75 protein-coding genes and 1 pseudogene (2 of these 76 running past the window's edge) are annotated in these 115343 nt (G+C 69.1%); 40 read left to right on the plus strand and 36 right to left on the minus strand.

Features of this window, described 5'->3' with window-relative positions:
* Positions 1-491, plus strand: partial view of a methylated-DNA--[protein]-cysteine S-methyltransferase gene (locus ACSQ2G_RS14750; RefSeq protein ID WP_436032085.1) — the 3' portion only. 250 nt of this gene lie to the left of the window's left edge; 491 of the gene's 741 nt are visible here — the last part of the coding sequence; its start codon lies beyond the left edge, outside the window; it ends in the stop codon at positions 489-491.
* Entirely contained in the window at positions 488-1174 is a 687-nt protein-coding gene (locus tag ACSQ2G_RS14755) for a 2OG-Fe(II) oxygenase (protein ID WP_436032087.1), read from the plus strand. Before ACSQ2G_RS14750 ends, ACSQ2G_RS14755 begins: the two co-directional genes overlap by 4 nt.
* 147 nt (positions 1175-1321) lie before the next feature.
* Here ACSQ2G_RS14755 and ACSQ2G_RS14760 read toward each other — a convergent pair whose 3' ends face one another.
* A complete protein-coding gene (locus ACSQ2G_RS14760; RefSeq protein ID WP_436032089.1) occupies positions 1322-2452 on the minus strand; it encodes a hypothetical protein in 1131 nt (376 codons plus the stop codon).
* A 497-nt stretch (positions 2453-2949) separates the two neighbouring features.
* Positions 2950-3990: an NAD(P)-dependent alcohol dehydrogenase gene (locus tag ACSQ2G_RS14765; RefSeq protein WP_436032090.1), complete on the minus strand. Its 1041-nt coding sequence runs from the start codon at positions 3988-3990 to the stop codon at positions 2950-2952.
* A 358-nt stretch (positions 3991-4348) separates the two neighbouring features.
* Here ACSQ2G_RS14765 and ACSQ2G_RS14770 point away from each other — a divergent pair, with 358 nt between their 5' ends.
* The 7 genes from ACSQ2G_RS14770 to ACSQ2G_RS14800 all read left to right on the plus strand — a co-directional run bounded on the left by ACSQ2G_RS14770 (position 4349) and on the right by ACSQ2G_RS14800 (position 12168).
* Positions 4349-5209: a TIGR01459 family HAD-type hydrolase gene (locus ACSQ2G_RS14770; protein ID WP_436032092.1), complete on the plus strand. Its 861-nt coding sequence runs from the start codon at positions 4349-4351 to the stop codon at positions 5207-5209.
* Between the two features lie 39 nt (positions 5210-5248).
* A complete protein-coding gene (locus ACSQ2G_RS14775) occupies positions 5249-5674 on the plus strand; it encodes a MaoC family dehydratase (RefSeq protein WP_436032094.1) in 426 nt (141 codons plus the stop codon).
* A gap of 199 nt (positions 5675-5873) precedes the next feature.
* Positions 5874-6815: a bifunctional riboflavin kinase/FAD synthetase gene (locus ACSQ2G_RS14780; RefSeq protein ID WP_436032096.1), complete on the plus strand. Its 942-nt coding sequence runs from the start codon at positions 5874-5876 to the stop codon at positions 6813-6815.
* A 379-nt stretch (positions 6816-7194) separates the two neighbouring features.
* Complete coding sequence (locus ACSQ2G_RS14785; protein ID WP_436032098.1) at positions 7195-7446, plus strand: hypothetical protein; 252 nt, start codon at positions 7195-7197, stop codon at positions 7444-7446.
* A gap of 375 nt (positions 7447-7821) precedes the next feature.
* Positions 7822-10797 (plus strand): isoleucine--tRNA ligase, encoded by a 2976-nt coding sequence (ileS, locus tag ACSQ2G_RS14790; protein WP_436032100.1) that lies wholly within the window; start codon positions 7822-7824, stop codon positions 10795-10797.
* A gap of 180 nt (positions 10798-10977) precedes the next feature.
* Positions 10978-11487: a signal peptidase II gene (lspA, locus tag ACSQ2G_RS14795; protein WP_436032102.1), complete on the plus strand. Its 510-nt coding sequence runs from the start codon at positions 10978-10980 to the stop codon at positions 11485-11487.
* A gap of 114 nt (positions 11488-11601) precedes the next feature.
* Positions 11602-12168 (plus strand): DUF3035 domain-containing protein, encoded by a 567-nt coding sequence (locus ACSQ2G_RS14800; protein ID WP_056751618.1) that lies wholly within the window; start codon positions 11602-11604, stop codon positions 12166-12168.
* A 198-nt stretch (positions 12169-12366) separates the two neighbouring features.
* On the opposite strand, the gene ACSQ2G_RS14805 is transcribed toward ACSQ2G_RS14800, so the two are convergent.
* Both ACSQ2G_RS14805 and ACSQ2G_RS14810 read right to left on the minus strand, forming a co-directional pair.
* Complete coding sequence (locus tag ACSQ2G_RS14805; protein ID WP_436032104.1) at positions 12367-13317, minus strand: TraB/GumN family protein; 951 nt, start codon at positions 13315-13317, stop codon at positions 12367-12369.
* 196 nt (positions 13318-13513) lie between these two features.
* Entirely contained in the window at positions 13514-14482 is a 969-nt protein-coding gene (locus ACSQ2G_RS14810; RefSeq protein WP_436032106.1) for a TraB/GumN family protein, read from the minus strand.
* Between the two features lie 282 nt (positions 14483-14764).
* Here ACSQ2G_RS14810 and mutL point away from each other — a divergent pair, with 282 nt between their 5' ends.
* Positions 14765-16738 (plus strand): DNA mismatch repair endonuclease MutL, encoded by a 1974-nt coding sequence (mutL, locus tag ACSQ2G_RS14815; protein ID WP_436032108.1) that lies wholly within the window; start codon positions 14765-14767, stop codon positions 16736-16738.
* A 21-nt stretch (positions 16739-16759) separates the two neighbouring features.
* On the opposite strand, the gene ACSQ2G_RS14820 is transcribed toward mutL, so the two are convergent.
* Positions 16760-17536 carry a reverse transcriptase domain-containing protein gene (locus tag ACSQ2G_RS14820; RefSeq protein WP_436032110.1) on the minus strand — a complete coding sequence of 259 codons (777 nt, stop codon included), beginning with the start codon at positions 17534-17536 and terminating at the stop codon, positions 16760-16762.
* Between the two features lie 1543 nt (positions 17537-19079).
* Between ACSQ2G_RS14820 and folE the strand changes: the two genes are divergently transcribed.
* Together folE and ACSQ2G_RS14830 are read left to right on the plus strand one after the other, a co-directional pair.
* Positions 19080-19658 carry a GTP cyclohydrolase I FolE gene (gene folE / locus ACSQ2G_RS14825; protein WP_436032112.1) on the plus strand — a complete coding sequence of 193 codons (579 nt, stop codon included), beginning with the start codon at positions 19080-19082 and terminating at the stop codon, positions 19656-19658.
* 76 nt (positions 19659-19734) lie between these two features.
* Entirely contained in the window at positions 19735-20175 is a 441-nt protein-coding gene (locus ACSQ2G_RS14830; protein WP_436032114.1) for a VOC family protein, read from the plus strand.
* Between the two features lie 167 nt (positions 20176-20342).
* Here ACSQ2G_RS14830 and ACSQ2G_RS14835 read toward each other — a convergent pair whose 3' ends face one another.
* From ACSQ2G_RS14835 to ACSQ2G_RS14855, 5 genes are all read right to left on the minus strand, one after another.
* Positions 20343-21863 carry an adenosine deaminase family protein gene (locus ACSQ2G_RS14835; RefSeq protein WP_436032116.1) on the minus strand — a complete coding sequence of 507 codons (1521 nt, stop codon included), beginning with the start codon at positions 21861-21863 and terminating at the stop codon, positions 20343-20345.
* A gap of 99 nt (positions 21864-21962) precedes the next feature.
* Positions 21963-22760: a DUF4908 domain-containing protein gene (locus ACSQ2G_RS14840; RefSeq protein ID WP_436032118.1), complete on the minus strand. Its 798-nt coding sequence runs from the start codon at positions 22758-22760 to the stop codon at positions 21963-21965.
* A 150-nt stretch (positions 22761-22910) separates the two neighbouring features.
* Positions 22911-24143, minus strand: coding sequence for a hypothetical protein (locus tag ACSQ2G_RS14845; RefSeq protein ID WP_436032119.1), 1233 nt, complete (start codon positions 24141-24143; stop codon positions 22911-22913).
* A gap of 111 nt (positions 24144-24254) precedes the next feature.
* Positions 24255-25535: a hypothetical protein gene (locus tag ACSQ2G_RS14850; RefSeq protein ID WP_436032121.1), complete on the minus strand. Its 1281-nt coding sequence runs from the start codon at positions 25533-25535 to the stop codon at positions 24255-24257.
* A 307-nt stretch (positions 25536-25842) separates the two neighbouring features.
* Complete coding sequence (locus ACSQ2G_RS14855; RefSeq protein ID WP_436032123.1) at positions 25843-26433, minus strand: GNAT family N-acetyltransferase; 591 nt, start codon at positions 26431-26433, stop codon at positions 25843-25845.
* A 198-nt stretch (positions 26434-26631) separates the two neighbouring features.
* On the opposite strand from ACSQ2G_RS14855, the gene ACSQ2G_RS14860 reads away from it, so the two are divergent.
* Both ACSQ2G_RS14860 and ACSQ2G_RS14865 read left to right on the plus strand, forming a co-directional pair.
* Entirely contained in the window at positions 26632-27633 is a 1002-nt protein-coding gene (locus tag ACSQ2G_RS14860) for a transporter (protein ID WP_436032125.1), read from the plus strand.
* Positions 27634-27896: 263 nt separating this feature from the next.
* Entirely contained in the window at positions 27897-29204 is a 1308-nt protein-coding gene (locus ACSQ2G_RS14865; RefSeq protein WP_436032127.1) for an acyl-CoA dehydrogenase family protein, read from the plus strand.
* Between the two features lie 208 nt (positions 29205-29412).
* Here ACSQ2G_RS14865 and ACSQ2G_RS14870 read toward each other — a convergent pair whose 3' ends face one another.
* Entirely contained in the window at positions 29413-30060 is a 648-nt protein-coding gene (locus ACSQ2G_RS14870) for a glutathione S-transferase family protein (protein ID WP_436032129.1), read from the minus strand.
* A 112-nt stretch (positions 30061-30172) separates the two neighbouring features.
* Here ACSQ2G_RS14870 and ACSQ2G_RS14875 point away from each other — a divergent pair, with 112 nt between their 5' ends.
* The gene (locus ACSQ2G_RS14875; RefSeq protein ID WP_436032131.1) at positions 30173-30733 is read left to right on the plus strand and encodes a TetR/AcrR family transcriptional regulator; all 561 of its coding nucleotides are present in this window, start codon (positions 30173-30175) and stop codon (positions 30731-30733) included.
* A gap of 50 nt (positions 30734-30783) precedes the next feature.
* Positions 30784-32088: a nicotinate phosphoribosyltransferase gene (gene pncB, locus ACSQ2G_RS14880; protein ID WP_436032133.1), complete on the plus strand. Its 1305-nt coding sequence runs from the start codon at positions 30784-30786 to the stop codon at positions 32086-32088.
* Here the strand turns inward: pncB and ACSQ2G_RS14885 are convergent.
* Both ACSQ2G_RS14885 and ACSQ2G_RS14890 read right to left on the minus strand, forming a co-directional pair.
* Positions 32085-33131 carry an aspartate-semialdehyde dehydrogenase gene (locus tag ACSQ2G_RS14885; protein WP_436032134.1) on the minus strand — a complete coding sequence of 349 codons (1047 nt, stop codon included), beginning with the start codon at positions 33129-33131 and terminating at the stop codon, positions 32085-32087. The genes pncB and ACSQ2G_RS14885 overlap by 4 nt on opposite strands.
* Positions 33132-33378: 247 nt before the next feature.
* Positions 33379-34407 carry a hypothetical protein gene (locus tag ACSQ2G_RS14890; protein ID WP_436032136.1) on the minus strand — a complete coding sequence of 343 codons (1029 nt, stop codon included), beginning with the start codon at positions 34405-34407 and terminating at the stop codon, positions 33379-33381.
* A 324-nt stretch (positions 34408-34731) separates the two neighbouring features.
* On the opposite strand from ACSQ2G_RS14890, the gene ACSQ2G_RS14895 reads away from it, so the two are divergent.
* The 3 genes from ACSQ2G_RS14895 (at position 34732) to ACSQ2G_RS14905 (ending at position 38585) form a co-directional block, all read left to right on the plus strand.
* A complete protein-coding gene (locus tag ACSQ2G_RS14895; protein ID WP_436032138.1) occupies positions 34732-36225 on the plus strand; it encodes an AlkA N-terminal domain-containing protein in 1494 nt (497 codons plus the stop codon).
* Positions 36215-36730: a methylated-DNA--[protein]-cysteine S-methyltransferase gene (locus ACSQ2G_RS14900; protein WP_436032140.1), complete on the plus strand. Its 516-nt coding sequence runs from the start codon at positions 36215-36217 to the stop codon at positions 36728-36730. The genes ACSQ2G_RS14895 and ACSQ2G_RS14900 overlap by 11 nt, the downstream gene beginning before the upstream one ends.
* 91 nt (positions 36731-36821) lie before the next feature.
* Positions 36822-38585, plus strand: coding sequence for a chloride channel protein (locus ACSQ2G_RS14905; RefSeq protein ID WP_436032142.1), 1764 nt, complete (start codon positions 36822-36824; stop codon positions 38583-38585).
* Between the two features lie 44 nt (positions 38586-38629).
* On the opposite strand, the pseudogene ACSQ2G_RS14910 reads toward ACSQ2G_RS14905, so the two are convergent.
* A pseudogene (locus ACSQ2G_RS14910) lies at positions 38630-38780 on the minus strand (hypothetical protein); the annotation flags it as partial.
* Between the two features lie 115 nt (positions 38781-38895).
* Here ACSQ2G_RS14910 and ACSQ2G_RS14915 point away from each other — a divergent pair.
* The 5 genes from ACSQ2G_RS14915 (at position 38896) to galA (ending at position 49015) form a co-directional block, all read left to right on the plus strand.
* A complete protein-coding gene (locus ACSQ2G_RS14915) occupies positions 38896-41205 on the plus strand; it encodes an acyl-CoA dehydrogenase (protein WP_436032144.1) in 2310 nt (769 codons plus the stop codon).
* Between the two features lie 215 nt (positions 41206-41420).
* A complete protein-coding gene (locus tag ACSQ2G_RS14920) occupies positions 41421-42158 on the plus strand; it encodes an RNA polymerase sigma factor (RefSeq protein WP_436032146.1) in 738 nt (245 codons plus the stop codon).
* A 9-nt stretch (positions 42159-42167) separates the two neighbouring features.
* The gene (locus tag ACSQ2G_RS14925) at positions 42168-43172 is read left to right on the plus strand and encodes a FecR family protein (protein WP_436032147.1); all 1005 of its coding nucleotides are present in this window, start codon (positions 42168-42170) and stop codon (positions 43170-43172) included.
* A gap of 133 nt (positions 43173-43305) precedes the next feature.
* Positions 43306-46326, plus strand: a complete 3021-nt coding sequence (locus ACSQ2G_RS14930; protein ID WP_436032149.1) for a TonB-dependent receptor — start codon at positions 43306-43308, stop codon at positions 46324-46326.
* A gap of 148 nt (positions 46327-46474) precedes the next feature.
* Complete coding sequence (gene galA, locus ACSQ2G_RS14935) at positions 46475-49015, plus strand: beta-galactosidase GalA (RefSeq protein WP_436032151.1); 2541 nt, start codon at positions 46475-46477, stop codon at positions 49013-49015.
* A gap of 143 nt (positions 49016-49158) precedes the next feature.
* Here the strand turns inward: galA and ACSQ2G_RS14940 are convergent, their stop codons facing one another.
* Positions 49159-50400 carry an SGNH/GDSL hydrolase family protein gene (locus tag ACSQ2G_RS14940; RefSeq protein ID WP_436032153.1) on the minus strand — a complete coding sequence of 414 codons (1242 nt, stop codon included), beginning with the start codon at positions 50398-50400 and terminating at the stop codon, positions 49159-49161.
* A gap of 121 nt (positions 50401-50521) precedes the next feature.
* On the opposite strand from ACSQ2G_RS14940, the gene ACSQ2G_RS14945 reads away from it, so the two are divergent.
* From ACSQ2G_RS14945 to ACSQ2G_RS14965, 5 genes are all read left to right on the plus strand, one after another.
* Positions 50522-53227 (plus strand): Tat pathway signal sequence domain protein, encoded by a 2706-nt coding sequence (locus ACSQ2G_RS14945; RefSeq protein ID WP_436032155.1) that lies wholly within the window; start codon positions 50522-50524, stop codon positions 53225-53227.
* Between the two features lie 292 nt (positions 53228-53519).
* Positions 53520-56762 (plus strand): autotransporter outer membrane beta-barrel domain-containing protein, encoded by a 3243-nt coding sequence (locus ACSQ2G_RS14950; protein WP_436032157.1) that lies wholly within the window; start codon positions 53520-53522, stop codon positions 56760-56762.
* A gap of 2 nt (positions 56763-56764) precedes the next feature.
* Positions 56765-57490 carry a response regulator transcription factor gene (locus ACSQ2G_RS14955; RefSeq protein ID WP_436032159.1) on the plus strand — a complete coding sequence of 242 codons (726 nt, stop codon included), beginning with the start codon at positions 56765-56767 and terminating at the stop codon, positions 57488-57490.
* Positions 57491-57799: 309 nt separating this feature from the next.
* Positions 57800-58519: a response regulator gene (locus ACSQ2G_RS14960; protein WP_436032161.1), complete on the plus strand. Its 720-nt coding sequence runs from the start codon at positions 57800-57802 to the stop codon at positions 58517-58519.
* A complete protein-coding gene (locus ACSQ2G_RS14965; protein WP_436032163.1) occupies positions 58516-60483 on the plus strand; it encodes a sensor histidine kinase in 1968 nt (655 codons plus the stop codon). Before ACSQ2G_RS14960 ends, ACSQ2G_RS14965 begins: the two co-directional genes overlap by 4 nt.
* Before the next feature lie 34 nt (positions 60484-60517).
* On the opposite strand, the gene ACSQ2G_RS14970 is transcribed toward ACSQ2G_RS14965, so the two are convergent.
* Complete coding sequence (locus ACSQ2G_RS14970) at positions 60518-62179, minus strand: carboxylesterase/lipase family protein (RefSeq protein ID WP_436032164.1); 1662 nt, start codon at positions 62177-62179, stop codon at positions 60518-60520.
* 103 nt (positions 62180-62282) lie between these two features.
* On the minus strand, positions 62283-63233 hold the full coding sequence (locus tag ACSQ2G_RS14975) for a polysaccharide deacetylase family protein (protein ID WP_436032165.1): 951 nt from the start codon (positions 63231-63233) through the stop codon (positions 62283-62285).
* A 187-nt stretch (positions 63234-63420) separates the two neighbouring features.
* Between ACSQ2G_RS14975 and ACSQ2G_RS14980 the strand changes: the two genes are divergently transcribed.
* The 4 genes from ACSQ2G_RS14980 (at position 63421) to treF (ending at position 69470) form a co-directional block, all read left to right on the plus strand.
* A complete protein-coding gene (locus tag ACSQ2G_RS14980) occupies positions 63421-63927 on the plus strand; it encodes an RNA polymerase sigma factor (protein WP_436032166.1) in 507 nt (168 codons plus the stop codon).
* Positions 63924-65003 (plus strand): FecR family protein, encoded by a 1080-nt coding sequence (locus tag ACSQ2G_RS14985; RefSeq protein ID WP_436032168.1) that lies wholly within the window; start codon positions 63924-63926, stop codon positions 65001-65003. The genes ACSQ2G_RS14980 and ACSQ2G_RS14985 overlap by 4 nt, the downstream gene beginning before the upstream one ends.
* A gap of 58 nt (positions 65004-65061) precedes the next feature.
* A complete protein-coding gene (locus ACSQ2G_RS14990) occupies positions 65062-67656 on the plus strand; it encodes a TonB-dependent receptor domain-containing protein (protein ID WP_436032170.1) in 2595 nt (864 codons plus the stop codon).
* A gap of 224 nt (positions 67657-67880) precedes the next feature.
* Positions 67881-69470, plus strand: coding sequence for an alpha,alpha-trehalase TreF (gene treF / locus ACSQ2G_RS14995; protein WP_436032172.1), 1590 nt, complete (start codon positions 67881-67883; stop codon positions 69468-69470).
* A 10-nt stretch (positions 69471-69480) separates the two neighbouring features.
* On the opposite strand, the gene ACSQ2G_RS15000 is transcribed toward treF, so the two are convergent.
* Together ACSQ2G_RS15000 and ACSQ2G_RS15005 are read right to left on the minus strand one after the other, a co-directional pair.
* Positions 69481-70839 carry a sigma-54-dependent transcriptional regulator gene (locus ACSQ2G_RS15000; protein ID WP_436032174.1) on the minus strand — a complete coding sequence of 453 codons (1359 nt, stop codon included), beginning with the start codon at positions 70837-70839 and terminating at the stop codon, positions 69481-69483.
* Positions 70836-72656 (minus strand): sensor histidine kinase, encoded by a 1821-nt coding sequence (locus ACSQ2G_RS15005; RefSeq protein ID WP_436032176.1) that lies wholly within the window; start codon positions 72654-72656, stop codon positions 70836-70838. The genes ACSQ2G_RS15000 and ACSQ2G_RS15005 overlap by 4 nt, the downstream gene beginning before the upstream one ends.
* A gap of 230 nt (positions 72657-72886) precedes the next feature.
* On the opposite strand from ACSQ2G_RS15005, the gene ACSQ2G_RS15010 reads away from it, so the two are divergent.
* Positions 72887-74227, plus strand: coding sequence for a dicarboxylate/amino acid:cation symporter (locus ACSQ2G_RS15010; RefSeq protein ID WP_436032178.1), 1341 nt, complete (start codon positions 72887-72889; stop codon positions 74225-74227).
* A 95-nt stretch (positions 74228-74322) separates the two neighbouring features.
* Positions 74323-75756 (plus strand): OprO/OprP family phosphate-selective porin, encoded by a 1434-nt coding sequence (locus ACSQ2G_RS15015; RefSeq protein ID WP_436032180.1) that lies wholly within the window; start codon positions 74323-74325, stop codon positions 75754-75756.
* A gap of 227 nt (positions 75757-75983) precedes the next feature.
* On the opposite strand, the gene ACSQ2G_RS15020 is transcribed toward ACSQ2G_RS15015, so the two are convergent.
* From ACSQ2G_RS15020 to ACSQ2G_RS15060, 9 genes are all read right to left on the minus strand, one after another.
* On the minus strand, positions 75984-78080 hold the full coding sequence (locus ACSQ2G_RS15020; protein ID WP_436032182.1) for a beta-galactosidase: 2097 nt from the start codon (positions 78078-78080) through the stop codon (positions 75984-75986).
* 83 nt (positions 78081-78163) lie between these two features.
* Entirely contained in the window at positions 78164-80977 is a 2814-nt protein-coding gene (locus ACSQ2G_RS15025; protein WP_436032184.1) for a TonB-dependent receptor, read from the minus strand.
* Between the two features lie 337 nt (positions 80978-81314).
* A complete protein-coding gene (locus ACSQ2G_RS15030; protein WP_436032186.1) occupies positions 81315-84158 on the minus strand; it encodes a glycosyl hydrolase 115 family protein in 2844 nt (947 codons plus the stop codon).
* Positions 84159-84274: 116 nt separating this feature from the next.
* Positions 84275-87421: a TonB-dependent receptor gene (locus ACSQ2G_RS15035; protein ID WP_436032187.1), complete on the minus strand. Its 3147-nt coding sequence runs from the start codon at positions 87419-87421 to the stop codon at positions 84275-84277.
* 597 nt (positions 87422-88018) lie between these two features.
* On the minus strand, positions 88019-89554 hold the full coding sequence (locus ACSQ2G_RS15040) for a CRTAC1 family protein (protein WP_436032189.1): 1536 nt from the start codon (positions 89552-89554) through the stop codon (positions 88019-88021).
* Positions 89555-89565: 11 nt separating this feature from the next.
* Positions 89566-91734, minus strand: coding sequence for a penicillin acylase family protein (locus tag ACSQ2G_RS15045; protein ID WP_436032191.1), 2169 nt, complete (start codon positions 91732-91734; stop codon positions 89566-89568).
* A gap of 78 nt (positions 91735-91812) precedes the next feature.
* A complete protein-coding gene (locus ACSQ2G_RS15050) occupies positions 91813-94596 on the minus strand; it encodes a TonB-dependent receptor domain-containing protein (protein ID WP_436032193.1) in 2784 nt (927 codons plus the stop codon).
* A 243-nt stretch (positions 94597-94839) separates the two neighbouring features.
* Positions 94840-95844, minus strand: coding sequence for a FecR family protein (locus ACSQ2G_RS15055; RefSeq protein WP_436032195.1), 1005 nt, complete (start codon positions 95842-95844; stop codon positions 94840-94842).
* Positions 95777-96361: an RNA polymerase sigma factor gene (locus ACSQ2G_RS15060; protein ID WP_310080792.1), complete on the minus strand. Its 585-nt coding sequence runs from the start codon at positions 96359-96361 to the stop codon at positions 95777-95779. The genes ACSQ2G_RS15055 and ACSQ2G_RS15060 overlap by 68 nt, the downstream gene beginning before the upstream one ends.
* A 281-nt stretch (positions 96362-96642) precedes the next feature.
* On the opposite strand from ACSQ2G_RS15060, the gene ACSQ2G_RS15065 reads away from it, so the two are divergent.
* On the plus strand, positions 96643-98106 hold the full coding sequence (locus ACSQ2G_RS15065) for an MFS transporter (RefSeq protein WP_436032198.1): 1464 nt from the start codon (positions 96643-96645) through the stop codon (positions 98104-98106).
* Between the two features lie 35 nt (positions 98107-98141).
* On the opposite strand, the gene ACSQ2G_RS15070 is transcribed toward ACSQ2G_RS15065, so the two are convergent.
* Positions 98142-98522, minus strand: a complete 381-nt coding sequence (locus ACSQ2G_RS15070; protein ID WP_436032200.1) for a hypothetical protein — start codon at positions 98520-98522, stop codon at positions 98142-98144.
* Positions 98523-98591: 69 nt separating this feature from the next.
* On the opposite strand from ACSQ2G_RS15070, the gene ACSQ2G_RS15075 reads away from it, so the two are divergent.
* The 3 genes from ACSQ2G_RS15075 to ACSQ2G_RS15085 are packed head-to-tail and all read left to right on the plus strand — an operon-like array spanning position 98592 to position 101934.
* On the plus strand, positions 98592-100157 hold the full coding sequence (locus ACSQ2G_RS15075; RefSeq protein WP_436032202.1) for a recombinase family protein: 1566 nt from the start codon (positions 98592-98594) through the stop codon (positions 100155-100157).
* On the plus strand, positions 100154-101035 hold the full coding sequence (locus tag ACSQ2G_RS15080) for a plasmid partitioning protein RepB C-terminal domain-containing protein (protein ID WP_436032204.1): 882 nt from the start codon (positions 100154-100156) through the stop codon (positions 101033-101035). The genes ACSQ2G_RS15075 and ACSQ2G_RS15080 overlap by 4 nt, the downstream gene beginning before the upstream one ends.
* A gap of 2 nt (positions 101036-101037) precedes the next feature.
* Positions 101038-101934 (plus strand): plasmid partitioning protein RepB C-terminal domain-containing protein, encoded by an 897-nt coding sequence (locus ACSQ2G_RS15085; RefSeq protein WP_436032206.1) that lies wholly within the window; start codon positions 101038-101040, stop codon positions 101932-101934.
* Positions 101935-102487: 553 nt separating this feature from the next.
* Here ACSQ2G_RS15085 and ACSQ2G_RS15090 read toward each other — a convergent pair.
* The 6 genes from ACSQ2G_RS15090 to ACSQ2G_RS15115 form a co-directional block, all read right to left on the minus strand.
* On the minus strand, positions 102488-102862 hold the full coding sequence (locus ACSQ2G_RS15090) for a winged helix-turn-helix domain-containing protein (protein WP_436032208.1): 375 nt from the start codon (positions 102860-102862) through the stop codon (positions 102488-102490).
* Between the two features lie 4 nt (positions 102863-102866).
* Entirely contained in the window at positions 102867-104369 is a 1503-nt protein-coding gene (locus ACSQ2G_RS15095) for a glycoside hydrolase family 32 protein (RefSeq protein ID WP_436032210.1), read from the minus strand.
* Complete coding sequence (locus ACSQ2G_RS15100; protein ID WP_436032212.1) at positions 104366-105742, minus strand: sugar porter family MFS transporter; 1377 nt, start codon at positions 105740-105742, stop codon at positions 104366-104368. The genes ACSQ2G_RS15095 and ACSQ2G_RS15100 overlap by 4 nt, the downstream gene beginning before the upstream one ends.
* On the minus strand, positions 105739-106701 hold the full coding sequence (locus ACSQ2G_RS15105; RefSeq protein WP_436032214.1) for an ROK family protein: 963 nt from the start codon (positions 106699-106701) through the stop codon (positions 105739-105741). The genes ACSQ2G_RS15100 and ACSQ2G_RS15105 overlap by 4 nt, the downstream gene beginning before the upstream one ends.
* A 50-nt stretch (positions 106702-106751) precedes the next feature.
* On the minus strand, positions 106752-108962 hold the full coding sequence (locus tag ACSQ2G_RS15110; protein WP_436032216.1) for a beta-glucosidase family protein: 2211 nt from the start codon (positions 108960-108962) through the stop codon (positions 106752-106754).
* A gap of 117 nt (positions 108963-109079) precedes the next feature.
* On the minus strand, positions 109080-111839 hold the full coding sequence (locus ACSQ2G_RS15115) for a TonB-dependent receptor (protein WP_436032218.1): 2760 nt from the start codon (positions 111837-111839) through the stop codon (positions 109080-109082).
* A 532-nt stretch (positions 111840-112371) separates the two neighbouring features.
* On the opposite strand from ACSQ2G_RS15115, the gene ACSQ2G_RS15120 reads away from it, so the two are divergent.
* Positions 112372-113469: an ROK family protein gene (locus ACSQ2G_RS15120; protein WP_436032884.1), complete on the plus strand. Its 1098-nt coding sequence runs from the start codon at positions 112372-112374 to the stop codon at positions 113467-113469.
* 240 nt (positions 113470-113709) lie between these two features.
* Here the strand turns inward: ACSQ2G_RS15120 and ACSQ2G_RS15125 are convergent, their stop codons facing one another.
* Positions 113710-115343: the 3' portion of a hypothetical protein gene (locus tag ACSQ2G_RS15125; RefSeq protein WP_436032220.1), read on the minus strand. It continues 187 nt past the right edge of the window; the window shows 1634 of its 1821 coding nt (coding positions 188-1821); its start codon lies off the right edge, out of view; the stop codon is at positions 113710-113712.

Below are 115343 nucleotides of genomic sequence, written 5' to 3' on the forward strand. Positions count from 1 at the left end.
CGGTTCCCACCAGCCTCGGCCTGGCCCTGGTGGCCCGCTCCGACGCCGGCCTGCGTCTGGTGACCCTGGGCGACGACCGCGACGCCCAGGTCCGCGACCTGGAGCGCCGCTTCCGCTCGGCCCGGTTGACCCACGACCCGCAGGGCCTGGCCGCCGACCTGAAGGCGGTGGCGACCGAGGTCGACGGCCGCGGCGCGGCCCTGGACCTGCCGCTGGACGACCAGGGCACGCCCTTGCAGCGCAAGGTCTGGGCGGCGTTGCGGACCATTCCGGCCGGGACCACCGCCTCTTACGCCGAGGTGGCGCGGGCCATCGGCCGGCCCACCGCCGCCCGGGCCGTGGCCCAGGCCTGCGGGGCCAATCCGCTGGCGGTGATCACTCCCTGCCACCGGGTGGTGCGAGCCGACGGCGGCCTGTCCGGCTATCGCTGGGGCGTCGCGCGCAAGGCGGCCCTGCTGGCCCGGGAAGCGCGCCTGAGCCAGGCCGCATGAGCCTGGACTGGACCCGCATCGCCGCCGACCTCGACGTCCAGGGCTGGGCCCTGACCGGGCCGCTGCTGAAGCCCGAAACCTGCCAGCGGATCGCCGGCCTCTACGACCAGGAGGCCGGCTTTCGCAGCCGGGTGGTGATGGCCCGCCACGGCTTCGGCCAGGGCGAGTACAGGTATTTCAGCTATCCCCTGCCCGACCCGGTGCAGCGGCTGCGCCAGGGGCTGTACGCGCCGCTGGCCGCCGTCGCCAATCGCTGGGCGCAGGCGCTGGGCGAGGACCGGCGCTTTCCGGAAGACCTGGACGACATGCTGTCCCGCTGCCATGCGGCGGGCCAGACGCGGCCGACGCCCCTGCTGCTGACCTACGGCCCGGGCGACTACAACTGCCTGCACCAGGACCTCTACGGCGAGCACGTCTTCCCGCTGCAGGCCGCCTTCCTGCTGGACGAGCCCGGCCGCGACTTCGACGGCGGCGAGTTCGTGCTGGTCGAGCAGCGCCCCCGCCAGCAGTCGCGGCCCCAGGTCGTGCCGCTGAGGCAGGGCGAAGGCGTGATCTTCGCGGTCCGCGACCGGCCGGCCTCGGGCGCGCGCGGCGTCCACCGGCGGATGCTGCGCCACGGAGTCAGCACCGTGCGCGCGGGCCGGCGGCGGGTGCTGGGGGTGATCTTCCACGACGCGACGTGATCTCCACCGCCGTCGTCCTCGGACTTGTTCCGAGGACCCCTGCTTCAACCGCGAAGAAGGTTGATCCGAGAAGCGGTGAGGCCGCGACTTCGCCCCAAACGACAACGCGGCGGAACGAGGGGTCCTCGGAACAAGTCCGTGCACCTGTCAGACGAACCGAGTGAGGGTGTCTTCGGGCGAGATGATCAGGCTGTCCTCGAAGTCGAGGAATACGTCCATCAACTCCGAGGGCGAGATCAGCCGCGTCTTGCCCGTCGGGAAGCGGTAGCGCCAGAAGCTGATGATGTGCTGAACGCCGCCCAAACACTCGCCGAGTTCGGTGAACATGCCAGGCGCGGTGAGCAGGAAGTCGCGAAAACCCAGAGGTTTGCCACCCTCCGTCAGACCCAGATAGGCCTCGTTATAGACGTCCAGCAGGGTTTGAACCCGCGAGATGGCTTGGCCGACCGCGGTGCGGATGCGTTGGCGCGCCTCGGGCAGATACCCCGTGGCCTCCGGGTCCCTTGGCCCACGGGGCGAGAGGCTGGAGATCTCCAGCGCCACTTCGGCGATCGCGCCCCTCAGCTCCTCCAGTTGCCATTTGTAGTAAAGAAAACCGCGCCAGGCGAAGACCCCGTCGAGATATTCCTTGTCGCTGAGCCTGAGGGTGGCCTTCAGGGGCTCGAAGCCGTCCTCGGGCCTGTTGGACAGGAGCTTCTCCACCAATCGGCCCGCGCCCGCGGACGACCCCCCCGAGCCCTCCTTGGACGACAGCGAAACAAGACTGGAGATCTGCTCTCGCACGAAGTCGAACATCCGCTGGATGTCGGCCTCGGAGATCCCGAAATAGATTCGAGCCGGCTCGATATCGTGACGCCGCAGCTGTTCGCGCAACAGAAACGGGTCGAGGGATGGCAGGGAATCGACGAGATCGAGAACGATCCGGTCCCGGGTCCCCGGCCTCAGACTGTCGCCAAATGCCGCCTGCATCACCGCCTCGAAGTCGCGCTGGCCGACAAAGGCGTAGTGGGCGCCGGCCCTCAGATCCTCGTTGTCGATGGGAAACAAAATCTTGGTGGCGGTGGGCTTGGGGGTGACGAACAGGCCGTACTCATGCGGCCGCAGCCGGTGCTTCAAGATGATGCTGCGGTCCAACAGCCTGTGGGTGAAGAAGGGCGCCTCGGTCAGGCCGGGGTCCAGGCGGTGCTTGCGGTGGTTCGCCGAGAGGTTGAGAACCCGCGCAGTCGAGGCGGACTGTTCCAGCGTCGTGAGCCGGCGCACCGACCGATCATTCTCCATCTTGCCACGCCTCTCCAGCCACTTGCGCGGACGATCGCGTCGACACGGCGTCTGGCCTCACGGCGACAGCGCGGGCGCGGGCGCGGAAGGCCAAGTCGCGCGGTGTCGTCGACGCCTCCAAACCGATCTCGGTCCTGAAGCCTTGTGGTTGTTCATCGACGAACGAGACCAGGGGAATGGGGAGCACGAAGGAAATCTCGGCCCAACCCGCCTCGATAGAGTGGGTGTCGCGCGATCTCGAGACGTTCCGTTCTAGCGCTTCTCTATCATCCATGTCGCTTCCATCCCGTATCCACACAACCTAGGGCGAAGACGACACGACGGTGTTAAGGGCTCATGCGACGGAACGGCGCAGCTTCGCTGAACGCGACGGGGCCGCCCGGATGATCGGCGGCGCGTCGCTTGGGCTAACCGACTGGGGTCAGCCCAAGCCGCCAACAGACAAGGATGACGAAACCAGGGACAAGCACATGCGCTTGTCCCTGGTCGCGCCCGCCCTACAGCGTGCTCATGTCGATCACGAACCGGTAGCGCACGTCGCTCTTCTGCATGCGCTTGTAGGCGTCGTTGATCTGGTCGATGGCGATGGTCTCGATGTCGGCGACGATGCCGTGCTGGCCACAGAAGTCGAGCATCTCCTGGGTTTCCTTGATCGAGCCGATCATCGAGCCGGCCAGGGTGCGGCGGCCGGGGATCAGGGCGAAGGCGTTCAGCGGCACGGGCTCTTCGGGCGCACCGACCAGCACCATGGTCCCGTCGACCTTCAGCAGGCTCAGATAGGCGCCCCAGTCGATCCCGGCCGACACCGTGCAGATGATCAGGTCGAAGGTCGAGGCCAGGGTCTCGAAGGTCTTCGGGTCGCTGGTGGCGTGGTAGTGGTCCGCGCCCATCTTCAGGCCGTCTGCCTGCTTGGACAGGGTCTGGCTCAGCACCGTCACCTCCGCGCCCAGGGCGTGGGCCAGCTTGACGCCCATGTGGCCCAGGCCGCCCAGGCCGACGATGGCCACCGACTTGCCGGGGCCGGCGTTCCAGTGGCGCAGCGGCGAGTAGAGGGTGATGCCGGCGCACAGCAGCGGGGCGGCGGCGTCCAGGGGCAGGTTGTCGGGGATCGACAGCACATAGCCTTCCTTGACCACCATGTGGTCGGAATAGCCGCCGTAGGTCGGCAGGTCGTCGCCGGGCGCGAAGCCGCTGTAGGTCAGGACCAGGCCGGGCATGTACTGCTCGCGGTCCAGGTCGCGGGCCGCGCAGGTGGTGCAGCTGTCGACGAAGCAGCCGACCCCGACGCGGTCTCCTTCCTTGAAACGGCTGACCTTGGACCCGACGGCGGTGACCACGCCGGTGATCTCGTGGCCGGGCACGATCGGATAGACGCTCTGGCCCCAGCCGTTGTCGACCATGTGGATGTCGGAGTGGCAGACCCCGCAGTGCTTGATGGCGATGACGACGTCGTCGTCATTGGGCTCGCGGCGGTCGAAGGTGAAGGGGGTCAGCGGGGCGGACGCGGTCGCGGCCGCATAGCCTTTTGCGATGGCCATCGGATAGTCCTCGAAGGTTCAGGGGGAGATGAACAGGGCGTGACATGCCACGGGGCGCGCGCGGACCGGTATGCCGATCCTGCTCGCTTGATGCACGATCCTGGCAAAGGCGGCGGGGGCGAGCTTGCCGCTCCACTATGTTGTCATCCCGGAAAGCGCACAGCGCTTGTCCGGGACCCAGGTGAACCGCAAGGCCTTCGCCCAGTCCCCTGGGTCCCGGACAGCCTCTGCGAGGCTTCCGGGATGACAACCTTTATAGAACGCTCGCTTTCCCCGCCTTCCGCTGGCCCTCGCGCCCGCGCGTCCCTACATGCGCTACCGTTGACGCGCCCGTCTCCGCCCGGTACCGCCCCTGTCCATGACCGACCTGCCTCCCGGCCTTTCCGCCCTCGCCGACCGCTACGACGTGCTGCTGTGCGACGTCTGGGGGGTCATCCACAACGGGGTCGAGAGCTTCCCGGAGGCCTGCCAGGCCCTGGTCGAGTGGCGGACCCGCCACGGGCCGGTGATCCTGATCTCCAACTCCCCCCGCCCGTCCGAGCACGTGGTCGAGCAGTTGGACCGCCTGGGCGTGCCGCGCGAGGCCTGGAGCGCCTTCGTCACCTCCGGCGACGCCACCCGCACCCTGCTGGCCGCCCGCGCCCCCGGCCCGGCCTGGATCGTCGGCCCCGACCGCGACCTGCCGCTCTATGAGGGCCTGGGCCTGACGACCGCCGGCCCCGAGGACGCGGCCTTCGTCGCGGTCACCGGCATGGTCGACGACGAGACCGAGGCCCCCGACGACTATCGCGACCGCCTGGCGATCGCCGCCGAGCGCGGCCTGACCCTGATCTGCGCCAATCCCGACCGGGTGGTGCAGCGCGGCTCGCGGCTGATCTATTGCGGCGGCGCGCTGGCCGACCTCTACGAGATCCTGGGCGGCGAGGTGCTGATGGCCGGCAAGCCCTACAAGGCGATCTACGACCTGGCCCTGGCCGAGGCGCAGGCCCTGAAGGGCGGTCCGGTCGACCGCGCGCGGGTGCTGTGCATCGGCGACGGGGTGATCACCGACGTCAAGGGCGCCCACGACCAGGGCCTGGCCTGCCTGTTCATCGCCAAGGGCATCCACGGCGAGCACGCCGTGGGTCCCGACGGCCGCCTGGACCCGACCAAGGTCGAGGGCCTGCTGGCCGCCGAGCGGGTGGGCGCGACCCACGCCATGGCCGACCTGGTCTGGTAGGACCGATCGTCGGGCATAGGAAGAAAAAGAGGGGGCGTCATGCCGGGACTGTTTCTCGAGGATCTCAGCGTCGGCCAGTCGGCCGAGCTGGTCCGCGCCGTGGCCGAGGCCGACCTGGTCGCCTTCGCCGAGGTGACCGGCGACACCAATCCCGTGCACCTGGACGCCGACTACGCCGCGACCACGCCGTTCGGCGAGCGCATCGCCCACGGCATGCTGTCGGCCGGCTACATCTCGGCGGTGCTGGGCACCACCCTGCCCGGGCCGGGCGCGGTCTACCTGTCGCAGTCCCTGGCCTTCAAGCGGCCGGTGCGGATCGGCGACGAGGTCACCGCCCGCGCCACGGTGACGGCCATCGACGCCGCCAAGGCCCGGGTGACCCTGGCCACCACCTGCCTGGTGCGCGGCAAGGCCGTGGTCGACGGCGAGGCCGTGGTCCTGGTTCCGCGCCGGACGACCGCCTAAGGACGAAATGCTCAATGCCGAGCCACTCTTTCTCCGCTCATCCCGGCGAATGCCGGGACCCAGATCCCAGAGCGTCCGAATGGGCTGGAAAAGCTCGGCGTTCCTGGAGCCCGGCTCAAAGCCATTCCATCCGGGTCCCGGCATTCGCCGGGATGAGCGGATCGAGGGTTAAAGGCCAACCTGGTGTAAGGACGTCCGCATGCGCCTGAAGACCATCCACGGCTGGAAGGACCTGCCCGAAGAGGATCGCGGCGCGGCCGTGGCCCTGGGCAATTTCGACGGCGTGCATCGCGGCCACCAGCAGGTGATCGCCCAGGCCGCGAAAGCGGCGCTGGCCGGCAAGACCTCGCTGGGCGTGGTCACCTTCGACCCGCACCCGCGCCGGCTGTTCCGCCCCACCGAGCCGGCCTTCAAGCTGATGACCCACAACCAGCAGGCCCGCGCGCTGGAGGCCCTGGGCGTGGACCGGCTGTACCTGCTGCCGTTCGACTTCGAGATGGCCAGCTTCGGCGACCGCGAGTTCGTGGAAAAAGTCTTGGTGGGCGGATTGGGCGTGAAGCACGTCGCCGTCGGCTTCGACATCTCGTTCGGCCGCGGCCGCACCGGCAGCGCCGACCTGATGAAGGCCTATGGCGCGGAATACGGCTTCTCGGTCTCGGTGGCCGAGCCGGTCGCCAACCGCGAGGGCGAGAAGTTCTCGTCGACCGGCGTGCGCGACGCCCTGCGCGACGGCCATCCCGAGGGCGCGGCCCGGATCCTGGGCCGGCCGTTCGCCATCGAGGGCGTGGTCCGCCGCGGCCAGCAGCTGGGCCGCCAGCTGGGCTTCCCCACCGCCAATGTCGAGGTCGAGGACTATGTGGTGCCCAAGCTGGGCGTCTACGCCACCCGCACCCGCCTGCCCGACGGCCGCGAGGTGCCCGGGGTGGCCAATCTCGGCAACAACCCCACCACCGGCGAGGTCGAGACCCGGCTGGAGACCTGGCTGTTCGATTTCGACGAGGACCTCTACGGCCAGGTCATCGAAACCGACCTGATCGCCTTCCTGCGCCCCGAGCTGAAGTTCGACAGCATCGAGCTGCTGGTCCAGCAGGTGCTGCGCGACGAGGTCGCCGCCCGCGCGATCGTGGCGCCGGGGTTCTGAGGGGCGATCTTACGACCAAAAACGTTTGTCATCCCGGACGAGCGCGCAGCGCGAAGATCCGGGACCGGGGCGTGAACTCAGCGTTTGCGGCGGTCCCGGATCGGCGCTCGCTTCGCCGAGCTTGTCCGGGATGACCGCTCTTTTCAGAGCAAACCGATAGGAGGTGACTCCAGGCCTTCCAACGGCCCCGAGACACCTCCGGAAACGGTGACGCTTGCCTCGCGGCGCGGCGATCTCGGTTAAGATTGTCGCCTTCCCGACAGTACGGCGCACATCCGTGTCCGGAAATGCGAGAAAATACGGATAACGCTGGTTTTCCCCATGGACGCAACCAGCGAGCGCGCCTACACTTTTAGCGTCAGTGTTGGGGGAGATTCTGGTGCGGGCCGGGGTTCAAGCAAGACGTCTGCGGCGATCGGCCTGGCGCGCGACCCGGCTGCTCCTGCCCCCCAGGCCCGTCCTGTCCTCGCTGGAGGGCAAGATCCTGGCCACGGCCTGGACCCTGGCGGCCCTGGCCACCCTCAGCGGCGCCCTGGCCCAGGGCCTGCGCATGTTCCTGCTCTCGGCCCTGGCGGTGCTGTTCGGCACCCTGGCGGCGCTGTGGATGCTGGACGGCCTGGCGCGGCGGTAGGGGCTCCCGCGTAGCTTCATCAATGAAGGTTGTCATCCCGGAAGCCTCGCAGAGGCTGTCCGGGACCCAGGGGACTGGGCTGAAGCGGTGCGGTTCACCTGGGTCCCGGACAAGCGCTGCGCGCTTTCCGGGATGACAACTTTTGTGAACCTTGAAGCGAACACCACCCGATGGAGAGTTTGGAGCGCGCTCCCCGTTTGCCCCTCTCCGTCACCTCTGCTATCCCCCGCCGATGACTTTCGTTCGGAAAGCTCCGCGAATTAACCGCCCGGCGTGACGCCGCCGGACGAGCGCTCCAGCGCGCGCCGGCCCATCACGCCGGGAATGACGACCCCGCACCTTCCTTCCGAACATTCCAAGCTGGATAGCTCTCCCATGGCCGACGACGCCACGACGACCGCCCGCGACTACCGCGAAACCGTCTTCCTCCCCGACACCCCGTTCCCGATGCGCGGCGGCCTGCCCAAGAAGGAGCCGGAGATCCTGGAGGGCTGGGCGGCCCTGTCGGACAAGGGGCTGTACGGCGCCGTGCGCGCCGCCCGCCAGGCCGCGAACGCCCCGCTGTTCGTGCTGCACGACGGCCCGCCTTATGCGAACGGGGCTATCCACATCGGCCACGCCCTGAACAAGACGCTGAAGGACTTCGTGGTCCGATCGCGCTTCGCCCTGGGCTACGACGTCGACTACGTGCCCGGCTGGGACTGCCACGGCCTGCCGATCGAGTGGAAGATCGAGGAAGAATTCCGCGCCAAGGGCCGCCGCAAGGACGAGGTGCCGGCCGCCGAGTTCCGCAAGCGCTGCCGCGAATACGCCGCCGGCTGGATCGAGGCCCAGAAGGTCGAGTTCCAGCGCCTGGGCGTGCTGGGCGACTGGTGGAACCGCTACGCCACCATGGACTACGCCAGCGAAGCCACCATCGTCGCCGAGTTCCACAAGTTCGCCACCAGCGGCCAGCTCTATCGCGGCTCCAAGCCCGTGATGTGGAGCCCGGTCGAGCGCACGGCCCTGGCCGACGCCGAGATCGAGTACCACGACCATACGAGCCCGGCGGTGTGGGTGAAGTTCCCGGTCAAGGCCTATGACGAGGACCGCTACGCCGTGTCGGGCAATGAGGCCGGCGACAACGTCTTCCGCCTGCCGCCCAACGACGCCAGCGTGGTGATCTGGACCACCACGCCCTGGACCATCCCGGCCAACCGGGCGATCTCGTTCGGGCCCAAGGTCGAGTACGGCCTCTACGAGGTCGAGGCCCTGGAGGAGAACCTCGAGTTCGCCCCGTGGTCCAAGGTCGGCGACCGCCTGATCATCGCCGACAAGCTGGCCGAGGACGTGCGAAAGGCGGCCAAGGTCGCGCAATGGCGACGCGCCGAGCCGGTCGACCCGACCGGCCTGATCTGCGCCCACCCGCTCGCGACCTTCGATGAGGGCTACGGCTTCGACGTGCCCCTGCTGGCCGGCGACCACGTGACCGACGACGCCGGCACCGGCTTCGTCCACACCGCCCCCGGCCACGGCGCCGACGACTACCTGGTCTGGCTGAAGAGCGGCTACGCCCTGGACGCCATCCCCGACACCGTCGACCCCGACGGCGCCTATTTCCCGCACGTGCCGCTGTTCGGCGGCCTGAAGGTCATCGAGACCGAGGGCAAGAAGGCCGGCAAGTTCGGGCCGGCCAACGGCGCGGTGATGGACAAGCTGATCGAGGCCGGCAACCTGCTGGCCCGCGGCCGCGTCGAGCACTCTTACCCTCACAGCTGGCGCTCCAAGGCCCCGGTGATCTTCCGCAACACCCCGCAGTGGTTCATCCGCATGGACCAGGCCGTGCCGTCGCTGGGCGGCAAGACCCTGCGCGAGACCGCCGTCCAGGCCATCGCCGACACCGCCTTCCACCCCGACGCCGGCCGCAACCGCATCGGTTCGATGGTCGAGACGCGGCCCGACTGGCTGATCAGCCGCCAGCGCGCCTGGGGCACGCCCCTGGCCATGTTCGTCGACAAGGAGACGGGCGTCCCGCTGATGGACGAGGCGGTCAACCGCCGCATCCTCGACGCCATCCAGGACGGCGGCAGCGACGCCTGGTTCGAGCTGCCGGACGAGCATTTCCTCGGCGACCGCGACCCGGCCCAGTACGAGAAGGTCGTCGACATCCTCGACGTCTGGTTCGACAGCGGCTCGACCCACGCCTTCACCCTGGAAGGCCGCAACGACAGCCGCTCGCCCGCCGACCTCTACCTGGAAGGCTCCGACCAGCACCGCGGCTGGTTCCAGTCGTCGCTTCTGGAGAGCTGCGGCACGCGCGGCCGCGCGCCGTACAAGGGCGTCCTGACCCACGGGTTCACCCAGGACGAGAACGGCGAGAAGATGTCCAAGTCCAAGGGCAACACCGTCGAGCCCCAGACCATCACCAAGGAAAGCGGCGCCGAGATCCTGCGGCTGTGGGCGGCGATGGTCGACTATTCCGAGGACCAGCGGATCGGCAAGACCATCCTGGCCACGACGACCGACGCCTATCGCAAGCTGCGCAACACCACCCGCTACCTGCTGGGCGCCCTGGCCGGCTTCGACGAGGCCGAACGGGTCACCGACTACGCCGACTTCCCGCCGCTGGAGAAGTACATCCTGCACCGGCTGTGGGAGCTCGACGCCCAGGTGAAGGCCGCCTACGAGGCCTATCGCTTCAGCGACGTGATCCGGCCGCTGATCGACTTCTGCCAGGGCGACCTGTCGGCCCTGTTCTTCGACATCCGCAAGGACAGCCTCTATTGCGACGCGCCCACGGCCCTGCGCCGCCGGGCCTATCGCACGGTGCTGGACTACGTGTTCGAACGCCTGACCGTCTGGCTGTCGCCGCTGACCAGCTTCACGATGGAAGAAGCCTGGACCACGCGCTTCCCCGACGCCGGCAGCAACGTGCTGCGGGTGATGCCGGAGACCCCGACCGCCTGGCGCAATGACGCCGAGGCCGCGCGCTGGGCCAAGGTGGAGGCCGTGACCTCGGTCGTGACCGCCGCCCTGGAGGTCGAGCGCCGCGAAAAGCGCATCGGCTCGGCGCTTGAGGCCGCGCCGGTGGTGCACATCGCCGACCCCGGCCTGCTGGCGGCCTTCGACGGCGTCGACGCGGCCGAGGTGTTCCGCACCAGCCAGGCGACCCTGGTCGCCGGCGAAGCCTCCGGAGCCTTCGCCGTGGACGAAGTCAAGGGTGTGGCCGTGGAGCCGAAGCTGGCCGAAGGCAAGAAGTGCGCCCGCTCGTGGCGCATCCTGCCGGAGGTCGGAACCGATCCGCGCTACCCGGAACTGTCCCTGCGCGACGCCGAAGCGGTGGCGTGGTGGGATAGCGTGCACGCGGTTTAAGATCACCCTCTCCCAGAGGGAGAGGGAGGGACCCGCGCCGCTAGGCGTGGGAGGGTGAGGGGTTGAGGCGCCAGACGGCGCGCCGGCACGCCGGCCAACGGTGTAACCCCTCACCTTCCCACCGCTGCGCGGCGGGCCCCTTCCTCTCCCTCTGGGAGAGGATCCAAGGAAAAGCGAAGAATGCTCAAGATCACCCGCCTCGGCTGGACCGCCTACGCCATCGCGATCATCACCGTCGTGCTGGACCAGATCAGCAAGGCCTGGATCCTGTCGACGCTGGGGACCGCGCCCGGCGCCAGCCAGCAGGTAACCGGGCCGTTCTACCTGACCCTGGTGCACAATTTCGGCATGAGCTTCGGCCTGTTCCGCGGTTCGGAGCTGAGTCGCTGGCTGCTGACGATCTTCTCGGCCGTCGTCGTGGTCGGCCTGGCGATCTGGGCCCGCAAGGCGGCCAAGCCGTTGATGGCGGCCGGCATCGGCCTGATCATCGGCGGGGCGTTCGGCAACAACCTGATCGACCGCATCCGCTACGGTTATGTCGTCGACTTCATCGACGTGTCGCGGATCCACTTCCCGTGGGTGTTCAACGTCGCCGACTCGGGCATCACCGTGGGGGTCTGCCTGCTGCTGCTGGACAGCTTCCTGTCGGAGGAGAAGAAGCTGGCCAATCCCGACGGCCACGGGCTCTGAGGCGACACGAGCGCCCTAACGTAGCCACGATCTCAAGGAAGATTGGCGCCCGGCCTCGGATGTCGTATCGAGAGCGTCCGAATTTACGGCCCGGGGGGCCGCTGGAGCAGGTTCATGAGTTTCTATCGGGTCGCGACCCTGGGCGCTTTGGCCGTCGTGGCCGCCACGGGCCTGGCCGGCTGCCAGTCCGCGTCGAAGGCGCTGGGCATGAGCAAGGTCGTTCCGGACGAGTTCCGCGTCGTCACCAAGGCCCCGCTGGTGGTGCCGCCCGACTACAGCCTGCGCCCGCCGGCCCCCGGCGAGCCGCGCCCGCAGGAACTGCAGCCTGAAAGCGCCGCCCGCCAGGCCCTGATCGGCCAGTCCAACGCCGCCGGCCGCTCGGACGGCGAGAAGCTGCTGGTCTCCAAGGCCGGCGTCGACAAGGCCGACCCGCTGATCCGCTTCGTCGTCGACGACGAGAACGGCGACCTGGCCCACAAGGACGAGAGCTTCGCCAGCAAGGTGATGTTCTGGAAGAAGGGCGACAAGACCGCCGCCCCGACCGCCGCCGAGACCGGCGCCACCGAATCCGTCACCGTCGACGCCGCCGCCGAAGAGGCCCGCCTGAAGGCCCTGACCGGCAACGGCACGATCATCATCACCCGCGAGAAGCAGGGCAAGATCAAGCTGCCGGGCCTGTAGGGGCTGGGGAGCTGAAGTTAGGAAAGGCCCGGCGGCGAAAGCTTCCGGGCTTTTTTCATGCCTCCCCCTGTGGGGGAGGTGTCGGCGCAGCCGACGGAGGGGGGATGAATCGGCAGGCGGCCGCATCCAGGGTCGACAATCCCAAAACTCCCCCCACCGATCGCTGCGCGATCGCCTCCCCCACAGGGGGAGGGACTTCTACTCCGGCGCCGTCACCGTAAACCCCCGCGCCCGCATCTGGTCCAGCACGCCGCCGCGGGCCACGAGGCTGCGGATCCCATAGACCGCCACGGCGTGGCCGGGGGTCCCCATCGCCGCGCTCAGGGCCTCGACCTCGTCGCGGGTCCCCTGGCGCTCCAGGTCGGCCACGCCCGGCAGGGCCAGCAGGCAGCGCTGGAAGTTGCGCGGGCCGGCGATCGCGCCGCGCACGTCGCCCCGCGCCCAGGCCCGGGCGGCCTCGCGCGCGGCCTCGGGCCCGGCGTTGACCTCGTCGAGCACGCCCTCCAGGCACAGCAGCCCCGCCTCGCGCGAATGGCCGCGCACCGCCGTCCTGATCAGCGGCATGACCTTGTAGGTGGCGGCCGGCCGGACCTTGACACGATGCTTGCGGGCCAGGCGCTGGATCGCGCGCTCCGGCTCGTTCACGTCCAGCCGGACCGTCTTGCGATAGTCGCCGGCCATCGAGATCCCCGCCCCCAGCGGATTCCAGCCGTCATAGGCGTCGGCGGGCTTGCGCAGGGTCGCCCGGGCTCGCGCCAGCTTGGGCGCCAGGTCGCCGGCGGCGGCGTCCAGCGGGACGTCGGACCTGAGCCGCTTGCGCAGCGCCAGGGCGGCCGGAACGTCGCGCAGCCCGGCCTTGCCCTCGGGCGGCAGGATCACCGCGAAGGCCCCGTCCAGCCGGCGGTCCAGCACGCCGGTGTCCCAGCCCTGGCCGCGCGGCAGGGCCTGCATCACGCCCAGCACGTAGAGCGTGGTGTCGCCGTCGGTGATCTTCCACCAGGCCGGGCCAGGCAGCCTGGCCGCCACGACCAGGGCCTCGACGACATTGGCCTCGGGATCGTCCAGCGCCGGCGGCGCGGTCTGGGCGCGGGCCGGGGCGGCGGCGGTGAGCGCCAGGGCGGCCAGCGTCCAGGTCCATGATCGCCGCATGTCAGGTCTCCAAAGCCAGGACGGCGAACTTCTCGCACTTCTTCTCAGCGGCTGTCCCTCCCCTTCATGGGGAGGGGGGACCAGCGAAGCTGGTGGGTGGGGCGTCGCCGCCGCGTGGGCGCCCTGCACCGATCCCCCACCCGACCTCGCTTCGCGAGGCCACCCTCCCCGCAAGGGGGAGGGAAGCGCCTCCTGTTCACCCCCCCGGCGTCTCCACCGTGAACCCCTTGGCCTTCAGCTGCTCCAGCACCCCGCCTTCGGCCAGCAGCGAGCGCAGCTCGATCACCGCCACCGCCTTGCCGGGGGTCTTCAGGGCCGAGGCGATGGCCTTGACCGCTTCCTTCTGGCCGTCGCGCAGCTCGCGGCTGATGGACGGGGTCGAGGCCAGGCAGCGCGAGAAGCCGCGGTCGGCCGAGACCAGCGCCCGCACCTGGCCCTTGGCCCAGCGGTCGGCCACGGCCTTGATCCCGCCGTCGCCGCTGTCGGCCTGGCGCAGGCCCGCGTCCAGGCACAGCTCCTGCAGCGGCTGGGGCGCCGTGGCCAGGCTCTTGATCGCCCCCACCAGGCTGTAGCCATCGAGGGTCTGGATGCGCGGCCGCTTGGCCAGGTCCTTGTCCTTGGCCAGCGCCCTGATCTGGTCGGTGAGGCTGCCCAGGTGGATCGAGAGGTTGCCCTCCTGCGAGTTGCCGATCACGAAGCCGGCGAAGGCGGGCTTGATGTCGTCCATCTCGTCGGGCTTCTTCTTGGAGGCCTTCAGTCGCGCCTCCAGTCGGGCGCGCAGCTCCGGCGGCAGGGTCTCGCGCATGGGCCGGTCCATGATGAACAGCTTGCGGCCGCCCAGCGCCAGGCTGACCATCCGGATGACGCTGACCTCGGCCTCCTGGCCCATGATCAGCACGTTGGCGCCGTCCAGCCGGCGGCGCAGCACCGTGTCGTCGAACGTCAGGTCGCTGGGCGTCATGCCCGGCACGCCCAGCACATAGACGGTGGTGTCGGCGTCGCTGACCTTCCACCAGGCCGGCCCCGGCATCGGGGCGTTGACCACCAGTTCCTCGACCATGTTGGCCTCGGGGTCGACCTTGTGCAGGTCGATCGGCCCGGAGGCGTCGACCGCCTGCTGGGCGAAAGCCGCTGACCCGAAAAGCACCAGCCCCAGGGCTGTCATCCCGGACGCAGCGCGCAGCGCGAAGATCCGGGACCGACGCCTGAGCGCAGCGCTTGCGGCGGTCCCGGCTCTCCGCTTCGCTGCGGCCGGGATGACAGGGTAAAAGGCGGCGAAACGGATAGGCGTCACTATCTGTGATCCTTCAGGCCAGCTGGAATCGATCTAGGATGATCGACCTTCCCCACTTGGAAGGGCCCAAGCTGGGCCGGTCAAATTACCATCCCGCAATGCGGGCCCGCCGAGCGGCCCCGCCCCGAAAGTCGCCCCGAAAGCCCGCCGTCCATGCCGATCCGCCGCCTGCCGCCCGAGACCGTCAACCGCATCGCCGCCGGCGAGGTGGTCGAGCGGCCGGCCAGCGCCATCAAGGAGCTGGTCGACAACGCCATCGACGCCGGCGCCACGCGGATCGAGGTCGAGGCCCACGGCGGCGGCCTGACCCGCATCCTGGTGGCCGACGACGGCTGCGGCCTGTCCGCCGAGGAACTGCCGGTGGCCATCGAGCGCCACGCCACCTCCAAGCTGGCCCCCGACGCCGACGGCCTGTGGGACCTGCTGCGCATCCACACCATGGGCTTCCGCGGCGAGGCCCTGCCCTCGATCGGCTCGGTGGCGCGGCTGTCGATCTCTTCGCGGGCCAAGGGCAGCAAGGACGCCTTCTCGATCCTGGTCGAGGGCGGCGCGGTCGGCGAGGTGGCCCCCGCCGCCTTCGCCGGCGACCACGGGGCGCGGATCGAGGTGCGCGACCTGTTCTACGCCACCCCCGCCCGGCTGAAGTTCATGAAGTCCGAGCGCGCCGAGGCCCTGGCGATCACCGAGGAGATCAAGCGCCAGGCCATGGCCAACGAGGGCGTCGGCTTCAGCCTGGACATCGACGGCCGCCGGGTCATTCGCCTGCCGCCCGAGCATCCCGGCCCGCAAGGCCGCCTGGCCCGGCTGTCGGCCGTGCTGGGCCGCGACTTCCAGGACAACGCCATCGAGATCGACCAGACCCGCGACGGCGTGCGGCTGACGGGCTTCGCCGGCCTGCCCACCTACAACCGCGGCAACGCCGCCCACCAGTACCTGTTCGTCAATGGTCGCCCGGTGCGCGACCGGCTGCTGCAGGGGGCCCTGCGCGCGGCCTATGCCGATTTCCTGGCCCGGGACCGCCACCCGACCGCGGCCCTCTACATCAGCCTCGACACCGCCGAGGTCGACGTCAACGTCCACCCGGCCAAGGCCGAGGTGCGGTTCAGAGACCCGGCCCTGGTGCGCGGCCTGATCGTCGGAGCCCTGCGCCACGCCCTGGCGGCGGCCGGCCACCGGGCCTCGACCACCACGGCGGCCAGCGCGCTGGACGCCATCCGGGCGCAGAGCATGGCCGCGCCCTATCCCGGTTATCAGCCCAATACCTATCAAGGGGGCCCCTCCCCCGCCGGCTTCTCGGCCTGGCAGGCGGGCGGCTGGACGCGGCCGGCGCCCCAGGTGCTGCCGGGCCTGTCGGACGTCTCGGCCCGCTACGAGGCCGCGCCGGAGGAGGCCTACGCCACGCGCGCCGAGGCCTTCGGGGGCGGCGTCGCCGAGGCGGTGCGCGAGGCGGCCTACGGCGGCTACGACGCCCCGCCGGCCATCGCTTATCCAGGGGGCGCCTATCCGGGCGCCGCCGAAGGCTCCACCCCGGCCTTCGACCCGGTCGACTTCCCGCTGGGCGCGGCCCGGGCTCAGGTGCACGAGACCTATATCGTCGCCCAGACCCGCGACGGCGTGGTCATCGTCGACCAGCACGCCGCCCACGAGCGCCTGGTCTACGAGCGGATGAAAACCGAGATGGCGGCCGGCGGCGTCGCCCGCCAGGCCCTGCTGCTGCCCGAGGTGGTCGAGCTGGACCCCGCCGAGGCCGAGCGCGTCGTCGCCCGCGCCGAGGAGCTGGCGGCCCTGGGCCTGGTGGTCGAGAGCTTCGGCCCCGGCGCGGTGCTGGTCCGCGAGACCCCGGCCCTGCTGGGCAAGACCGACGCCGCCGGCCTGGTCCGCGACATCGCCGACGACCTGGCCGAGAACGGCGCGGCCCTGGCCCTGAAGGAGCGCCTGGAGGAGGTCTGCTCCACCATGGCCTGCCACGGCAGCGTCCGGGCGGGACGGCGGCTGAACGGCGCGGAGATGAACGCCCTGCTACGGGAGATGGAGGCGACGCCGCACTCGGGCCAATGCAACCACGGGCGGCCGACCTATGTGGAGCTGAAGTTGGCGGATATTGAGCGGTTGTTTGGGAGAAGGTAGGGGGGCACCCCTTGCGTATCGCTAAAGGCCTGCCGTCGCGCGGACAGCGGCGAGAGCATCGGCTTGGTCCGCGTTGACTGTGCGAACATAGGCAATTGTCGCTTCAGCGGGTGCGACCGGGGGCTCCAGAACCGTCTGGCGGAACTCATTCAATCGGTTATCGACGATCGTCAGCGCGCCTTGACCAATGCGGATATTAAACGCCTGGATCAGGCTGGCTGGGCCGCGCACCTTGTCCGGATTGAAAGCAAAACCCGCCGTATCCGCGCCCTGTAGAATCAGGGACTGCGCATCGTTTAGCAAATTAAGACTGTCAGCCGACATCAATACATCGTCGACATAAACCGAGAGCCGCACACCAGTGCGCTTCACAGCTAGCATGGCGCGACCCAAAGCGGAGTAGTGAAGAACGAGCGATGCTAAATGCATGCTCTGCACGAAACCGAAGGGCAGGCTGTAGGCCCCGGGCGAGCCGTCCTTGGTCACAGTCGACATGCAGGCAAACTCGTAGGCATCAGCAGACTTAAAACCAATGCGACGAAGACCCCGGTGGACTTTGGTGCGCGTGACCTGGTCGAAGAAGCGCCTCAAGTCTAGACCTAGGATAAAAGGCGAAACTTGATGCATCCGCGATGCCGCGACGTGCCCGCCATCGCGAAAATGGTAGAAATGCGAAGGAGGGGACCAACGGTCCTCGATCCAGTCGCAGAGATCCTGGCCGGCCTTCCGCGAGACGTCATCCTGGACGTAGATGTGAACACCGCTCTTAAGCGGAAATCTGTGGTCGAAATTGTGCACGGTAGTTAGCGGCCTCGTTTACAAGCTGGACAACCACGAGGCTGACCTTACCCACCCAGTAGGCGACAGTCAGCGCCCATGGCAGGTGCTTGTAAACGAGGCCAAGGTACGAAGGCTTCTTTTGCTTCATATCCTTGCTCCCACTAGCTCCGGCCACCTTGCGCCGAAACGCAGAGCCGCTAACCAAAACGATCGCATTATGCCCATGGGTCAATTCATGTGGCTAATCGCGGATCGCCGATGTGCCATCCGTCGGATAACCTCAGGATCGCGGTGGGAGTGCCTAACACCGGAGCGAGTAGGAGATGGGGAAGCGCTACCTTTAGCGCAAGACCTCGCAAGCGTCTGGTCAAGGCACAAACTAGACGTTTGCGACGCGTTGCCCGGTAGCGGCTGCTTTGCCCTTTCCATCCGCCCAGCCGGATGCGGCCACGCCTTGAAGCCTTGGTGGATGGGAGCTCTGGGGACTGACCGAGTCAAGGACGGCGCGTCGCGCCGCCGCGGCGCGGCCGCCGGAGGCGGTCCTTGACTCGGTCAGTCCCCAGAGCAGGCTGGCAGCCAAGGTTTCAAGGCGCGGCCTCGCCGCTGCGGGCGGAGGGCGGGAGGGGCGCGTTCTTGAACCCTCTCTCTTGGAGAGAGGGAGGGGCCCGCCGCGGAGCGGTGGGAGGGTGAGAGGTTTCACCCTGTCCGGTTTCACACCGACGCCCTGCCGGCGCGCCGGTTGACGGTTTAACCCCTCACCCTCCCAAGCTTCGCTTGGGCCCCTCCCTCTCCCTCTGGGAGAGGGCGTCCATGCTCGGCGGATAGCGGACAAAGTTCCACGATTTCAAAGCCCTGAATTTTCTCGACCCGATTTGATCCACACCCCCTCAAACCCGCCCATACTAACTCTCGCCCCACCACCGGGGAGGCCGTCCAGCTGGCGACCTGGCGGGTGGCGGGGGCGGTCGAGCGGGGAGCGTCCGTCGGCCGGCGTCGGAGGGCCCTTCGGGTCGGTCGGCGGAACGTGGGGACCTCGGATGGGGCCTCGGGCGGTCCGGACCGGACGATGGGAACATCCCCTCGGGGCCGAACGGCGAAACGCACCAGGCATGGGCTGAAATCGCCCATGCGGTCCGGACGGGGTACGTCGCCCCTCCGCCCGCCGGGGGCCTCCATCGGAGCGGGTTAAAAATCCGCGACCCGAAGGCTCTCGTCCACCGGCCGCGCGGAGCGCTCCGGCCCAGGCCGAAACGGTACACTCCACAATCCTGAACCGGGCATGGCCCGGACGCTCCGCCGCCTCCCCAAGCCTGTCGGCTTCCTCCGACGGGGACATGCGCTTGTGCGCGTCTCCAAGTTTACCCTCCCCCTGTGGGGGAGGTGTCGGCGAAGCCGACGGAGGGGGGAGTGATCGGCCAATGGCCATACGGATCGACGATCCCAAAACTCCCCCCACCGATCGCTGCGCGATCGCCTCCCCCACAGGGGGAGGACCGTCGAGGGAAACAACTCGTCGCCACGCGCCTTTCCCTAAGGCACCATCCCGTCCAGGAGCCGCCCCATGCCCCCTGCCTCGCCTCCCGTCCCCGACGACGTCCAGGACGCCATCCGCACCCTGATCCGCTGGACCGGCGAGGATCCGTCGCGCGAGGGCCTGGTCGACACCCCCTCGCGGGTGGCGCGGGCCTGGAAGGAGTATTGCGAGGGCTATGGCGAGGATCCCGCCCGGCACCTGTCGCGGGTGTTCGAGGAGGTCGGCGGCTATGACGACATCGTGCTGCTGAAGGACGTGCCGTTCCAGTCGCACTGCGAGCACCACATGGCCCCGATCATCGGCAAGGCGCACATCGCCTACCTGCCGCGCGACCGGGTGGTGGGCATCTCCAAGCTGGCGCGGGTGCTGCACGGCTTCGCCCGGCGGCTGCAGGTGCAGGAGCGCCTGACCGCCCAGATCGCCGACTGCCTGTGGGACAATCTCCAGCCCCTGGGCGTGGCCGTGATCCTCGAGGCCAGCCACGCCTGCATGAGCGGCCGCGGCGTGCGCACGCCGGGCGTGACGATGAAGACCAGCCGGATGATGGGCGTGTTCCGCGACGACCAGCGCTCGCGGCGCGAGGTGCTGTCGCTGATGGGCTTCTGAAGACCCGCCGGCGCCGGAAACTGGGCCGGAGACCGCCACGTTGATGCCGGAACAAAGTTCTGTCGGAGCCCGTCCCATGCAACTCCATCGCGGCCGCCTGATCGACCACGTCCACCTGCGCACCCGCGACCTGCCGGCCATGAAGCGGTTCTACAAGGCCGTGCTCGAGGCGGTCGGCGTGCCGATCGTCGAGGACGAGATCCCCGGGGCCGGCGACCACTTCTACGCCGACGAGCTGTGGATCGACGTCGGCGAGCCGGCCAGCCACGTGCACCTGGCCTTCCAGGCCGCGGACGAGGCGACCGTCCGTCGCTTCCACGCCGCCGCCCTGGCCAATGGCGGGCGCGACAACGGCGGGCCGGGCCTGCGCGACTACCATCCCGGCTACTACGCCGCCTTCGCCTACGACCCGGACGGCAACAACATCGAGGCGGTCTATCACGGCCCGGCCGAGCGCTCGGCCCCCAGCGTGGTGATCACCTGGGACGACGGGGCGGACGACGGGGCGAAGGGGTAGCGCCATGTTCATCGTCCTGTGGGCGCCCTCCCCGTTGTCATCCCGGAAAGCGCGCAGCGCTTGTCCGGGACCCAGGGGAACCGCAACGCATTAGCCCAGTCCCCTGGGTCCCGGACAGCCTCTACGAGGCTTCCGGGATGACAACCGTGGGTGGGGTGGCGACCGTCCTACCGCCCCGCCTCGAACGCCTCGAACTCGCGCTCCAGCCGCCACTGCGCCGCGGCCTTGCGGCTGCCGGCCAGGAAGGCGTCGCAGGCCGGGCCGGGGCGGGCGCAGGCGGCGACCGGCGTGCGCGGGGCGGCCCACAGGCTGGGGCCGGGCAGGAAGGCGTATTCCAGGCTGGCCCGGGCGGCGGCCTTCAGGTCGCCATAGCCCAGGCCCTGCTCGGTGACCGCCCGCAGGTACTCGTTGGTCAGGTCGATGCGCGACACGCCCTCGTCGTCGGTGGACAGCACGAACGGCACCCCGGCCTGGCGGTAGAGGGCCAGCGGATGGTCGCCGCCCTTGACCCCCAGAATGGCGTCGTTGCTGGTCAGGTTGACCTCGACGGCGACCTTGTCGCGGGCCATCCGGGCCAGCAGGGCCGGGGCGTCGTCCTCGTAGGCGATGTCGACGCCGTGGCCGATGCGCCGGGCCCCAGCCACCTCGACCGCCTGGCGGATGTGGAAGCGCAGCTCGCGCGGGGCCACCAGGCCCTGGGTCAGCTCGCCGGCGTGCAGCGACAGCTTCACCTCCGGATAGCGGGCGTGCAGGAACTGCAGCATGCGCATGTGCAGGGCGTAGTCGGCCAGGGCGGTCGGGTTGTCCTCGGGCGCGACGATGTTGACGCCGACGAAGCGCGGGTCGGCCTGGGCCAGGGCGAAGGCCGCCGTCAGCTGGGCGAAGACCACATTGGGCGGCAGGATGCGCACGGCGAAGGCCTGGTAGCCCAGCGCCACGGCGCAGGGGCCGGTGCGCGGCTTCTGGGCCAGGCAGCCCTGGCGGCGGTCGGCCTCGGCTTCGGCGGCGTCGAACTGCTGGCGGGCCTTGGCGGTCATGGCCGGGATGCCGGGCTGCAGGGCGGCCAGGGCCTTGGCCATGTCGCCGTCCCAGGGGGTGTTCCGCGCCAGGGCGACAAGGTCGGCCATGGCCGAGGGGTTCACCGATGTCTCGACATAAAGGACGGCGTCGCCGGCCGCCTGGTCGCGGACCGCGGCCAGCAGGCCCGGCAGGTTGGCGTCGGTCACGGCCTCGAAGCGGTCGAAGGTCGAGAAGAACTGATCGTGGCCGGACGGCAGGGCTCCGTCGGCGCCGGGGTGGTAATTGCGCATCGACAGCGCATTGATCGCCCGGCCGTACAGCGCCGGATTGGTCTTGCCCAGGTCCCTGGCCGGGACCTTGCCTGGCGCGTCGCAAGGACCGGCGGCGATGGCCGGCAGCGGGCCGGTGGTCACGCACAGGCCGTCGGCGTCGGCCCAGGCCAGGAAGTCCTCGGCATAGGCCGCGCCCACCAGGTGGTTGTGCAGGTCGCCGCCCTTGGGCATGGCCCGCAGGAACAGCCGCAGTTGGGCGCGGTTCCCGGCGGCGGCCTCGAAGCGGGCGGCCGTGCGGGCCTCCGGCGACAAGGAGGCCGTCGGCGCGGCCAGGGCCGGGCCCGCCAGCAGCAGGGCGCCCAGGGCCGCGCCCGCCAGTCGTTTCACGCCGCTCATCTCTTGCCCGCCCCTGCTTCCCGCCTGCCCAAGGTGAGTTGCGTCGCCCGGCAAATCCAGCCCCCAAACGACGCTCTTCGCACGGAGGACTTCGCCAAGTCAGCGACCCCGCTTCAGGGCCCGGGCGATCCTGGCCGACGACGGCCGGCCGGCGGGTCCCGTCTTCGGGTTCAGCACGATCACCAGGACGTCGCCGTCGGCCTTGGCCTCGGCCTTGTCGCCCAGGGCCAGGACCACCCGCCGCCAGCGGGCCAGTTGGTCGCGCCGCCCGGAACGGTCGAGGTCCTCGAAGGCCTCGGCGACGACGACGGCCGCGTCGGCGATCGGCGCCGCGGTCTCGGCCGTGATCTCGTCCACCGAGGTGACGGCCAGCGGATGCTGAGCGGCCCGGGTGGCGCGGTGGCCCGACACCACCAGGGCGCGGAGCAGGGCCATGGGCGACAGGGGACGGCGGCCCGACAGCGGATCGCCGGGCCCGACCAGCATCACGGCCTGGCCGTTCGGCGCCCGGCGCGTGAACAGGGTCAGGCCGCCCAGCTTACTGGCCCGCAGCACCGTCTCGCCGAGGTCGTTCCTGAACACCGTGTCGCCCCGCGGCGCGGGATGCCCCTCCAGCGCCCAGACCTCGTCGCGGTTCTGGAACTTCAGCAGGGCCCTGGGGCCCGTGCGGTCCAGGATGAAGACATCGCCATCCTCGGTGCGGAAACGTCCGCTGGGCGCGAAGACGGGCCGGGCCCGCAGGCCGATCCGGGCCTCCAGGCGTTCCTTCAGGGTGTCGGCGCTGGCGTTCTCCGCCAGCGGTGCGGTCGCCAGCAGCAGCATCGAGGCCAGGACCCAGCCCGTCCGGCGGCGAGCCGGGCGCCGAGACGTCGTCGATTGGGCGGCCAAGCTGTGCAACACGTGATCCCGTCGGGCCCACGGCGGCGCCGCCGACCACCGCCCGGAAAGCCCGAAGCGCCACGAGATCGCCCGCCAACCTCAAGGCGGGAAGCTTGACGGCTATCGCGGCGAAAGAATGACCACGGCCCCGTCGCCGGGCCCTGACGATCAGGCCACGGACGACACCGGTCCGGCCTCGGGGGCCACCGACCAGTCGTGCAGCGGCAGGTTCAGCCAAGGCAGCGGCGCGGCGCCGACCGGCTGTTCCAGCAGGTCGGTCACCGCCTCGCCGGTCATGAACGGCAGGCCCAGGTCGATGCAATGGTTCAGCTCGCGGCGGGTGCGGATGTCGGCGACGCCCTGCCAGACCTGTTTGCGGCGATAGGCCGGGCTCTCGCGCATGAAGCGGTTGACCGCCGCCAGCCGGGTCGGCTCGTCGCCCGGCGGCAGGATCAGGGTGACGCTGCCCGCCAGGTCGGCCGGCAGCTCGTCGATCTGGAACGCCGGGTCGGTGACGCGCAGGTCCAGCCGCCCGAAGAACGGCTCCAGGAACCGCTTGATCTGTGACAGGGCCGAAAACGACGGGGCGCGCGGCGTATCGTAGACGCCGACCGCCAGGCGCGGCCGCGATCCCTTCGGCAGGGCTTCCAGGTGCGGCAGCAGTTCGGCCCGCGCCCGCGGCTTGACCAGCGTCGAGAAACTGAGCGGGAAGAACACCACGCCCACCGGCGCGGCGGCCAGGGCCTCGGTCGCTCCGCCCAGGGTGGCGATGTCGTCCTCGGGCCGGCTGACCTCGAGCGGCGGCGGGGTCAGGCCGAACGCCGACGGCGTCTGGGCCTCTCGCCAGACGGCGACGCTGCCGATGAAGGTCTGGCGCGGGCCATGATAGACGCCGCGATAGCCGACCCGGGCCGGCGGACCGGCGGGCGCGGCGTCGTCCGCGGCGGCCAGGGCCGCCAGCTCCTCCATGGTCGGCGCGCCGCAGACCGGCCCGCCCTTGGGCACGACCGAGGTCACCTCGGTCGGGGTGATCCGGCAGACGCGCCCGGCGAACGGGCTGTCCCCCTCGCCTTCCAGCAGGGCCTTCAGCTGAGCGCCGTGAATGCCGGCGAAACGCATGACGTCGGTCTGGTCGCCCTCGAACATCAGCAGGGCGATGTCGCCGTCGCCCTTGTCGCCGAACAGCTTGAATTGCAGGTCGCGGGCCAGGGCCTGCAGCTCGCGGGCGTCCAGCGTGGTGGCGCGCGGGTCGGCCAGCACGAACGAGAACGGCGCGACCAGGCCGTAGCGGCGCGGCCACAGCCAGGTGGTCTCAAGGTAGGCGCCCGCCACCTTGCCCACCAAGCCGGCCATGGTGTCGTTGTCGGCGAACCGCAGTTCGTCGCCCACGAAGACCTTCAAGCATGCGATCGCAGTCATGCCGCCACACTACGCGTCGAAGGTTAGCGGAATCGACTCATACGCGAGCAATTCGCCCGCGACCCACTGTCGCGGTGCGCGCCAAGGATGACGTCAGGCGACCTTTAGCGGCAGACCCTGGGCGGGCGCCGCGCCGATCGGGCTGGCCATCAGCTCGCTGATCGCCGGGCCGGAGACGAAGCGCAGGCCGGCCGCGCGGCAGGCCTCCAGCTCCCTCGGGTCGCGCAGGCCGGCGACGCCCTGCCGGACCCCCTTGGCGCGATAGGCGCCCTGGGCCGCGGCAAACTGGCCGATCGCCTCGACCCGGGCCCGCAGGTCGTCCTCGGGCAGCGACAGGGTGATGCTGGTGGCCAGGTCGCCCGGCAGCGTGCCGACCGGGAAGTTCGGCTCGGTGATGTTCAGGTCGATGAACGCGAAGTGCGGTTGCAGGAACGCGCGGATCTGCCCCAGCAGGCCCAGCGAAGGCTCGCGCGGGGTGTCGTAGACGCTCGCGCCCAGGCGGGTCTGCATGTCGAGCGGATAGCGCGACAGCCGGCGCTTGTAGGCCTCCTGCGAGGCCGGGTTGGTCAGGTTCCAGAAGCTGAACGGCACGAACAGCATGCCCGTGTCGCCGGCTCCCTTCTGGAAGGACGGATGGGCGAACGCGGCCTGGGCGTCGTTCAGGCTGGTCAGGTCGCGGGTCAGCAAGGCGGCGTCCTCGGTGGGACGCGGGGCCGACAGGTCCGCCCGCAGGCCGATCACGGCGCCGACGAACGACTCCGACGGCGGATGGTACAGGCCCCACCAGCCGGTGGCGGGCGGCGGCGGCGCCCTGGGTTTTTCGGGCGCGGTCCTGGCGGCCGGCTTGGCGGCGAAGGTCGAAGGGACCGGACGGGCGGCCGCTCCCGAGCCGGCGGCGACGGGACCGTCCTGGGCCGGCGCCGTGAGCCGCAAGGCCGCCTGCAGCGTCTCGTCGATGACCGCCTCGCTGGCCGCGCTGGGCACGGCGCGGATTTCGTCGGCGGTGATCACCTGGACGTGGCCAGGAGGGCCGGCATAACCGCGGCCGGCGATCAGGCTGGCCAGCGACGCCTGGGACAGGCTGGCGAACCGCAGGACGGCGGCCTCGTCGCCCTCGAAGGTCAGCAGGCAGACCTGGCCAGCCTGACGACCGGGGAACAGGCCGGCCTCCAGCTCGATCGCCAGGGTCTGCATTTCGACCGGATCCAGGCTGTCGGCCTTGGTGTCGGCCAGCACGAAGGCCAGGGGCGCGACGGCGCCGTAGCGGCGCGGGGCCTTCCAGCGATGCTTCAGGTACAGGTCCGCGGCGGCTTGCACCTGGGCCGCCGGGGCGCCCCGCCCCGCCTCGGCGAGGCCGGCGACCAGAATTCTCAAGCACGCGATAGCCGTCATGGAGCCGGAAACTACGCGCGAAAGCTTGGCGAAAACTTTACGGGGATATGGATAACGCCATCTTTACCTCAAAGATCAGCGTTCTTGGCGACGTCGTGACAATTGAGCGCGATACACTGGTGAGATTGCCGCTCCATCACTCGTCATCCTCGGACTTGTTCCGAGGATCCCTGCTTCAGCCGAGAAGAAGGAAGATCAATGAAACGGCGAGATCGCGGCCTCGCGTCTCACGCCAACTCAGCCGACGGAGGGGTCCTCGGAACAAGTCCGAGGATGACGAACTCCGAATCTAGGCGAACGTCTCCTGCAGCCGGAAGTCCAGGCGCTGCCGAACGCCCGGCCAGTCGGCGTCGGTGATCGAGAACACGGCGGTGTCGCGCACGTGGCCGGTCCAGGTGATCTTGTGGTTGCGCAGCACGCCGTCCTTGTCGGCGCCCAGCTTCTCGACGGCCGCCTGGCTGCGGGCGTTGCGCACGTCGACCATGAACTCGACCCGGATCGCCCCGGAGTCGAAGGCGTGCTTCAGCAGCAGCAGCTTGGACTCCGGATTGACCGGACCCGATCGGGCGTCCGGGTGCAGGAAGGTCGAGCCGACCTCCAGCCCGCGATGCAGCTTGCGGATGTTCAGGTAGCTGGACGTGCCGACCACCTTGTTGTCCTTCAGCCGGCGGATGGCGAAGCCGATCCGCTCGCCGCGTTCGGTCTCGCCCTTCAGCGCGCCCCACCAGTCGGCGAAGCCCTCGCCGCAGCCGTTGGTCGACATGATCTCCCAGCTGTCGGGATCGCAGTCGATCGCGCCCTTCAGCTCGGCGCGCAGCTCTGGCGTGATCGGTTCCAGCCGGACATAGCGGCCTTCGAGGGGGCGAATCTGGATGTTCATGGGCGGCAGGATGCCCTCGCCCCCGGGCCTCGCGCAAGGTCGGCGCGGCGATCCGGCGTCCCGGCCGTCCGACCCGCTCACGCTGCTGACACGTCCTGACACGATGCTGTCGCAAGTTCCGGGCGGCGGCCGCGCGCGCGACCGTCTAACGAGATCGCCGGCCGCTCAAGGCCGCGACGCCGACGGGGGAGACGATCGATGATTTCGCACGCGCTACGGGCCCGCCTGGGCATGGCGTCGCTGCTGGCCGGGCTGGCCCTGGCGGCCCCCGCGTTCGCCCCCGCCTTCGCCAAGGACGCCGCCCCGGTCCGGCAATCGCTGGACGACGCCTGGTGGACCGGTCCGATCCTCGCCTCCGGCGCCGCGACCCTGCCCAAGGGCCGGGCCCTGATCGAGCCCTACCTCTACGACGCCAAGCCGTATGGCGTGATCGACGGCAAGGGCAAGCGGCGCCCCGCCCCCGACGCCGACACCTACGGCTCGCAGACCTATCTGCTGTATGGCGTCACCGACACCTTCACGGCCGGCCTGATCCCCCGCTTCGGCTATCGCCGGGCCGGCGGCCGGTCCAGCTCGGGCGTGCGGCTGGGCGACCTGACCGTCCAGGGCCAGTACCGCCTGAGCCAGTGGAAGCAAGGCGGTCGCACGCCGACGATCTCGCTGATGCTGCAGGAGACCCTGCCCACCGGCCGCCACGACCGGCTCGACACCCGCCCCAACGACGGCTTTGGCGGCGGGGCCTACGCCACCACGGTCGGCCTCAATTCCCAGACCTATTTCTGGACGCCGAACGGCCGGATCCTGCGCACCCGCCTGAACCTGGCCTACACCCGCTCGGGCCACGCCGACGTCGAGGGCGCCAGCGTCTACGGCACGCCGGCCGGCTTCGACGGCCGCGCCCGGCCGGGGGACTCGTTCAACGTCGACCTGGCCTTCGAGTACAGCCTCACCCGCCGGTGGGTGGCGGCGATCGACCTGGCCTACCAGCGCGACGCGGCGACCACGGTGTCCGGCGTCGACGGCGCGGGCGCGGCCTATGCGCGCCGCTCGCCGGTCGGCCAGGCCCTGATCCTGGCCCCAGCCGTGGAGTACAATTTGAGCCCCGTCCTGGGCGTGATCGCCGGTGCCCGCGTCATCCCGGCCGGCCGCAACACCACCGCCTCGGTGACGCCGGTGATCGCGGTGAACTACGTGCTGTAGGGCGGCGTGCAGTCCCACTCGATCCCTCCCCCTTCAATCGTCATCCCGGGCTTCATGCCCGGGATCCCTGGTTCAGCTGACGGTGAAGCGCCGTGGCGCGCCGGCGCGCCACTCATCCGCACCTGCGGCGGACGAAGGGGTCCCGGGCACGAGGCCCGGGATGACAATCGGAAGGAGCAACCCCGCTTGCCGTCCGCGCCGCTTCGGTGCTAGAACGGTTTCAAACAAGCGTTTGACAACACAAGTACGGGACGGGAAACGCCATGGACTTCGAAATCTCCGCCACCCAACGGCAGTTCCTCGACCGTGTCACCGCGTTCATGGAAGAGCATGTCGTTCCGGCCGTCCCGGTCTACGAGACCGAGATGAACGTGCTCGGGGCCGAGCGCTGGAAGGTGGTGCAGGTCGTCGAGGAACTGAAGGCCAAGGCCAAGGCCGCCGGCCTGTGGAACTTCTTCATGCCGCCCCACAGCGGCCAGACCCATGTTGACGACACGTTCCAGTTCGAGGGCGTCCAGCTGACCAACCTCGAATACAGCCTGATCGCCGAACAGCTGGGCAAGATCGGCTTCGCGTCCGAGGTGTTCAACTGCTCGGCGCCCGACACGGGCAACATGGAAGTGCTGATGCGCTACGGCACGCTGGAACAGAAGGAGCGCTGGCTGCGCCCGCTGATGAACGGCGAGATCCGCAGCGCCTTCCTGATGACCGAGCCGGCGGTGGCCAGCTCGGACGCCACCAACATCGAGACCCGCATCGAGCGCGACGGCGACCACTATGTGATCAACGGCCGCAAGTGGTGGAGCTCAGGCGTGGGCGACCCGCGCTGCAAGGTGGCCATCGTCATGGGCAAGACCGATCCCGACAACGCCAGCCGCCACCAGCAGCAGAGCCAGGTGCTGGTGCCGATGGACAGCCCCGGCATCGAGATCGTCCGCATGCTGCCGGTGTTCGGCTATGACGACGCCCCGCACGGCCACGCCGAGGTGATCCTCAAGGACGTGCGCGTGCCGGTCGAGGACGCGCTGCTGCTGGGCGAGGGCCGCGGCTTCGAGATCGCCCAAGGCCGCCTGGGCCCCGGCCGCATCCACCACTGCATGCGCACCATCGGCACGGCCGAGGTGGCGCTGGAGAAGATGTGCAAGCGGCTGATGAGCCGCAAGGCGTTCGGCAAGTACATCTCCGACCACTCGGTCTGGGAGGAACGCGTCGCCGAGGCCCGCATCAACATCGAGATGTGCCGCCTGCTGTGCCTGAAGGCCGCCGACATGATGGACAAGGCCGGCAACAAGTCGGCGCGGCTGGAGATCGCCATGATCAAGGTCGCGGCCCCGCGCCTGGCCCTGAAGATCATCGACGACGCCATCCAGGCCCACGGCGGCGGCGGCGTGACCAGCGACTTCGGCCTGGCCAAGGCCTATGCCGGCATCCGCACCCTGCGCCTGGCCGACGGCCCGGACGAGGTGCACGAGCGCACCATCGCCCGGATGGAATACGGCAAGTACGGCGACCTGGCCTACCAGCAGAAGGCCGAGCGCGAGCGGGCGCGGGAAGTGGCGGGGATCCGGTAGGGGCTTCTCGTTCGACGATGTGACGAGGCCTCCCGGTGCGAACCGGGAGGCCTTTTTCTATCGTCCAAGATCGTTGTCATCCCGGACGTAGCGAAGCGAAGATCCGGGACCGCCGGAAGCGCCTGCGTTCACGCGCCGGTCCCGGATCGGCGCGCTTCGCGCTTGTCCGGGATGACAACGAAATGGTGCCCCCCCGCCCCCACTCAACCTACCCCGCCGGTGACCGCACGCTGGGCCGGTCCGCCACTTTCGCCCGCCACGCCATGAGCGCCGTGCAGTCCTCCGGGATGGCGATCTGGGCGAAGTCGGCGAAGGCCAGGCCGCCCCACACCGTGATGTCGGCCATCGAGAACGCCTCGCCGGCCACATAGGGCTGGTCGCGCAGCACCTTGTCGAAATAGCGCATGCCGGCCACGGCCTTGTCGCGCGAACGCTCGCCCCAGGCCTGGCGGCCGTCCCAGTCCGGGCTCTTGTAGGGCAGCATCTTCGCGCCGAGGCCGGGGGTGGCGTGGTGGAAATAGATCCCAACCGCGTCGATCAGCTCGGACTCGGCCCGCTTCTGCATCATGTGGATCACCGCCTTCTCGCGCGGCGTGCGGCCGGTCAGCACCGGATTGCCGTCGAGATTGTCCAGGTACTCGGTGATCGCCGTGCATTCGGAGATGAACAGGCCGTCGTCCAGCTCCAGCACCGGCACGGTTCCTGTCGGGTTCTTCTCCAGGAAGGCCGGCTGCTTGTGCTCGGCCCCGGGCAGGTCGACCGGCACGAAGGTGACGTCGGACGCCAGACCCTTCTCGGCCAGGGCGATGCGGACGCGGGCCGGATTGGGCCCGATGGCGAAGTCGTGGATTTTCATGGCGGCTGCCTCGGTTGTGATTCTACCTATCAGTAGATAGACAAAACCCGTAAAGGCCTTTCGGGCGTCGTCGTCAACCATTATCTATCGGTAGGTAGGCAAGGACTCAGCAGTGACCGAAACGACGAAGCTCGACACGCGGCAGGCGATCCTGGACGCCGGCCAGGCCGTGGTGCAGGCCCGCGGCTACAACGCCCTGAGCTTTCGCGAGCTGGCCAAGACCGTCGGGATCAAGAGCGCCAGCATCCACTATCACTTCCCGACCAAGGGCGACCTGGGGGCGGCGCTGGCCAAGCGCTACACCGACGGGGCGGCCAGGGCCTTCGAGCATTTCCTGGCCGTCGCGCCCGACGCGGCGACGCGGATGGGCCTCTATACCGGCGTGTTCCGCGCCGCCTTGGTCAACGACAACCGCATGTGCCTGGTGGGGATCATGGCCGCCGAAAAGGCCGACATGCCGGCCGAGGTGATGGTCGAGGTCGAAAGGTTCATCGCCCTGAACGTGGCGTGGCTGACCCAGGTGCTGGGCCTGACCGGGTCCGAGGCCGACCAGAAGGCCCTGGCGGTGCTGTCGGCCATCAACGGCGCCCAGCTGCTGGCCCGCGGCGGCGGCGACGTGGCGATCTACGACCGCACGATCGCCGCCTACCGGACGGCGGGGCTGTTCCCTTAGGACCCGCGTTCCATCGCCGCCCACCGCCTCCGGTCCCTTGAAAGCCGCCCATGCCCGTCACCGACATCGCCACCCGCGTCCACGACCACGGCTGGCGGCTGGACCCGATCGTCCGCAGCCTGCTGGACACCGACTTCTACAAGCTGCTGATGCTGCAGCTGATCTGGAAGCGGCATCGCGACGTGCCGGTGACGTTCTCGGTGGTCAACCGCACCCGCGCGGTGCGGATCGCCGACGAGATCGACGAGGGCGCCCTGCGCGAGCAGCTGGACCACGCCCGCACCGTGCGCCTGAGCAAGAAGGAGCGCATCTGGCTGGCCGGCAACAGCTTCTACGGCCGGGCCCAGATCTTCGAGCCGGCCTTCCTGGCCTGGCTCGCCGACTACCGGCTTCCCGACTACCGGCTGGACCGGCGGGACGGCCAGTTCGTGCTGGAGTTCGAAGGGCCGTGGGCCGAGGTCACCCTGTGGGAGATCCCGGCCCTGGCGATCATCAACGAGCTGCGCAGCCGCGCGGCGATGCGCGGCCTGGGCCAGTTCTCGCTGGACGTCCTCTACGCCCGCGCCAAGGCCAAGCTGTGGGACAAGGTCGAGCGGCTGCGGCGGCTGGAGGGCCTGGTCCTGTCGGACTTCGGCACGCGCCGCCGCCACGGCTTCCTGTGGCAGCGCTGGTGCGTCGAGGCGCTCAAGGAGGGGCTGGGCGAGGCCTTCATCGGCACCAGCAACGTGCTGCTGGCCATGGACAGCGACCTGGAGGCCATCGGCACCAACGGCCACGAGCTGCCGATGGTGATGGCCGCCCTGGCCGGCGACGACGAGGCGGCCCTGCGCCGGGCGCCGTTCACCGTGCTGGACGAGTGGTCGCAGGCCTATGGCGGCAATCTCAAGGTGGTGCTGCCCGACGCCTTCGGCACCGCGGCCCTGCTGCGCGACGCCCCCGACGACCTGGCCGACTGGACCGGCTTTCGCCCCGACAGCGCGCCGCCGGTCGAGGGCGGCGAGGCGATCATCGCCTGGTGGCGGGCCCGCGGCCGTGACCCGCGCGACAAGCTGCTGGTGTTCTCCGACGGCATGGACGTCGAGAGCATCGAGACGACGCACCGCCACTTCGCCGGCCGGGTGCGCACCAGCTTCGGCTGGGGCACCAACCTGACCAACGACTTCGTCGGCTGCGCGCCGGACGCCCGAAGCCTGGGCCCCGTGTCCCTGGTCTGCAAGGTCACCCGGGCCGGCGGCCGCCCGGCCGTCAAGCTGTCGGACAATCCCAACAAGGCCGTGGGCGATCCCGCCGAGATCGCCCGCTACCTCCGCGTCTTCGGCGCGGAGGGGTTCCAGGCCCAGGCGGTGACGGTTTAGCCGGCTCCCACGAGCACCTCGGCTATCTGGACGGCGTTGAGCGCCGCGCCCTTGCGCAGGTTGTCGCCGGTCACGAACAGCGCCAGGCCGTGGGCGACGGTGGGGTCGGACCGCACCCGCCCGACGAACACCGGGTCCTGGCCGGTGGCGGCCAGCGGATTGGGGACCTCGGCCAGCGCCACGCCCGGCGCCTCGCCCAGCAGGTCCAGGGCGTCGGCGACCGAGATCGGCCGCTCGAACTCGGCGTTGATCGACAGCGAGTGGCCGGTGAACACCGGCACCCGCACGCAGGTGCCCGACACCGGCAGGCCCGGGATCTCCAGGATCTTGCGGGTCTCCTCGCGCAGCTTGGCCTCTTCCTCGGTGTAGCCGTCCTCGCCCAGCTTGTAGTTCAGGGGCACCACGTTGAAGGCGATGGGCGCGGCCCACTTCTTCGGGGCGGGGAAGTCCACGGCGGCGCCGTCGCGGGCCAGGGCCGCGCCGCCGTCGGCAGCCGCCAGGATCTGGTCCCGAAGCTCGTCGATGCCGGCCACGCCGCCGCCCGACACCGCCTGGTAGGTGCTGACCACCAGTCGCTTCAGCCCGGCCGCCGCGTGCAGCGGCTTCAGCACCGGCATGGCCGCCATGGTCGTGCAGTTGGGGTTGGCGACGATCCCCTTGGGGATCTCCGCCAGGGCGTGGGGGTTGACCTCGGCCACCACCAGCGGCACGGCCGGGTCGTCGCGCCAGGCCGATGAGTTGTCGATGACGATCGCCCCGGCCGCGGCGACCTTCGGCGCCAGGGCGCGCGAGGCAGCGCCGCCGGCCGAGAAGAAGACGATGTCCAGGCCGGCATAGTCGGCGGTCGCGGCATCCTCCACCACGATCTCCCCGCCGCGCCAGGCCAGGGTGGTTCCGGCCGACCGCGCCGAGGCGAACAGGCGCAGCGAGGCCAGCGGGAAGTCCCGCTCGGCCAGCAGGGTCCGCATCATCTCGCCGACCAGGCCGGTGGCGCCGACGATGCCGACGCGCGGCGGGTTGGAGGTGGAAAAGGCGGAAGTCATGTCATGCGTCTCCTGGAGGATGCGGAGGCGCGGGGATGTCCGTCGGTCTGGAAAGGACGGCCCCGCGCGTCGGCGGGGCTTCTGTCCGGTTGTCGCGTCTAGACCGCGCGCACACCCGCAGACGCCCCGCCGACGCGGGTCGTTTTGCGAATAATGGCTTTGGTCATCACGACGGACATGGCGCAGCTCTCTAGGGACGAACGCGGCGGATGTAAACCGTCCGGCGCGTTCGTCGCTGGACCCGCGGTCAGTTCCCCGTCGGGACCGGCGACATCGCCGCCACGCTGGCGCCGGCCACGGGGATCATGAAGCCCGGCAACGGACGCGCCGCCGGGGCGGGCACCGCCGTCGGGACCGCCGCCCCGCCGGCCGCGTCGCTGACGCACTGGGCGGTGTCGATCAGGGCGTGCTGGCCCAGGCAGAAGACGTCCTCGTAGTGCGGACCGGCCACGGCCAGGCACTGGTAGAGGTTCAGCTTGGCCATCTTCATGCAGAAGCCGCTCTTCTTGTCGTGCATGACGACGTCCAGCTTGCCGGCGTCCTGGTCGCCGGCCGCGCCCAGCACCGCCAGGGCCGCCAGGGCCGCGGCCCGCACGGTCACCGGGGTGAAGGCCGCTCCGCCCTCGCCGCCGAAGCTCCCCGCCTCGCGCGGCGCGGTCGCGGCCTGGATCAGCCGACCGGCGTCCTCGTCGCCGGGGGTGAAGAAGGCCGCCGACATCGCCTTGACCTTGGCCAGGCGGCCGGCGGTGTCGGCGATCGGCCCCTTGGACCAGTCCTGGTGCTGGATGTCGTAGGCCGCCTGCTTGACCGCCTTGCCGGTGACGCCCAGCGGCGTTCCGCGCTTGAGCAGGGCCGCCTGGGCCCGGCTGGCGGCCGCGCCGACGCCGTCGATCTCGACGACGCTTTCGGGATTGGCTTCCAGGCGCTCGATCAGCACCTCGGCGGGCGTCTCGCGGGCGGCCTGGCGGACGCCGTCGATGAAGGCCTCTTCCTGCAGGGCGGCGATGGCGCCGTAGGCGATCATGCCGGCGTCCAGCTGCTCGGGCTGGTAGGCCGCGCCCTTGGCCAGGGCCTCGGCGACGCCGCCGCCGTTCTCGAACGCCGCCGAGATGGTCCCCGCGCCGCGGGTGTAGGTCTCGAAGGCGCTGGCCGCGGCGACCACGTCGCGGGCCAGGGTGACGCCGGGCGCGCCGCGCTCTTGGCGGGCGACGGCGAAACCAGAGACGGCGACGGCGGCGATCAGCGCGCTCGTCGTCCAGAGAACGGGATAGTTCATGATGATGGCCCCAGACCGAAATTACGGCCTATTTGGCGACCATCTCGGTTGACCAGTCTCTAATGTTCATGCCGAATTGGACGTTAACGTCCGTGTATTGGACTGTTTTCGCTGCGCATTTTGTCGCATGACAGCTTTAGCGAGCATAGTGATATAGGCTTGGAATATTTACGACAGAAAATGTCGATAGATCGACATTTCCCAATCGATGAATATCCATCATCCGAGAATTGTATAGACAAGAACCGGCGCCGTGCGTCGTCCACCGATGACGAGGTCCGAAAACCGCGAGACGCCGTCTCGTCCGGGTCTATGATCGGTGTCATGGACCTCGACCCCGACGCCTGCTACCGCGCCATCCAGACCCGCGACGCCCGCTTCGACGGCCGGCTGTTCGTGGCCGTGAGGACCACGGGCATCTATTGCCGGCCCGTGTGCCCGGCCCGCACGCCCAAGCGCGAGAACGTCACCTTCCACGCCACCGCCGCCTCGGCCCAGGAGGCCGGCTACCGCGCCTGCCTGCGCTGCCGGCCCGAGACCTCGCCGCAGCTGGGCGCCTGGAACGGCGCGTCCAACACCGTCAGCCGCGCCCTGGCCCTGATCGAGGCCGGCGCGCTGGACGAGGACGATGTGGAGACCCTGGCCGAGCGCGTGGGGGTGGGCGGACGCCAGCTGCGGCGACTGTTCCTGCAGCACCTGGGCGCGACGCCGGTGGGCGTGGCCCAGACCCGGCGGGTGCTGCTGGCCAAGCAGCTGATCCACGAGACCGACCTGCCGATGGCCGAGGTGGCCCTGGCCGCCGGCTTCGGCAGCGTGCGGCGCTTCAACGAGACCTTCCAGCAGCTCTACGACCGGCCGCCCGCCGCCCTGCGCCGGCGGAAGGCCCTGCCCGCCCCGGCCGGCGAGGCCATCTCCCTGACCCTGCGCTACCGCCCGCCCTACGACTGGGACGGCATGCTGGCCTTCCTGGCCATGCGGGCGATCCCCGGCGTCGAGGCCGTCGACAACAATGTCTACCGCCGGGTCATCGCCCTGGACGGCGCGGCCGGGACGATCGCCGTGGCGCCGATCGGCGGCGACCGGCTGAGCGTGGCGGTGCGCTTCCCCCGGCCGTCGGCCCTGCCCCGCATCCTGGCCCGGGTGCGCGGGGTGTTCGACCTGTCGGCCGACCCGGTCGGCATCGGCGAGGTGCTGTCGCGCGACCCGGACCTGGCGCGGATGGTGGCCCTGCGCCCCGGCCTGCGGGTGCCCGGGGCCTGGGACGGGTTCGAGCTGGCGGTGCGGGCGATCCTGGGCCAGCAGATCACCGTCGTGCAGGCCCGCAAGCTGGCCGGCGACCTGACCGCCGCGCACGGCGAGCCGCTGCCCGAGCCCTGGGCCGAGCCGGGCCTGACCCACGCCTTCCCGTCCGCCCACCGCCTGGCCGCCGCTGACCTTTCGGACCTGAAGATGCCCGGGGCCCGCATCCGCTGCCTGTCGGCCATGGCCGAGGCGATCGCCGCCGATCCGAACCTGCTGTCGCCGACCGCCAGCCTGGCCGAGATGGTCGCCCGCCTGCGCGCCCTGCCGGGCATCGGCGAATGGACGGCCCAGTACATCGCCATGCGCCAGCTGCGCGAGCCGGACGCCTTCCCGGCCGCCGACGTGGCCCTGATGCGCGCCCTGGCCGACGCCGACGGCGTCCGTCCGACTCCGGACCAGCTGCTGGCCCGCGCCGAGGCCTGGCGGCCCTGGCGCGCCTATGCCGCCCTACACCTGTGGGCCTCGCTGGCCGACGAAGGAGCGCCGCCGGTTCGCAAGGTGAAGCGTGCGGCCTGAGGTCCTGGCGCACGCGGTGCTGGCCACCCCGATCGGCGAAATCGACGTGGTCACCGACCGCGACGGGCGGCTGCGGGTGCTGGAGTTCCACGACCAGCCTCAGCGCCTGGCCAGCGCCCTGCGACTGCACCATCGCGGCCAGACGGTGGAGCGCGGGGCGGCGCCGGCCGCCGTCCGCGACGGGCTGGCGGCCTATTTCGCCGGCGACCTGGCGGCGCTGCGGACCATCCCCTGGACGATCGGCGGCACCGCCTTCCAGCACCAGGTGTGGCGGGCCCTGGTCGAGATCCCGCTGGGCGAGACGACCAGCTACGCCGGCGTGGCCCGGCAGGTCGGACGCCCCGCCGCCGTCCGCGCGGTCGGCGCGGCCAACGGCGCCAACCCGATCGCCATCGTCGTGCCCTGCCACCGGGTGATCGGGACCAGCGGCGCCCTGACCGGCTATGGCGGCGGGGTGGAGCGCAAGCGGTGGCTGCTGGCGCACGAAGGCGGCCGCGCGCTCTGACGGGGACAGGTCCATGGACCTGTCCCCAGCTTTGCCAGTCCGCCGCAACCCCCATAGGATGGCCGCGCCGCCCTTCGCGACCGGAACCCTCATGCAGCTGTCCCTCCCGACCACCACCTCCGTGCGCTGGCTCAGCTGGCTGCGGCGGCGGATCCGGTCCAGCGAGCTGTGGCTGATCGCCGTGGCCACCCTGATCGGCGCGGGAGCTGGGGCGCTGGCGGTGCTGCAGGCCAAGCTGGCCCACGGCCTGCAGGTGCTGCTGTTCGCCATCAATATCGACGAGCGGCTCAGCGCCCAGAGCGTGATCGCCCCCTGGCGGACCCTGGCCATCCCCCTGGGCGGGCTGGTGCTGGGCGTGGCCACCTGGGCCTGGCTGAAATACCGCCCCAAGCCGGCGGTCGACCCGGTCGAGGCCAACGCCCTGCACGGCGGCCACCTGTCGGTCCGCGACAGCGCCTTCATCTGCGGCCAGACCCTGCTGTCCAACGGGGTCGGGGCCTCGGTGGGACTGGAGGCCGCCTACGCCCAGGCCGGAGCGGCCATCGCCTCGTTCGCCGGCCAGCGGCTGAACCTGCGCCGGGCCGACATGCGCACCCTGGTCGGCGCGGGAGCCGGCGCGGCCATCGCCGCCGCCTTCGGCGCGCCCCTGACCGGGGCCTTCTACGCGTTCGAGATCGTCATCGGGGCCTATACCGTCGCCAACCTGGCCCCGGTGGCCGCCGCCGCCCTGGCCGCGGTGCTGGTGGCCGGACGGATGGGCGGCCTGCCCTACCTGCTGAAGACCTCGACCCCCGCCGTGCAGTCGTGGTTCGACTACGGCCTCTACGCCCTGCTGGGCGTGGTCTGCGCGTTCGCGGGCGTCGCCCTGATGCGGCTGGTGGCCTCGGCCGAGGGCCTGGTCGGGAAGTCCAGGCTGCCCAAGCCCGTCCGGCCGATGGTCGGCGGCGTGGCCCTGGCGGCCCTGGCGATGATCACGCCCCAGACCCTGTCGGCCGGCCACGGCGCGGTGCACGTCAACCTGACCGCCGACCTGGGCCTGAGGATGCTGCTGATCCTGCTGGCCATGAAGGCCCTGGCCAGCGTGGTGTCGCTGAGCTTCGGCTTCCGGGGCGGCCTGTTCTTCGCCTCGCTGTTCCTGGGCGTGCTGGTGGGCCAGATCTTCGCGGCCCTGACGGTGTTCGTGCCCTGGCTGCCGTCGCTGGACCCGACGGTGGCGGCCCTGGTCGGGCTGGGCGCGTTCGGCGTCGCCGTGGTCGGCGGGCCCTTCACCATGTCGTTCCTGGTGCTGGAGGCGACCGGCGACTTCACCGTGGCGGCCGCGGCCCTGGTGGCCTCGCTGATCGCCAGCGCCCTGGTGCGCGAGACCTTCGGCTACTCGTTCTCGACCTGGCGGCTGCACCTGCGCGGCGAGACCATCCGCAGCGCCCACGACGTCAGCTGGATGCGACCCCTGACCGCCGGCCGGATGATGCGCAAGGACGTCAAGACCGTGCCGGCCGAGGCCAGCCTGGCCGAGTTCCGCCGCCGCTACCCGCTGGGCTCGACCAAGCGGGTGGTGATGCTGGACGACAAGGGCCGCTACGCCGGCATCGTCCGCACGGCCCTGGCCTACGCCCAGCCCGACGACAGCGAAAAGCCGGTCGGCGGCCTGGCGCTTTACACCGACACCGCCCTGACCGCCGACCAGTCGATCAAGGAGGTGATGCGCGCCTTCGACCACACCCAGGCCGACGAACTGGCGGTGATCGACGCCAACCGCGAGGTGATCGGCATCCTGTCCGAGGCCTTCGCGACGCGGCGCTACGCGGAGGAGTTGGACAAGGCGCGGCGGGAGCTGACGGGGGAAGCGGGGTAGACGGCGATCTGGATGTCTGGATCACGACCCATTGCGGAGGTTGCCCCTCTCCCAAAGGGAGAGGGAGGGGCCCATGCGCAGCATGGGAGGGTGAGGGGTTACGAGGTTCGACGGCGTGCCGGCGCTCCGTCTGATGCCGTAACCCCTCACCCCGACCCTCTCCCTATGGGAGAGGGAGCAAGTTCCGCTCACCAACCCCACCAGAAAATCGATCCGCCCTCCGTTCGCATAGGGAAAGCCTCTGGCCTCGCCGTCGCATCCTCACCCCGCCCCATCGCGTTAGACGTCCATCGGCAACCGAGGCGGCGTCATGACCAGCACCTTCAACTTTCGCCGGGACCTGATCACCCGGCCGATCCTGGCCTGGGCGCGCGGCGTGATGCCGGCCCTGTCGCAGACCGAACGCGAGGCGATCGACGCCGGCGACACCTGGTGGGACGCGGCCCTTTTCACCGGCGATCCGGACTGGAACGAACTGCTGGCCTTCCCCGCGCCCAAGCTGCGGCCCGACGAGCAGGCCTTCCTCGACGGACCGGTCGACACCCTGTGCGCCATGCTCGACGACTGGACCATGACCTGGGAGACCCGCGACCTGCCGCCGCAGGCCTGGGCCTATCTGAAGCGCCAGAAGTTCTTCGGGATGATCATTCCGAAAGCGTATGGCGGCCTGGGCTTTTCCGCGTTCGGCCATGCCGAGATCGTCCGCAAGATCGCCACCCGCTCGGTGTCGGCCGCGGTGACGGCCATGGTGCCCAACTCCTTGGGTCCGGGCGAGTTGATCCTGAAATTCGGCACGCAGGCCCAGCGCGACCACTGGCTGCCGCGCCTGGCCGACGGCCGCGAGGTGCCCGCCTTCGGCCTGACCAGCCCGGAGGCCGGTTCGGACGCCGGGGCCATGGTCGACGAGGGCGTGGTCTGCCGCGGGACCTGGAGGGGCCAGGAGGTGCTGGGCATCCGCCTGAACTGGCACAAGCGCTACATCACCCTGGGGCCGGTCTGCACGGTGCTGGGCCTGGCCTTCAAGCTGCGCGACCCCGACCACCTGCTGGGCGACGCCCCGGACATCGGCATCACCTGCGCCCTGGTCCCCACCGATACGGCTGGGGTCAGTATCGGCCGCAGGCACCTGCCCGCCTTCCAGACCTTTCAGAACGGTCCCAACTGGGGCAAGGACGTCTTCATCCCGATGGACCTGGTGATCGGCGGGGCCGAGCGGGTGGGCCAGGGCTGGAAGATGCTGATGACCGCCCTGGCCGCCGGGCGCGGGATCTCCCTGCCCGCCCTGTCCGGCGCGGCGGCGTCGTTCAGCGCCCTGACCACCGGGGCCTACGCCCGCGTGCGCAGCCAGTTCAACGTGCCGATCGGCAAGTTCGAGGGCGTGCAGGAGCGCCTGGCCCGCATCGCCGGCAACGCCTACCTGCTGGACGCCGGCCGTCGCCTGACCTGCACGGGCCTCGACCTGGGCCACCACCCATCGGTGATCTCGGCGCTGCTGAAGGCCGGCGCCACCGAGCGCATGCGGGTGGTGGTCAACGACGCCATGGACGTGCACGGCGGCAAGGCTGTGATCGAGGGGCCGCGCAACTACATGGGCTCGCAGTACCGCGCCATCCCGGTCGGCATCACCGTCGAGGGCGCCAACATTCTGACCCGCAGCCTGATGGTGTTCGGCCAGGGCGCGATCCGGGCTCATCCGTTCCTGCTGAGCGAGATCCTGGCGATCGGCGAGGCGGATCGGGCCAAGGGCCTGGCCGACTTCGACGCGGTGCTCTGGAAGCACGTGGCGCACGCGATCCGCACGGGCCTGCGGGCCTGGAGTCGCAGCTGGACGGGCGGAGCCTTCGCTCCAGCCCCCGACGCGGGCCGCGCCACCAGGTTCTATCGAAAAATGGGCCGCTACAGCGCCGCCTTCGCCCTGACCGCCGACATCGCCCTGCTGACCCTGGGCGGGGCCCTGAAGCGCAAGGAGATGCTGTCGGGCCGGCTGGGCGATATCCTGGCCGAGCTCTATTTCCTGTCGGGCGCCCTGAAGCGCTGGGAGGACGAGGGCCGGCAGGACGCCGACTTCCCGCTGCTGCAATGGTGCATGGATACCGGCTTCGCCACCATCGAGCAGCGGTTCGACGAGGTGTTCGCCAACCTGCCCAACGTGCTGGCCGGCTGGCTGCTGCGGGCGGCGATCCTGCCGCTGGGCCCGCGTCGCCGGGGCCCGTCGGACCGCACGACCACCGCCTGCGCCGAGCTTCTGCTGCACCCCTCGGCCACCCGCGACCGGCTGATCGAGAACGTCTATGTCGGCGGCAAGGACGAGGCCGTCGGCCAGCTGATCGACGCCTTCGAGCGCGTGGTCGCCACCCAGCCGATCCACGACCGCCTGCGCGCCCAGAAGATCCGCCACTGGAAGGACGGGGTAGAGCAGGGCTGGGTGACCGCCGACGAGATCGCCGCGCTGGAGGCGGCCGACACGGCGGTGGCCGCTGTGATCGCCGTCGACGACTTCGCCCACGACGGCCTGGCGACGAAGACCCAGACGGCGGCGCGCGTGGGCGACGAGTTGGTACCGCCTCGGACGACTCCAGATCTCGCGGAGCAGCGAACGTTCAGCGGCGCCGGGCTGTAGGCCGCAGGAAACGCGGACGGGGACAGGCGCATGCGCCTGTCCCCAGAGGGTCAAAAACGCCGCGCTTTATTTATAATATAATTGCCGACACCTTCCGCGCCGCCGCGTCACGAGGCGCGTAACGTCGGGAGGAACGCCATTGCGGCCCCAGCAGGCCCATGACCCGCGAGGGCGACGCCTTCGTCTGCCGCACGCGGCTGGCGCCCGGAACCTCGGTGACCGTGGCCACGGCGGCGACCGCGCGGCCACCGTCCCCCTGGGCGAGCAACCTTGATCTGTCGGACTCGACCTTCGATTGTCTGTTTAATAATATGAATGGAGATTCCCCGAAAACGGCGATATGGCTGTCGGACCAGGGGAACGTCGGGCGCGGGGGCGCGCCGGTCGAGGAGGTCGCGATGCCGCGGGACAACCCGGCGCAGCAACAGGTGGAGACGGCCGACGACGGGCGGATCAATCGCCTCAATGCGCGGTATCGCGGCCCGCTGACCAGCTTCTTCCTGCGCCGCGTCCACCGTCGCGACGAGGCCGAGGACCTGACCCAGGAGGTGTTCCTGCGCATGGTCCGCAGCCTGCAAAGGACCGACGGCGACGGCGGCGAGCGGATCGACAATCCCGAGGCCTTCCTGTTCCGAACCGCCGTGAACCTGCTGCGCGACCGGGCGCGCCGGGCCAAGACCTTCGCCGAGCACCTGGCCGAAGCGGCCCACCGCGACGAAAACATTGAGGTTCGTTCGCCCGAGCGCGTCTTACAAGGCAGGCAGTCCTTGCGATCCGCGCTGACCGCCCTGGAGGAGCTGGACGCCCGCACCCGCGACGTGTTCATCCTGCATCGACTGGAAGGGTTGAAGCACGCCGAGATCGCGACGCTGTACGGCGTCTCGTCGAGTTCGATCGAGAAGTACATGATCAAGGCGCTGGCGCATCTGGCAAGGCGCGCTCGCGCGTTCTAGAGCAGGTCCGTGGCCCGATCCTTGTCCGACAGCATCGTTCACGAAGAGGCCGCGCGCTGGCTCATGCGCCTGGGCGACTCTCCGGATGACGCGGCGATCTTCGAGGCCTTCGAGGACTGGCGCGACGCCTCGCCCGAACACCGGCAGGCGTTCGAGGACGTCCAGGCGAGCTGGGCGCTGTTCGGCGAACAGGCGGCCGCGCCCGAACTGCTGGTCCTGCGTCGCAACGCGCTGGACCGGGCCGGCGGGATCGGGCGGCGGCGCGGATTCGACCTTGGCCGGCGCGGATTCGCCGCCGGCCTCGCGGTCCTGGCCGCCGCGCCGCTCGCATATTACGGCTGGCGACGGCTGCACCCCGACGCCGGCCAGAGCCTGCGGACGGCGATTGGCGAACAGCGCACGGTCACTCTTTCGGACGGCAGTCGCGTCTCCCTGGACGCCAACACCCTGGTCAAGGTCGCCTATTCTCCCGCCCTGCGGTTGGCCGAAGTGGTCGAGGGCCGCGCTCATTTCGAGGTGGCCAAGGACAAGGCCCGCCCGATGAAGGTGCGGGCCGGCACGCGCACCGTGACCGCCCTGGGCACCGCCTTCACCGTCGAACACGAGGGGCAGCGGGTCGTCGTCACCCTGGTCGAGGGCCGCGTGGCGGTGACCGAGACCGCTTCGGCTCGCGGCGTCGCCCCGCCGCCGAAGGAACTGGTCCCGCAGCAACAGCTGGTCTTCGCCGCCGACGCCGCGCCGCGCATGCACGAGGCGGTCGACGTGGAGCGGGCCATGGCCTGGCGCGAGGGCAAGCTGGTGTTCGACGACGAAAGCCTGGCCGACGCCGTCGCCCGCATGAACAACTATTCGCGGGTGAAGATCGTCGTCGAGGACGATCCCGCCCGCGCCCTGAAGATCAGCGGCATCTTCAACGCCGGCGACACCCCGGCCTTCGTCGAGGCGGTGCAGATCTATTTTCCGGTCGAGGTATCGACCGGCGAGTCCGTCGTCCAGATCCGCTCCCGCGGCTGACCCACAGACCTGATCCAAGCCACGGTGAAGTTTTTTTTGAGGGCTCCGCCAAGAGCCGCGTCGTAACCCATATCCGCGGGTTTCGAGAGCCAAGACGGCCACCAGAGCGAGCCGCGGACCGGGAGGGAAAACGATGACTGCCTATCGTCCACGCGGACGCCGTCACGGCCTTTGCGCCGGCGCCGCGAGCGCCATTCTGCTGACGGGTCTCGCCGCCGCCGCGCCCGCCCTGGCCCAGGGCCAGGCCGCTGTCGCCCAGACCTATGAATTCAACATTCCGGCCAAGGACCTGGACCAGGCCCTGAAGGCGTTCGGCGACCGGTCGAACACCCAGGTGCTGTTCACCAAGGCCGTGGTCCAGGGGCGCAAGAGTTCCGCGCTGCGCGGCCGCTACACCAGCGCCGAGGCCCTGAACCTGCTGCTCAAGGGGTCGGACCTCAACTATCAGCGCACCGCCTCGAACGTTGTCCTGATCCGAGGAGGCGCGCCGGCGTCGTCCACCGCCGGGTCGGCCGCCGAGGCGCCGGCGTCGACCTCGGCGCAGGAAAGCGTCGCCCAGGTCGATGAGGTCGTCGTCACCGGCGTGCGCAAGAGCCTGCGCGACGCGCTGGACGTCAAGCGCGGCTCCGACAAGGTGGTCGAGGCCATCTCGGCCAAGGACATCGGCGTGCTGCCCGACGTCACCATCGCCGAGTCGATCGCCCGCCTGCCCGGCGTCAACGCCACCCGCGACCGTGGCAACGACAGCCAGGCCGTCGTGCGCGGCCTGGGCGCCCGCCTGGTGCTAGGCACCATCAACGGCCGCGAGGTCGCCTCGTCCGAGCCCGACCGCAACGTCCGCTGGGAAATCTATCCGTCGGAAGTCGTCTCGGGCGTCCAGGTCTACAAGTCGCAGTCGGCCGACCTGATCGCCGGCGGCGTGGCCGCGACCATCAACATCGATACGATCGCCCCGCTCGACTACAAGGGCCCGCAATTCGTGGTCCGCGCCGGGCCGGTCTATTACGACGGCGGCAAGGACATCCCGAACTACGGCCAGACCGGCTACCGCGCCTCGGGCTCGTTCGTGCACAGGTTCAACGACGACCTGGCCATCGTGCTGGGCCTGACCAGCCAGAAGCAGAAGAACGGCTACACCTCGTTCCAGGGCTGGGGCTACAACGACTCGGTCATGCGCCAGCCGCAAGGCGCCAGCGACTTCAGCGGCGACCTGAACGGCGACGGCAAGGTCGATCCCACGCCGTGGGGCATGCAGCTGGAAATCAAGAAGATCGACCAGAAGCGCACCGGCGTCTCGACCGGCCTGCAATGGAAGCCGACCGACCATTTCGAGTTGAAGGCCGACCTGCTCTATTCCGACATCAAGATCACCGAAAACCAGGACCAGCAGATCTACGCCCAGAACATGGGCAACTGGAACAACGGCAACTGGGGCGACTACAACGCCGCCGGCGCCCACTACACCCTGGTCGACGGCGACGTGGTCGCCGCCACCCTGCCCTTCGCCGCCGTCACCTCGGTGATCGCGCGCTACACCGAGGACAAGAAGCTGTGGGCCGGCGGCCTGAACGGCAAGTGGACCAACGACGCCTGGACCGTGGCCGGCGACCTGTCCTACTCGCAGGCCGAGCGGACCAACAACTGGCGCGCCGTACGCACCGAGGTCTATCCGGCCTCGATGACCTACGACACCCGCGCCGGGGTCAAGCCCAGCGTCACGACGACGGAAGACCCCACCAAGCTGGCCCAGGTCGCGCCCAGCTATCGTGGCGGCCAGAACGACGGTCCCGAGCACCTGAACGACGAACTGATGGCCGGCGCCCTGGACTTCACCCGCGACTTCTCGGGCGGGGCGTTCAAGAGCCTGCAGTTCGGCGGACGCTATTCCGACCGGGTCAAGGACCACGACCAGGCCTCGTGGGCGACCTGCCCCAACCCGGGCAACCTGCCCATGAACAGCCCGACGCTGAAGGACCAGACCTGGGGCACCTGTTTCCAGTCGGTCACGCTGCCGGCCAGCCTGTTCAGTTCGTACAACATCAGCAGCTTCGACGTCCCCAACATCCTGACCGGCGACATCGACGCCATCGCCAAGGCCGCCTACGGCGACCACGGCTTCGACGCGGCCAACGCCGTGGACAACCTGGCCCAGCGCTGGCGCGTGCACGAGAAGGTGGCCGAGGCCTACGGCAAGCTGAACTTCGCGGCCGACGGCGTCGCCGGCGCCTGGATGACCGGCAATTTCGGCGTCCGCGTGGTCAGCACCAAGACCGACAGCGAGGGCTATCGCCAGGACCCGGGCCTGGCGACCTTCTCGGCGGTCTCGGTGGGCAGCGACTACACCGACGTGCTGCCCAGCGCCAACGTCAAGCTGGACTTCGACCAGGGCCGCGTGCTGCGCTTCGGCCTGGCCCAGGTCGTGGCCCGTCCGCCGCTCGACGAGCTGCGCGCCAGCCGCACCCTGACCACCTGGCAGCCCTTCACCGGTTCGGCCGGCAACCCCGACCTGAAGCCGTTCAAGGCCGTGCAGTTCGACGCCTCGGCCGAGTGGTATTTCCGTTCGGAGGGCCTGGTCGCCGCGTCCTACTACTACAAGGACGTCGACACCTATATCGGCTGGAAGCAGACGCCCGAGACCTACAATGGCGTCACCTATGCGGTGTCGAGCCCGGTCAACGGCGGCGGCGGCCACATCCAGGGCCTGGAGCTGACCTTCCAGACGCCGTTCTTCTTCCTGCCGGGACCGCTGAGCAAGTTCGGGATCTATTCGAACTACGCCTACGTCCAGTCCAACCTTCGGGAATTCCAGCCGGTCACCAAGCCGCTGACCCTGACGGGCCTGGCCAAGAACACCGCCACGGTCGACCTGTGGTACGCCAACGGTCCGGTCGAGGCGCGCCTGGGCTGGAAGTACCATTCGCCGATGACGGTGATCTACGGCTGGAGCGGCGCGGATCTGCAGACCCTGGAAAGCGAGAAGACCCTCGACTTCAGCGGCTCCTACACCTTCAACGACCATGTCGCCGTGCGCTTCCAGGTCAACAACCTGACCAACGAGCGCCTGCGCATGTACCGCGACAACACCCCCGACCGTCTGGGCCGCTACGACCTTTACGGTCGTCGCTACCTGATGGACGTGACGGTGAAGTTCTGACCCTTTCCGCCACCCCTTCGTCCTGCGGGGGTGGCGGCGGCGAGCCTGGCTCGCCGAGCTGGATCCATCAGGCTTCCCGATGATCCTGCGCCCTGGGGAGGAAGCCGACCGCTTCCTCCCCATTTTTTGTTTTCCGCTCGAGGTCCCCATGGTCGATTTCAGCCGTCGCCAAGCCCTGGTCGCCACCGCCGGCGCCGCCGCCATGATCGGCGCCGCTTCCGCCCGCGCCGCCACGCCAAGGGGCAAGACGCCCGCCGGGCCGGCGCCGTCGTCCCCGCCCGCCATCGACCTGGCCCCGCGCGAGCGCCTGTCGCTGGACTTCGACTGGCGCTTCAAGCTGGGCCACGCCCAGGACCCGGCCCGCGACTTCGGCTTCGGGGCCAACCAGCGCACCTTCGCCAAGGCCGGCGCCACCGCCGCCAACTGGGCGGTCAGCCAGCTTTCCGACCCGAAGTTCGACGCCGCCGCCTGGGCGCCCGTCACCCTGCCTCACGACTGGGGCGTGGAGCTGCCGTTCGTCGACAACCCCGCCTTCGTCCCGTCCGGCAAGCCCGACGACGAGGACCTGCGCGCCGCCCACGGCTACAAGCCGCTGGGCCGCGAGTTTCCCGACACCAGCGTCGGCTGGTACCGCAAGACCTTCGCCCTGCCCGCCGCCGACGCCGGCAAGCGGCTGTCGATCGAGTTCGACGGCGCCTTCCGCGACGCCACGGTCATCGTCAACGGCTATATCCTCGAGCGCGAGGACAGCGGCTATTCGCCCTTCCGCGTCGACATCACCGACATCGCCAATCTCGGCGCCGAGAACACCTTGGTCGTCCGGGTCGACGCCAGCCTGGGCGAGGGCTGGTTCTACGAGGGCGCGGGCCTCTATCGCCACGTCTGGCTGGTCAAGACCGCCCCGGTCCACGTGCCGCAATGGGGCGTGTTCGTCCGCGCCAAGCTCGATGGGACGCTGTCGATCGACACCGACCTGGTCAACGAGGGCGACGCCCGCGCCGACTACGCGGTGGCCCACACCGTGCTCGACGCGGCCGGCAAGCCGGTGCTGGCCCCCGCGCCGGCCAACGGCCTGCTGCCGGCCTGGGAGCGCCAGTCGCTGTCGCTGACCGTGACGCTGCCTAATCCGATCCCGTGGTCGCTGGAGACCCCGCACCTCTACAGCCTGGTCACCGAGGTCAAGGTCGGCGGCGCCGTGGTCGACCGCTACGTCACGCCCTTCGGCGTCCGCTCGATCGCCTTCGACGCCGACAAGGGCTTCCTGCTGAACGGCCAGGCGGTGAAGCTGAAGGGAACCTGCAACCACCAGGACCACGCCGGCGTGGGCGCGGCCATCCCGGACGCCCTGCAGGTCTGGCGGCTGGAACAGCTGAAGAGCATGGGCTGCAACGCCTATCGCGCCGCCCACAACCCGCCGACGCCGGAGCTGCTGGACGCCTGCGACCGCTTGGGCATGGTCGTGATCGACGAGACCCGGCGGATGTCCAGCGACCCGACCTCGATGGGCGAGCTGGAGCGCCTGGTCCACCGCGACCGCAACCACCCGTCGGTGATCCTCTGGTCGATCGGCAACGAGGAACCGCAGCAGGGCACGGCGCGCGGGGCCAAGGTGGCCACGACCATGAAACGGCTGGTCAACCGTCTGGACCCCACCCGCCTGGTCATCGCCGCCATGGACAACGGCTTCGGCGAGGGCATCAGCGCCGTCATCGACGTCCAGGGCTTCAACTATCGCCATGAGAAGATGGACGAGTTCCACAAGCGCTTCCCGCACGTGCCGATCATCGGCACCGAGAGCGCCAGCACCGTGGCCACGCGCGGCGAATACGCCCGCGACGACGCCAAGCTCTACGTGCCAGCCTACGACACCGAGCACCCCTGGTGGGCGACCACGGCCGAGAAGTGGTGGAGCCACGCGGCCGACCGGCCGTGGATGGCCGGCGGCTTCATCTGGACCGGCTTCGACTATCGCGGCGAGCCGACACCGTTCAACCGCTGGCCCAGCATCAGCTCGCACTTCGGGGCGCTCGACACCTGCGGCTTCCCCAAGGACAACTACTATTATTACCGCGCCTGGTGGCGGTCCGAGCCGCTGCTGCACCTGCTGCCGCACTGGAACTGGGAGGGCCGCGAGGGCCAGCCGATCGCGGTCTGGGCCCACAGCAACTGCGACCGGGTCGAGCTGTTCCTGAACGGCAAGAGCCAGGGGGCCCGCGACGTCGTGCCCAACCACCATGTCGAATGGTCGGTCCCCTACGCGCCGGGCGTGATCGAGGCCCATGGCTACAAGGACGGCAAGGTCGTCCTGCGCGAGCGCCGCGAGACCGCCGGCCCGGCCGCCAGCCTGCGGATCACCGCCGACCGCCCAATCCTCCTGAAGACTGGCCTGCGCGCGGACGGCCAGGACGTAGCGGTCCTCAAGGTCGAGGTGCTGGACGCCAAGGGCCGCCTCGTGCCTCGCGCCGACGACCTGGTGTCGTTCACGCTCGGCGGCCCGGGCGAGGTGATCGGCGTCGGCAACGGCAATCCGACCAGCCACGAGGCCGACGTCGCCAGCCAGCGCAAGGCCTTCAACGGCCTGTGCCAGGCGATCGTCCGCACCCGGCGCGGCCAGGCCGGCGAGTTGCGCGTGACCGCCTCGGCGCCGGGGCTGAAGGCGGCGACGGTCAGCGTGACGGTGGGCGGCTAACGACCCTCTCCATCCAACAAGGGTTGTCATTCCGGAAGCCTCGCAGAGGCTGTCCGGGACCCAGGGGACTGGGCGAAGGCGGTGCGGTTCACCTGGGTCCCGGACAGCGCTACGCGCTTCCGGGATGACAACCCTTTTGAACCCTAACGCTTGACCAACGCCCCGATCGCCACTGCCTCGCCCATCGCCTTGTAGCCCGCCGGCGAGGGATGCAGCTGGTCGCCGGAGTCGTAGGCCGGCAGCAGGCGTTCGGGATGGGCCGGATCGCGGGTGACCTGGTCGAAGTCGAGCACCGCGTCGAACACGCCCGAGCCCCGGATCCAGGCGTTGACCGCCTGGCGGTCGGCGTCGGCGTCCGCGTCGGAACGGTAGATCTTGGTCCCCCCGCACGGGAGGATCGTCGCTCCGATCACCCGGAGGCCGCGCTCGTGCGCCCGGGTCACGATCTGGCGGTAGGCGGCGATCAGGCCGGTCACGACCTGGGTCCGCTTTTCCGGCGTCACCTCGCCCTCGCGCGACAGGCCGCCGATGTCGTTTATGCCGATCAGCACGATCAGGGCCTTCACCCCCGGCTGGGTCAGCACGTCGCGATCCAGTCGGGCCAGGGCCGCCTGGCCGCTGCCGTCCTTGAGCAGCTTGTTGCCGCCGATGCCGACGTTCAGCACCGAGACGCCCTTCGTCCGCGGGTCCGCCTGCAGCCGCGCGGCCAGCACGTCGGGCCAGCGCTCGTAGACGTCGACGCCCGCACCCGAGCCGTCGGTGATCGAGTCGCCCAGGGTCACGACCGCCATGCCCTTGCCGGAGGGCCGCTCGACGTCGACGCCGGCCAGCTGGGCCCACTGGGTGAAGCTCGTGGCGCCTGCCAGTTCCGGCGCGGCCGACTGGTCGCCGGCGACGACGAAGGCCGTGGTGCGGGCCGAGCGGTGCACGCTGGCCTGGCGCGGGACTTCGGGCAGGCGCAGGCTGACGGCCAGCCGCGCCAGGCCCTCGACCGGCAGGTTCACCGGATCGGACAGCCAGGTCGCGCCGGGCGGTATGGTCACGCCGGCCTGGCCGTCGAAGGTCACCGCCCGGTCGGTCTCCGCCACGATCCCCGCCCCGCCGGGCGCGGCTGCCAGCGCCACCCGCGCGCCGTCGATCCGTAGCGGCGCGGTCCCGAACGTATTGGCCAGCCGCAGCCTCAGGCGCGGCCCGCCCGCGCCCAGCCTCACCACCTGGCGGATCGTGACCTCGCCCAGCGGCGCGGGCAGGTTGGCCGCGTCGGTGGGAACCAGAGCCGTCGCCCATGAGCCCGTCCAGGTCGGCGGCGACGTCGCGGCCGCCGCCGGCCAGGCCAGTCCCACGCACAGCGCCAGCCCCAAAAGCCGCGTTCCGATCCGTCGCATCGCACCCTCTCAAAGATCTCACAAAATGGATTGACGTCACAGAATATGGAATTAGCGTCGCTGGCAAGATCGCGCTGATCGGCCGGCGGCGCCGAAGACGGCGCGCAGGAGGAAGCGCGCCATGAACTCTCCCACCCGACGTGAGGTGCTGGCTCAGACAGCGCTGGCCGGCGCCATGGTCGGCCTGGCGGGTCCGGCGCTGGCCAGTCCCGCTCCGGCCGCGCCGCGCAAGCCCCTGCCGCCGACCGAGGCCGTGTGGATCGACGGCGCGCCGCCGGCCCTGAACGCCGGCCAGACCTGGGGCGTACCGTGGCCACAGGGCGCCTATCCCCGCAAGCAGGCCTTTCGCGCCAAGGGAGCCGACGGCTCGCCCGTGGCCCTGCAGACCTGGCCCCTGGCCTACTGGCCGGACGGTTCGCTGAAATGGACGGCCCACGCGGTCGGGGCTGGGGACCTGGGCGCGGGCCTGACGATCGAGCCCGGCAAGGCCGGCGCCGGCGGCCCTGGCGTCCGCGTGACCGAGAGCCTGGCGGCCATCGAGGTCTCGACCGGCCCGGCGACCTGGCGCTTCCCGCGCGACGGCTCGGCCCTGATCGTTTCGGCCACCCGGAGCGGCCGCGAGGTGCTGCGCAATGTCCGCCTGGTCCTCCAGACCCAGGACGCGCCCGAGATCGACACGGCGCCGGTGGGCCGCAAGACCTTCGAGAGCGTGATCGACAAGCTGGTGATCGAGCAAAACGGACCGGTCCGCGCTGTGGTCCGCGTCGAGGGTCGGCACAAGGGCGCGGACCGCGCCTGGGCCCCGTTCATCGTCCGCTTCTACGCCTATGCCGGCGCGGACTCGTTGCGGATGATGCACACCTTCATCTTCGACGGCGACGCGGCCAAGGACTTCGTCTGCGGCCTGGGCGTCACCGCCGACGTGCCGATGGCCGACGAATTGTACGACCGCCACGTGCGCTTCACCGGCCAGGACGGAGGACTCTGGGCCGAGGCGGTCAAGCCGCTGACCGGCCTGCGGCGCGACCCGGGCGCGGCGTTCCGCGACGCCCAGATCGCCGGCCGCAAGGTCCCGCCCGCCGAGCAGATGGCCGCGCCGGTCCGCGCCGGCCTGCACCTGATCCCGGCCTGGGGCGACTTCCTGCTGTCGCAGCCCACGGCCGACGGCTTCACCCTCCGCAAGCGCACGGCCCCGGGCCACGCCTGGATCCGCTCGGACGGCGGCGGACGGGCCAGCGGCGTGGCCTATGTGGGCGGGGCCAGCGGCGGGGCGGCGATCGGCCTGGGCAATTTCTGGCGCGCGCCGCCGACCGCTCTGGAAATCCAGGGCGCGGCCGGCGAGGTCGCCCGGCTGACCGCCTGGCTGTGGTCGCCCGACGCCCCGGTGATGGACACCCGCTTCTATCACGACGGCCTGGGCATGGAGACCCACGCCCAGGAGACCGAAGGCCTCAACATCACCTACGAGGACTACGAGAAGGACTGGGGCACCCCGACCGGCGTGGCCCGCACCACCGAGCTGCGGCTGTGGGCCCTGGACACGACGCCGGCCCGCGACGCCTTCCCCGCCATGGCGCAGCTCAACGACAAGCCGCCGCGGCTGATGGCGACGCCCGAACGGATCCACGCCGCCAATGTCCTGGGCGCCTGGAGCCTGCCGGACCGGGGCACGCCGCAGAAGGCGCGGATCGAGGACCGCCAGGACCAGCTGCTGAACTTCTATCTCGGCCAGATCGCCCAGCGCCGCTGGTACGGCTTCTGGGACTATGGCGACGTCATGCACAGCTACGACGTCGACCGCCACGTCTGGCGCTACGACATCGGCGGCTTCGCCTGGGACAATTCGGAGCTGTCGACCGACCTGTGGCTGTGGCTGAGCTACCTGCGCGGCGGCCGGGCCGACGTGTTCCGCATGGCCGAGGCCATGACCCGTCACACCGGCGAGGTTGACGTCTACCATGTCGGCCCCTACCGGGGCCTGGGCACCCGGCACGGGGTGCAGCACTGGGGCGACAGCTCCAAGCAGCCCCGGGTCAGCAACGCCATCTATCGCCGCATCTACTACTATCTGACCGCCGACGAGCGGGTCGGCGACCTGATGCGCGACCTGATCGACGGCGACGAGGCCCTGACCCGGGTCAATATCGGCCGCAAGCTGGAGGACGGCGCCTGGCCCAAGGGCGAGATCCGCGCCTCGTTCGGCACCGACTGGAGTTCGCTGTGCGGCGCCTGGTTCACCGAGTGGGAGCGCACCGGCGACGTACGCTGGCGCGACCGGATCCTGGCCGGCATGAAGTCCATCGCCGCCCTGCAGAAGCAGTGGTTCGCCGGCGCGGCCACCTACGACGTCAAGACCGGGACGTTCTCCGGCGCGGGCGACAAGCTGGCGGTCGGCCACCTGAACGCCGCGTTCGGCGCCCCCGAGATCCATGTCGAGATGCTGGCCCTGATCCGCGAGCCCGCCTACGACAAGGCCTGGCTGGACTATTGCCGCTGGTACAACGCCCCGCGCGCCGAGCAGATCGCCCAGTTCGGCCGGCCGCTGGGCGCCAACGGCCTGCGCCAGGGCCATTCCCGCCTGACGGCCTACGCGGCCTGGCGGCTGGGCGACAAGGCCCTGGGCGAACGGGCCTGGAGCGAATTCTTCGGGCGCGGCGTGGTCGAGGACCTGAACCTGTCGACCGCCACGAAACATTTCGCCGGCCCCGACGTGCTCAACCCCATCGACGAGGCGGCCGGGGTCACCACCAACGGCACGGCCCAGTGGGGCTTGGCGGCGATCATGAACCTGGCGCTGGTTCCGGAGGCTTTGCCCACGGGAAACTAAATCCGCCCCTCCCCCTGTGGGGGAGGTGTCGGCGAAGCCGACGGTGGGGGGAGGCATCGGCCGGCGACCAATGCCTGGATCTTCAATCCCAAAACTCCCCCCACCGATCGCTGCGCGATCGCCTCCCCCACAGGGGGAGGGTCGAATAGGTAGGCCCCCGCACACCAAACCGACACACTGCCGAAACGTAGCGTCGCCTACCCACACCTCAGCTTATCGGCGTCGATACCGGGGGGTCATCCGCCGGCCACGGCGGCGCTCTAGGCAAGGACGGCTCACATCAAGGCCGTCCATGTCCCGCAAACGTCTCGCCTCGGCCGCCCTGGCTCCCCTGCTGCTCTGCGCCGGGGGCGCGGCGGCCGAGACCCAGGTTACCAGCAGTACGCGCACCACGCCGATCGCCACCTCGACCGCCGCGTCCGGGGCCGCCGACGACGTCAAGATCACCAGCGACGGGGCGATCACGCTCAGCGCCTCGGGCCCCATCGCCACGCTCGACAGCAACAACACCCTGACCAACAGCGGCGCGCTGTCCAGCGTCGGGGTCTCCGATTCGATCGGCGTCCTGGTGCTGGGCGGCCATGCCGGGACCCTGCTGAACAGCGCCACGATCAGCCTGACCGAGGACTACACCTATACCGACGACGATGATGACGGCGACTATGACGGCGCCTTCGCCAAGGGCTCGGGTCGCTACGGGATCCGCCTGACCGGGACCGACCCGTTCGTCGGGACCATCACCAACGACTCGACGGGCGCGATCACCATCGAGGGCAACGACTCGGCCGGTATCAGCCTGGAAGCGCCCCTGACCGGCTCGCTGGTCCACAGCGGATCGATCAGCGTCACCGGCGACCGCGGCTACGGGATCCACACCACCGGGACGATCAGCGGCGGCCTGACCAGCAACGGCTCGATCAGCGTGTTGGGCGGCGGCAGCGTCGGCCTGGCGGTCGACGGCGATGTCGGCGGCGCGTTCGTCATCCAGGGCTCGGTCTATGCCACCGGCTACCGGGTCACCTCGCGCTATTCCGACCCGGACGACGAGGCCCTGCTCGACGCCGACGACCTGCTGCAGGGCGGCGGCGGGGTGAAGGTCACCGCCGACGTGGCCGGCGGCGTGCTGCTGGACGCCCCGCCCACCGACACCAACGACGACACCTCCGACGACGAGGACGGCGACGGCGTCACCGACAGCAGCGAGGGCACGGCCTCGGTCACCGCCTACGGCTCGGCCCCGGCCCTGTTGGTCGGTTCGGACACCCGCGCCGTGACCCTGGGCGCGGTCGGGACCGGCGACAACGCCTACGGCCTGATCATCAAGGGCTCGGTGACGGCGGCGGGCGTCCATGACGGGATCAGCGCCACCGGCGTCCAGCTGGGCGGCGACGCCGGGCTGTCGACGATCGTCACCGGCGGGGTGAGGCTGACCGGCTCGATCTCGGCCAGCGCCTACGAGGGCGACGCGGTCGGGCTGAAGCTGAACGCCGGGGCCGTGGCCGACACGCTGTGGAACACCGGCTCGCTCGCCGCCTCGGTCACCGGCGACACCGCCGTCACCGCCAAGGCCCTGAGCATCGCGGCCGGGGCCGGCATGACCAGCGTGACCAACGCCGGGACGATCAGCGCCACCGTCTCCGGCGAGGGCGGCTCGTCCTACGCCATCATCGACGACAGCGGCGGCCTGAAGACCATCACCAACACCGGCAGGATCACCGCCTATGTCGTCGCCACCGACGACGAATACGACACCGACGACGCCGACACCGACACCAGCAACGAGGTCATCCACGGCACGGCGACGGCCATCGACGTCTCGAAGAACACCACCGGCGTGACCATCGTCCAGAGCGGCGTCACCGACGGCGACGACGGCGACGACGACGTGGCCGACGCCGATGCGGACGGCGACGGGGTGGACGACGCCGACGAGCCGCTGATCCGCGGCAGGGTGCTGTTCGGCTCGGGCGCCGACAGCCTGTCGATCCTGAACGGCGGCCTGATCGGCGACGTCTCGTTCGGCGCGGGCGCCGACCGCCTGACCATCGACGGCACGGGTTACATGGTCGGCGCCCTGACCGACAGCGACGGTCTGCTGGACATCAAGATCGGCGACGGCTCGCTGGGCCTGACCAACACCGAGACCATCAAGGCCACCAGCCTGACCCTGGGCGCGGACAGCACCCTGGTGTTCTCGATCGATCCCACCGCCGGGACTCAGACCAAGCTGGTGGTCGACACCGCCACGATCGAGACCGGCGCCACCCTGGGCCTGAACTTCAAGAGCCTGCTGACCGCCCCGACCACCTATACGGTGATCCAGGCCGGCAGCCTGACGGCCGGGACGATCAACCAGGACCTGCTGGGCCATACCTCCTACCTGTACGTCGCCAACGCCTACGCCTCCGGCAATGACATCGACATCGACGTGCGGCGGCGCACGGCCTCGGAAGCTTCGATGTCGCGCAGCCAGACCAGCGCCTATGACGCGGTGTTCGCGGCCCTGTCGGACAACAGCGCCATCGCCGGGGCCTTCCTGAACCAGAGCACCCACGACGGCTTCTTCAACCTCTACGACCAGATGCTGCCCAGCCAGGGCGAGGGCCTGTTCTCGGCGTTGCAGACCGTGCAGCAGCAGATCTCGGCGGCCACCGCCAATCGTCCCGACATCGGCGACCGCTACGGGCCCGACAGCGTCTGGGTCCAGGAGATCAACGCCCTGGTCCGCCGCGAGGACGGCGACACCCAGGGCTCCGACACCCAGGCCCTGGGCGTGGTGGCCGGCTACGAGGCCATGGGCGAGGCCGGCGGGGCGCTGGGCGTCACCCTGGCGGCGGTCAGCCTGGAAGAGCACGACACCGTCGCCAAGGCCGGCGAGAAGACCACCGCCTCGATCCTGCAGGCCGGCCTCTACTGGCGGCGGTCGGTCGGCGGCTGGCGGTTCAACCTGGGCGGCGGCGTCGGCTACAGCCGCTTCAACGGCGACCGCGGCTTCGTCAGCGAGGACGTCGACGGCGACGGGACGGTGGACGTCAAGCTGACCAACACCGCCGCCTGGAACGGCCTGGTCGCCAACGCCTTCGCGGGACTTGCCTACGAGGCCCGGCTGGGCGAGGTCTATCTGCGCCCCGAAGGCCGGCTGGACTATGTCTGGCTGTGGGAGGGCGAGCGCAAGGAGCACGGCGGCGGCTCGGGCTTCGACCTGACCGTGGCCTCGCGCAAGGCCGACAACCTCAGCGGCGATCTGGGCCTGGTGCTGGGCAGGCAGTACGGCAAGGACGTCTGGGTGCGGCCCGAGCTGCGTGTGGGCTACCGGCGGACCCTGGCCGGAGCCATGGGCGACACCATCGCCAGCTTCGCGGGCGGGACGCCGTTCACCCTGGCCGCCTCGGACGACCGGGACGGCGCGGTGACCCTGGGCTTCGCCCTGCGCGCCGGCTCGGCCCTGTCCTACCTGGCCCTGGAAGGCGGGGCCGAGGCCTCGCGCAAGCAGACCAAGTACACCGCGCGACTGACCGGAAGGGCGATGTTCTGACCATGGACAAGCGCATCCTCGTGCTCGACGGCGATCCGGTCGCCCGCCACGACATGACGGGGCTTCTCTCCGGCTATGGCCTGACGGCCTTGGGGGCTGGAAGCGCCCGCGAGATGGAGCAGATCCTGCGCGAGACCCAGGTCAACCTGGTGATGCTGGACATGATGCTGCCCGACGCCTCGGGCCTTTCGGTCTGCTCGCGCCTGCTCAGCCTGCCCTCGCCGCCGGCCATCATGATGGTCTCGGACTCCGACGAGGAGTGCGACGTGGTGGTGGGCCTGGAGTTCGGGGCCGACGACTACGTGGTCAAGCCCTATCGCCCGCGCGAGCTGCTGGCCCGGATCAGGGCGGTGCTGCGCCGCTGCGACGAGGCGCGCGCCGAGGAGCCGGCCCGCGAGGCGCCGGCGGCCTATCGTTTCGACGGCTGGCGGCTGAGCGTCGCCACCCAGGACCTGTTCGACCCCCGCGGCCGGCCGGTGCCGCTGTCGACGGCCGAGTTCCTGGTGCTGTGGGCCTTGCTCGACCGGCCCAACCAGGTGCTGACCCGCGACGAGCTGCGCCACGGTCCGCCCGACGCCCACGCCCGCCCCGCGCCCCAGCAGGTCAATGTCGCCATCAGCCGCCTGCGGACCAAGCTGGACCGCATCGACGGCGGGGCGGGGCTGATCCGCACGGTGCGGCACGTGGGCTACATCTTCGCGGCCCGGGTGGATCGGGTGCAGGACTAGGCTTCAGTCCTTTCCGCCCCTGAGGTTGTCATCCCGGAAAGCGCGTAGCGCTTGTCCGGGATGACAACCGTTTGAAGGTCCGGGCGGCGCCGGCGCGGCGCTTGGAATAGGATCGCCGAACCGTCGCCTCGCCACTTCGCAGGCAAGACAAGTGCGCAGTCATGTTTCGGCCGATTACAGTAATGTTTCCGTCCGATACAAAACTGTTCCGAAAAAGCCGGCTGGATACCTGAAAAACAGTCCGACCGCGACGCTTGGCCCATGGCGAAGGTCCCGGCCGCGCCTTATTCTGCAGGTATGTCCGCCGCCATGATCCAGCTCGCGCCCGCCGAACACGCCACCGTCCTGCTGGTCGAGGACGACGACGTGCTGCGCCAGGAGATGGCGGGCTACCTGGCCGGCCAGGGCTACACCGTGCGCCAGGCCGCCGACGTGTCCGCCGCCCGCGGCGTGCTGGAGACCCGGCCGGTCGACGTGCTGGTGCTGGACGTCAACCTGCCCGGCGAGAACGGCCTGTCGCTGTGCCGCCAGGTGTCGGGGACCGACGGGCCGGCCATCCTGCTGCTCAGCGCCCTGGGCGACCCGGTCGACCGCATCGTCGGGCTGGAGCTGGGCGCCGACGACTATGTGGTCAAGCCGATCCCGCCGCGCGAGCTGCTGGCCCGGGTCAAGGCCCTGCTGCGCCGTCGGGCCGGGGGCAAGGGGCCGCGCAGCGACGTGCGGCTGTTCGCCGGCTTCCGGCTGGACGCCGCCGCCCGCCAGCTGACCGCGCCGAACGGCGTGCTGCTGCTGCTGACCCCGGGCGAGTTCACCATCCTGTCGACCCTGGCCGACCACGCCCGCTCGGTCGTGTCGCGCGACGCGCTGCTGACCATCATCGCCGGCGAGACGGTCGAGAACCTGGGCCGCCGCGTCGACCTGCACATCAGCCGCCTGCGCCGCAAGATCGAGGCCCAGTCCGACGAGCCCCTGATCCGCACCTATCGCGGCATGGGCTACATGCTGGACGCCAAGGTCACGCTCGAATGACCGCCCGGGGGGGCCTGTTCGGCGGCCGCCCGTTCCGGCGCTGGCCCAGCCCGCCGATCGCCTTGCAGATCCTGGCCCTGCTGATCGCCGGGCTGGTGGTGGCCCAGACCGTCACCCTGGTCCTGACCGTGCTGCTGCCGCCGGCCCCGGCCATGCACCACAGCCTGGCCGACATCGCCGCCGGCCTGCGCGGGGCGATGCCCGACGGCGACGACGACCGCCCGCTGATCCGCACCGTCGAGACCCAGCCCCCCAGCCTGCAGAGCCCGGGCTGGGTGGCCTCCGAGCCCGCCCGGGCTGACCTCGCCCGCCTGCTGAACGCGCCGCGCGAGGACGTCCGGCTGCTGTTCTACGCCCCGCCGCCGTTCGCCGGCACGGAAAGCCGCCGCCCCGGCCGCCCGCCGCTGGCCCTGCTGCTGACCACCTATGCCGAGGCCCAGACCCTGCCGCCGGGGCCCGGCCCGGGCGGCGTGGGCGGACTGCACGCCGGCCTGGGACCGATGGGCGGCGTCCAGATCCGCCAGGGCTTTCCATCCGACGCGGCGATGCGCGGAGTCGTCGGCCAGCAGGTCTTCCAGGCGGGCGACGCGGGCGGCCAGCGGATCTTCAGCTACTCGTCGTCCGCCGCCGCGGCCGGCCGCTCGACCGACCCGCTGTTCGCCGCGCCGTTCCGTTCGCGGGCGAACATGACCCTGCCCGACTCGTTGCGCGGACCGGCCCCGCCGGCTCCGCCGCTGGATCCCGTCGCCGACGCCGTGGCCCGCGAGCCGACCCTGAAGCGCCCGCCGCCGCCCCAGCCCCTGACCGCCACCGCCCCGGTCGTCGAAACGGTCCAGGCCGCGCCGCATGTCGCCCTGCCCGCGCCCCGGCCGCCGCCGCCGCCCAGGCCGGCGCCCGAACCGGAGGCGACGACGGGCCGGCCCCTGGCCGCGCCGGCCGCCCGCAGCCTGTTCGGCCTGGCGCCGCCGCCGTTCATCGAGGGCGAGTTCGTGGCCGCCCTGCGCCTGGGTCCCGACCGGTGGGTGACCCTGCGGCCGCAGCCCGAGGCCTTTCCCAACAGCTGGCAGCGCCGGGTGCTGATGTGGTTCGCCCTGTCCCTGGCCGTGGTCGCCCCGCTGGGCTGGATCTTCGCCCGCCGTCTGGCCGCGCCCCTGGCCGGCTTCGCCGCCGCCGCCGAGCAACTGGGCCGCGACCCGGCCTCGCCAAATGGATTTGGGGTTATCGTCGCCGACGGCCCCGCCGAGATCGGTCGCGCCGCCCGGGCCTTCAACGCCATGCAGGGACGGCTCAGCCGCTACATCACCGACCGCACGGCGATGATCGGCGCGATCTCGCACGACCTGCGCACGCCGCTGGCCCGCCTGCGTTTCCGCCTGGAGCGCGCCTCGCCGTCGCTGCGCCGCGAGATCGCCCAGGACCTGGACCAGATGGAGGCGATGATCACCTCGGTCCTGGCTTTCATGCGCGACGACGCCGAGGCCGGGGCTCGCCAGCGCGTCGACCTGCGCTCGCTGCTGGAATGCGTGATCGACGAGGCCGAGGTCACCGGCGCCGACGTGGTCCTGGAGTCCGGCGAGCCGGCCGAGGTCGAGGTCTCGGTGCTGGGCCTGCAGCGGGTGTTCGCCAACCTGGTGGACAACGCCGTCAAGTACGGCGACAGCGCCCGGGTGGCCCTGCATGTCGAGGGCGACGAGACGGTGGTCGAGATCCGCGACAGGGGTCCGGGCCTGGACACGAGCGAGCTGGAGCGGGTGTTCACGCCGTTCTATCGCGGCGTCGAGGCCCGCACCTCCAGCAAGCAGGGCGTCGGCCTGGGGCTCAGTTCGGCCCGCTCGATCGTCCGCGCCCACGGCGGCGACATCCGGCTGGCCCTGCCCGGCGAGGGCCTGCTGGTGCAGGTGCGCCTGCCGCTGGTCGGGACGGTGGAGGCGAGGCCGCCGGCGCGCCTGCAGGCGGCGGAGTAGCCTCTGCCTTCGCCGTTCTTCCAGGCAAACGCCGCTACGCCACCGGATCCACCCGGGTCCAAACCCGCCGCTCCGCGCCGAACCGGTCGGGGACCACGTTGCACGTCACGTCCAGCACCATCGTCTGTCGCGTCTTCAGGTCGTAGGCGGGCCAGGCCGGTTGCCCCGGCGCCGACGGCCGCCCGGTCCGGGCGAAGTTGGCCCACATCGCGCTGATGTTTTTCGCCGCCGCGAAACGGTCGGCGCGGCTGCCGGCCAGGGTGTCGGGCGAGGCGACGGTGTTGAACACCAGGGGGATGTCGCTGGCGTGCATGGCGCCCAGTTCGATGTCGGTCCCGTCCATCTTGCGGTTCGAGCGGTAGGCGATGTTGTAGACATAGGCCGGCGCCCGGCCCTGGGCGGCCTTGCGTTCGGCGGCGAGCACCGAACCCGCGCCCATGGCGTAGTAGCTGGCGGCCGCCAGGTAGATATCGCTGGGCGTCGCGCCGGGGCGGTCGGAGCGGTAGGCGTCGATCAGCGCCTGGGCCTGGTCGCCGAACCTGCCCGACAGCCGCGCCTTCAGCCCCGCCTCGTCCAGCCGGAAGGCCTCGACGTCCTTGCCGGTCCAGGCGAAGAACGCCGCCTCGCGATCCAGCCAGCCGATCATCAGCGGCTTGTCGGCGGCGCTGGCCGGGGCGGCGGGGTCGAACGGGTGGTGCGGCAGCAGGTCGCCGTCGAGGATCGGGCCATAGGTTCCCGGCGTCAGCGACTGGATCCCGCGCCAGCCGCCGCTGTCGCTCTTGACCTTGGCGTTCAGCGCCTTCTGGGCGGCCAGGATCTGGGGCGCGGGCACGTCCAGCAGCTTGCGCCAGTCGGCCGGAGCGATCTCCAGCTGCTCCAGGAACATCCGCGTCGTCTGGGCGGCGACGTCGGGGGTGGTGATCCGCACCACCGGCCCGCTCTGGATGATCGCCTTGGAAAACAGCGGCGCGACCGACGGCATGGCGTAGAGGCACGAGGTCTTGGCCCCGCCGCCGGACTCGCCGAAGATCGTCACATTGGCCGGATCGCCGCCGAACGCCTCGATGTTGCGCGCCACCCACTTCAGGGCCAGCACGATGTCGGACAGGCCCTGGTTGCCCGAGCCGGCGTAGTCGGCCCCGCCCAGATCGCCCAGGTACAGATAGCCCAGCACACCCAGCCGGTGGTTGGTGGCCACCACCACCACGTCGTGCTCGCGGGCCAGCATCGAGCCGTCCTGGGCGGTGCTGCCGCCGGAGCCGGTCGTGTAGCCGCCGCCATGGCTGTAGACCATCACCGGCCGGCCCTTGCCGCCGCCGGCCGGGGTCCAGACGTTCAGCACCAGGCAGTCCTCGCCCGGCGCGGGCTCGTTCTTGCCATAGACCGTGGTCGGGTCCTGCAGCGACGGCGTCCCCAGCCGCGTGGCGTCCCGCACCCCGGCCCAGGGCGCGACCGGCCTGGCCGGCTTGAAGCGCGCGGCGCCCGAGACGCTGGCCCCGTACGGCACGCCCTTGTAGGCGTCGACGCCGCCGGTCCGCAGGCCGCGCAGCCGGCCCTCGGCGACCTGGATCTCGACCGTCTCGGACGGCGCGTCGGCGGCGCAGGCCGCCATGGGCAGGGCCAGGACGCCGGCGACAGCCCCCGTGGCCAGCAGCCGGCGGCGATTGATGTCGGCGTCGCGGATCAAGGACGTCACGGGCAACTCCTGTTTCGATGGACCGCCAGGGCGGAACTAAGATCCGTCCCGACGGCGCCTGGATTTGCTAGCCCGACCTTGGTCGGCGACGCGAAGCGACGGCCTATCGGCACATCTTGTCGAGGTCGGCGAAGGGCAGGTCCAGCCTGGGGACCGGCAGGCCCTTGGCCTTCAGGGCGTTCTCGAGCGTGGTCGGCGCCTCGGTCGCCTTCGTCTTGAAGTCGGCCGCGTAGAACCTGTCGCGCTCGGCTTCCTCCAGGCTGACGAACTTGACGCCGTTGTCCTGATACATCTTCAGCAGCCGCGGCATGACCCGGGCGTCGAAGGCCCCGGCGTGCATCAGCAGCACATAGGGAATGTCGCGGCCGTACAGCGTGGCCGACAGGCGGCGCGAATAGTCCAGGCTGTCCTTGGCGGCCTTCAGATAGCTGGCCTCCAGCGACGCCACCGCCGCCGCGTCGCCCTTGGCCATGCAGCGGGCGTAGGGCTCGTTCCAGGCATAGTCCCCGAAGCTCATGGTCACGCTGGCGATGCGGTAGCCGTGGGCCTTGAGCAGCTTGCGGGCCGCGACGTGCTTTTCCGGCGTCTCGCCTTCGCTGAGGAACGGATAGCGCAGCCAGCGCCAGTCCTGGCCGGCCATGTGCCGTTCCAGCAGCGGCTCGTTGCGGACGAGGTCGGTCTCCCACTCGGTCAGGCTGTGGGTGTTCAGGTCCAGGTGCGACCAGGTGTGGTTGGCCAGCGGGTGGCCGGCCGCGCGCCACAGCGACAGCACGCCCACCGAGTCCGGCTCGCGCTCTTCGTGCACCCCGTTGACGAAGCCGTAGACCGGCCCCGTCCTCGCGTCGTGGAAGGCGGCCAGCAGCCGGCCGGCCACGTCGATGCGGCTGACGCCCGGCGGCAGGGCGCTGTGGGCGGGCAGGTCGTCGAAGGTCAGGGCCATCTTCACCGGCGTGGCGGCCTGAGCGGCCCCCATCGTCGCCACGGCGGCGACCACCGGCGCGATCCAGCACGCCCACACCCGCGCCCGCGCGCTCCTGCGGCCCTCGATACCCATGCGTCCTCCCGCTTCATTCCTTGGCGAATGATAACGCTACCACTTATGCCGCCCTTCGCCCTCGCCGCAAGGCCGATCACACGCCGCCAGCGCCCCGCGCGAAAACTTCCGGGACACGGTGGGGGTTTTGGCGCGACGTGCGTCATACATCCTGGGAAAATCGTCAGACCCTCCAGCAGGCGGAACCGTGCGGCCAGCGACCGAGCCAGACCTGAGCAGACTCGACCGGCGCTATCGGCCCGCGCTGATGGCGTTCTTCATGCGTCGCGCCGCCAGCCACGGCGACGCCGAGGACATGACCCAGGAGCTGTTCGCCAAGCTGGCCACGGCCGAAGCGGGCGCGATCGACAACGCCGACGCCTACATCTTCCAGATGGCCGCCAACCTGCTGCGCGACCGGGGCCGGCGCGAGAAGGTGCGGGCCAACTACCGCGCCAGCCTCGACACCAGCGCCCTGGACCTGGAGCCCCTGGACCCCGCGCGGGTGCTGCTGGGCCGCGAGAGCCTGGGCGAAGTCTCCGACGCCCTGCGCGAACTGCCCGAGCGCACCCGCGCCATCTTTCTCTTGTTCCGTCTGGAAGGCATGAAACAAGCCGAACTCGCCGCCCTGTACGGCGTCTCCGTCAGCGCGGTGCAAAAGCACATCCTCAAGGCCATGACCCACCTGACCCGACGCGTGAGGGCCGGCGAATGACCGCGATCTCGCCCGACGACCGGCTGGACGCCGCCCGCGAGCAGGCCGCCCTGTGGTGCGTGCGCCTGGCCGACGACGACCTGTCCCCGGCCGAGCAGGCCGACCTGCAGGCCTGGTTCGCGGCCGACCCGGCCCATCGCGGCCTGCTGGACGACGCCGTCACCGCCTGGCGCGCGGTCGAGGAACAGGCCGCCAGCCCAGGCCTGATCGCCCTTCGCCGCGAGGCGCTCGAGGACCTGCGCCGCGCCCAGCACGGCCGCTGGGCCCGTCCCGGCCGCCGCCCGGCGCTGTGGGCCGGCCTAGCCGCGGCCCTGGTCGTGGCCGTCGGGGCCGGGCTCGCCTGGCGGGCCAGCCTGCCCGACGTCTATCGCACCACCGAGGGCGAACGGCGGATCGTCGAACTGGCCGACGGCTCGCGGGCCTCGCTCGACAGCGCCACAGTGCTGAAGGTGAAGTACGAAAGCGGCCGCCGCCGGCTGTGGCTGGACAGCGGCCGGGCCAAGTTCTCGGTCGCCAAGGACCCGCTGCGCCCGTTCTCGGTGGCGGCCGGCGACAAGCTGGTGGTGGCCACCGGCACGGTGTTCAGCGTCGAGCGCCTGACCGGCCAGATGCGGGTCGTCCTCTACGAGGGCCACGTGGCGGTGCTGGACGACAAGACCGGCCGCGCCGACAAAGCCGCGCCCGTCCAGATCGACGGCGCCCCCGCCGACCGGCTGCTGACCCCCGACCATGAGCTGGTGACCTCGACCAAGACCGACGCCACGGTCGTCAGCCAGCTGGACCCGGCCCGCGCCAAGGCCTGGGAGAACGGCCAGCTGGTGTTCCAGGACGAGCCCATGGACCTGGCCGTCGAGCGGGTGAACCGCTACGCCCGCGACAAGCTGCGGATCGGCGACCCGGGCGTGGCCAAGCTGCGGATCAGCGGGGTGTTCACCTCGGGCGACACCGGCGCCTTCGTCGACGGCGTGACGGCCGTGCTGCCGGTCCACGCGGTTGCGGCCAATGGCGTGACCGTGCTGAAAATCGACCACGGCCAAAAAAATTCCACGCCGGCCGGTGTGCCTTCGACGAGCTGAGGCGTCTCACCTTCCAAAGCGCCGCAATCAACGTCGGCGCGCTTGGGAGGGAAGACACATGCGCAGATCCTTCGACCGCCGCCCGCATCGCCATTGGGCCCTGGGCTCCACCGCCGCCGCGGCCCTGATGCTGCTGGCCGCCCCCGTGGCCGTCCACGCCCAGCAGGCCCCTCAGCAGGCCAGGGGCGCCACCTACAGCTTCGACATTCCCGCCCAGGACCTGAGCGGCGCCCTGCGGGCCTTTGGGCAGACCTCGGGCCAGCAGCTGGCCTTCGACGAGGCCAGCGTGCGCGGCAAGCGGGCCCCGGCCCTGCAGGGCGCCTACACCGCCGAGGCGGCGCTGAAGCGCCTGCTCAGCGGGGCCGGCCTCAGCGCCCAGCCCACCGCCAGCGGCGTCTACGCCATCCGCGCCAAGACCCTGCTGGTCGCCACCAGCGCCCAGACCGAGGCCCAGCCCGCCACCGCCGTCGAGCCCACGCCCGACACCCCCGCCCAGGTCGACGAGCTGATCGTGGTCGGCACCCCGGGCGGCAAGGGCATCGACAAGCTGGCCGCCAGCTTCGCGGTCACCACCGTCAACGCCGACGACATCACCAAGGCCTCGCCCAAGAGCACGGCCGAGCTGCTGACCCTGGTGCCCGGCGTCTGGGTCGAGACCTCGGGCGGGGTGGCCGGGGCCAACGTCTTCGTGCGCGGCTTCCCCGCCACCGGCGACGCCGAGTTCCTGACCATCCAGCTGCAGGGCTCGCCGATCTATCCGCCCTCGACCCTGTCGTTCCTCGAGAACAGCTCGATCTTCCGGGTCGACGAGACGATCTCGCGGATGGAGGCCCTGCGCGGCGGTCCCAACCCGATCTTCTCCAACGGCCAGCCGGGCCTGACCACCAACTTCCAGCTCAAGGAAGGCGGCGAGGAGACTCACGGCCTGGTCAAGCTGACCACCTCCGACTACGACCTGCGCCGCGTCGACGGCCTGTTGAGCGGCAAGCTGGCCGACGACCTCTATTTCATGGTCGGCGGCTATGCGACCACCTCGCCGGGCGTGCGCGACACCCAGTTCGACAGCGAGGTCGGCCAGCAGTTCACAGTCAACATCACCAAGCGGATGGAGCGGGGGAAGCTGAACCTCTACGCCCGCTACACCGACGACCACGGCGCCTGGTACCTGCCGTTCGCGATCAACGTGCCGGGCGTCGACAAGGGCGAATATACCCAGCTGGGTAACGCCAGCCGCTTCCACACCCTGCAGGTCAACGGCGCCGGCGCGACCCGCGACTTCGACCTGGCCGACGGCCGGGGCTTCAAGGGCTACGTGGCCGGCGGCAGCTTCGACCACGAGTTCGGTGACGGCTGGCAGGTGCGCGACCGCTTCAGCCTGACCGACGGCGACGCCAACACCTACGGCCTGGTGCCGGACGGGGCGGCGATCACGGTCGGCGCGCTGAACACCGTGGTCCCCGGCGCGATCACCACCCGCGGCGGGACCGTCCCGGGAACCAACGACTACGTCCAGAACTGGGGCGCCTGGATCGTCGAGAAGAAGATCAAGGCGGTGACCAACGACCTGTCGATCGCCAAGACGGTCGGGACCCACCAGCTGTCGGCCGGCTACTACGCCTCCAGCTTCAAGTCCGACGACTTCTGGACCATCGGCAACGTCGAGCCGATGCAGGTCAAGGCCAACGGCGACTACCTGGCCGCGCCGGTCACCTGCGCCAACCTGGCGGCGGCCGGCAGCACCTCCAGCTGCTTCAAGTTCGGCCTGACCTCGGCCGGCGACGGGCGGGTGGACGCCCTGTACCTGGCCGACTCCTGGCAGGTGATCGATCCGTTGCGCATCGACCTGGGCGTGCGCCGCGAGCGGTTCCAGACCGACTACGTGGTCGACGACGGCCCCGGCTTCCCCGACGGCCTGGCCCTGCGCACCACCGACTACAGCAACAGCAAGACCAGCTACACGGTCGGGGTGAACTACGACATCAACGCCGTCTCCGGCGTGTTCGGCCGCTATTCGCGCGGCTACAAATTCCCCAGCTTCGACAACTTCCGCGAGGGCCTGACCGACACCCTGTCGGTCGACCAGTACGAGCTGGGCTACAAGCTGCGCAGCGGACCGTTCGAGCTCTACGCCACCGGCTTCGCCAACAAGTTCGAGGGCGCCAAGTTCGCCGACGTCGGCGGCATCCAGGAAAGCAACAGCAACAAGGCCCACGGCGTCGAGCTGGACGGCCGTTGGCGCTCGGACTTCGGCCTGTCCCTGGCCCTGAACGGCACCTTCCAGAAGACCGAGATCGTCAAGTCGTCGATTCCCGGCAACAAGGGCAACAGCGCCCAGCGCCAGCCCGACTGGATGATCCGCTTCACCCCCAGCTACGATGTGACCCTGGGTTCGGTGGAGTCGACCTTCTACGGCACGGTCAGCGCGGTGGACGACCGCTTCGCCGACAACGCCAACACCCAGGTGCTGAAGGGCTACACCAAGGTCGACCTGGGCGCGATCTTCGACGTCAACGCCTTCACCGTCCAGGTCTCGGCCGACAACCTGACCGACAGCCACGGCCTGACCGAGGGCGACCCGCGCTCGACCAGCGGCGCCAACGCCCGCCCGATCCTGGGTCGGTCGTTCAAGGTCAGCGTCGGCTACAACTTCTGACCGGTCTCCCTGCGCGGACCGGGTCCCCACGGACCCGATCCGCGCTTCTTTCGTTCTTGAGTTTGATTGATTTTTGAATCCGCTCATCCCGGCGAACGCCGGGATCCAGATCCCATAGCGGTGTGGATGATTGGAAGGGCTCGGCGCTCTTGGCGTCAGCTTCAAAGCCATTCCATCTGGGTCCCGGCGTTCGCCGGGATGAGCGGATAGGTGGAGGACCTGTCGTGAAGCATCGCACCCTACTGGCCTCCATCGCCTGGCTCGCTCTCGCCTCGCCGACGCTCGCCCAGGCGCCGACGCCCAAGGCCAGCGAGGTCCCCTCCCCCGCCGACACCTATGGCGCGCTGTTCCACCAGGTGCAGATGCGCAAGCTGTTTCCGGACGGCAAGACCTTCGTCGACGCCACGCCCAAGCGCCCGCCCGCCCAGATCATGGCCGCCTACCGCGCCCACGCCGCCTTCACCGACGCCGAACTGAAGCGCTTCGTGCGCGCCAATTTCGTCGTCCCTCCAAGCGCGCCGCTTCCGCCCCCGTCCAAGGACCGCACCACCCTGAAAGCTCACATCGCCGCCCTCTGGCCGGTGCTGACCCGCCCGCCGGTCGAGGCGGTGGACGGCGACAGCGCCCTGCCGCTGGACAAGCCGTTCGTCGTGCCCGGCGGACGCTTCCGCGAGATGTACTACTGGGACAGCTACTTCACGATGCTGGGCCTGGCCGCCGACGGCCGCCAGGACGCGGTGGAGAGCATGGTCGACGACTTCGGCGGGTTGATCGACCGCTATGGCCACATCCCCAACGGCACGCGCACCTACTATCTTAGCCGCTCGCAGCCGCCGTTCTACTTCGCCATGGTCGGGTTGACCGACAAGACCGACAAGGCGCGGTTCAAGCAGCGCCTGGACCTGATGCGCCGCGAGCACGCCTTCTGGATGGACGGCGAAAAGACCGTCAGGCCGGGCCAGGCCTGGCGCCGCGTCGTCGCCCTGCCCGACGGCGCGATCCTCAACCGCTACGCCGACGACCGGACCACGCCGCGCGACGAGTCCTACCGCGAGGACGTGCTGACGGCCCGCGCGGTGACCAACCGCCCGGCCGGCGAGGTCTTCCGCGACCTGCGCTCCGGCGCCGAGAGCGGCTGGGACTTCAGCTCGCGCTGGATGGCCGACGGCAAGAGCCTGAAGACCCTCCAGGTCACGTCGGTTATCCCGGTCGACCTGAACGCCCTGCTGTTCGGCCTGGAGACGACGATCGCTCAGGGCTGCGCCGACCTGGCGGACGCGTCCTGCGTCGCCGAGTTCAGCGGCCGCGCCAAGGCCCGCCGGACGGCGATGGACGCCTATCTGTGGGACGCCCCGCGCGGGCTCTATCTCGACTACCAGTGGCGCGAGCGGACGCGGCTGGACCATCCCAGCGCCGCGACGCTCTATCCGCTGTTCGTCGGGGCGGCCAGCCCCGACCAGGCCAAGGCCGTGGCGGCGACCACCCGCGCCCTGCTGCTGGCGCCGGGCGGCCTGCGCACCACCACCGTCGCCACCGGCCAGCAGTGGGACACCCCCAACGGCTGGGCCCCGCTGCAGTGGGTGGCGGTCTCGGGCCTGCGCCGCTACGGCGAGGAGGACCTGGCCAGGGACATCGGCCAGCGCTGGCTGGCCACCGTGGCCCGCGAGTACAAGGCCAGCGGCAAGATGCTGGAGAAGTACGACGTCGAGGAGGCCAAGGCCGGCGGCGGCGGCGAATATCCGCTGCAGGACGGCTTCGGCTGGACCAACGGCGTGACCCGCGCCCTGCTCGACCTCTATCCGGCGCCGGGCTGATCGGACCGCGTCAGGATCGTGGAGCGCGCCGGGCGGGGCGGTAGGCGTCGATCTCGATGCCGTGGCGGCGCAGCTTGTCGTAGAAGGTCTTGCGCGGCGTGCGCAGCAGGGCCATCGCCGTGCGCGCGTCGCCGTCGCAGGCGGCCAGGGTCTCGCGGATCGCCATCGCCTCGTAACGCTCGACCCGTTCGGCCAGGCCGTCGGCCGGGCTGGCCTCCCCGGGCTCGGCGGCGACGGCGGACGACAGGCCCAGGGCCACCCGCTCGGCGTAGTGGGCCAGCTCCCGCACATTGCCGGGCCAATCATGGCCCAGCAGGTGGTCGCGGACCACGGCCGTCAGGCGCGGAACGGGCCGGCGGAACCGCGCCGCCGCCTCGGCCAGAAAGTGGCCGAACAGCATCGGCACGTCCTCGCGCCGTTCGCGCAGCGGCGGGACGACCAGGGTGACGACGTTCAAGCGGTAGTAGAGGTCGGCGCGGAAGGCGCCCTCGCGCACCGGTTCGGCCAGGTCGATCTTGCCGGCGGCGATGATCCTGAAGTCCAGGTGCCGGGGCTCGGCCGCGCCGATCGGCCAGATCTCCCGTTCCTCGACCACCCTCAGCAGCTTGGCCTGCATGGTCGGCGTCAGGCCCTCGATCTCGTCGAGGAACAGCACGCCGCGATCGGCCAGCTCCAGGCGGCCGACCCGGGGACGCCCGCCGGCCGCGCCGCCCGCCACCCCGAACAGCTCGGCCTCGAACACCGCCTCGGGCAGGGCGGCGCAGTTGACCGTGGCCATGGGCCGGGCGCGGCGCGGGCCGCCGCGGTGCAGGGCCTGGGCGACGAGGTCCTTGCCGACCCCGGTCTCGCCCTGGATCAGCACGTCGACCTCGGCCTCGGCCAGCTGGGCGATCGTCGCCCGCAGCCGCTGCATGACCGGCGCCTCGCCCAGCAGGGGCGAGCCCGCCGTCGCCTGGGCGGCGGCCGCCTCCAGCCGCCGGTTGTCCAGCACCAGGCCGCGCTTCTCCAAGGCCCGCGCCAGGGCCACCGCCAGGCGCTCGATCGGGAAGGGCTTGGAGACGAAGTCGTAGACCCCGTCCTTCAGGGCCGCCACGGCCATGGCCACGTCGCCGTGGCCGGTGATCAGCAGCACCGGAATGTCCGGGTCGATCGCCTGGATGCGCGCGAACAGCGCCAGGCCGTCCATGCCCGGCATACGGACGTCGGAGACCACCGCCCCGGGAAAGTCCCGCGACAGCGCCTTCAGCGCCGCCGGGCCGTTGTCGAAGGTCGCCACCTCGAAGCCGGCCAGCTCCAGGCCCTGGACGACGGCCCCCCGCAGCGCCTCGTCGTCGTCGACGAACACCACCTGGCCGGCGGAAGCGGTCATGGCTTGGCCTTGCGCAGGGTCAGGGTGAAGGTCGCGCCCTCGCCGGGGATGGAGGCGGCGGTCAGCTGGCCGCCGAAGCCGGCGGCGATGTCGCGGGCGATGACTAGGCCCAGGCCCAGGCCCTGCGGCTTGGTGGTCAGGAAGGGCGTGAACAGGCCGCGCTCGACCTCGGGGGTCAGGCCCGGCCCGTTGTCGGCGACGGCGATCTCCACCGTCTCGCCCGCATCGCGCACGGTCAGGGTCACCAGGCCGTGCTCGCGATGCTCCACCGCCTCGAAGGCGTTCTGCAGCAGGTTGACCAGCACCTGCTCCAGCCGGATCCGTTCCCCCAGCACGGTCAGGCCCGGCGCCTCGCCCTCGCGGACCAGCCGGGCGTCGTGGCGGCGCGACCGGCTGGCGGTCAGCAGGACCGAGCCCTCGACGACCTCCGACACCAGGGTCGGCTCGACCCGGCCGTCGGCCTTGCGTGAGAAGGCCCGCAGCTCGTCGGTGATGCGGCCGATCCGCTCGGTCATGGCGGCGATCGCCACCAGGTTCTCGCGCGCCGTCTCCGGCCGGCCGCGGGCCAGCAGCACCAGCCCGTTGTCGGCGTTGGCCCGGATGGCGGCGACCGGTTGGTTGATCTCGTGGGCCACGCCGGCGGCGATCTGGCCCAGGGCCGCCAGCTTGTTGGCCTGGACCAGGTCGGCCTGCAGGGCCCGCAGCCGGGTCTCGGTCCGCTGGCGCTCGTCGACCTCGCGCGACAGGGCGCGGTTGACGTCGGTCAGCTCCTGGGTGCGGACCTCGACCCGCCGTTCCAGCTCGGCGCGGGCCTCGCGCTCGCGCAGGGCGGCCAGGCGGATGCGCCGCCGGCGGATCCATAGCCAGAACAGCACGGTGCTCAGCAGGGTCCAGACCAGGGCGGTGATCCAGCGGGCCGCCGCCGCCGCCTGGTCGGCCGGGGTGGCGGCGGTCAGCAGGTGCAGCGTCCAGCCGGGCGCGACGTCGGGCAGCCGGGTCTCGATCTGCCGTTCGGCGCGGGGGAGGTCGGTGCGCTGCACGCCGTCGCCGCCGCGCGAGCGCAGCGGCAGGGGCGCGAACGCCGCGTCGCCGAACTGGCCCTGGGCCCGCAGCGTCGCCCGGTCCTGGTCGGACAGCGGGCGGCGCGCCTGGAAGCGCCATTCCGGCTGGCTGGTGATCAGCACCAGGCCGCGCGGATCGACCACGAAGGCCGGCTCGCCGATGGCCCGCCAGGCGGCCTCGACGCCGTCGAACTCCAGCTTGACGACGACGACGCCCAGCGGTCCGGCCGCGCCGTCCACCCGCCGCGCCAGGTAGAGGCCCGGCTTGCGGCTGACCGTGCCCAGGGCGAACTGCTCGGCGTGACCCTGGGCCATGGCCTCCGTGAAATACGGACGAAAGCCGTAGTTCGAGCCGACGAAGCTGGTCGGCTGGCGCCAGTTGCTGGCCGCGACCGTCACGCCGTCGATGGCGATCACATAGACCGCGGCCGCCCGGGCCTGGACGCCCAGAGCCTCCAGCTTGCGCGACAGGGCGGCCAGCCGCTCGGGCGCGCGGCTGGACAGGGCGGCCTCCAGGTCGGCGTCGTCGGCCAGGACCAGCGGCAGGGCCCGCTGCTTGTCCAGCTCGCTGCGCAGTACCGCCGCGTGCAGGGCCGCCGAAGCCGTCGCCCGCGACCGCAGGCTGGCCATGGCGCGATCCTGGACCAGCGCCCCGACCGTCCAGGCCAGGGCCAGGCCGATCGCGGCCGCCACCAGGGCCCAGGCCAGCAGGCGCCGGCGCGAAACCGGCGCGTCCGATGTCGATGTCGATGCCAAGCCGACCTCCAGAGATCGTGTCATATACCACACAAACGGCGATTTTCGTGGGCGAAACACGATACAATCCGAGTCGCGAACGCTCTGTCGCATCTGGACTTTGTCCAGCTAAATCAAACCCGTATGCCGCCGGAAAGAAAACGGACGGCGCGGCGCTGAAATTCCCGCACTCTAGGCCCAAGCGCCGAGCCTTCAGAGATGCGCGAGGAAACGAGCCCAGGAGCCCGCCGATGATCCCGCAGACCCCCGCCGCCGCGCCGTCGCGCCCCGGCCGCTGGTACGCCCACCTCTATGTGCAGGTGCTGGTCGCCATCACCGCCGGGGCCCTGATCGGCCACTTCTATCCGCACTTCGGCGAGTCCCTGAAGCCGCTGGGCGACGCCTTCATCAAGCTGGTGAAGATGGTCATCGCCCCGGTGATCTTCCTGACCGTGGTCACCGGCATCGCCGGCATGCGCGACCTGGGCAAGTTCGGCCGCGTGGTGCTGAAGGCCTTCGTCTACTTCTTCACCTTCTCCACCCTGGCCCTGATCCTGGGCATGATCGTCGCCAATGTCGTCCACCCGGGGGCCGGCATGAACATCGACCCGGCCAGCCTGCACAGCGACAAGGTCGCCGACTACGCGGCCAAGGCCCACGAGACCACGGTCGTCGGCTTCCTGAGCAACATCATTCCGGCCACCGTCACCGGCGCCTTCGCCGACGGCGACATCCTGCAGGTGCTGTTCTTCTCGATCCTGTTCGGCGTCGCCCTGGCCCTGGTCGGCGACAAGGGCCAGCCGGTCACCGACCTGCTGGAGTCGATCGCCCACGCCTTCTTCCGCCTGGTCGGCATCCTGATGAAGGCCGCCCCGATCGGCGCCTTCGGGGCCTTCGCCTTCACCATCGGCAAGTACGGCATCGGCTCGGTGATCAACCTGGCCGCCCTGGTCGGGACCTTCTACGCCACCTCCCTGGTGTTCGTGCTGGTGATCCTGGGCGCGGTGGCGCGGTTCAACGGCTTCTCGATCCTGCGCCTGATCCGCTACCTCAAGAGCGAGCTGTTGCTGGTGCTGGGCACCAGCTCCTCGGAATCGGCCCTGCCCAGCCTGATCGACAAGCTGGAGCGGGCCGGCTGCGCCAAGCCGGTCGTCGGGCTGGTCGTGCCGACCGGCTATTCCTTCAACCTCGACGGCACCAACATCTACATGACCCTGGCGGCGCTGTTCATCGCCCAGGCCACGGGCGTCCACCTGTCGCTGGGCGACCAGCTGCTGCTGCTGGGCGTGGCCATGCTGAGCTCCAAGGGCGCGGCCGGCGTCACCGGCGCGGGGTTCATCACCCTGGCGGCGACCCTGTCGGTGGTGCCCTCGGTGCCGGTGGCCGGCATGGCCCTGATCCTCGGCGTCGACCGCTTCATGTCCGAATGCCGGGCCCTGACCAACTTCATCGGCAACGCCGTGGCGACCATCGTCGTCAGCCGCTGGGAGAACGCCCTGGACAAGGACCTGCTGGACGCCGCCCTGTCCGGTCACCCGATCCCTTCGGACGTCGAGCCGACGCCCGACCCGGCGGCCCTCGCCGCCGAATAGGCGCCCCGCACCGGGAGGCCGCCCGCGGCCTCCCGGCCTTCCCGATCCCGATCACCAGCTCCCGGCGCGCGACGCCGGAGAGGGGGAGACTTCTCATGCGCGTTCTGTTCACCACCACCGCCCTGGTCGCCTTCGGCCTCGCCGGCGCGGCCCACGCCGGGGATCCCGACCTGGCGGCGCTGAAGGCCCAGATCCAGGCGCTGCAGGCCCGGCTCGACGCGCTCGAGCGCCAGGCCGCGGCCGCGCCGCCCGCCGCCGCCCCGGCTCCGGCCGCCGCGCCCATCCAGACCCTGCCCTCCAAGCCGGCCGCCGAGCCGATCCGCTGGGAGAACTCGCCGCGCTTCACCGACGCCTCGGGCTCGACCTTCAAGCTGCGCGGGCGGATGTCGCTGGACGCGGTGGACTCCACCACCGAGCGCGACGGCCTGGCCGACTACCACGCCCGCCAGTTCCGGGCCCGCCAGCTGTTCCTCGGCGTCGAGGGCCAGACCGGCCGCTGGGCCTATCGTCTGGAGGGCGGCGCGGTCAGCGGCGGGGCCTGGGGCTGGGACGACGCCATCATCGAGTACAAGCTGAACAGCCAGACCTCGATCCTGGCCGGCAACCAGAAGGCCGCCTCGCTGGAGGGCCTGACCTCGTTCAAGTCGACCACCTTCATGGAGCGCGGCGCCTATGGCGACCTGATCGACGCCGGCTACACCCTGGCCCTGGAAGTGGTGCGGACCGGCCCCAACTGGTCGCTGTGGGCCGCCCTGCAGGGCGACAGCATCAACAAGGCCGACGTGACCGGGGGCTTCGACCCCAACCAGGCGGTCGAGCGGTCGGGCGCGACGGTGCGGGCCACATGGTCGCCCAAGCTGTCGGAGAACGACCGCCTGCACCTGGGGGCCTGGGCGCGGCGGCGCGACCGTGGCGGCGAGACCGGCTTCACCTATTCGGCCGCCGCCAACACCGCGTTCCGGCCGCAGACCGCCTCGGGCGCGACCCTGCTGAGCACCGGCGCGGTCGGCGACGGCGACACCACCCTGGCCCTGGAAGGCGCCTGGGTGCACCGCGCCCTGTCGGTGCAGGGCGAGGCCGCGCGGATCCGGGTCGACCGGATCGCCACCAGCCTGAGCCCGACCCTGGGCGGCGACAATTTCGACATCGTCACCGCCTATGGCGCCGTCAGCTGGTTCCCGACCGGCGAGACCCGGCCCTACAATCCCAACGGCTCGTTCGGGCGGATCAAGGTGCTCCACCCGCTGGACAAGGGCGGCCTGGGGGCGGTCGAGCTGGCGGCCCGCTACGACTATGCGGACCTCACCGACATGGCGGCCAACACCGCGGTCGCCCCGTCGCTGCAGACCGGATTGGCCACCGCCGGGATCTATCGCGGCGTCACCGTGGGGGCCAACTGGTACCCCTACAGCTATGTCCGCCTGACCGGGAACCTGACGCGGGCCAAGATCGACAACCGCAACCTCGCCGGCGCGGAACTCGACGCCGACGTCACCGTCGTCCAGGGCCGTTTGCAGGTGGAGTTCTAGAGGCCGGACGGCCAAGCTCGGGCGGCGCAAGGTCCGAAAACATCAGCAATTCAAAAACAGTTGTCATCCCGGAAGCCTCGCAGAGGCTGTCCGGGACCCAGGGGACTGGGCGCATGCGGTGCGGTTGCCCTGGATCCCGGCTCTCCGCTTCGCGGAGTTTACCCTTGGGCGCGCAAGGCGCGACCCGAGGGGCCGGGATGACAACATCTGGGTGCGGGGGACTGCGATCAGCGCCCGGCCGCCTCGATGATCGCCACGCCCCAGGGCGGCAGGTCGAGGGGCTGGCCGGCCTCGACCTTGCGGCCCGACAGCAGGTCCGTCCCCGCCCCGGCGCCCGCGGCCAGCCGCTGGGGCGCGGCCGAATAGTTCAGCACGTAGCGCACCGCATGGCCGTTCGACAGCTGGCCGCCGCGCACGATGACCGGGAACCGGGCCTGCGGGATCTCGACGCCTGCGCGCCGGGCTTCGCCGGCCAGGATCTTCTCGATCATCGCGTCGCTCGGCATGAAGCCGACATAGGCGACCTCGCCCTTGCCGTAGGCGTTGCGGGTCATGGCCGCATAGGCGGGCCAGGAGGGGTGCTTGTAGCGCGCCACCACGGTGGCCGTGGTCGGGGTCAGGAACTCCATCCACCAGCGGGCGGTGTTGTCCTTGTCGCCGACGGCGAAGGGGTCGCCGTCCAGGGTCACGCCCTCGGGCCGGGTGAACTGCTCGTACCCGACCCCCGCCGCCTGCGTGATCCCGCCCGGCTGGGGCGTATAGCGCACCTTGGTGTTCTCGTCGGTGAAGCCGCTCTTGAAGGTGTAGACCAGATGGCCGCCGGCCTTGGCGTAGGCGTTCAGCCGGTCGATCTCGGCGTCGCTGGCGGCGTAGAGCGCCGGGACCACGATCAGTTGGTAGTCGGACAGCGGCGTCTTGGAGCTGGGCGACAGGAAGTCGACCTCGACGTTCATCCGGTAGAGGGCGTCGTAATAGGGGCGCAGCACGTCGTTGTAGCCGACGTCCGAGCTGATCTTGAACGAGTCGAAGGCGCTCAGCGCGGTGTTGCTGACATAGATCGCGACGCGATTGCGCTTCTTCAGGTTGACCAGTTTCGGCCCCAGCCGCTTGAGGTCGGCGCCGATGGTCTTGGCTTCTTCGTAGACCGCGTTGGGCCGGTAGTCCTGCGAGAGCACGCCGCGCCAATAGGTCTCGATGGCGTTGGACGTGCTGGCCCAGTGCCAATACTCGACCATGTTGGCGCCCGAGGCCAGGTGGCTGAAGGCCTGCAGCCGCAACTGGCCGGGATACGGCGTCCATTCGGGGAAGCCCTGGGCCTCTGTCTCCAGCACCAGATAGTTCTGCCCGTCGCGCACGGACCGGCTCACGTCGCCGCCGAACGCGATCTCGGCGCCGGTCAGCTTGTCCTGGCTGGGGTGGTAGATGTCGACGCCGGCCACATCCAGCGCCTTGGCCGCCTCCCAGTGGTTCACCTCGGGCTGCACGCCGAACGAATGGCCGCGCCAGGCGTAGTCGAAATTGTGGGTGATGAACTGGTCCGGCCGGGCATGGGCCCGCACCAGGCCGGCCTGCCAGGCCAGGAAGTCGGTGACCAGGCCGCGCTGGAACCGCGCGAAGGCGTTGGACAGGCTGGCGTTGATCGAGCCGTTGACCGACGGGAAGTCTTCCCAGCGGTTGATGCGGTTGCTCCAGTAATCCAGGCCGTAGGCCTTGTTCAGGGCGTCGAGGTCGGGCCAGCGGCGCTTCATGTCGGCGACGAAGGCGGCCTGCACATTGGGGCCGCTGGTGCCATAGGCCTTGGTCTCGTTGTCGACCTGGTAGCCGATGACCGCGGGATGGTCCTTCACGTGGTCGACCAGGGCGACGATCACCCGCTCGGCGGCGCGGCGATAGTCCGGGTCGGTGATGTCCATGTTCTGCCGCCAGCCATATTCGGCGCGGCCCTTGGGCGTGACGACCAGGACGTTGGGGTGCTCGCGGGCCAACCAGGTGGGGACGGCGTAGGTGGGCGTGCCGACGATCACCTTGATGCCGTGCCGCTGCATGGCGGCCAGGGTCCGGTCGACGTGGCTGAAGTCGAAGACGCCGGGCTGGGGCTCCAGCGTGCCCCAGGTGGACTCGGCGATCCGCACGACGGTGATCCCCGCCGCCTGCATCATCCGCGCGTCTTCCTCGACGCGGTCGGTGGGCGTGTATTCGTCGTAGTAGGCGACGCCGTAGAGGATGGTGTCGGGGAGGTCGGCCGCCGCCGCGATCCGGCCGCCGCCCAGCATGAACAGCAGCGCCAGCGCCGCGGCCCGCAGGCCTCGATCGAAGTTCAGCATCCTGGCCTCCCGAGCCGTCCGTCAGTGGTTCGGTATCGTAGGGGCCAGACCGGCCAGCGGCAACGCCGCCGGCCGGTCACGCATCATTCGCCGAAGCGGAACCGCAGGCCCAGGCCGTAGTAGCGGCCTTCGTAGCGGACATCGACCGGATAGGTCCGATCCGGCTGGTAATTGTTGTAGTTCTCGAACGGCTTGGCCAGCAGGTTGGAGACGTCCGCGCTGATGGTCAGGTGCTTGGAGATGTCATAGCTCAAGGACGCGTCCAGACGGGACGTCGCCTTGACCCCGACGCCGGTGTACTGCGTGCCGGTGGCGTCCGCGCGATAATAGCTGACCCAGGGCGATCGGCGATTGTAGGAAAGCCGTCCCGTCAGGCCGTTGCGTTCATAGAAGACGGCGGCGTTGTAGGTCCACTTCGACAGGCCCGGAATGCGGACGAAGGCGGGGTTCACGCCCAGCTTGTCGGGGAACCGGTTCTTGCCGTCGATATAGGTGACGTTCCCCTGGACGCCGAAGCCCTTCAGCGACTCCGGCAGGAAATCGAGGAAGGTCTGGGCGCCGATCTCGAAGCCCTTGATCTTGCCCGCGCCGGAATTTTCCGGACGGCTGAGTTCGACCAGACCATAGACAGGGTCCTGGATGCGTCGCGTGTAGTTGTTCGTGAACCCGAAGAGGTCCCGATAGAAGCCGGCGATGCTGATATTGCCGGTGCTCGAGAAGTAGTATTCGGCGCTGACGTCGTAGTTGTTGGAGGTCAGCGGGAGAAGGTCGGGATTGCCGCCCGAGCCCGTGGCGTCCGGCGGCGGGGGCGCGGTTGGGCTGGGGGGGTTCTCGGAAGTGTGGTCAACCTGCGTGATGTGCAGAGCCGGGTTGAGCGCGCCAAAATCGACGCGCGTGCGGGTCTGGGTGTAGCCCAGGCGCAGCTGCAGCTTGTCGATGGGCCGGATTCGCAGGCTGACGTTCGGCAGCACGTCGGTATAGTTCTGCCGGATCGTCTTGGGGCTCAGGGTCGTGACGCCGGCGACCTTGACGGTGGAGGCGCCGGAAAACTCACCCAGCGTCTGGACGACGCGGACGCCGACCACGCCGTCGATGGCGACCGAACCCACGTCGAAGGCGTACTTCGCCTGAACGTACTCGGCGTAGCTTTGCTCGGTGGCGCTGAACGCGCCGTCCTTTTTCAACGGCACATCCGGAGCGGTGAAATCCCTCAGTGCGTTCTTGTAGTTCTGGTCGTTGGGGTACAGCACCACGAGCTGCTGCAGGGCCGCGATGGAACGTTGCTGCAGGGCCGCGAAATTCCCGGCGATCCCGTCGCGCGTCGGCATCAGGTACTGGGTGAAGCCCTGGGCGTCGCCTCGGAACGGATCCTCGATCAGCTGCAGTTGACCCACCGGCAGGCTGGCGAGCGGGATCTTCAGCGCAAGCACCCCCGCGTACCGATCGCCCTGGATCAGCGAGGCGTCACGGTCGGTGAAGCGCAGCCCGAACTTGACCTCCGGGAGCCATGAAGCGCCCGTATCGAACGTCGCGTCGCCCCGCCACTGCACCCCGCTGCCCTTGGCGATATAGTGCCGCTCGTAATAGCCGCGCCACAGGTAATTGGCCGGGTCGGAGGCGTTGAAGCCCGTGATGTCGAACGCCGCGCCGTCCTTCTCGTTGAACTTGGCGACGATCGTCGGCGGCGAGGCGAAGGCGGTGTCGAAGCTCCAGTTGCGCGCCTCGTACTCGCTGTCTTCGTAGGCCAGGTCGGTGGACAGGGTCAGGCGATCACCGCGCCAGATCGCGCCGACCGCGCCCTGGTAGGTGTTGGTGTGGTCGGCCCCGGTCGAACGATAGGCCTGGGGCGCCATGCCGCCGGACTTGGTGAAGCCCGCCGCCTGGTCGGTCGTGCCCGGGACCAGCGTGACGTTGGTCAGGGGCGGATCCACCCGTACGGTCGAATCCCAGTCGCGAAGATTGACGTCCAGGTTGTCGGTCGCCTGCCGGCCGCGATAGCCCTGGTAGATGCCGTCGATATAGACCTCGAGCTTGTCGTTCGGCCGCCATTGGAGGGCGATGTTCGCCGACGGGCGGTAGCGCTTGCCGCCGTCGTTATAGAGGCCGACGGAGTGGGGATAGCGGAAGTCGTGCCCCGCCGACGCCGGCGAAACGCTCGACGCCGAACTCACCGTGGAGATGTCCTGGTTGTTGTAGCGCACCGCGTTGCGGTATTGCGACTGGGCGTAGGTGGCGTTGGCCAGGACGCCGATCTCGCCGATCGGCGTGTCCCAGCGGTCCGAAACCAGGATGTTGCCGTTGGGGTCGTACTTCCTGGTCTGGTCGTTGTAGGTGCCGCGCAGGCCCCCGCCGATGAACCCGCCCTTGAAGTCGAACGGGCGTCGCGAGCGGACATTGACCAGGCCGGCCAGGCCGGGCTCGACGATGTCGGCCGTGCCTGACTTGTAGACCTCGATCCCCGCGATCGCCTGGGCCGGGAAGTCCTGCAGCTGCACGCGGCGCAGCTCGGCCGTGAAGATCTCGCGGCCGTTATAGGTGGTGGCCACGTCCGGCAGGCCGCGGATGAGGACGCGGTTGGCCTCGTCGCTGAAGCGTTCGACCTGCACGCCGGTGATGCGCGCCAGCGTCTCGGCGGCGGTGTTGTCGGGAAGCTTGCCGATGTCCTCGGCGACGACGGCGTCGAGAATGGCGTCGGAGTTGCGCTTGATCTGCTGCGCCGACCGCAGGCTTTCCCGCAGGCCGGTCACCACGACCTCGTCGACCGTGGCGTCCTGCACGGGCTTGGCTGCGGTCGACTTGTCGGACAATACCTGGCTGGCGGGCGCCGTCTGGGCCGCGGCGGGCAAGGCCAAAAGCGCCATCGGCGCGACCGACAGCATAAATGCGAGACGTTTCATCGTTTTTCCCCCTAGTCATCAAGCCCGAGGTATCTTCCTCGTGGCCGCGCTTTTGTCTGACCAAACCTGCCCGCGTCGTCGCCGCACGTCAACATGTTTGTAATATTAATATCACGGGGTGGGTTTTCGGAATTTCTGGTGCAGGCCCGACCCGCGCGCGCAGGCCTTGTCAGGCGGCATTTGAGCGCCCTCCGCCGTCGCCCGGCTATGGTCCTATCGAACTGAGAACCGGTTTTGCGGAGTCGTGCCGGGCCACGCCCTGTCAGGCGTCAGGACGCCGGCGCGGGCATATACTCGGACAAGACGGACCAGGCCGAATCGCCGCGGACGGGCGGCGTCAGCGCCTGATGCTCTCGCGCGGCCCCAGGAAGGTGGCGGGCAGGTCCTGGCGGCTGACGACCACGGTCTCGAACACCACGCCCGGATCGATCCTCCAGAGCTTGAGGGTCCGCGCCCCGCCCTCGGCCAGGGTGAAATGGGCGCGGCCCGCCGCGGCGTTGCGGCTCACGGCGCCGTTCCAATCCGCGGCGTTGGGCTTCAGATCCAGGGTCACCACCTCGACCGGACCGTCGTCGAACGAGATCCCGAACCTCAGCCCGCCCTTGCCCCGAAAATCCAGGCTCGGGGCCGTCAGCACGGTGACGTCGAGGTCGCCGGCCCGGGCCAGGTCGACCGGGTATTCCAGCACCGGACCGGCGCCGGGCTCCGACGACGGCGCTGTCGAGGGATAGGCGGTCACCCCCGATAGGGTCCGCCCAAGGTTGGGGATCTGGCGCCAGGCGAGGCCGTCCTTGTCGACCGCCCGGGCATAGTGCGCCGCCTCGATCGTCAGCTGGCCGGCGACCTCGACATAGCCCCGGCGCTTGCCCGCCGGTTTGGAGACCGGGACCTTCACCACCACCCGTTCGCCGTTCTCGCCGCGGATCTCGACCTGGGCTTCGGTGACGCCCGTCGAAACCTCGCGCCAGTCGGCCGACACTTCCAGGCGCACGTCCTGGTCGGCGCGGCCGGAGGTCCGGCTGAGCTTCAGCCACGGCTGGTCGGTCGAGGCGGTGAAGGCGAACGGCTTGCCGCCGTTGAAGACGTCGATCCAGCGCGAGCCAGGGCCGTCGATATCGAGAACCAGCAGGACCGGCGCCTCCCTCGCGCCCGACCACGTGGCCTTGGCGTCGCCTTCGACCGCCACGCCCAGGCCGCGCGGCGCCCCGGGCGCGACGGCGCTGACCTGCGGCGGGATGTTCCGGGGCGGGTCGTTCCAGCTGGTATAGCCGATATGGACCTGGCTCATCATCCCGCGCCATTTCCCGCCGGCGACGTCCTCGTGATACTGCCGGGTCAGCTCGGCGTCGCGGGCGAACAGCACGCCCACCTGGTCGCCCCAGGCCTTGGCCGAGGCCCTACCCTGCTCGGCGTAGAGCCTGTTGCGGCCCGCGGCCACATAGAGCCGGGTGAGGTTGGCGCCGGCCTGGATCGGATGCTGCACCAGCTGGAAGAAAGCGTCATAGTCGCTGGCGGGCAGGGCCGCGCGGACCTTCAGGGCCCGCGCCTCCAGGTCGTCCCATTCGGCCGCCACCCGTTCAGCCTCGCGCTCGTGGACCAGGCTGAAGGTGTCCGGCGTCAGCAGCTCGGGTTTGCGGCGGGCGTTGAGCCGGGTGTAGCCCTCGATCAGGGCGCCGATCTCCTCGCCCTGGGCCGGGCCGAACTGGGCCTTGGCCCAGTTGGCCGCGTAGTGGTCCATGGCCTCGACCGACATGGCCGCCGGGTCCCAGGCCATGTCGAGGAAGAACTCGATCGGCAGCTCCATCGGCTTGAGGTCGCCGACATTGACGATCCACAGCCTGTCGGCCCCGTAGTCGGCCGCCAGCTTCATCTGCTCCCAGGTGCGCTCGATCTGGTTGGTGTTGATCCACTTGTAGTTCCGGGGACCGCCGACATAGTCGAAGTGGTAATAGACCCCGTAGCCGCCGGGCCGAGGCTTCCCGGGTTCGGGAAGGCGGCGGATGTTGCCCCAGTTGTCGTCGGCGAACAGCAGGGTGACGTCGTCGGGCGCGCGCATGCCCGCGTCGTAATAGTCCTGCACCTCCTTGTAGAGCGCCCAGACCTGCGGGGTCCGGGCCGGGTCCTTGCCGGTCACCTCGCCGATGATCTGGCGCTGGTCGGCGACGATGGTCTCCAGCAGCTGGGTGGCCGTGCCCTTGGTCATCGGCTCGTCGCCGTCGCCGCGCATGCCGATGGTCACCAGGCTGTCGCGCGTTCCCATCCGCCGGATCCCCTCGCGCCAGAAGGCCTGCAGGGCGGACTTGTTGGTGGTGTAGTCCCAGGCGCCGCCGCCCTTCCGGCCCCAGTCCTTCTGGGCCCGCATCATCGGCTCGTGGTGCGAGGTGCCCAGGATCACGCCGTACTCGTCGGCCCGCTGGGCGCTGAGCGGATCGTCCTCGAAGATCGACTTGCCCCACATGGCCGGCCACAGATAGTTGCCGCGCAGGCGCAGGATCAGCTCGAAGACCTTCTCGTACATCTTGGAATTGACGCCGCCGAAGCTGGTCTTCGCCCATCCCGACAGGGCCGGGTCCTCGTCGTTGAGGAAGATGCCGCGGTACTTGACGACCGGCTTCTGCACCCGCCGGCCGGCCGAGACGGCCAGGTCCTTGCGCACGTGCACCGGGACGTCGGCCCACCAGCTCCACGGCGAGACCCCGATGCGCTCGGACAGGTCATAGGCCCCGAAGATCGCGCCGCGCCGGTCCGCGCCGGCGATCACCAGGGCCCGGGGCACGCCGGGCAGCGGATGATCGACGACCTGCTGGACGAAGCCCTCCCATTGGCCGGAAACCCCCGTCACGTCCAGCTTGCCCTCGGCGACCAGCCGGTCGATCAGCGGGCTGGCGCCGATCGTGCCCAGGATGACCACCGGGGTCTTGCCCGAGGCGTCGGCCGGCGCCGGCCCGCCGGCCACCCGGGTCAGGTCGCGCTGCAGGTCGGCGGCCACGCGCCGCACGGCGGGCTGGTCGGCCGGGTCGACCATCACGAAGGCTGGCCGGCCGTCGACGACGAGCTTCAGGGCGTGTTTCGCGGACGGAGCGACCACGCTGACCGGCGCGACGACCTCGGCGGCCCGCGCCGGGGCGGTCAGCGTCATCACGAGGCCCAGGGCGGAAACGGCGAGCAGGTGCTTGATCATGGTCCAGTCCAAGCCAGGGAAAGAAGGGCGGCGCACGGACGCGCCGCCCCCAGTGCGACCGCGCCAACCCCGGGGGAGTAAGCGGCGGCGGCGATCGACGGTCCAGGGGTCTCGCCCTAGAAGTTGGCCCGCACGCCCACCACGAAGGTGCGGCCGGCATAGGTCGCGCCGTCCGGCATGGACTCGCGGTTTTCGTACCGGTTGAGCTGCACCTGCTTGAGCAGGTTCTGCGCCTGGAGGGTGACCTGGGCCTGCTTGTAGCCCGGCACGCGGAAGCTGACCTGGGCGTCCATGTAGTTGGTGGCGGTCGAGTAGAGATCGCCCGGCACGTTGTTGCAGGGGCACACCGTCTGCAGGTTGGCGTCGCGGTGGGTGTAGGACAGGCGGGCCGAGAAGCCGTTGTTCAGCTCGTAATAGAGCGTGCCGTTGTAGGTCCAGGGCGCCAGGCCCGAGATCAGCGACTTGGGATTGAAGCTGGCGGGCGCCTGCCCCGACAGCGACTGCGAGATGTGGGTGAGGTTGGCGCTGAAGCCCAACCCCTTGCGGATGAAGTCCAGCGGCTGGTTCCACTGCACCTCCTGGCCGAGCAGCTTGACCACGACGTCGGAGTTCAGCTTCTGCCGCACGGTGATCCGGGCGTTGTTGGGATCGCCGCCGCCGAGGTTGGTGATGCCGGTCTTCTGGCGGTCGCTGAGCCGGTCGAACTGCAGTCCGGTGTCGGCGAAGGGGGTGCTGACGTCGAGGGTCGCGGGATAGTCGAAGATCTCCTTGCCCCAGATGTTGAAGGTCACCACCGTGCGCGACCGGGGGTACCATTCCAGGCCGAAGTCGTAGTTGTTGGCGTAGAACGGCGACAGGCCCGGATTGCCCTTGGTGAAGACGTCGCCGTCCAGGCTGAGGCCGAAGCTCGGGGCCAGGTCCTGGGGATTGGGCCGCGTGACCGTGCGGGCCGCCGCGCCGCGCATGACCAGGGTGTCGGTGAGGAAATAGGCCAGGTTCAGGCTGGGCAGCCAGTTGTGGCTGTCGCTGGTCGTCGACGGCGAGGTGCGGTTGCCGCCGCCGACCAGGAAGTCGTTGACGATGCCCGCCACCGATTGCTCGGTCTCGGTATAGCGCAGGCCGGTATTGAAGCGCAGGTCGCGGCCGAAGATCTCGCGGCGGCCTTCCGCCATCAGATAGGCCGACGTCGTCTCCTCGGTGAGGATCCGCGGCGAATAGGTGTTCAGGTAGTTGGCCGGCTGGTCGCCCGGGTTGGTCTGCTTCATGTAGTAGTCGAAATTGACCGCCTGGCGCAGCTTGTCGAAGTCGATGACCTTCCAGCCATTGTTGAAGCCCGGATCGATCGGCGCGCCCTTGAACAGGTTCATGGACGGCAGGTCGGTCAGGTACTGGGCGATCGCCGTGTTCGGCACGGCGCCCAGCAGCGAGGTCTCCGTCGAGGTGAAGGCCGAGGTGCAGTTGTTGCGGAACGCGCATTCGGACGTGTTCCAGGTGGCGATGTGGCGATCGAACTTCGACCTCATGACGCCGGCCGAGACGGCGATCCCGCGCGCGTCGCCCCAGACCAGGTCGGCGCGGAACGACTTCTGCTCCAGGTCCTGCTTGTTCGGCGCGATCTGGATGCTGTTCCAGTTCCAGCCGGTATAGGTCGGCAGGTCGATGCTGGACGACAGGTGCGGCGTCAGGTCGCCGGGGGTGTAGCTGTAGACGGCGTATTGCCCGGTGTTCAGCGGCGTGAGGTTGGAGGCCGGCCCGCCCCCGGCCGGGGCGGTGACGCCGGGCGCGTAGACGGTGGGCTGCACCTGTCCGGCCGCCGACTGCAGGGTGGTCTGGAGCGCGTAGTTGCTGAACTTCCCGGTGTTGATCATGCCCGCCATGGAGAACCTGAGGTTCCGGGCGATGTCCCACTCGGCCGACAGCGAGCGGTAGAACAGCTTGGTGTGGGTCTGGGCGTCGGTGCTCTGGTTCAGGAAATAGGCGTTGCCGAATGTGCCCGAGGTCAGGACGTGGTTCTGGTCGGTCGTGAACTTGATCGGGATGTTGTTGTTGTAGCTGCGGACCGTGAGCATCACGTCGTGCTGCTGGAAGTCGTTGTTGGACTCCGACAGGATCGAGTCGAACTTGAACCGCAGCTTTTTGGTGGGCCGCCATTCGAGGTTCAGCATGCCGGTGGTCCGGTCGCGGCTGCCGACCACCTGCTCGGCCCGCACCAGGCGCGGCACGATCACGTAGCTGAGGTCCTGGCACGACAGGCCCGAGGTCCCGCCCGGCGCGCCATTGCCGCACTGGACCAGGGGCGAGCCGAACGCGCCCAGGCCCAGTTCCGAAGGGACGTTTCGAGGGATCGTCGTCAGGGTCGCGCCCGCGCCGCCGCCATAGCCGGCCGTGCGGTTCGCTGCCGGCGCGCTCGACGGATCCAGGATCAGCGAGTTGCAGCCGAACGTGGTGCTGCGGCACGCCGCGCCCAGGTTCATGGTCGTGTAGCCGACCGTGTTGAAGATCTCGCTGCGATAGTCCTTCTGGGCGTAGGCGCCCGCCAGCAGGATGCCGAAATCGCCGATCTTGGTACCTTCCCAGGTGTTGCTCACGATGCCAGCGACCCGCGGCGTCGCCGTCTTGTTGACGTCCTGGTAGGAGCCCTGGGCCTGCAGGTTCAGGTGGAAGCCCTTGCGGTCGAAGGCGTGGACCGGCTGCATGTCCACCGAGCCCGCCGTGCCACCCTCGACCGTGCTGGCGACCGGGGATTTGCTGAGGGTCAGCCGCCGGAACAGTTCCGATGGCAGAATGTCCAGGCTGGATCCGCGCCCCTCGTTGAAGCCGTTGGCCGAGGTGCTGATCGCGAAGCCGTTGACCGTCAGGACCGTGAAGCCGGCGCTCAGGCCGCGCACGTTGATGTAGGTGCCCTCGCCCGAGGTGTCGCGGTCGATCTGGACGCCGGGCAGGCGCTGCAGCGATTCCGTCAGGTTCAGGTCGGGGAACTTGCCGATGTCCTCGGCGAAGATCGAATCGATGAAGTTGGTGGTGTTTTTCTTGGCGTTGGCGGAATTCTCGAGCGACTGGCGGTAGCCGGTGACGACGACCGCCTCGACGACCGAAGACTCCTCGGCGCCCGCCGCGGGCTTCACCTTCGGAGGCGGATTGGCGGCGGCCTCCTGGGCCCAGGCTCCCGCCGGCACGGCGTTCAGCCCCGCCAGGATCGTGGCGCCGATCAGCGCGCCCCTCAGCGTCCGCCTGCGACCCACTACGGGCGTCGTGTTCGTCATCGTGATCCCTCCCCAAAGCGCACGCTTCGGCGCGCCTAATTTGCTTCTTGGGTCCTGCGACCATCCCGACCCTTTGGGGTTGGGAACCTTAGGCGACAAAGGTCAGACCTCAGTCGACTCTATGGTCTGATATCAGTGTCATGCGGCCTGACCACCCGTCAAGATACCGGTACCAAGTTTTGCAAGTCGAAGGAGAGGGGCTTGGATTTCCGTGGGGCGTTTGCCCGAACATGACAACGCTTACCCTGACAGGCGCCAAGCCACGCCATATTGGCCTTACCATAACAAGGGCAGTCATCTGATGACCTGGTTGGAGCCGCCCAGGTCAAGGCGCCCGCGCAGCGGGTCTCGCAGCCGCGCGGCGCGTGTCTGGAGGCCCGTCAGCTCCATTCGGATCGCGGCGAGGCCGACGAGCCGGCCGATGGATCATCGCCCGAACGTGGACGTTCTAAGCGCTCGTCGCGAACGCGGGCGCGCCGAGGACGGTCACCCCGCGGATCGAGCTGACCCTGTGAGCCGAGCCTGCTCCGCGCCGGGCTTGGCGCCCTACCGTCCGCCACTCTTGCCGTCCGCAGGTCTTAGCGCCGAGCGGCCGTTTCACCGGGCGCTGGCGCGTTTCGACGCGGCGTCCTCGCGGATCACCAGCGCCTTCCTCGAGAACGCCTTGGGATCGACGTTTCGAACGGTCTTCGTCTTCACGCCGTCATTGGTCATGAACGACACCTCGACGGTCACGGGGGCGAAGGACTTGAGGCCGAAATGGACGGGCGCGGCGCTCTGGGCGTTGTATCCGCCGCCGGTCGAGACCAGCCGCGACGCCAGGACCTTGCCGGCGCGGTCGTAGAGGCGCACCTCCGCGCCCGCCCGGGTGTATCGTCCCTGGGCGTCGAGCACCAACACGCCGAGGCTGCGGCCCTTAGCGGGGCCGGCCAGATCGTTGTGGAACAGGAAGTGCCCGCCCACGGGGCTGTAGCCGCGCATCACCGACAGGTCCAATGCGCCGTCGTGGTCGTAGTCCACCCATTCCACGCCGTGGTCGCCGGCGTTGAGCAGGCTGTCGCGAGTCAGGACCTGGTCGAAACCGCCCTTGCCGTTGTTGTGGTACAGTAGGTCCAGCGGCGTCTGCTTGCCGGGCTCGCCCTCATAGCCGGTGACGAACAGGTCCAGGTAACCGTCGTTGTCGTAGTCGCCCCAGGAGGCGGCGACCGCGTGGCCGGCGTCATCGACGCCCGCCGCCTTTCCGACCTCGGTGAACGTGCCGTCGCCGTTGTTGCGGTAGAGAAGATTGGCCCCGTAGACGGCGACGAAGATGTCGAAATCGCCGTCATTGTCGTAGTCGCCGATGGCGCAGCCCACGCCACCTTCCTCGGGTTTTCGGCCCGGCGCGGCCAGGCCGAGGCTCGGGGCGACGTCGGTGAAGCCCGTCCCGTCGTTGCGCCACAGCGCGTCGGTCGCGCCGGACTGGTTGGCCAGGAACAGGTCGAGCTTGCCGTCGCGGTTGTAGTCGAACCAGCAGGATCCGACCGTGGGCCGGCCGTCCGTTATGCCGGCTTGCGCGAACACCTGGCTGAAGACGCCGCCCTGATTGTGAAACAACTGGTTGGGCCCCGCGCGGTTCGAGGCATAGAGATCGACCTGGCCGTCATTGTCGTAGTCGACCCAGTTGGCCTGGCGACTGAGGCGGCCCGGAATGGTCAGCCCGATCTCGGCCGCCACCTCGACGAAGCGCTTGCCGCCCTCGTTCTTCCAGATGAAGGAACGGTTTTGGTCGATCGGCATGACGTTGGACCCGCCCAGCAGGTCGAGATAGCCGTCGCCATTGAAGTCGCCCCAGCTGAGGCCGCGGACTTCCTTGCCCGTGGTCGGCAGGCCCACGGCGGCGCCGATATTGGTGAAGACGCCGTTGTCGTTGCGATACAGCCTGACCTCGCCGCCCTTCAGCGAGACGGCCAGGTCCAGGTCGCCGTCCTTGTCGAAATCGGCCCAGGCGTTCGACAGCGACCCGGGAACGGCGAAGGTCTCGCGCTGGATCGCCGTGAAGGCCGGTTGCGTCGCCGCTTGCGCCGCGCTCGCCATCAGGCCGGCCAGCAGCAGGGACGCGAGCTTCCAGGCGCGCTTGTTCGGTCTTTGCATCGGATCGCCTTTCAAGGCTTGGGATTGAAGGCGGTGCGCTCGGACAGGTGCGCCTCCACCTGCTCGCGCCGCAGCCAGAGTTCGCGGAATTCGTCGCGCGAGAGCATGCCCAGCTGGTCGCTGTAGTGGGTCGTGCCCGGCTGTCGGCTGTTGCCGTAGCTCATCAGCCCGTAGGCCTTCACCGGGGTGGAGAACTCGATCATCGCCACCCAGGTCTCGCCATGAACGGGCGTGCGGACGCCCTTGGCGTCCGGATCCGACCAGGTGATGACGCGGAAGGCGCCCAGATTGCCGAAGCCGCCGGTCCCCGGAACGTCGACCCCGTCGAGGATGAAGCGCGAGGCGTCGCCGAAACGCCTGTCGACGGCGCCGTACTTCTTCTTGGTGTTGGCGATGGCGGCGCGCAGCTGTTCGACGGCGGCGACCGGGTCCTTGATCCCGTAGGGCGTGCTGGTCGGACGATCCTGCGTCCAGGGAATGGCGTAGCCCGCCTGGCTCGAGAAGGTGGGACCGGCGAACAGCTTGGCCCATTCCTCGAACAGCAGGCCGGCGTGGTTGTCCGCCGTGAACGACCGGTCCCAGCCCGCCAGCAGACGGGCGGCGGCCTGGACCTCCGGGTCCTTGTCGGCGAGCGCGGCGGGGATGAGGTCCGGCAAGACCCGGTCGGCCATCAGGGCGTGGGTCGACAGCTTCAGGTCCCGGAAACGCTCCAAGGTGAGGGCGTCGTTCTCGGCCATCATCCGGATGGAGCTCTGGGCCCGGAAGGATTCCGGGGTGCGCGGGGCCAGGTATTTCGGGAAGTCGTCCGGCTTGAACGTCACCGGCCAGCTGGCGACCCAGGGCGGGTCGTTGGTGTTCTGGACGAAGCCGCCGACGGGATCGGTGACGCGCGGCAGGTCCTCGAACGGCAGGGTCTCGGTCCACAGGTAGCGCGACGTGTCGCCCGGGACGAGACCGCTCCAGAAGTTGATGTCGCCTTCGCTGCGGCGCGGCGCGACGCCGTTGAACGTGTAGTCGATATGGCCGTCGCGGTCGGCGTAGGTGATGTTGAAGGTCGGCACCTGCAGGCGTTTCATCGCCGTCTCGAACGCCTTGAAGTTCGGCGCCGTCACCATGTCGAAGTACTGTTCCAGCATCTTGGGCCGGTCCAGGCCCGCGACCCGCACGGCGACCGTGGTCCCGTCCTTGCGGTCGAACACCGGGCCATGGACGGTCGAGCGGATCTTCAGCGGCTTTTCGACCAGCGATCCGTCCGCCTGCCGCACCTTGTAGGTCGCGGTCTGGGTCTTGAACGGCAGGACCTTGCCGTCGAACAGGTAGCCCCCGTCCTTCAGCGTCAGCTTGTAGTTGGTGGCCCCCACCATGCTGTTGACGGTGTTGGTGATGCCCATCTGCTGGTTGAAGGCGAACCGGACGATCGGCAGGCCGACCTGGGTGGCCCCGTAGACCTCGAAGTCCGGTCCGGTCAGGTGGGCTTCATAATAGATGAAGTAGCCGGTGCCCCACGGCAGGTGGGGGTTCTGCAGGAGCAGGGTGTTGCCGTTGGCCGTCTTCTTCGGCGCCACGGCCCATGAGTTCGAGCCCTGGTCGGCGATCTCGGGCGGGTCGCCCTCGCCGATCGTCTTTCCGGGCGAGGCCACATAGATAAAGTTCATCAGGCGGTGGGCGTGGGCGACGACATCGACGCCGGTGACGGGCAGGACGGCCTTCACATCGGCGGCGATGGCTTCTGGATGGGCCTTCGCATAGGCGTTGATGCCGCTGGCGAAGGCGTCGAGATCGGCGCGGAACGCGGGAGTCTGCTGCCTGTACCAGGCCTTGGCCCGCTCCGGCACGCCGTTGGTCAGCAGCCAGGTGGTGGTCTCTTCGTAGTCGGGCCCGAAATACTCGGCTCCTCGCCCCCGCGCCTCGCCATAGAGGCGCAGGATGGTGTTGGCGTGGCTCTGCGCCTGGGCCCAGCCATAGCCGTAGAAGACCGCGGCGGTGTCCTTGCCGTAGATGTGCGGCACCCCGTAGGTGTCCCAGAGGATCTCGTTCTTCGTCGGCTTGACCACGGCCAAGGCCGGGACACGCGCTGGCGGCGCGGCGACCATGGCCTGCCGCGCCAAGGCCGGCCCGGCCGCCAGGCCCATCCAGGCCGCCAGCAGCAGCGCCGCGGCGCTCCGGCGAAGAATCGTCATGGTCTTGCTCCCCATCCCTTACGAGCCGCCGAGCCGGCCCCACACAAAGCGTCCCGCGTCGTCACGCCGCCGCGCGGGTCAGAAATCCCACTGCAGGCGGGCGTAGTAGGAGCCGCCGGTGAAGCCAAACGGCGAGGTGCCGGGGTACTGACCGGTGCCGGTATTGATGTTGTAGGAGGTGTTCGAGGCGTTCGAGGCGCCGCTGCGCGAGGGATAGATGTTCAGCAGATTGTTGGCCCCGACCGCGACGGTGACGGTCGGCAGCACCTTGTAGGCGACCTCCAGGTCGGTGATCCACTTGGCCCCGTACTTGCGGTCGTTGGCCGGGATGTTCTGCTGGATCGTGTAGCTGCCGTAGCGCGTCTGGCGCAGGTTGACGTTCAGCCTGTCCCACGACCAGTTGGCGCCCAGGCTGACCTTGTCCTTGGGGAAGGCCGTGGTCAGGAAGCCCTGGCTCAGGCGGTCGAACAGCACGTAGTTGGGGCCCAGCGCCGCCAATTCGGGCGGGTTGGGGATGATGTGGGTGATCTTGGTCTTGTTGTGATTGTAGCCGAGCGTCAGGCGAAGAGTCCCGTAGTCGCCCAGGTCCTGGCGATAGGCCGTGACCAGGTCGATCCCGCGCGTGCGGGTGTCGATGGCGTTGGTGTAGTACTGGGCGCTCAGCGAGCCCGGCAGGCCGTTGGCGACCAGGATCGCGCTGACCCCCGCGCCCGTCAGGGTGCTGGTGATGGCGATCCGGCCGTCCACCGCGATCTGATAGGCGTCCAGAGTGACGCTGAGGCGCGGCAGCGGCTCCAGGGTCACGCCCAGGCTGTAGTTCTTCGACTTTTCCGGCTCGAGCGGCTCGGCGCCCAGGGCGATGGCCTCGCGCGAGCCGACGGGCAGGGTCTTGATCTGCAGCAGGTCGAGCACGCCATTGACCTGGCGGAACTGGCTGGAGCTGGCGGCGTAGTGCTCCTGGGCCAGGCCCGGCGCGCGGAAGCCGGTGCTGGCCGCGCCGCGCACCGCCAGCCAGGGCGTGATCTCGTAACGGCCGTTGACCTTGCCGACGACGGTGTCGCCCGAGGCGTCGTCATAGTCCTCGTAGCGGACCGCCGCGCCCAGGAAGAGCTTCTGGATCGTGTAGCCGACCTCGCCATAGGCGGCGTAGTTGTTGCGCGAGGACTTGCTGGCGTCGGTCGGCTGGAAGCCCGGCGCGGCCTGGGCGCCGGTGGCGGTGCGTTGGGTGGGGAACAACGGGTTCACGTAGGTCCCGGCCGCGTAGCTGAGCGGCTCGCCCTCGCCGACCTGATAGGTCTCGCGACGGTGTTGGGCCCCGAACGACAGCTGCAGGTCGCCGCCGGCGGCGATGAAGCCGCGCGTCACGTCCAGCGAATTGACCCATTCGGACGACACCAGCTTGCCGACATAGAAGTGGGTGGGGCTGGCCGGGCCGAGGCTGGCGTTGATGCTCTCGGAAACGTGCTCCTTGGCTAGGTTCTTGCCGTAGGTCGACGAGATGTCCCACGACCAGCCCTTAAGGTCGCCGCGCGCGCCGACGGCCAGTTCGAAGTCGTCTTCCTTGATCACCAGGTCGGGCCGGAAGCCGTCGGGATAGACCTGGGGCAGCGCGTTGACGTTGGTCGGGGCCCGGAAGGTGAAGGGCAGGTCCGAGACGCGGTGGCTGTAGGTCCCGAACGAATAGAGCTCCACCCCGCCGCCGACGTCGTAACGGCCGTTGTAACCCAGGTTGACGCCGTTCTGCGGCAGCACGCCGGAATTGCGGGTGACTAGGCGATCGACGGTCGCCTCGCGCGGATCCAGGGCGCCGCCGACCAGGGGATAGAGCCGGATGTTCGGCGCGATCGGCTCGGCCCGGTTGGACAGCGCCTGGTCCTTGGTGGCGAACGACAGGTTCAGGAAGCCGCGGTCGCCGATCTTGGTCCCGAAATTGCCCTGGACCAGGGTGAAGTCGCCGTCGTCGCGATCGAAATTCTGGCCGCGGGTGACGGTGAGCGAGCCGCCCGTCGTGTCCTTGAGGATGATGTTGATCACCCCGGCGATGGCGTCCGAGCCGTACTGAGCCGCGGCCCCGTCGCGCAGCACCTCGATCCGGCCGATCGCCGAGGTCGGGATCAGGTCCAGGTCGGCCGGCACCGAGCCATTGTAGAGCGACGACACCGAATTGATCAGAGACGTCTTGTGCCGGCGCTTGCCGTTGACCAGGATCAGCGTCTGGTCGGGATTGAGGCCGCGCAGGCCGCCCGTGGCGATCACCGTGGCCGTGCCGCCACCCGCCCGCGCCGGCAGGTTGAAGGACGGCACCAGGGTCTGCAGGGCCTGGAAGGCGCCGGCCTTGCCGGTGCGCTCCAGTTCGGCCGAACCCAGCACGTCGATCGGGGTCGGACTCTTGATCACGGTGCGGGCGACGCCGCGGACGCCGGTGACCACCACCTCGCCGACCTCCGCCGGCTCCTCGGGCGCGATGGCCTGGACAGCGGCCGGAGCCGCCGCCGTGGGAACGAATCCGCCGGGCGCGCTGGCCTTGATCAGGCTGGGCGCGGGATCGACGGTCAGGGCGATCAGGCCGTCCTTCATGATCGCCACCCGCAGCGGCGAGCCTTCGATGATGGCGTCCAGCGCCTGACGGGTCGGCATCCGGCCGCTCACGGCCGGCGAGCGCAGGCCCGCGATCTGGTCATAGGGATAGAGCAGGCGCGCTCCCGACTGGCGGGCCAGGACGTTCAGCGCGCTCTGCATCGGCTGGGCGGCGATGTGGAACTCCCTGGAGGGTTCCGCCGCCGAGGCCGGCAGCGCCGCCGCCGCGACCGTGGCGAACAGCGCGCCGCGATACCAGGACTTGAAGTTTGATCCACCAGCCATCTCGGCGCCCCCAGCGCAGTTGAACCCTGTCAACCACGTCCAACGAGCCGGCCCGGCGAGAACCGCCATCCGTCCAGAGAATAAATTTCAGGCGACGATCAGGACCTGTGGACGAATTCCTCGTCCTTCGACAGGCTCAGGATGAGGAATTCTACTGAACGACCTTGCCAGTAGCCCTCATCCTGAGCCTGTCGAAGGACGAGGGCGGCCCACGGTCGCCAAACGCCTAACTGTCCACCGTTCCTAGGAGCGCGAAACCAGCAGGATGCTGCCGTCGTCCGCGGGGATCGCATCGACCGGGAAGCTGCCTTCGACGGCCGTCAGGAATTTCTCGGCCTCGTCGACCTCGAATCGCCCGCCGACCCGCAGATTGGCCAGGCGAGGATCGCCGACGATGATCGGCGCCCCGCGATAGCGGTTGAACTCCTCCACCGCCTGGGCCAGCGTTTCGCCGTCCAGCTCGATCACCCCGTCCTGCCAGGCCGTGCGCTGGCGCAGGACCGTGGCGTTCAGCGCCGTGGGCGCCATCGCGCCGGAGCCGATCACCGCCCCGCCGCCGGCGGCGATCTTCGGCGCGTCCGGGCGATGAACGTCGGCGGCGTCCTCGGCCACCGCCACGACGCCTTCGGTGACCGTCAGCTCGACCACGGTGTCGCGGATGCGCACGTTGAAGGCGGTGCCGACCGCCCGCAGGCGCGCGGCGCCCGCATCCACCAGGAACGGCCGACTGGGATCGTGGGCGACCTCGAACAGCGCCTCGCCCTTGACCAGGCGAATGCGCCGGCTGTGCTTGCGCAGCGCCACCTCGACGGCCGAGGCGGTGTTCAGGTGGATCCGCGAGCCGTCGGCCAGGGTGATGACCCGGCGCTCGCCCAGTCGCGTATGGTGCAGGTCCACGTCGCCGACATAGCGCCAGGCCACCGTCGCGGCGACCGTGGCGACCGAGGCCGCCAGTCCCGCGCCGACCAGGGTTCGGCGCGACACCCGAAGCCTGCCGCCGATGTCGGCCGTCGCACGGGGCGTCGCATGGGGCGCCTCGATCGGCGGCGGACAGGCTCTCAGCCGGTCTCCGGCCTCCCAGGCCGCTTCCATGCGCGCGAACGCCACGGCGTGGCGCGGATCGGCCTCGATCCAATCGGCGATGGCCTGGCGCTCGCTCGGGCTGGCGCCCTCCTGCAACCTAACGACGAACGCCGAGGCCCGGTCGTCGATCGCCTGCCTTTCCAGCGCTGCGTCTGTTGCGGTCAAAACTGTCTTCCTCGCGCTCGGACATCGCCTTGGCCACGAGCATCACAGCTCTAGCAAGATGCTTCTCAACTGTCGAAACGGATAGGGACATGCGAACCGCTATCTCCTGAAACGAAACATCGTGCACCCGCCGCAGAATGAAGACCTGGCGACACTGATTGGGCAGGGTTTCGATGATCGCGTGCAGGTGGCGCAGCTCGTCGCGCGCGGTCAGGGACGCTTCCAGGCTGTCGTCGCCGCGCAGGGTGTCGAGGTCGGCGACGAAGTCGAGCGAGACGATGGTCTCCCGCCGCAGGGTGTCGATCAGCAGGTTGCGGGCGATCGTGAACAGATAGCCGCGTCCGGTCGGGATGCGGCTGATGTCCTTGGCCGTGTAGGCCCGGGCCAGGCTCTCGGCCACCAGGTTGTCGACGTCGAAGCCCGTGGGACACACGCGGCGCAGGCGCGAGCGCAGGGCCGCCTCATGGGGCAGGATCACCGCCTTGAACCAGTTCAGGCGCGCGGTCAGGCCGTCCATGGCGTCGTCCCTCCGGAAAAGGGGCGGCGCGACAGCGCGCCGTGCGCAGGACATCGCGTCGCAGCCGCGACGTCGACGCCAAAGGCCCGATCGGAGGCGAAGTCGGGCCCAAGCGTCCAAGAGCGCCGCACTTCGGGCTCGAATGCGGGCATTTCGGCCGGCGGACCGGCCTTCGGGACGCGCCGGCGCGATTGACGCCGCGGCCGGATGGCGGAAACCCGCGCGCCATCCGTTTGAACAGCACACGGGGGCGAACGCCCGGCCGCCAGGGGGATGAAATCTTGCGAGATGTTTCCGACCGTCGCCGACGCATCAAGTCGATCATCGGCGGCTCGGCCGGCAATCTGGTCGAGTGGTACGACTGGTACGCCTATTCGGCCTTCACCCTCTATTTCGCGCCGGCTTTCTTTCCTTCCGACGATCCGACCGCCCAGCTGCTGAGCGCCGCGGCGATCTTCGCGGTCGGGTTCGTCATGCGCCCGATCGGCGCCTGGCTGATGGGCATGTACGCCGACCGCAAGGGGCGCAAGGCGGGCCTGACCTTCTCGGTCACCCTGATGTGCGCCGGATCGCTGATGATCGCCGTGACGCCGGGTTATGACCGCATCGGCATCTTCGCCCCGGCCATATTGCTGATCGCCCGGCTGCTGCAGGGCCTCTCGGTCGGCGGCGAATACGGCGCCTCGGCCACCTATCTGTCGGAGATGGCGGGGCGCGAGAATCGCGGCTTCTTCTCCAGTTTCCAGTACGTGACCCTGATCTCGGGCCAGTTGATCGCCTTGTGCGTGCTGCTGCTGCTGCAGGCGGTCCTGCCGGTCCACGACCTGGAGACCTGGGGCTGGCGCATTCCCTTCGCCGCCGGCGGCGTGCTGGCCGTCGCCGTGTTCTATATCCGGCGCGGCCTGGCCGAGACCAGCAGCTACCTCGCCGCCAAGCGCGACCCGGGCGCCGTGTCCAGCGGCTGGGCGCTGTTTCGTCACCATCCCCGGCAGGCCATGACCGTGATGCTGCTGACCGCCGGCGGCACCTTGGCCTTCTACGCCTACTCGACCTACATGCAGAAGTTCCTGGTCAACACCTCCGGCTTCAGCCGCGAGTCGGCCACCGCGATCACGGCGGCGGCGCTGTTCGTCTACATGCTGTTGCAGCCGGCCGCCGGCGCGCTGTCGGATCGCATTGGCCGCAAGCCCTTGATGATCGGCTTCGGCGTCCTGGGCGTGGCCTTCACCTGGATCATCTTCCGGACGCTGGAGACCACCCGCAGTTCGTTCGCCGCCTTCCTGCTGGTGCTGGGCGCCCTCGTCATCGTCATCGTCACCGGCTACACGGCGATCAACGCCGTGGTGAAGGCCGAGCTCTTTCCGGCCCACATCCGGGCGCTGGGCGTCGCCCTGCCCTACGCCCTGGCCAACACGGTGTTTGGCGGCACGGCCGAGTACGTGGCGCTGTGGTTCAAGGGCCAGGGCATGGAGCGCGGCTTCTATATCTACGTCACGGCGATGATCGCCGTGTCGCTGGTCGTCTATCTGCGGATGCCCGACACCAAGAAGAACAGCCTCATCGCTGAACGTCGAGCATCTGCGCCACTCTTAGCTGGGATTGCGCCAGTTCTAACTGGTTTCGACAACCGCTGTCGGGCCCAGTTAAGGCCGGCGCAGTCGCGCGTTGATTTTGCTGGAGTCGCGCAAAACGCCAACTTAGCGCCCCAAGCTAACGCCGGCGCAAAACGGGCGCTCCCAAGCTAAGACCGGCTCAAACGGAACCGGCGGGTTTTTGGGGATCAGTGGACGCGAAGATCGTCGATCGCGTGAACGAGGGCGTCGAGCTGATCCCGCAAGCCAAGAATGCCGGCCACCGGCAACAGATATTGGCGGCCCGACAAGCCGAGGACGGTTTCCAGGACGGCGTCCGAATGGCGCACCAGGGAAACCAGGTTCTCGCCGCTGGGGCCGTTGTGACCGTCGAACCAATTCCGAACCGTGCGCTCGTTTGCCCGCGTGATGCGGCCGACTTCCTTGCGAGCGGAGGGGGTTTCTCCCCATTCCGCCTGCATGGCTTCGGCGATCAGCACGGCGAACGGCCGACCATCATGCCCGTTCTCGATGTGAAAAGATTTTCCTTTTTTGGACTGAAAATTTCGGTCCATTTTCTGAAAAGACATTCACCTCATCCTCTGCCTACGCTCGGTTTCCACGAGAACTTTTGGTCTAAGCCAAGGGTGGTGTGAGCGATGTTGCAGGTGGGTGCGAGCAACGAGGCAGCGGGCGAGCGCAAAATCCTGCGCGCTGCTCAGTACGTTCGCATGAGCACCGAGCACCAGCGCTACAGCACGACCAACCAGGAAGACGCGATCGCCCAGTATGCTGGCAGGCGCGGCTTTGAAATCGTCCGCACCTATGCCGACGAAGGGAAAAGCGGCCTTCGCCTCGACGGGCGACAAGCGCTTCAAAAACTAATCGCCGACGTCCGCGCGGGCTTGGCCGACTTCGAAGCGATCCTGGTCTACGACGTCAGCCGGTGGGGCCGCTTCCAGGACGCCGATGAGAGCGGCTTCTATGAATACGTCTGCCGTGAAGCTGGGATCTCCGTCCACTACTGCGCCGAGCAGTTCGAGAACGACGGCAGCCTCAGCTCCACGATCATAAAGAGCATGAAGCGGGCGATGGCTGGTGAGTACAGCCGTGAGCTTTCGGTCAAGGTGTTCAGCGGTCAATGCCGTCTGATCACCTTGGGATTTCGCCAGGGCGGGCCCGCGGGCTACGGGCTGCGGCGGCAATTGGTCGACGAACACCGCGCACCGAAGGCCGAGCTTTCCCGGGGTGAACACAAGAGCTTGCAGACCGATCGTGTCGTCCTGCGGCCTGGCCCGCCGGATGAGGTCGAGGTCGTGCGCCGCCTCTATCGCATGTTCGTCGTGCAGCGACGCTCAGAGACCGAGATCGCCGCCCAGCTCAACGCCGAAGGCCGGGTCACAGATCTAGGACGCCCCTGGACGCGAGGCGTAGTCCACCAGATCCTGACCAACGAGAAGTACATCGGCAACAACGTCTACAACCGCGTCTCCTTCAAGCTGAAGGCTAAGCGCGTCACCAACGATCCGGACATGTGGATACGCGCCGACGGCGCCTTCGAAGGGATCGTCGAGCCTGACTTCTTCGAGGCGGCGCAGCGGATCATCTTCGATCGCAGTCGGCGGTTCACCGACGAACAGCTTCTGGAGCAACTCTCCACGCTGCTCAGCCAGCGCGGCTGGCTCTCGGGCCTGGTGATCGACGAGATCGAGGACATGCCGTCCAGCTCGACGTTCCGGCATCGGTTCGGGAGCTTGCTACGGGCCTACCAACTGGTCGGCTTCTCGCCGGCGCGGGACTATCGGTACATAGAGACCAACCGAGCGCTGCGGGCGCTTCACCCCGACGTCGTCGCCGGGGTCATCGCCGGCATTCGGGGCGCGGGCGCTAGCGTCGAGCGCGATCAGCACACCGACCTTCTGCACATCAACGACGAGTTCACCGCGTCGTTGGTGATCGTTCGTTGCCACCAGACGCCGGCCGGCAGCCTTCGTTGGAAGGTGCGCTTGGACCAGGGCCTGCGGCCGGACATTACGATCGCCGCCCGGATGACCTCCGACAACGCTGCGGTCCGGGACTACTATCTGCTGCCCTGGATCGACGTTGGCGCCGCGGCCAACCTCAGGCTGGCTCCGGACAATCATATCGGACTGGACGCCTACCGCTTTGACGACCTTGACGGCTTCGTCGATCTCACGCGGCGTACAACGTTGCGTGCGGCATGACCCAGACCCCACCGGAAGTCCGTATGGTGCCGGTCGACGCCATCACCGTCATCAACCCTCGGGTCCGCAATCGCCGGATCTTCCAGGAGCTGGTCACCAGTATTGCCCATCTTGGCCTCAAGAAGCCGATCACGGTCAGCCAGCGCCCCGGCAAGCAGCGCTACGACTTGGTTTGTGGCCAGGGGCGGCTGGAGGCCTTCATGGCTCTTGGCCAACCCGAGATCCCAGCCATCATCATCGAAGCCAGCGAGGACGATTGCTTCGTGATGAGCCTGGTGGAGAACCTGGCGCGCCGGCAGCATACGCCGCTGGAGCTCGTTCGCTCGATCGGCGCATTGCGCGAGCGCGGCTATAGCTACCAGGAGATCGCCGCCAAGGTCGATTTCAGCCCCGAGTACGTCTACGCGATCTGTTACCTGCTCGAGAACGGCGAGGAAAAGCTGATCAACGCTGTCGAGCGCGGTGTCATCCCCCACACCGTCGCCATGGAGATCGCCAAGGCTAAGGAGGGCGAGGTGCAGCAAGCCCTCGCCAAGGCCTATGAGGAAAAGGCGATCCCGGGCAATCAGGTGCTGGCGATCCGCCAGATCATCGACCAGCGCAACGCCAGCGGCAAAGGTCTGCATCGCCGCACGAGCCCCCATCGATCCAAAGGACGGGTGACGTCCGAGGCGTTGATCCGCGCCTACCAGCGAGAGACCGAACGACAGCGCCAACTAGTCAAGCGCGCCTCGCTGACTCAAAGCCGGTTGATGTTTGTCACCAACGCGCTGCGACGCCTTCTGGACGACGACCACTTCGTCGCCTTGATGAGGGCCGAGGGCGTCGGCTCGGTGCCCAGCGCGCTGGCTGAGCGCATCGGCTACGATCGGGGCTGACCATGGCTGACGAGGTCAAGATCGCCTTCGAAAAGCAGATCGTGATCCTGTCGCTCAACGACATCCTGCCGTCGAAAATGCTGCCGCCCGCGGTCAAGGAGTCCGCGAAATACCGTCGCATTGCCTCATCGGTGGCACAGTTGGGCTTGGTCGAGCCGCTGGTCGTCTCACGACCAAAGGGCGGCGGGCCTTATCTGCTCCTCGACGGGCACGTGCGCTTCAGTGCCATGCGCGATCAAGGTTCGAGCCAGGCGCGGTGTCTGATCGCCTCCGATGATGAGGGGTTCACCTACAACAAGCGGGTCAACCGACTGGCGACGATCCAGGAGCACTACATGATCGTCCGCGCGCTTGAGCGTGGCGTCTCCGAGGAAAAGCTGGCCCGGGCATTAAACGTCGATGTGGGCGTGATCCGTCAGCGGCGCCATCTGCTCAACGGCATTGGCGCCGACGTCGCCGAGCTGCTGAAGGACAAGCCGGTCGGCATGCACACCTTCCAGAAACTGCGGAAGATGAAGCCGATCCGCCAGCTCGAAGCCGCCGAGCTGATGGTATCGGCCAACAATTACAGCGCCAACTACGCCAAGGCGCTCCTGGCGACAACCAAGTCCGCAGACCTTCACCATCCCGAGGATCTGAAAAAGGCCACGGGCCTGAACACCGAGCAGATGGCACGGCTGGAGCGCGAGATGGCCTCCGTCAGCCACGACTATAAAGAACTCGAAGCCTCCTATGGCGACGACATGCTGCTTCTGGTGATCGCCGCCGGTTTCTTGGAGCGTCTGCTTTCAAAGTCCGAGGTCGAGCGGTTCTTGGCCGTTCGACACGCCGAGATCTTGGATAATTTCAGATCGATCGTCGCTGCGGCGTCGCTGGACCAGGTCCAGGCCGCAGCATGATCCATAGGATGGGGACCGGGACCCGAAAGCGCCGGGACCGTCGGAGAAGCCGCCGGAGGGGCGGATCAATGACGGTGGCGGGAATGGCGGCGAACCCGTCCGAAGCCCGCTAGGCCTGCCGGCATATGGCAGGCCGGCTCCTTTCCGAAATGCGCCAGAAGCGGACCTTGAGACGGCTCTATTGTTCGGATGCGCGTGGCCATCGATATGACTCCCGTCGGCCAACGGCGATGACTCGCTCGTGCCAACGCAATGATTCAGCGGCAGTACATGCGGCCGTCCAAACGGACACTCGTCAAGCGGACTGGGCGCCCGCTGCCACGACATTGGCCATGCGTAAGACGGCCGATGCGCGGAGACTTCCGACACGCAGCGGATCGGCCGTCGTCGTCGCACGTCGGTCCAGCTGCTGTATTTAATCTTCTACCGAGCGAGCCTCGGGCTCGCTCGGCTCTGAAGAAAACACCTTTGAACACCGCGGGGGAACAATCTAGCGGCCTCCCGCTCCGTCGAGCAGCTTGAGGTCGAAGCTTGGCTTTCCGCGACTGCCTGACTATCCGCCGCAAATGACCGTTCCGACCCGCGTCCGCCGTCGAACAAGCCCTTCGGCGTCCAGCAGGGCCAAGGCTCCACGCACCGTCGTTCGCGAAACGCCGCAGAGCCGGGCCAGGTGCCGCTCCTCTGGCAAGCGAGCACCCGGCCGAAGCTTCCCCTCGGACAGCCGCTGGCGGATCAGGGCGTACAGCTGGCGATAGCGCAGCGCCGTCCCGCCAGGCAGCGCCCAATCCCTCCCAGTCGCGCACGATCTGGTCTCGGCCCGGCCAGAGTCGGTACGAGGCCCTTGCTCCATCACCGGGCACATCAGGCTGGACTTCCGAAGTTCGCCACCTTCCCGAACCAAATCGAGGTCAAAGCACCAGACCTGCATCAGCTCAGCGCGCCTTGGGCTTGGCCAACGTCCATGCGTCCAACTTCCGGATCGTCGCCGCGCCACCCTTTGCGCTCGCCGACCATTTCAAGTCGGCGCCGGGAAAGAAGCGGTCGGTGATCGTCGCCGTGCCGTCGTTGGCGTAGAGCTCAATGATCGATTGATCGACGAGCACGCGCAGGCTGACCTTGCCGCTCCTGAGATCGACGGGCGCGGCATGGCGCCCCGTGAACTTGTCGTGAAAGCGCGAACCTGAACGCGAGCGGTCGATGAACACCTCGTTGGCGGCCGGTGTCACGCCGATCACCGTCTGATGGCCTTTTGCGTCGGTCAGGGTGAGGGCCACCTGCTCGGCGGCGCCGACATCGATATCGAGCTTCAGCTCGACGGCGCCGCCCGTCACCGGCAGGGCGACCGGCTTTTCGCCAAGACCGATACGCTGCGCCGTCTTGTGACCGGTGCGCCACCGCTCAAGCTCGATCACGGGAGCCTGGGCGATGCGGTAGCCGTCCGCCGTCTTGAGCAGCCGTACCGTCCGCGGAACCGACATCAGGCCGCGCGCCGGATCGGCCGGGATATCCTGCGCGTAGTCCCAGTTGTTGGCCCAGCCGATCCAGATGCGGCGAGGATCCTTGGCCGGCATGTCGCTCCATGAGACCGCCGCGTAGAAGTCAGCGCCCCAGTCCATCCAGCGCGGAGCCTCGCCCCAGTTCGCGACCGGGGTGAACCTGGCGCCGTCGAAATCGCCGACGAAGTACTGGCCGCCCGAACCGCCCGCGACGCCGCTGTCGCCGAGATTGACGCTCAGCACCCAACGCTTCTCGCCGGGCCGGCCGCCTTCGACGGGCAGCTCGAACAGGTCGGGGCATTCCCAGTTCTTGCCGCGCGCGCCCATCGGGCCAAAGTCGCTGGCGTGCGCCCAGTCCTTGAGATTGGTCGAGGTGTAGAACGAGACCCTGTTCTCCGCCGCCAGCACCACGGCCATGACCCAGCGCTTCGTCGCCGCGTGCCAGAAGACCTTGGGGTCGCGGAACTCGGTCGAGCCGATGTCGAGCACCTTGCCGTGGACCGTGAAGGTCCGCCCGCGGTCGTTGCTGTAGGCCAGGTATTGCGACTGGTTCTTCGTCTCGGGATTGAACCCCGTATAGATCGCGATCATCGGCGGCCGGCCGTTTTGGCCCAGACCGCTGGTGTTGTTCCAATCGATCACCGCGTTTCCCGAGAACGCCATCACGTCCGTCTCGGGGATGGCGACCGGAAGTTCCTTCCAGGTCGTCAGGTCGCGGCTCACCGCATGGCCCCAGCTCATGTGACCCCAGCGGTCGCCATGCGGATTGTACTGGAAGAACAGGTGATACTCGCCGTCGTAATGGACCAGGCCGTTGGGATCGTTCATCCAGTTGCGCTGGGGCGCGAAGTGGTAGGCAGGGCGTGGACTGGCCATGGGCTCGGCGGGGGCGATCGGCGAGAGCATCGTCGCGGCGGCCATAAGTGTCGAGACGATCATCGGCCGGCCCTTTCCAGGTTCATGTCCTCGAGCGCGACGCCGTTGGTCTCGGGCATCTGCTTCCACACCCAGAAGAACTGCAGCAGCATCATCGCCCCGAAGAAGGCGAACACCCATCCGCCGACGTGGGTGGCGAACACCGGGAAGGCCCAGGTGATCGCAGCCGCCATGATCCAGTGCGTGGTGCTGCCCAGCGCCTGACCCTTGCCGCGCACGGTGTTGGGGAAGATCTCGGAGATGAACACCCAGATCACCGCACCCTGCGAGATGGCGAAGGCGGCGATGAAGCCCAGCAGTCCGATCAGCACCAGCGTGCCGTTGGGCGTCTTGCTTTCGAACTGCCAGGCGACCAGGAACAGCGCCGCGGCGGTGGCGATCGACCCGAAGAGCAACAAGGGGCGACGGCCGAAGCGGTCGATCAGGAACATCGCGGCGATCGTGAACACCAGGTTGGTGCCGCCGATGGCGATCGATTGCAGCATGGCGCTGTCGGCTGCCGCTCCGCTCAGTTCGAAGATGTGCGGCGCGTAATAGAGCAGCGCGTTGATGCCCGAGAGTTGGTTGAACATGGCGATGGCGATCGCGCAGGCGACCGGGAGCGAGTGCGACCGGGTGAACAGCTTGCCGGTCGAGTGCGTGGCGGCGATGTCGCGGGCCGTCGCCTCGCGCATGTGGCGCATGTCCTCGGCGGGATCGGGGAAGCCCAGCCGATCCATGACCGTCAGCGCCTGGGCGTCGCGGTCGGCCGCGACCAGCCAGCGCGGGCTTTCCGGCAGGACCAGCGTCACCACAAGGAACAGCGCCGAGGGCACGGTGACGATGCCGAACATCCATCGCCAGGCGATGTCGGGCGAAACCAGCCCGGCGACGACATAGTTGGAGATGAAGGCCAGCAGGATGCCGAACACGATGTTGAGCTGGTTCAGCGCCACCAGGCGCCCACGCACGTGGGGCGGCGAGACTTCGGCGATGTAGATCGGCGCGATGACGGAAGCTGCGCCGATCGCCAGCCCGCCTAGGAAGCGGAAGGCCAGGAACACCGGCCAAGCCTCCGCCAAAGCCGTACCCAATGACGATACGACATAGGCGATCGCGACGGCGAGCAGCACGGGCTTGCGGCCAAAGCGGTCCGAGGGCGAGCCCGCGACGAGCGCCCCCACGATCGTGCCGATCAGCGCCGAGGCGACGGTGAAGCCAAGGTGGGCGTCGCTGAGCGCGAAGCGTTCCTGGAGCGCCGAGGTGGCGCCTGAGATCACCGCGGTGTCGAGCCCGAACAGCAGGCCGCCGAGCGCCGCGCCGGCCGCGCTCAGGATCGTGATGAGGGTCACGCGCTTATGCGCGCGCGCCGCCGTGGGCAGGTGCTTGTCGCTCATGAGATCAGGCTTTCTGTCTTGGATGAGTCCAACGCCCCGACCGCCCAGTGCATCGGCCATCGGCCGGACACCAGGCGGTAGGCGAGCGCGAGCGCGCCGGTGAGGCCGGCCGACGAACCGGCGGTCGGCTTTGCGATGTAGTCGGTCGGGTCGAGATCGCGCAGGCTGGCGTCATAACCGGAGAGCTTGCGCATAAGCGCCTCGCGAACCAAGCCGTACATGTGAGGCCGCATCACTCCGCCCCCGACGATGATCCGGTCGGGCCGGAGCGTGTAGGTGAGGGTCGCGCAGAGCTCAGCGACATAGTGGGCCGCCATCGGCCAAGCCGGGTGAGCGTCGGAGAGCTCCTCGGCGGGCGCGCCCCAGCGCGCGCGCATTGCGGGCCCGCAAGCCATGCCTTCCAGGCAATCGCCGTGATAGGGGCAGGTTCCCGGAAACTCGACGTCGCCTGGGGCGTGCACCACGCGGATATGACCGGCTTCGGGATGATTGGCCCCGTTGTGCGGCGCGCCATTGATCAGCAGGCCCACGCCGATCCCAGTCCCGACCGTGACATAGCAGAAGGTGTCGAGCCCGCGCCCGCCGCCGAACAGCAATTCGCCCACCGCGGCGGCGTTGACGTCGGTGTCGAGCACCATCGGCACGCCCAATGTCCGTCGAAAATGCCCGAGCAGATCGGCGCCGGACCAGTCAGGTTTGGGCGTGGAGGTGATGCGGCCATGGTCGCTGGCGGTCGGCCTCAGCGACAGCGGCCCGAAGCTGCCGATGCCGAGCGCGGCTATCGGTCCATGGCGTTCGGCGGCCCGGGTGAAGAAGTCGCTGGCGGCGCTAAGCGTCTCGGCCGGCGTGGTGGTCGGGATGCGGACCTGGTCGAGAATGGCGCCGTCCTCGTCGGCGACGCCGCACAGGAACTTGGTCCCTCCAGCCTCGATACCGCCGGTGATGAGAGGAGACGCCATTTTAGAAAACCTTGCTGTCTTGGACTCTAGTGGAGAGGCGCGCGGCCGGCTCAGTCAGACCATTTTCGGGCCGCCATCCGCGCGTTCACGACAGGGCCGAGGTCCTCGGCGTTGCGCCCCAGCGCAAAGCCGTAGTCGCCGGCCGGCATCGACCAGCCGTTCTTCCAGTCGGCGAGCAGACGGGGATCGATGGTCATGGTCACCTGCGCGCTGGCGCCGGGCTGCAGGCTAAGGCGCTGGAAGCCGACCAGGCGGCGCGTTTTCTGGCCGACGCGGCTGATCAGATAGAGCTGGGCGACCTCGTCGCCGGCGCGTTGGCCGGTGTTGGTGACCGTGAAGCTCGCGGCCCTGCCCTTCACGGCCAGGCCGCTGGTCGAGAAGCTCGTGTAGCTGAGCCCGAACCCGAACGGGAACAACGGCTTGGCGTCCTTGCGTGCGAACCAGCGGTAGCCGACGTCGGAGCCTTCGATATCGTAGTCGGCATGGAGCTTGTCGCCGCCCGGCGGGATGTCGTCCGCCGTATAGGGTTCGACCCAATCGCTGCCGTCGAGCTTCGGGCGCGGGAGCTGATCCTCGCTGGCCGGGAAGGTGATCGGCAGGCGCCCCGCCGGATTGGTCTGGCCGAACAGGACCGAGGCGATCGCCTCGCCGCCGCGCGCGCCCGGATACCAGGCCTCGATCACCGCTGCGGTCTTGTCGAGCCAGGGCATCTTCACCGGGCCGCCGGTCTGGAGGACGACGATCGTGTTGGGATTGGCCGCGGCGACGGCGGCGATCAGCTCATCCTGCCCGTCAGGCAGCGAAAGGTCGGGCTGGTCGAAGCCTTCGGTGCGCCATTCGGTGGCGAAGACGATCGCCACCTCGGCCTGCCTTGCCTTCTCGACCGCATCGGCGATGTAGCGGCCGTCGCGGAACGTGATCGCCGCGTTCGGCGCCATCGCCTTGATGGCCGCCAGCGGGTTTGAACGGTGATACTGTTGCGACGCGGCGCTGCCCGCCGGGCCCACGGCGACCGGCACGGTGACCGCCGGCCCGTCCTGGCCCTGGACTTGGCTTGAGCCGCCGCCCGACATCACGCCCCGATCGGCATAACCGCCGATCACCGCGATGCTTTTGGCCGAACGCGCCAGAGGCAGGGCCGCCCGCTCGTTTCGGAGCAGTACGATCCCCTGTCGCGCCACCTCTTCAGCGACGGCAGCGTCCTTGGCGAAGTCGATTGCGCCGCCCGGCGACACGGGATGCTTGTCCAACCCGGCGGCGTAGATCGCCGTCAGGACGCGCTTATTCATGTCGTCGAGCTTGACGGCATAGCGCCCGTCGGAAGCGGCCTTCTGTTTGAGCGGATCACGGAAGAACACGGCCGGATCGAGCTGCGAGCCTGACTGCTGGTCGAGGCCATTCAGCGCCGCCTCCACGCCTGGGACGGCCTTTCCCCAGTCGGACATGACGAAGCCCTTGTATCGCCAATCTTGCTTGAGCACCTTGTTGAGCAGCCAGTCGCTGTCGCAGGCCTTGACGCCGTTGACGCGATTGTAGGCGCACATCACCGAGAGCGGCTGGCCCTGCTCGATGCCGATCTGGAAGGCCAAGAGGTCGCTCTCACGGGCCGCGCCTTCGCTGATCCGGGAATCGACGATCTTGCGGCCAGTCTCCTGGCCGTTGAACGCCAGGTGCTTGATCGTGGAGATGATGTTGTTGGACTGGATCCCGCGGATCGCGGCTCCGACCAGCACGCCGGTCAGCAGCGGGTCTTCGGCGAGATACTCGAAGGTTCGCCCGTTGCGCGGATCGCGCATCAGGTTGGCTCCGCCCGCCAGCAAGACGTTGAAACCCTTGGCCCGCGCCTGCGCACCGATCATGGCGCCGCCCCGATAGAGCAGGTCAGGATTCCAGCTGGAGGCCTGGGCCAGGCCGGAGGGAAGCGCGGTCGCCCCGTCCTTGCGGATTCCCGAGACGTAGCCGATGCCGAGACTGGCGTCGGTCTCCTTGAGCGCCGGAACGCCAAGGCGGCCTATCCCGTCCACATAGCCGGCCCCCAGGATCGCGTCGGCCGGCAGAGGCGGCGCGTCGCCGCCCAGAGGCAGGGCCATGATCCCGTGGGTCAGGACGAACTTCTCGTCGGCGGTCATTTGTCCGAGCGTGGCCTCGGCCCGCGCCTGCGCCCCCGCAATATCGGGAAGCGCCGCCTGCTGCGCCCAAGCCAAGGGCGCCATCGCAGCCTGCGCCAGCAAGGCCATGGCCAGGATCGTTTTCGTGTTCATTCTCGGGCCTGGTTCAGGAACTGGGAAATTCGCGGGCGAGACGGCCGGGCCGTGCGGCGAGCCGCGGCCCCGCCCAACTGCTCCGACGCGCTGGCGGGCGCGTCGGAGCGCTTGGCGCTACATCTTGAAACGAAGACCGAGGCTGACGTACCGGCCTTCAATTCTCACATCGGCCGGGAAGTACTGCGTCTCGTTATAGTACCTGTAGTCTTTCCACGGTTGCGCGAGAAGATTGCTTCCGGTGGCGACGACCGAGAACTTGTCATTAATCTGGTAGGCGATCGAAGCATCCAGGCGAGACACGGGACGCACCAGCTCGCCCGCATACTGCGCTTCGTCCTGATTGCGATAGTATTTGTTCACGTAGTGCGAGCGACGATTGTACGAGATGCGCGCCGAGATCGGGCCTTTCTCGTAAAAGCCGACCAGGTTGTAGGTCCACTTGGAGGCGTTCGCCATCGGCACCAGGCCCGCGTCTTCGCCCAAAGCGGCGGGAAGCGCGCTCTTGGCGTCGAGATAGGTGAGGTTGGCCTGTGCGCCGAAGCCCGAGAGCCAGCCTGGCAGGAAATCGAAGAAGGTTTGGACCGAGGCTTCCGCCCCATTGATCCTGCCCTCGCCGGCGTTTTCGGGGCGGGTTATCCGGATCGTGCCGTTGGTCGGATCGGTTTCGAAGTGGCTGTAGGAGTCGATGAAACCCCAAAGATCCTTGTGGAACACGGCCAGCGACGCCGAGCTGTGCTTGGAGAAGTAATACTCCAGCGAGGCGTCATAGTTCTTCGCCTTCAGCGGCTTCAGATCGGGATTGCCGGTCGTCAGCTCCAGGCCAGTATAGACGCCCGTGGCGCGCGACAGGATCGCCGTCGGGCTCAGCTGCCCATAACCAGGCCGGGAAATGGTCTCCGTGTAGCCAAGTCGCAGCTGAAGCTTGTCCGAGAGATGGATCCTGGACTGGAGCGACGGCAGCACGTTCAGCCACTCATGATCCGCCGTCGCCGGCACCAGGTCGCTCTCGACGCCGTAGTTCGTCCCGTCCGCATAGGCGACGCGCACGCCGGCGGTGCCGTCCACATGAACGCCGCCGATGTCGAACTGATACTTGCCCTGGACGTAACCGGCGTAGGTGTCCTCCTTGCCGTAGAACGACCGGAAGGTTTGAATATCAGGGGTGCTGTAGCGCGCGGTGTCACCCGCCAGGAACCCCGCCCACGAATTCTCCGCCATGACCTGCTGCAAACCCGCATAGCCCAGCTGCCGCAAGGCTTCGCTGTTGTCGAGAATGGCGCCGCCGTTGGGCGCCAGCCAGTTCTTGAAACGCTGGGGATCGTCGCGGAACGCCCCCCTGACCACCTCCAGATCGCCGGTGGGCAGGCTGGCGACCGGTATATTCAGCAGCCTGATCCAGGCATATCGATCGCCGTAGTAGTCGACCGAGGTGCGGGTGGTCGCACGAAACCCGGCCTGGAGCTTGGGCAGCCAACTGCTGTTGGTGTCGTACTCGACATCCAGTCGACCCTGGTAGCCGTCTCCAGACGCAGAGAGATAGGTCTGATAGAGGCCGCTCAAGACGTAGTTGTCGGGGTTCATCATGTCGTAGCCGTTCAGGTCGAACACACCCGAACCGGCGACCTCGAAGTTGGCGTTGACGGTGGGCGTGCTCGTAAGCGTTGCGTCCACGCGCGTCTGGTTGGCCACATAGCGGCTCTTGGAATAGGCGAAATCGCCCGAAACGGTGGCTCGCCCCGAGGTCCATTTGAAGCCGAACGCACCCTGGTAAAGGTCGGTCCGGTCCTTCAAGGCCGATCGCTGTACATCCGGAGAATTGCCGCCGGTGTGGGTGAGACTCGCGGCCTTGGCGTCCTCGCCTTGCACCAGCACGACGTTGCTCAAGGTCCCGTCCCTGAGGCTTTGGCCGTAGAAGTCGTTCGCCTGCGTGCCGCGATACCCGCTCCACAGGCCCTCGACATAGAGTTCGAGGTCGGGGGTCGGACGCCATTGCACCATGCCGTTGACCGCGGGGCGTTCCCGCTTGCCGGTGGCGTAGTAGTTGCCGATGTAGTCCGGATAGTGGAACTGCCCCACGCCTGGCGTGGTGACGGTCGCATTGCCCTGGCTTGGGGTGATGACGGACGCGCCGTCGAACCGCAGCGCTTGGTGGTATCTGGTGCGGACATAGCTTGCGCCCAGGAGCGCGCCGATCTCGCCGGCCGAGGTGTCCCAGGTGTGAGCGATCAGAATGTTTCCAGCCGGCTCCACCGTCTTGGACTGGTCATTATAGGTCCCCTTCACCTCGCCAGCGATCGTGGCGTCCTTCATGTCGAATGGACGGCGCGAGCGCAGGTTGATCAGCCCGCCCAGGCCGGGCTCGACCAGGTCGGCGGTGGCGGTCTTGTAGACCTCGAAGCCCGCCGCGACGCTGGCCGGGAGATCCTGCCAATGGATCACGCGGTCGTCGGTGCTGAAGAGCTCGCGGCTGTTGTAGGTGGTGGCGACGTTGGGAAGGCCTCTGACCAGAACCTCCGAGCCCTCGTCGTAATTGCGCGTGATCTGGACGCCGGGAATGCGCGACATGACTTCGGCCGCGTTGTTGTCCGGCAGCTTGCCGATGTCTTCGGCGACCACGGCGTCAACGATGGAGTCGGAGGCGCGCTTCTGCTCCTGGGCGGACTGAAGGGCCGCGCGAAAGCCGGTCACGACGACTTCGTCGACCACGGTCCCGTCGGCTTGGTCGGCGTTCGGGGGCGCGACATGCTTGGTCGCCGCAGGCTTGGCCTTGGATTGCTGTTCCGGAGTCGCGGCGCTTTGCGCCCAGACCGGAGAAGCCGTCAACATCGCCACCCATGACGTGGAGCAGAGCAGAACTAGATTGCGCTTGAACATTTATTCCTCCCCAGAGTTATGACGCTCAACTCCGCTCTGCGGTATTTGAACGTTTATTCGTTTTGTTTTCTTTATGCTTTTTGATTCCTGGAGCGCTGGTTGAACCGCGAAAACGGCTGCTCAGGAAGGGTTCGTCGCTGGCCGTCACCCCCCGGCCCCCGGTAGCCTGCTAAGCAGCGCCCCGTTTCGACGCGCCTGCGTCGATGTCTCCCATTTTCGCCTCCCTTTTTGACGCCCGGGTTTTCACGGTGCGTGATCCTGATGGAGTAAATCCATCGATGTGATTTACTAAATCTATGAAAGTGATTTAGTCTGTCAAGGTGAAAGTTCGTATAGTCGACAGATGCGGGAAGTCCGCCGCCCGCAGGTTGCGCGGCGGCGAATGACGGGCCAAATCTCGCAAACGAGAGTTGTAGTCAGCGGTTGATGTTCGCCTGCTACGGGCGGCGGAAGGGTGCGAGAAGACCGATCGATGCAACGGGGAAGCAATTCAGTCGGCGTCCGGCGCTACAACGAGCGCCTGGTGCTGTCGATGGTCCGCCGCCTCAACGGCGCCTCCAAGACGGACATCTCCAAGCTCACCGGCCTTTCGCCCCAGGCGGCCGTGAGGATCGTCGAAAGCCTGGAGGAATCGGGCCGGCTGGTTCGCGCCGGCAAGCGCACCGGCGGCATGGGCCAGCCTTCCATCATCTACAAGATCAATGGCGCCAGCGGATGCACGGTCGGAGTCGAAATCGGCCGCGATCGTCTGATCTGCGTGCTGCTGGACTTCGACGGGGCGATTCTGTCGCGCTGGTCGCAACCCCACGCGTTTCCCCGCCCGCAGGACGTGATCCGCGACATCGACGCGTTCATGGCGGCGCAACTGGCGCTTCTCCCGGAGACCCAGCGCGAAGGCTTTCTGGGCATCGGGATCGCCATGCCCTGGTTTCTCGGCGAATGGCGCGACGAATTGGGCATGACGGACGACCAGGCGCGTGACTGGGCCGGAAGCGCCGTCGAAAAGCGATTCCGCTCCGCGCTCGAGGCCCCGGTCTTTTTCGAGAACGACGGCAATGCCGGCGCGCTCGCCGAGCTGCTATGCGGCGCCGGGCTGGACCTGCGAAACTTCCTCTATATCCATCTGGGCAAGTTCGTCGGTGGCGGACTGGTGCTCGGCGGCCAGGTGCATGAAGGCCGCAACGGCAACGCCGGCGCCCTGGCCTCAATGCCGGTGCCCGGCGGCGCCGGCGCGGACGTGCTGCTCCACCGCGCCTCCCTCTACAACGCCGATGTCGACCTGGCGGACGGCCTGACCGACGCGGCCTGCGAAGCTTGGCTGAACGATTGCACGGAGGCGCTGAGCTTCGCGATCATCGGCGCCAACAGCCTGCTGGACCTCGAGGCGGTGATCCTGGGCAGTCCGCTGCCCGAGGAACTTCTCGGCGCCCTCGTCAGCCGGATCAAGGCAAAGATGGAAGCCGACGCCCCCCGCGACTTCTTCCAGCCGCCCTTGCTGCGCGGCCGCAACGGCGAAATCGCACCGGCCCTGGGCGCCGGCCTCCTTCCGCTCTTCGCCTCCTATGCGCCCAATCTCGGCTCTCTGATGAAGAGCCCGAGTTCGGTCATGATGTCGGAGGAAGAGGCCTGACGGAGACGCGCCATCAACGGACATTGGCACACCTCCAGAAACTGGACCTTAGCCTGTTAGGCGTGCCGAACGATCACACCTCTGGATGGCTACTGAAAGGCGTTGGCGGCGGCCTTGATCAGGACCTCATCGACGTGAATGCCGCCACGCCGTCGCAACCAGAAATCCTCGATCAGGTCGTAAAACAGATCAGGGTCAGCACCGATAAAGCGCGTGTCCTGGCAAGACGATGTCGAGGCCTTACGATCTGGAGGATCGTTCGAATTTTTCCAGCAATGTCTCCACAGCATCGCGACGATAGAACCCCTGCCCGACGGCCCCTCCGACGGCCAAGCCTTGCAGGCTTTGCCATACGTCCTTGGCCTTCAGATCCAGCCGCGCCGCAATCTCCCGCGTCGTGATGTACTCATGGCCCAGCGCTTCCACATCGGGTCGTGCATAGGAAGTTGGGGTCCCCTTCACATTGTTGGGCGCGATAAGTTTGCGCGAGCGCAACCAGGTAACGTCTTGGGCGGTGCAGTTGAGATGTAACTCGACCTCACCGGGCGTTAGATCGAGGCGCCAATATTCACCGAGATCACCCGGCCGGAAGCCGAAGGGCGTCAGGGCGGAAGGGCCGCCCATAATAAGCCGCCGCGCGGTGATGGGATGTACCTTCAGGTGAAGCATCCCGGGCGTCGCCTCGTCACATCGAAAGCCGCCTGGCAGGTCGCCATCAAAGCCGGCTTGAATCACCCGCGCCCAAGGCTTCTCGCGCCCACCAACACCCCGCATCGCGTGTGACAGAGGCACCCAATCCGACTCGTCATCTTGGGAAACCTTCCGGGCTCGCTCCAGCAACAGCTCGGCGCTTCTGCGTTCAAGCTGGCGATCTCCAAAGAGCTCAGTGACCAGCGGATCGTCTTTCGGTCGCAGCAAGTCAGCTGCGAGCATCTGTTCGATGGCGATTTTTGGCAGGCCGGAGGCGTGGCAAAAGGCTCGCCAACTCATTCTTTCCCTAATGCGCGTCTTTATCCGCTCCACCTCGCGGCGCTGCAGCACCGAGTGTTGTCTCTGGCGTCCGCCGCCGCCATCGTTCGCGGTCACCAATCCTGCATCAACGAGCCTGCGAACATCACCCCGCTCCACCCCGATCATCGCCGCGGCCTCAGTGAGGCTCAGCCATCGCAGTGGTAGGATCCGCACAGCTTTGGACCTGGCCCTCGCGCGCCCATAGTCGAGCAAGCGTCGAGCCTCACGTTGAACAGCAGGTTGGCTCGAATGCTGAGCGACCCGCTCCAAACGCTCCCTGAAGTCGGACCTCACGTCGCGTTCAAGCTGTTGTAAGTCCCAATGGCGAACGTGTTTTCTAAAGGTCTCCTCAGACGGGAGGGGAACGCGCGCTAATTTGTTTGCCTCAAGCCAGCGATTGATCTTGGCGAGGCGTCCGACCAACAAATCGTAGGCCCCGCCAATCGTTTCCGCCGCGTTTGCCCAATAGGCCATCGCCGCCCTATGCACTCGTCGATGCACGGTGATCGGCAACCTCCTGGCGCGAGGAACCCGACCCGACATAGAGATCATCGTTTTGAGCATGCGAGCGTTGAAGCATCCTCGCTCGTCCAGCCACCGGCGGACCGTCGTTGGGGAAGGCGGCTGATGCCTCTCCAACTGGCGTGGTTTGGCCGCCCAAATGGCAGCTAGGGCTCGCCGGATGCCCTGATCACTTCGGGCGTAACCCTTCATCCTGTCGAGCGACTTCAGCACGATCTGGCGAACGAGCGCTCTTGGATCCTTGCCCACAATGGCGTCGAAATCGTCCTCCCGCGCCACTGCGACTTGCTGTGCGAATGTCTTTGGCAGCATCGAGTCTAGCCGCCGCACCGCGCCGATAG

Source organism: Caulobacter sp. LjRoot300 (genome assembly GCF_964253875.1).
GTDB lineage: Bacteria > Pseudomonadota > Alphaproteobacteria > Caulobacterales > Caulobacteraceae > Caulobacter.

Bases quoted from the DNA above. Each gene is read 5' to 3' on its own strand.
- ACSQ2G_RS14755 (WP_436032087.1), top strand. From the start codon at position 488: ATGAGCCTGGACTGGACCCGCATCGCCGCCGACCTCGACGTCCAGGGC.
- ACSQ2G_RS14760 (WP_436032089.1), bottom strand. From the start codon at position 2,452: ATGGAGAATGATCGGTCGGTGCGCCGGCTCACGACGCTGGAACAGTCC.
- ACSQ2G_RS14765 (WP_436032090.1), bottom strand. From the start codon at position 3,990: ATGGCCATCGCAAAAGGCTATGCGGCCGCGACCGCGTCCGCCCCGCTG.
- ACSQ2G_RS14770 (WP_436032092.1), top strand. From the start codon at position 4,349: ATGACCGACCTGCCTCCCGGCCTTTCCGCCCTCGCCGACCGCTACGAC.
- ACSQ2G_RS14775 (WP_436032094.1), top strand. From the start codon at position 5,249: ATGCCGGGACTGTTTCTCGAGGATCTCAGCGTCGGCCAGTCGGCCGAG.
- ACSQ2G_RS14780 (WP_436032096.1), top strand. From the start codon at position 5,874: ATGCGCCTGAAGACCATCCACGGCTGGAAGGACCTGCCCGAAGAGGAT.
- ileS (WP_436032100.1), top strand. From the start codon at position 7,822: ATGGCCGACGACGCCACGACGACCGCCCGCGACTACCGCGAAACCGTC.
- lspA (WP_436032102.1), top strand. From the start codon at position 10,978: ATGCTCAAGATCACCCGCCTCGGCTGGACCGCCTACGCCATCGCGATC.
- ACSQ2G_RS14800 (WP_056751618.1), top strand. From the start codon at position 11,602: ATGAGTTTCTATCGGGTCGCGACCCTGGGCGCTTTGGCCGTCGTGGCC.
- ACSQ2G_RS14805 (WP_436032104.1), bottom strand. From the start codon at position 13,317: ATGCGGCGATCATGGACCTGGACGCTGGCCGCCCTGGCGCTCACCGCC.
- ACSQ2G_RS14810 (WP_436032106.1), bottom strand. From the start codon at position 14,482: ATGACAGCCCTGGGGCTGGTGCTTTTCGGGTCAGCGGCTTTCGCCCAG.
- mutL (WP_436032108.1), top strand. From the start codon at position 14,765: ATGCCGATCCGCCGCCTGCCGCCCGAGACCGTCAACCGCATCGCCGCC.
- folE (WP_436032112.1), top strand. From the start codon at position 19,080: ATGCCCCCTGCCTCGCCTCCCGTCCCCGACGACGTCCAGGACGCCATC.
- ACSQ2G_RS14830 (WP_436032114.1), top strand. From the start codon at position 19,735: ATGCAACTCCATCGCGGCCGCCTGATCGACCACGTCCACCTGCGCACC.
- ACSQ2G_RS14835 (WP_436032116.1), bottom strand. From the start codon at position 21,863: ATGAGCGGCGTGAAACGACTGGCGGGCGCGGCCCTGGGCGCCCTGCTG.
- ACSQ2G_RS14855 (WP_436032123.1), bottom strand. From the start codon at position 26,433: ATGAACATCCAGATTCGCCCCCTCGAAGGCCGCTATGTCCGGCTGGAA.
- ACSQ2G_RS14860 (WP_436032125.1), top strand. From the start codon at position 26,632: ATGATTTCGCACGCGCTACGGGCCCGCCTGGGCATGGCGTCGCTGCTG.
- ACSQ2G_RS14865 (WP_436032127.1), top strand. From the start codon at position 27,897: ATGGACTTCGAAATCTCCGCCACCCAACGGCAGTTCCTCGACCGTGTC.
- ACSQ2G_RS14870 (WP_436032129.1), bottom strand. From the start codon at position 30,060: ATGAAAATCCACGACTTCGCCATCGGGCCCAATCCGGCCCGCGTCCGC.
- pncB (WP_436032133.1), top strand. From the start codon at position 30,784: ATGCCCGTCACCGACATCGCCACCCGCGTCCACGACCACGGCTGGCGG.
- ACSQ2G_RS14885 (WP_436032134.1), bottom strand. From the start codon at position 33,131: ATGACTTCCGCCTTTTCCACCTCCAACCCGCCGCGCGTCGGCATCGTC.
- ACSQ2G_RS14890 (WP_436032136.1), bottom strand. From the start codon at position 34,407: ATGAACTATCCCGTTCTCTGGACGACGAGCGCGCTGATCGCCGCCGTC.
- ACSQ2G_RS14895 (WP_436032138.1), top strand. From the start codon at position 34,732: ATGGACCTCGACCCCGACGCCTGCTACCGCGCCATCCAGACCCGCGAC.
- ACSQ2G_RS14905 (WP_436032142.1), top strand. From the start codon at position 36,822: ATGCAGCTGTCCCTCCCGACCACCACCTCCGTGCGCTGGCTCAGCTGG.
- ACSQ2G_RS14915 (WP_436032144.1), top strand. From the start codon at position 38,896: ATGACCAGCACCTTCAACTTTCGCCGGGACCTGATCACCCGGCCGATC.
- ACSQ2G_RS14930 (WP_436032149.1), top strand. From the start codon at position 43,306: ATGACTGCCTATCGTCCACGCGGACGCCGTCACGGCCTTTGCGCCGGC.
- galA (WP_436032151.1), top strand. From the start codon at position 46,475: ATGGTCGATTTCAGCCGTCGCCAAGCCCTGGTCGCCACCGCCGGCGCC.
- ACSQ2G_RS14940 (WP_436032153.1), bottom strand. From the start codon at position 50,400: ATGCGACGGATCGGAACGCGGCTTTTGGGGCTGGCGCTGTGCGTGGGA.
- ACSQ2G_RS14945 (WP_436032155.1), top strand. From the start codon at position 50,522: ATGAACTCTCCCACCCGACGTGAGGTGCTGGCTCAGACAGCGCTGGCC.
- ACSQ2G_RS14950 (WP_436032157.1), top strand. From the start codon at position 53,520: ATGTCCCGCAAACGTCTCGCCTCGGCCGCCCTGGCTCCCCTGCTGCTC.
- ACSQ2G_RS14955 (WP_436032159.1), top strand. From the start codon at position 56,765: ATGGACAAGCGCATCCTCGTGCTCGACGGCGATCCGGTCGCCCGCCAC.
- ACSQ2G_RS14960 (WP_436032161.1), top strand. From the start codon at position 57,800: ATGATCCAGCTCGCGCCCGCCGAACACGCCACCGTCCTGCTGGTCGAG.
- ACSQ2G_RS14965 (WP_436032163.1), top strand. From the start codon at position 58,516: ATGACCGCCCGGGGGGGCCTGTTCGGCGGCCGCCCGTTCCGGCGCTGG.
- ACSQ2G_RS14975 (WP_436032165.1), bottom strand. From the start codon at position 63,233: ATGGGTATCGAGGGCCGCAGGAGCGCGCGGGCGCGGGTGTGGGCGTGC.
- ACSQ2G_RS14985 (WP_436032168.1), top strand. From the start codon at position 63,924: ATGACCGCGATCTCGCCCGACGACCGGCTGGACGCCGCCCGCGAGCAG.
- ACSQ2G_RS14990 (WP_436032170.1), top strand. From the start codon at position 65,062: ATGCGCAGATCCTTCGACCGCCGCCCGCATCGCCATTGGGCCCTGGGC.
- ACSQ2G_RS15000 (WP_436032174.1), bottom strand. From the start codon at position 70,839: ATGACCGCTTCCGCCGGCCAGGTGGTGTTCGTCGACGACGACGAGGCG.
- ACSQ2G_RS15010 (WP_436032178.1), top strand. From the start codon at position 72,887: ATGATCCCGCAGACCCCCGCCGCCGCGCCGTCGCGCCCCGGCCGCTGG.
- ACSQ2G_RS15015 (WP_436032180.1), top strand. From the start codon at position 74,323: ATGCGCGTTCTGTTCACCACCACCGCCCTGGTCGCCTTCGGCCTCGCC.
- ACSQ2G_RS15020 (WP_436032182.1), bottom strand. From the start codon at position 78,080: ATGCTGAACTTCGATCGAGGCCTGCGGGCCGCGGCGCTGGCGCTGCTG.
- ACSQ2G_RS15025 (WP_436032184.1), bottom strand. From the start codon at position 80,977: ATGAAACGTCTCGCATTTATGCTGTCGGTCGCGCCGATGGCGCTTTTG.
- ACSQ2G_RS15030 (WP_436032186.1), bottom strand. From the start codon at position 84,158: ATGATCAAGCACCTGCTCGCCGTTTCCGCCCTGGGCCTCGTGATGACG.
- ACSQ2G_RS15035 (WP_436032187.1), bottom strand. From the start codon at position 87,421: ATGACGAACACGACGCCCGTAGTGGGTCGCAGGCGGACGCTGAGGGGC.
- ACSQ2G_RS15040 (WP_436032189.1), bottom strand. From the start codon at position 89,554: ATGCAAAGACCGAACAAGCGCGCCTGGAAGCTCGCGTCCCTGCTGCTG.
- ACSQ2G_RS15045 (WP_436032191.1), bottom strand. From the start codon at position 91,734: ATGACGATTCTTCGCCGGAGCGCCGCGGCGCTGCTGCTGGCGGCCTGG.
- ACSQ2G_RS15050 (WP_436032193.1), bottom strand. From the start codon at position 94,596: ATGGCTGGTGGATCAAACTTCAAGTCCTGGTATCGCGGCGCGCTGTTC.
- ACSQ2G_RS15060 (WP_310080792.1), bottom strand. From the start codon at position 96,361: ATGGACGGCCTGACCGCGCGCCTGAACTGGTTCAAGGCGGTGATCCTG.
- ACSQ2G_RS15070 (WP_436032200.1), bottom strand. From the start codon at position 98,522: ATGTCTTTTCAGAAAATGGACCGAAATTTTCAGTCCAAAAAAGGAAAA.
- ACSQ2G_RS15075 (WP_436032202.1), top strand. From the start codon at position 98,592: ATGTTGCAGGTGGGTGCGAGCAACGAGGCAGCGGGCGAGCGCAAAATC.
- ACSQ2G_RS15080 (WP_436032204.1), top strand. From the start codon at position 100,154: ATGACCCAGACCCCACCGGAAGTCCGTATGGTGCCGGTCGACGCCATC.
- ACSQ2G_RS15085 (WP_436032206.1), top strand. From the start codon at position 101,038: ATGGCTGACGAGGTCAAGATCGCCTTCGAAAAGCAGATCGTGATCCTG.
- ACSQ2G_RS15090 (WP_436032208.1), bottom strand. From the start codon at position 102,862: ATGCAGGTCTGGTGCTTTGACCTCGATTTGGTTCGGGAAGGTGGCGAA.
- ACSQ2G_RS15095 (WP_436032210.1), bottom strand. From the start codon at position 104,369: ATGATCGTCTCGACACTTATGGCCGCCGCGACGATGCTCTCGCCGATC.
- ACSQ2G_RS15100 (WP_436032212.1), bottom strand. From the start codon at position 105,742: ATGAGCGACAAGCACCTGCCCACGGCGGCGCGCGCGCATAAGCGCGTG.
- ACSQ2G_RS15105 (WP_436032214.1), bottom strand. From the start codon at position 106,701: ATGGCGTCTCCTCTCATCACCGGCGGTATCGAGGCTGGAGGGACCAAG.
- ACSQ2G_RS15110 (WP_436032216.1), bottom strand. From the start codon at position 108,962: ATGAACACGAAAACGATCCTGGCCATGGCCTTGCTGGCGCAGGCTGCG.
- ACSQ2G_RS15115 (WP_436032218.1), bottom strand. From the start codon at position 111,839: ATGTTCAAGCGCAATCTAGTTCTGCTCTGCTCCACGTCATGGGTGGCG.
- ACSQ2G_RS15120 (WP_436032884.1), top strand. From the start codon at position 112,372: ATGGTCCGCCGCCTCAACGGCGCCTCCAAGACGGACATCTCCAAGCTC.